General features: G+C 67.2%; 99 protein-coding genes, 3 tRNA genes, 1 pseudogene and 1 riboswitch (1 of these 104 running past the window's edge). Of the genes and pseudogenes, 51 read left to right on the forward strand and 52 right to left on the reverse strand.

The features are described 5' to 3' along the window. The 3 genes in view from ABT061_RS08010 to ABT061_RS08020 are tightly spaced (at most 17 nt apart) and all read right to left on the reverse strand, a layout consistent with a single transcriptional unit that may run on beyond the window. Positions 1–103, reverse strand: partial view of a PP2C family protein-serine/threonine phosphatase gene (locus ABT061_RS08010; RefSeq protein WP_350913963.1) — the 5' end (the start) only. The gene continues 1,223 nt to the left of window position 1, outside the view; the window shows 103 of its 1,326 coding nt (coding positions 1–103); it begins with the start codon at positions 101–103; the stop codon falls past the left edge of the window. Next, entirely contained in the window at positions 100–567 is a 468-nt protein-coding gene (locus ABT061_RS08015; protein ID WP_350913965.1) for an FHA domain-containing protein FhaB/FipA, read from the reverse strand. The genes ABT061_RS08010 and ABT061_RS08015 overlap by 4 nt, the downstream gene beginning before the upstream one ends. A 17-nt stretch (positions 568–584) precedes the next feature. Next, positions 585–1,325 carry an FHA domain-containing protein gene (locus ABT061_RS08020; RefSeq protein WP_350913967.1) on the reverse strand — a complete coding sequence of 247 codons (741 nt, stop codon included), beginning with the start codon at positions 1,323–1,325 and terminating at the stop codon, positions 585–587. Between the two features lie 166 nt (positions 1,326–1,491). On the opposite strand from ABT061_RS08020, the gene ABT061_RS08025 reads away from it, so the two are divergent. Then, positions 1,492–1,574 (forward strand) — tRNA-Leu (locus ABT061_RS08025). A gap of 488 nt (positions 1,575–2,062) precedes the next feature. Here ABT061_RS08025 and ABT061_RS08030 read toward each other — a convergent pair. Together ABT061_RS08030 and ABT061_RS08035 are read right to left on the reverse strand one after the other, a co-directional pair. After that, positions 2,063–3,097, reverse strand: coding sequence for a hemolysin family protein (locus ABT061_RS08030; RefSeq protein WP_350913969.1), 1,035 nt, complete (start codon positions 3,095–3,097; stop codon positions 2,063–2,065). Beyond that, positions 3,094–4,569 (reverse strand): hemolysin family protein, encoded by a 1,476-nt coding sequence (locus tag ABT061_RS08035; RefSeq protein ID WP_350913971.1) that lies wholly within the window; start codon positions 4,567–4,569, stop codon positions 3,094–3,096. Before ABT061_RS08035 ends, ABT061_RS08030 begins: the two co-directional genes overlap by 4 nt. 294 nt (positions 4,570–4,863) lie before the next feature. On the opposite strand from ABT061_RS08035, the gene ABT061_RS08040 reads away from it, so the two are divergent. The 5 genes from ABT061_RS08040 (at position 4,864) to ABT061_RS08060 (ending at position 9,411) form a co-directional block, all read left to right on the forward strand. Next, a complete protein-coding gene (locus tag ABT061_RS08040; protein ID WP_350913973.1) occupies positions 4,864–6,126 on the forward strand; it encodes an LCP family protein in 1,263 nt (420 codons plus the stop codon). Between the two features lie 129 nt (positions 6,127–6,255). Further along, entirely contained in the window at positions 6,256–6,822 is a 567-nt protein-coding gene (locus ABT061_RS08045) for a DM13 domain-containing protein (RefSeq protein ID WP_350913975.1), read from the forward strand. A 15-nt stretch (positions 6,823–6,837) separates the two neighbouring features. Next, on the forward strand, positions 6,838–7,443 hold the full coding sequence (locus tag ABT061_RS08050; RefSeq protein WP_350913977.1) for a TenA family protein: 606 nt from the start codon (positions 6,838–6,840) through the stop codon (positions 7,441–7,443). Positions 7,444–7,682: 239 nt separating this feature from the next. Then, entirely contained in the window at positions 7,683–8,006 is a 324-nt protein-coding gene (locus tag ABT061_RS08055) for a rhodanese-like domain-containing protein (RefSeq protein WP_350913979.1), read from the forward strand. A 535-nt stretch (positions 8,007–8,541) separates the two neighbouring features. Then, entirely contained in the window at positions 8,542–9,411 is an 870-nt protein-coding gene (locus ABT061_RS08060; protein WP_350913981.1) for a hypothetical protein, read from the forward strand. A gap of 41 nt (positions 9,412–9,452) precedes the next feature. Here ABT061_RS08060 and ABT061_RS08065 read toward each other — a convergent pair. Further along, a pseudogene (locus ABT061_RS08065) lies at positions 9,453–9,799 on the reverse strand (transposase); the annotation flags it as partial. 279 nt (positions 9,800–10,078) lie between these two features. Continuing rightward, a riboswitch (TPP riboswitch) is annotated at positions 10,079–10,191 on the forward strand. Between ABT061_RS08065 and ABT061_RS08070 the strand changes: the two are divergent. Further along, positions 10,182–11,528, forward strand: a complete 1,347-nt coding sequence (locus ABT061_RS08070; protein WP_350913983.1) for a purine-cytosine permease family protein — start codon at positions 10,182–10,184, stop codon at positions 11,526–11,528. Its footprint overlaps the riboswitch before it by 10 nt. A 15-nt stretch (positions 11,529–11,543) precedes the next feature. Here ABT061_RS08070 and ABT061_RS08075 read toward each other — a convergent pair whose 3' ends face one another. After that, positions 11,544–12,104, reverse strand: coding sequence for a methylated-DNA--[protein]-cysteine S-methyltransferase (locus ABT061_RS08075; protein ID WP_343970715.1), 561 nt, complete (start codon positions 12,102–12,104; stop codon positions 11,544–11,546). A 125-nt stretch (positions 12,105–12,229) separates the two neighbouring features. On the opposite strand from ABT061_RS08075, the gene ABT061_RS08080 reads away from it, so the two are divergent. Together ABT061_RS08080 and ABT061_RS08085 are read left to right on the forward strand one after the other, a co-directional pair. Then, the gene (locus tag ABT061_RS08080) at positions 12,230–14,101 is read left to right on the forward strand and encodes a sensor histidine kinase (RefSeq protein WP_350913985.1); all 1,872 of its coding nucleotides are present in this window, start codon (positions 12,230–12,232) and stop codon (positions 14,099–14,101) included. 174 nt (positions 14,102–14,275) lie between these two features. Then, positions 14,276–14,707: an ATP-binding protein gene (locus ABT061_RS08085; protein WP_245651822.1), complete on the forward strand. Its 432-nt coding sequence runs from the start codon at positions 14,276–14,278 to the stop codon at positions 14,705–14,707. Positions 14,708–14,778: 71 nt separating this feature from the next. On the opposite strand, the gene ABT061_RS08090 is transcribed toward ABT061_RS08085, so the two are convergent. From ABT061_RS08090 to ABT061_RS08100, 3 genes are all read right to left on the reverse strand, one after another. Beyond that, the gene (locus ABT061_RS08090) at positions 14,779–15,474 is read right to left on the reverse strand and encodes a YidC/Oxa1 family membrane protein insertase (RefSeq protein ID WP_350913987.1); all 696 of its coding nucleotides are present in this window, start codon (positions 15,472–15,474) and stop codon (positions 14,779–14,781) included. A gap of 102 nt (positions 15,475–15,576) precedes the next feature. Then, positions 15,577–15,843: a DUF6412 domain-containing protein gene (locus ABT061_RS08095; protein WP_350913989.1), complete on the reverse strand. Its 267-nt coding sequence runs from the start codon at positions 15,841–15,843 to the stop codon at positions 15,577–15,579. Next, complete coding sequence (locus ABT061_RS08100) at positions 15,840–16,007, reverse strand: hypothetical protein (protein WP_350913990.1); 168 nt, start codon at positions 16,005–16,007, stop codon at positions 15,840–15,842. The genes ABT061_RS08095 and ABT061_RS08100 overlap by 4 nt, the downstream gene beginning before the upstream one ends. 116 nt (positions 16,008–16,123) lie before the next feature. On the opposite strand from ABT061_RS08100, the gene ABT061_RS08105 reads away from it, so the two are divergent. Next, a complete protein-coding gene (locus ABT061_RS08105) occupies positions 16,124–16,819 on the forward strand; it encodes a response regulator transcription factor (protein WP_350913992.1) in 696 nt (231 codons plus the stop codon). After that, a complete protein-coding gene (locus tag ABT061_RS08110; RefSeq protein WP_350913994.1) occupies positions 16,816–17,943 on the forward strand; it encodes a sensor histidine kinase in 1,128 nt (375 codons plus the stop codon). Before ABT061_RS08105 ends, ABT061_RS08110 begins: the two co-directional genes overlap by 4 nt. 86 nt (positions 17,944–18,029) lie before the next feature. Here the strand turns inward: ABT061_RS08110 and ABT061_RS08115 are convergent, their stop codons facing one another. After that, the gene (locus ABT061_RS08115; protein ID WP_350913996.1) at positions 18,030–18,551 is read right to left on the reverse strand and encodes a hypothetical protein; all 522 of its coding nucleotides are present in this window, start codon (positions 18,549–18,551) and stop codon (positions 18,030–18,032) included. Between the two features lie 228 nt (positions 18,552–18,779). Between ABT061_RS08115 and ABT061_RS08120 the strand changes: the two genes are divergently transcribed. The 3 genes from ABT061_RS08120 to mptB all read left to right on the forward strand — a co-directional run bounded on the left by ABT061_RS08120 (position 18,780) and on the right by mptB (position 21,598). Next, the gene (locus ABT061_RS08120) at positions 18,780–19,133 is read left to right on the forward strand and encodes an STAS domain-containing protein (protein WP_350913998.1); all 354 of its coding nucleotides are present in this window, start codon (positions 18,780–18,782) and stop codon (positions 19,131–19,133) included. Positions 19,134–19,181: 48 nt separating this feature from the next. Next, positions 19,182–19,862, forward strand: a complete 681-nt coding sequence (locus ABT061_RS08125; protein ID WP_350914000.1) for a glycosyltransferase family 2 protein — start codon at positions 19,182–19,184, stop codon at positions 19,860–19,862. Positions 19,863–20,122: 260 nt separating this feature from the next. Next, positions 20,123–21,598, forward strand: coding sequence for a polyprenol phosphomannose-dependent alpha 1,6 mannosyltransferase MptB (gene mptB, locus ABT061_RS08130; RefSeq protein WP_350914002.1), 1,476 nt, complete (start codon positions 20,123–20,125; stop codon positions 21,596–21,598). Here the strand turns inward: mptB and ABT061_RS08135 are convergent. Beyond that, positions 21,480–23,777, reverse strand: coding sequence for a hypothetical protein (locus ABT061_RS08135; protein ID WP_350914004.1), 2,298 nt, complete (start codon positions 23,775–23,777; stop codon positions 21,480–21,482). The genes mptB and ABT061_RS08135 overlap by 119 nt on opposite strands. Positions 23,778–24,041: 264 nt before the next feature. On the opposite strand from ABT061_RS08135, the gene ABT061_RS08140 reads away from it, so the two are divergent. The 3 genes from ABT061_RS08140 (at position 24,042) to serS (ending at position 27,847) form a co-directional block, all read left to right on the forward strand. Continuing rightward, positions 24,042–25,442, forward strand: coding sequence for a glycosyltransferase 87 family protein (locus ABT061_RS08140; RefSeq protein WP_350914006.1), 1,401 nt, complete (start codon positions 24,042–24,044; stop codon positions 25,440–25,442). A gap of 159 nt (positions 25,443–25,601) precedes the next feature. Beyond that, a complete protein-coding gene (gene pheA / locus ABT061_RS08145) occupies positions 25,602–26,522 on the forward strand; it encodes a prephenate dehydratase (RefSeq protein WP_350914008.1) in 921 nt (306 codons plus the stop codon). Positions 26,523–26,584: 62 nt separating this feature from the next. Continuing rightward, positions 26,585–27,847, forward strand: coding sequence for a serine--tRNA ligase (serS, locus tag ABT061_RS08150; RefSeq protein ID WP_350914010.1), 1,263 nt, complete (start codon positions 26,585–26,587; stop codon positions 27,845–27,847). Between the two features lie 112 nt (positions 27,848–27,959). Here serS and ABT061_RS08155 read toward each other — a convergent pair whose 3' ends face one another. Further along, complete coding sequence (locus ABT061_RS08155) at positions 27,960–29,447, reverse strand: hypothetical protein (protein ID WP_350914012.1); 1,488 nt, start codon at positions 29,445–29,447, stop codon at positions 27,960–27,962. A 61-nt stretch (positions 29,448–29,508) separates the two neighbouring features. Between ABT061_RS08155 and ABT061_RS08160 the strand changes: the two genes are divergently transcribed. Then, positions 29,509–29,817 (forward strand): FAD-dependent oxidoreductase, encoded by a 309-nt coding sequence (locus tag ABT061_RS08160; protein ID WP_350914014.1) that lies wholly within the window; start codon positions 29,509–29,511, stop codon positions 29,815–29,817. 210 nt (positions 29,818–30,027) lie between these two features. Here the strand turns inward: ABT061_RS08160 and ABT061_RS08165 are convergent, their stop codons facing one another. Next, the gene (locus ABT061_RS08165) at positions 30,028–30,231 is read right to left on the reverse strand and encodes a cold-shock protein (protein WP_012886943.1); all 204 of its coding nucleotides are present in this window, start codon (positions 30,229–30,231) and stop codon (positions 30,028–30,030) included. 237 nt (positions 30,232–30,468) lie between these two features. On the opposite strand from ABT061_RS08165, the gene ABT061_RS08170 reads away from it, so the two are divergent. Further along, a complete protein-coding gene (locus tag ABT061_RS08170) occupies positions 30,469–31,269 on the forward strand; it encodes an HAD family hydrolase (protein WP_350914016.1) in 801 nt (266 codons plus the stop codon). 4 nt (positions 31,270–31,273) lie between these two features. On the opposite strand, the gene ABT061_RS08175 is transcribed toward ABT061_RS08170, so the two are convergent. Both ABT061_RS08175 and ABT061_RS08180 read right to left on the reverse strand, forming a co-directional pair. Continuing rightward, positions 31,274–31,792 carry a bacterial proteasome activator family protein gene (locus ABT061_RS08175; protein WP_350914018.1) on the reverse strand — a complete coding sequence of 173 codons (519 nt, stop codon included), beginning with the start codon at positions 31,790–31,792 and terminating at the stop codon, positions 31,274–31,276. A gap of 5 nt (positions 31,793–31,797) precedes the next feature. After that, positions 31,798–32,754 (reverse strand): NAD(P)H-quinone oxidoreductase, encoded by a 957-nt coding sequence (locus ABT061_RS08180; RefSeq protein ID WP_350914020.1) that lies wholly within the window; start codon positions 32,752–32,754, stop codon positions 31,798–31,800. Between the two features lie 115 nt (positions 32,755–32,869). Between ABT061_RS08180 and ABT061_RS08185 the strand changes: the two genes are divergently transcribed. The 8 genes from ABT061_RS08185 (at position 32,870) to ABT061_RS08220 (ending at position 39,716) form a co-directional block, all read left to right on the forward strand. Continuing rightward, entirely contained in the window at positions 32,870–35,152 is a 2,283-nt protein-coding gene (locus ABT061_RS08185) for a nucleotide-binding protein (RefSeq protein WP_350914022.1), read from the forward strand. Positions 35,153–35,271: 119 nt separating this feature from the next. Beyond that, positions 35,272–35,360: transfer RNA gene (locus ABT061_RS08190), tRNA-Ser, on the forward strand. 195 nt (positions 35,361–35,555) lie between these two features. After that, a complete protein-coding gene (locus ABT061_RS08195; protein ID WP_350914024.1) occupies positions 35,556–36,035 on the forward strand; it encodes a hypothetical protein in 480 nt (159 codons plus the stop codon). 281 nt (positions 36,036–36,316) lie between these two features. Continuing rightward, entirely contained in the window at positions 36,317–36,871 is a 555-nt protein-coding gene (locus ABT061_RS08200) for a hypothetical protein (RefSeq protein WP_350914026.1), read from the forward strand. Positions 36,872–37,193: 322 nt separating this feature from the next. Beyond that, a complete protein-coding gene (locus tag ABT061_RS08205; RefSeq protein ID WP_350914028.1) occupies positions 37,194–37,661 on the forward strand; it encodes an SRPBCC family protein in 468 nt (155 codons plus the stop codon). 23 nt (positions 37,662–37,684) lie between these two features. Further along, positions 37,685–38,254 carry a hypothetical protein gene (locus ABT061_RS08210; protein ID WP_350914030.1) on the forward strand — a complete coding sequence of 190 codons (570 nt, stop codon included), beginning with the start codon at positions 37,685–37,687 and terminating at the stop codon, positions 38,252–38,254. Positions 38,255–38,574: 320 nt separating this feature from the next. Then, positions 38,575–38,955 carry a hypothetical protein gene (locus tag ABT061_RS08215; RefSeq protein ID WP_350914032.1) on the forward strand — a complete coding sequence of 127 codons (381 nt, stop codon included), beginning with the start codon at positions 38,575–38,577 and terminating at the stop codon, positions 38,953–38,955. A gap of 314 nt (positions 38,956–39,269) precedes the next feature. Next, a complete protein-coding gene (locus ABT061_RS08220; protein WP_350914035.1) occupies positions 39,270–39,716 on the forward strand; it encodes a cytidine deaminase in 447 nt (148 codons plus the stop codon). Between the two features lie 333 nt (positions 39,717–40,049). Here ABT061_RS08220 and ABT061_RS08225 read toward each other — a convergent pair whose 3' ends face one another. After that, positions 40,050–40,508 (reverse strand): DUF1801 domain-containing protein, encoded by a 459-nt coding sequence (locus ABT061_RS08225; protein ID WP_350914036.1) that lies wholly within the window; start codon positions 40,506–40,508, stop codon positions 40,050–40,052. 35 nt (positions 40,509–40,543) lie between these two features. On the opposite strand from ABT061_RS08225, the gene ABT061_RS08230 reads away from it, so the two are divergent. Further along, positions 40,544–40,750, forward strand: a complete 207-nt coding sequence (locus ABT061_RS08230; protein ID WP_350914038.1) for a nucleoside/nucleotide kinase family protein — start codon at positions 40,544–40,546, stop codon at positions 40,748–40,750. A 143-nt stretch (positions 40,751–40,893) separates the two neighbouring features. Here the strand turns inward: ABT061_RS08230 and ABT061_RS08235 are convergent, their stop codons facing one another. Both ABT061_RS08235 and ABT061_RS08240 read right to left on the reverse strand, forming a co-directional pair. After that, positions 40,894–41,688, reverse strand: coding sequence for a phosphatase PAP2 family protein (locus tag ABT061_RS08235; protein WP_350914040.1), 795 nt, complete (start codon positions 41,686–41,688; stop codon positions 40,894–40,896). A gap of 40 nt (positions 41,689–41,728) precedes the next feature. After that, positions 41,729–42,067 carry a transposase gene (locus ABT061_RS08240; RefSeq protein WP_350914042.1) on the reverse strand — a complete coding sequence of 113 codons (339 nt, stop codon included), beginning with the start codon at positions 42,065–42,067 and terminating at the stop codon, positions 41,729–41,731. A 113-nt stretch (positions 42,068–42,180) separates the two neighbouring features. Between ABT061_RS08240 and ABT061_RS08245 the strand changes: the two genes are divergently transcribed. Continuing rightward, entirely contained in the window at positions 42,181–42,585 is a 405-nt protein-coding gene (locus ABT061_RS08245) for a hypothetical protein (RefSeq protein ID WP_350914044.1), read from the forward strand. A 110-nt stretch (positions 42,586–42,695) separates the two neighbouring features. On the opposite strand, the gene ABT061_RS08250 is transcribed toward ABT061_RS08245, so the two are convergent. Next, entirely contained in the window at positions 42,696–43,295 is a 600-nt protein-coding gene (locus tag ABT061_RS08250; RefSeq protein ID WP_350914046.1) for a hypothetical protein, read from the reverse strand. A gap of 271 nt (positions 43,296–43,566) precedes the next feature. Further along, complete coding sequence (locus ABT061_RS08255) at positions 43,567–44,541, reverse strand: leucine-rich repeat domain-containing protein (protein ID WP_350914048.1); 975 nt, start codon at positions 44,539–44,541, stop codon at positions 43,567–43,569. Positions 44,542–45,205: 664 nt separating this feature from the next. On the opposite strand from ABT061_RS08255, the gene ABT061_RS08260 reads away from it, so the two are divergent. Together ABT061_RS08260 and ABT061_RS08265 are read left to right on the forward strand one after the other, a co-directional pair. Then, positions 45,206–45,376, forward strand: coding sequence for a hypothetical protein (locus tag ABT061_RS08260; RefSeq protein WP_350914049.1), 171 nt, complete (start codon positions 45,206–45,208; stop codon positions 45,374–45,376). 301 nt (positions 45,377–45,677) lie between these two features. After that, positions 45,678–46,343, forward strand: a complete 666-nt coding sequence (locus ABT061_RS08265; RefSeq protein WP_350914050.1) for a DUF6882 domain-containing protein — start codon at positions 45,678–45,680, stop codon at positions 46,341–46,343. 77 nt (positions 46,344–46,420) lie between these two features. Here the strand turns inward: ABT061_RS08265 and cutA are convergent, their stop codons facing one another. Next, a complete protein-coding gene (cutA, locus tag ABT061_RS08270; protein ID WP_350914052.1) occupies positions 46,421–46,765 on the reverse strand; it encodes a divalent-cation tolerance protein CutA in 345 nt (114 codons plus the stop codon). A 264-nt stretch (positions 46,766–47,029) separates the two neighbouring features. Continuing rightward, the gene (locus ABT061_RS08275) at positions 47,030–48,076 is read right to left on the reverse strand and encodes a hypothetical protein (protein ID WP_350914054.1); all 1,047 of its coding nucleotides are present in this window, start codon (positions 48,074–48,076) and stop codon (positions 47,030–47,032) included. 237 nt (positions 48,077–48,313) lie between these two features. On the opposite strand from ABT061_RS08275, the gene ABT061_RS08280 reads away from it, so the two are divergent. Beyond that, positions 48,314–49,432: a DUF5685 family protein gene (locus tag ABT061_RS08280; protein ID WP_350914056.1), complete on the forward strand. Its 1,119-nt coding sequence runs from the start codon at positions 48,314–48,316 to the stop codon at positions 49,430–49,432. A 4-nt stretch (positions 49,433–49,436) separates the two neighbouring features. On the opposite strand, the gene ABT061_RS08285 is transcribed toward ABT061_RS08280, so the two are convergent. Beyond that, positions 49,437–49,601, reverse strand: coding sequence for a hypothetical protein (locus ABT061_RS08285; protein WP_350914058.1), 165 nt, complete (start codon positions 49,599–49,601; stop codon positions 49,437–49,439). Positions 49,602–49,743: 142 nt separating this feature from the next. After that, positions 49,744–50,265, reverse strand: a complete 522-nt coding sequence (locus tag ABT061_RS08290; RefSeq protein WP_350914060.1) for a DUF302 domain-containing protein — start codon at positions 50,263–50,265, stop codon at positions 49,744–49,746. Positions 50,266–50,568: 303 nt separating this feature from the next. Between ABT061_RS08290 and ABT061_RS08295 the strand changes: the two genes are divergently transcribed. After that, positions 50,569–51,048: an OsmC family protein gene (locus tag ABT061_RS08295; RefSeq protein WP_350914062.1), complete on the forward strand. Its 480-nt coding sequence runs from the start codon at positions 50,569–50,571 to the stop codon at positions 51,046–51,048. A gap of 66 nt (positions 51,049–51,114) precedes the next feature. Here ABT061_RS08295 and ABT061_RS08300 read toward each other — a convergent pair whose 3' ends face one another. Then, the gene (locus ABT061_RS08300) at positions 51,115–51,534 is read right to left on the reverse strand and encodes a protein-tyrosine phosphatase family protein (protein WP_350914221.1); all 420 of its coding nucleotides are present in this window, start codon (positions 51,532–51,534) and stop codon (positions 51,115–51,117) included. 154 nt (positions 51,535–51,688) lie between these two features. Then, the gene (locus tag ABT061_RS08305; protein WP_350914064.1) at positions 51,689–52,288 is read right to left on the reverse strand and encodes a hypothetical protein; all 600 of its coding nucleotides are present in this window, start codon (positions 52,286–52,288) and stop codon (positions 51,689–51,691) included. A 184-nt stretch (positions 52,289–52,472) separates the two neighbouring features. Between ABT061_RS08305 and ABT061_RS08310 the strand changes: the two genes are divergently transcribed. After that, positions 52,473–53,135 (forward strand): flavoprotein, encoded by a 663-nt coding sequence (locus ABT061_RS08310; RefSeq protein ID WP_350914066.1) that lies wholly within the window; start codon positions 52,473–52,475, stop codon positions 53,133–53,135. 490 nt (positions 53,136–53,625) lie between these two features. Next, positions 53,626–54,315 (forward strand): hypothetical protein, encoded by a 690-nt coding sequence (locus ABT061_RS08315; RefSeq protein WP_350914068.1) that lies wholly within the window; start codon positions 53,626–53,628, stop codon positions 54,313–54,315. A 110-nt stretch (positions 54,316–54,425) separates the two neighbouring features. On the opposite strand, the gene ABT061_RS08320 is transcribed toward ABT061_RS08315, so the two are convergent. From ABT061_RS08320 to ABT061_RS08340, 5 genes are all read right to left on the reverse strand, one after another. Continuing rightward, positions 54,426–54,974, reverse strand: coding sequence for a hypothetical protein (locus ABT061_RS08320; RefSeq protein ID WP_350914070.1), 549 nt, complete (start codon positions 54,972–54,974; stop codon positions 54,426–54,428). Positions 54,975–55,472: 498 nt separating this feature from the next. Next, positions 55,473–55,709: a hypothetical protein gene (locus ABT061_RS08325; protein ID WP_030921016.1), complete on the reverse strand. Its 237-nt coding sequence runs from the start codon at positions 55,707–55,709 to the stop codon at positions 55,473–55,475. Positions 55,710–55,826: 117 nt separating this feature from the next. Further along, complete coding sequence (locus ABT061_RS08330) at positions 55,827–56,213, reverse strand: hypothetical protein (RefSeq protein ID WP_326646349.1); 387 nt, start codon at positions 56,211–56,213, stop codon at positions 55,827–55,829. A 3-nt stretch (positions 56,214–56,216) separates the two neighbouring features. Continuing rightward, positions 56,217–56,738, reverse strand: a complete 522-nt coding sequence (locus ABT061_RS08335) for a hypothetical protein (RefSeq protein WP_350914073.1) — start codon at positions 56,736–56,738, stop codon at positions 56,217–56,219. Between the two features lie 144 nt (positions 56,739–56,882). Continuing rightward, positions 56,883–57,611 (reverse strand): hypothetical protein, encoded by a 729-nt coding sequence (locus ABT061_RS08340; protein WP_350914075.1) that lies wholly within the window; start codon positions 57,609–57,611, stop codon positions 56,883–56,885. 45 nt (positions 57,612–57,656) lie between these two features. Here ABT061_RS08340 and ABT061_RS08345 point away from each other — a divergent pair, with 45 nt between their 5' ends. Together ABT061_RS08345 and ABT061_RS08350 are read left to right on the forward strand one after the other, a co-directional pair. Continuing rightward, the gene (locus ABT061_RS08345) at positions 57,657–57,926 is read left to right on the forward strand and encodes a cadmium resistance transporter (RefSeq protein ID WP_350914223.1); all 270 of its coding nucleotides are present in this window, start codon (positions 57,657–57,659) and stop codon (positions 57,924–57,926) included. 52 nt (positions 57,927–57,978) lie between these two features. Then, positions 57,979–58,782, forward strand: coding sequence for a PrsW family glutamic-type intramembrane protease (locus ABT061_RS08350; RefSeq protein ID WP_350914077.1), 804 nt, complete (start codon positions 57,979–57,981; stop codon positions 58,780–58,782). Positions 58,783–58,801: 19 nt separating this feature from the next. On the opposite strand, the gene ABT061_RS08355 is transcribed toward ABT061_RS08350, so the two are convergent. Further along, entirely contained in the window at positions 58,802–59,665 is an 864-nt protein-coding gene (locus ABT061_RS08355) for an NUDIX hydrolase (RefSeq protein WP_350914080.1), read from the reverse strand. A gap of 220 nt (positions 59,666–59,885) precedes the next feature. On the opposite strand from ABT061_RS08355, the gene ABT061_RS48355 reads away from it, so the two are divergent. After that, the gene (locus ABT061_RS48355; RefSeq protein ID WP_451935475.1) at positions 59,886–61,007 is read left to right on the forward strand and encodes a DUF4328 domain-containing protein; all 1,122 of its coding nucleotides are present in this window, start codon (positions 59,886–59,888) and stop codon (positions 61,005–61,007) included. A gap of 101 nt (positions 61,008–61,108) precedes the next feature. Here the strand turns inward: ABT061_RS48355 and ABT061_RS08370 are convergent, their stop codons facing one another. From ABT061_RS08370 to ABT061_RS08380, 3 genes are all read right to left on the reverse strand, one after another. Then, a complete protein-coding gene (locus tag ABT061_RS08370; RefSeq protein ID WP_350914082.1) occupies positions 61,109–62,125 on the reverse strand; it encodes a TerC/Alx family metal homeostasis membrane protein in 1,017 nt (338 codons plus the stop codon). Between the two features lie 355 nt (positions 62,126–62,480). Further along, positions 62,481–63,281 carry a M15 family metallopeptidase gene (locus tag ABT061_RS08375; RefSeq protein ID WP_350914084.1) on the reverse strand — a complete coding sequence of 267 codons (801 nt, stop codon included), beginning with the start codon at positions 63,279–63,281 and terminating at the stop codon, positions 62,481–62,483. 56 nt (positions 63,282–63,337) lie between these two features. Continuing rightward, complete coding sequence (locus ABT061_RS08380) at positions 63,338–64,240, reverse strand: MerR family transcriptional regulator (RefSeq protein WP_350914087.1); 903 nt, start codon at positions 64,238–64,240, stop codon at positions 63,338–63,340. Between the two features lie 53 nt (positions 64,241–64,293). Between ABT061_RS08380 and rplK the strand changes: the two genes are divergently transcribed. Together rplK and ABT061_RS08390 are read left to right on the forward strand one after the other, a co-directional pair. After that, complete coding sequence (gene rplK / locus ABT061_RS08385) at positions 64,294–64,719, forward strand: 50S ribosomal protein L11 (RefSeq protein ID WP_350914089.1); 426 nt, start codon at positions 64,294–64,296, stop codon at positions 64,717–64,719. A 384-nt stretch (positions 64,720–65,103) separates the two neighbouring features. Next, on the forward strand, positions 65,104–66,276 hold the full coding sequence (locus ABT061_RS08390; protein WP_245651820.1) for a DUF8462 domain-containing protein: 1,173 nt from the start codon (positions 65,104–65,106) through the stop codon (positions 66,274–66,276). Positions 66,277–66,491: 215 nt separating this feature from the next. On the opposite strand, the gene ABT061_RS08395 is transcribed toward ABT061_RS08390, so the two are convergent. Both ABT061_RS08395 and ABT061_RS08400 read right to left on the reverse strand, forming a co-directional pair. After that, on the reverse strand, positions 66,492–67,331 hold the full coding sequence (locus tag ABT061_RS08395; RefSeq protein ID WP_350914091.1) for a MauE/DoxX family redox-associated membrane protein: 840 nt from the start codon (positions 67,329–67,331) through the stop codon (positions 66,492–66,494). A 5-nt stretch (positions 67,332–67,336) separates the two neighbouring features. After that, positions 67,337–68,287 carry a hypothetical protein gene (locus ABT061_RS08400; RefSeq protein ID WP_350914093.1) on the reverse strand — a complete coding sequence of 317 codons (951 nt, stop codon included), beginning with the start codon at positions 68,285–68,287 and terminating at the stop codon, positions 67,337–67,339. 297 nt (positions 68,288–68,584) lie between these two features. On the opposite strand from ABT061_RS08400, the gene ABT061_RS08405 reads away from it, so the two are divergent. Continuing rightward, on the forward strand, positions 68,585–69,100 hold the full coding sequence (locus ABT061_RS08405; RefSeq protein ID WP_451935712.1) for a SigE family RNA polymerase sigma factor: 516 nt from the start codon (positions 68,585–68,587) through the stop codon (positions 69,098–69,100). Positions 69,101–69,274: 174 nt separating this feature from the next. On the opposite strand, the gene ABT061_RS08410 is transcribed toward ABT061_RS08405, so the two are convergent. After that, the gene (locus ABT061_RS08410) at positions 69,275–69,766 is read right to left on the reverse strand and encodes a MarR family winged helix-turn-helix transcriptional regulator (RefSeq protein WP_350914096.1); all 492 of its coding nucleotides are present in this window, start codon (positions 69,764–69,766) and stop codon (positions 69,275–69,277) included. Positions 69,767–69,868: 102 nt separating this feature from the next. Here ABT061_RS08410 and ABT061_RS08415 point away from each other — a divergent pair, with 102 nt between their 5' ends. Beyond that, positions 69,869–70,432 carry a YceI family protein gene (locus tag ABT061_RS08415; RefSeq protein ID WP_350914098.1) on the forward strand — a complete coding sequence of 188 codons (564 nt, stop codon included), beginning with the start codon at positions 69,869–69,871 and terminating at the stop codon, positions 70,430–70,432. A 271-nt stretch (positions 70,433–70,703) separates the two neighbouring features. Beyond that, positions 70,704–70,793 (forward strand) — tRNA-Ser (locus tag ABT061_RS08420). Between the two features lie 328 nt (positions 70,794–71,121). Here ABT061_RS08420 and ABT061_RS08425 read toward each other — a convergent pair. From ABT061_RS08425 to ABT061_RS08445, 5 genes are all read right to left on the reverse strand, one after another. Beyond that, positions 71,122–71,760 carry an integrase gene (locus ABT061_RS08425; RefSeq protein WP_350914100.1) on the reverse strand — a complete coding sequence of 213 codons (639 nt, stop codon included), beginning with the start codon at positions 71,758–71,760 and terminating at the stop codon, positions 71,122–71,124. A 184-nt stretch (positions 71,761–71,944) separates the two neighbouring features. Next, the gene (locus tag ABT061_RS08430) at positions 71,945–72,787 is read right to left on the reverse strand and encodes a sigma factor-like helix-turn-helix DNA-binding protein (RefSeq protein WP_350914102.1); all 843 of its coding nucleotides are present in this window, start codon (positions 72,785–72,787) and stop codon (positions 71,945–71,947) included. Between the two features lie 146 nt (positions 72,788–72,933). Then, positions 72,934–73,143, reverse strand: coding sequence for a hypothetical protein (locus ABT061_RS08435; protein WP_350914104.1), 210 nt, complete (start codon positions 73,141–73,143; stop codon positions 72,934–72,936). A gap of 56 nt (positions 73,144–73,199) precedes the next feature. Further along, a complete protein-coding gene (locus ABT061_RS08440) occupies positions 73,200–73,496 on the reverse strand; it encodes an ATP-binding protein (protein WP_350914107.1) in 297 nt (98 codons plus the stop codon). A 293-nt stretch (positions 73,497–73,789) separates the two neighbouring features. Further along, positions 73,790–74,815, reverse strand: coding sequence for a hypothetical protein (locus ABT061_RS08445; RefSeq protein WP_350914109.1), 1,026 nt, complete (start codon positions 74,813–74,815; stop codon positions 73,790–73,792). 1,117 nt (positions 74,816–75,932) lie between these two features. On the opposite strand from ABT061_RS08445, the gene ABT061_RS08450 reads away from it, so the two are divergent. After that, on the forward strand, positions 75,933–76,166 hold the full coding sequence (locus ABT061_RS08450) for a hypothetical protein (protein WP_350914110.1): 234 nt from the start codon (positions 75,933–75,935) through the stop codon (positions 76,164–76,166). A 284-nt stretch (positions 76,167–76,450) separates the two neighbouring features. Here the strand turns inward: ABT061_RS08450 and ABT061_RS08455 are convergent, their stop codons facing one another. Further along, on the reverse strand, positions 76,451–76,864 hold the full coding sequence (locus tag ABT061_RS08455; RefSeq protein ID WP_350914112.1) for a tyrosine-type recombinase/integrase: 414 nt from the start codon (positions 76,862–76,864) through the stop codon (positions 76,451–76,453). Positions 76,865–77,595: 731 nt separating this feature from the next. On the opposite strand from ABT061_RS08455, the gene ABT061_RS08460 reads away from it, so the two are divergent. Continuing rightward, positions 77,596–78,186, forward strand: a complete 591-nt coding sequence (locus ABT061_RS08460) for a hypothetical protein (RefSeq protein ID WP_350914114.1) — start codon at positions 77,596–77,598, stop codon at positions 78,184–78,186. A 445-nt stretch (positions 78,187–78,631) separates the two neighbouring features. On the opposite strand, the gene ABT061_RS08465 is transcribed toward ABT061_RS08460, so the two are convergent. From ABT061_RS08465 to ABT061_RS08475, 3 genes are all read right to left on the reverse strand, one after another. Then, positions 78,632–79,621 (reverse strand): hypothetical protein, encoded by a 990-nt coding sequence (locus ABT061_RS08465; RefSeq protein ID WP_350914115.1) that lies wholly within the window; start codon positions 79,619–79,621, stop codon positions 78,632–78,634. A gap of 230 nt (positions 79,622–79,851) precedes the next feature. Continuing rightward, a complete protein-coding gene (locus tag ABT061_RS08470; RefSeq protein ID WP_350914117.1) occupies positions 79,852–80,427 on the reverse strand; it encodes a hypothetical protein in 576 nt (191 codons plus the stop codon). A 557-nt stretch (positions 80,428–80,984) separates the two neighbouring features. Beyond that, positions 80,985–81,365, reverse strand: coding sequence for a site-specific integrase (locus ABT061_RS08475; protein ID WP_350914119.1), 381 nt, complete (start codon positions 81,363–81,365; stop codon positions 80,985–80,987). A gap of 134 nt (positions 81,366–81,499) precedes the next feature. On the opposite strand from ABT061_RS08475, the gene ABT061_RS08480 reads away from it, so the two are divergent. Next, positions 81,500–82,210: an alpha/beta fold hydrolase gene (locus ABT061_RS08480; RefSeq protein ID WP_350914121.1), complete on the forward strand. Its 711-nt coding sequence runs from the start codon at positions 81,500–81,502 to the stop codon at positions 82,208–82,210. A 180-nt stretch (positions 82,211–82,390) separates the two neighbouring features. On the opposite strand, the gene ABT061_RS08485 is transcribed toward ABT061_RS08480, so the two are convergent. Continuing rightward, entirely contained in the window at positions 82,391–83,644 is a 1,254-nt protein-coding gene (locus ABT061_RS08485) for an MFS transporter (protein WP_350914123.1), read from the reverse strand. Positions 83,645–83,842: 198 nt separating this feature from the next. Between ABT061_RS08485 and ABT061_RS08490 the strand changes: the two genes are divergently transcribed. From ABT061_RS08490 to ABT061_RS08505, 4 genes are all read left to right on the forward strand, one after another. Beyond that, on the forward strand, positions 83,843–84,148 hold the full coding sequence (locus ABT061_RS08490; protein WP_350914125.1) for a hypothetical protein: 306 nt from the start codon (positions 83,843–83,845) through the stop codon (positions 84,146–84,148). 1,375 nt (positions 84,149–85,523) lie between these two features. Beyond that, positions 85,524–86,909 (forward strand): endo-1,4-beta-xylanase, encoded by a 1,386-nt coding sequence (locus tag ABT061_RS08495; protein ID WP_350914127.1) that lies wholly within the window; start codon positions 85,524–85,526, stop codon positions 86,907–86,909. After that, entirely contained in the window at positions 86,906–88,237 is a 1,332-nt protein-coding gene (locus tag ABT061_RS08500) for an extracellular catalytic domain type 1 short-chain-length polyhydroxyalkanoate depolymerase (protein ID WP_350914128.1), read from the forward strand. The genes ABT061_RS08495 and ABT061_RS08500 overlap by 4 nt, the downstream gene beginning before the upstream one ends. 259 nt (positions 88,238–88,496) lie before the next feature. Continuing rightward, positions 88,497–89,114, forward strand: coding sequence for a CE1 family esterase (locus ABT061_RS08505; RefSeq protein WP_350914130.1), 618 nt, complete (start codon positions 88,497–88,499; stop codon positions 89,112–89,114). Positions 89,115–89,276: 162 nt separating this feature from the next. Here ABT061_RS08505 and ABT061_RS08510 read toward each other — a convergent pair whose 3' ends face one another. Both ABT061_RS08510 and ABT061_RS08515 read right to left on the reverse strand, forming a co-directional pair. After that, positions 89,277–89,534, reverse strand: coding sequence for a hypothetical protein (locus ABT061_RS08510; protein WP_350914133.1), 258 nt, complete (start codon positions 89,532–89,534; stop codon positions 89,277–89,279). A gap of 186 nt (positions 89,535–89,720) precedes the next feature. Continuing rightward, a complete protein-coding gene (locus tag ABT061_RS08515) occupies positions 89,721–90,563 on the reverse strand; it encodes a class I SAM-dependent methyltransferase (protein ID WP_350914135.1) in 843 nt (280 codons plus the stop codon). 86 nt (positions 90,564–90,649) lie between these two features. Between ABT061_RS08515 and ABT061_RS08520 the strand changes: the two genes are divergently transcribed. Beyond that, positions 90,650–91,327, forward strand: a complete 678-nt coding sequence (locus tag ABT061_RS08520; protein WP_350914137.1) for a winged helix-turn-helix transcriptional regulator — start codon at positions 90,650–90,652, stop codon at positions 91,325–91,327. Between the two features lie 244 nt (positions 91,328–91,571). Here ABT061_RS08520 and ABT061_RS08525 read toward each other — a convergent pair whose 3' ends face one another. Beyond that, entirely contained in the window at positions 91,572–92,345 is a 774-nt protein-coding gene (locus tag ABT061_RS08525; RefSeq protein WP_350914139.1) for an alpha/beta fold hydrolase, read from the reverse strand. Positions 92,346–92,758: the final 413 nt, after the last annotated feature.

Below are 92,758 nucleotides of genomic sequence, written 5' to 3' on the forward strand. Positions count from 1 at the left end.
CCGCGACGGCGAGCAGGCGGCCGCTGGCGTAGGCGGAGTCCTCGTTGCCTTCGCGGAGGAGGCCGACGTCAGAGCGGGCGGCGTAACGGAGTGCGATGGTCATTTGCGCAATTCGATGACGGTCTTACCGATGCGGATCGGAACACCGAGCGGCACCGGAGTCGGACGGGTGACTTTTGAGCGGTCGAGATAAGTGCCGTTGGTCGAGCCGAGATCTTCCACGATCCACTGACCGTCCTGGGGGAAGAGCCGGGCGTGCCGACTGGAGGCGTAGTCGTCGCTGACTACCAGCGTCGCGTCGTTCGCCCGGCCGATGGTGATGGGCGTCTCCGAGAGGGTAATGGTGGTGCCTTGCAGGGGGCCACCGGTGACGACCATCTGCCGTGGCTCCCCCTTCTTGGATTTGGCCGCGGGCTTCACCGGCTTGGGAACCTTGCGCGCGGGGACGACGGCGGCCGTGCGTGATCCGAACAAGTCCGTCCGGATCACGCCGACCGCGGCAATCACGAAGAACCACAGCACCGCGAGGAAAGCGAGCCGGATCAGCAGCAGCGTGAGCTCGGACATGGACCGTCTATTTACCTTTAATCGCGCCGGAAAACCAGAGTCGTTCGCCCCAGCGTCACGCGAGTGCCGTTCTGGAGCTCGACCCGGCGAACCGGCTGGCCGTTGACGAAGGTGCCGTTCGTGGAGCCGAGGTCGACGAGCGCGACCTGGGGACCCTCCACCCGTAGCTCGGCGTGGTGCCGGGACACACCCGGGTCGACCAGCCGTAGATCACAGTCGGTGCCCCTGCCGAGCAGGGTCACCGGGGTTGTCAGGTCGAAGGACCGCTGGCCCTGCGGGTCGTCCTGGGTGGACACCAGCAGGCGGGGGCGGCCTCCGAACGCGTGCGGTTTGGCGGTGGGCACGTCGCTCACCGGCTGGCGGATCTCGTCCTGCTCGACCGTCGCGCCACGGATCACGCCCGAGCGGATGCGGAACAGACCGACCGCGAGGTCGTCTGCCGTCTCGAAGCGGACCCTGACCGGTCCCACGAAGGAGTATCCCTGTTCCTTGGCGTACTCCCTGGCGAGGTTGGCCAGCTCGTGGCTGATGCTGTCCGCGTAGACCTCCAGTCGCTCGCTGTCGGTCGTGGACAGCTCGACCACGAAGTCGTTGGGCACGAGAGTGCGCCCCTGGGCGACGATCGCCGCCCGCTCGTCCATCTCTCGTTGGACCGCACTGGCGACCTCTACCGGCTGAAGGTCAGATTTGAACGCCCGCGCAAAGGCCCCTTCAACCAAGCCTTCGAGCCTCCGCTCGAAACGCTGAAGGACTCCCACCGGGTACCTCCCCTCCTCCGTCTATGTGGTCGCGGCCGCTTGGGGGCTCGTTGGCTCGGTCCTCGCTCTCTCGCACCCAGCTGCTCCGCTTTCGCATCTAGGAGGATCGTATCCGGGTTCGTGGGTACCGGCTGATACGTGCTAATGTTTCGACCGCACCCAACAAGGGCGGGTGGCGGAACGGCAGACGCGCACGGTTCAGGTCCGTGTGTCCGAAAGGACGTGAGGGTTCAAATCCCTCCTCGCCCACAAGATCATGACCCCGGTTACGCGGATACCGCGACCGGGGTCTTGTCGTTTCCTGGGAAACCGCGCATTCATCTGAGCCGTCCATGAGGTCTCGTGGCGGACCGAGTCGATCATCGATCAAGGTAGCCGCTTGCTCCGTTATAGAGAAGTCTCGGGGCTTACGTATGGGTCTTGTGGTTTTTGGGGCGGTGCGGCATGCCTTCCCGTTCTACCCGGACACGCTTGCTGATCGCTTTCGGATGACTTGCATGGGTTCGCCGGTTGACTTATTACGCTGACAGAGAAAACGGGCCGAGGGGGAGGATCTCCCCCGGCCCGCCGAGTCGATGGATCGGCGGGCCGATCCGGGACGAGGTGGTCCCGCAGGTGCGGCGCCCACCGGCACCCCCGGCGCCCACCGGTGTTCACCGGGGGCGACGGCGGGGCGCCTCGGAGACGACCTCGGCACGGAGTGCCCAGGTGGCCGGTGAGGGGCCCCGGCCGCCGCACTAGCGGGTCGCGAGCACCCGGACGCCCAGGATCTCGCCGAGCAGGTCCGTGAGGCTCACCATGCCGATCACCTCGCCGCCGCCGTCCGTGACGAGGCCCAGGTGCGCGTGGGCGTCCTGGAGGGCGGAGACGGCGTCGGGGATCGTGGTGGCCTTGTCCAGGCGGGGCACCGGCCGGGCGAGCTCCGCGGGGCTGGCATCCGGCCGGACGAGGATGTCCCTGACGTGCACCACGCCCAGGACGTCGCGCGGCTGGCCGGAGGTGACCAGCAGACGCAGGTGCCCGTCGCGCGCGGCCACCTCGCGGATGTGCGTGCCCGTCGCGTCGCCGGGCACCGAGGTGGCCTTGGCCAGCGGCAGCATCAACCGCTCGACCGGCTGCTGGTGGACTCGCAGGGCCCGGGTGAGCAGGTCGTGCTCGTCCCGGTCGAGCAGTCCCATCCGGCCCGACTCACCGACCAGCATCGCCAGCTGGACAGGGGTCCTGGTGGTGGCCAGCTCGTCCCTGGGATGCACGCCGAACAGCTTCAGGATCCCGTTGGTCAGGCCGTTGAGCGAGGCGAGCACCGGCCTGACGGTCCAGGTGAAGCCGCGGAACGGCAGGGCCAGACCCATCGCGGCGATCTCGGGATGGGTCAGCGCCCACGACTTGGGCGCCATCTCGCCGACCACCATGTGCAGGAAGGTGATGATCGCCAGTGCGATCATCAGCGAGATGGGGACCCGTAGCGACTCGGGCACGCCGACCGCGCCGAATACCGGTTCCAGCAGGTGCTCGACGGCAGGCTCGGTCACCATGCCCAGACCGAGCGAGCAGAGCGTGATGCCCAGCTGCGCACCGGCCAGCATCAGGGAGAGCTCCCTGCCGCCGCGCACGGCGGCGCGGGCGGCGATCCGGGTCAACCGGCCGCCCTTGCCCGCGAGCTCCTCCAGACGGTGCCTGCGGGCTGAGATCACCGCGAACTCGGCGGCGACGAAGAAGGCGTTGCCGATCAGCAGGGCAACACCGAGCAGCAGGGCGGCGGTGGTGCTCATCGTCGCTTCACCCCGCTCCGCTCGATCATGGAAGTCTCCGGGACAGGCTCGATCATCTGCGGCGCGGTCATCGCCGGATCATCCTCTCTCCCCGCCGTTCCCGGCGTCGCGTCCCCCTCGGGATCGTCCTTTTGCGGTACGGCGAGCGACAGCCGTACCCACTCGGGGACCCTGCGGTGCACCGACAGCACGGTGAGCACCGCGTCCTTCTCGTCGGCGCCGTCGTTCTCCAGGGGGTCGTTCCGCAGGGTCAGCGTGACGGTCACGCTGTCACCGGGCTCGGCCATCCGGCCGAGGACGGCGAGCACGAGGCCCGCGACGGTGTCGTAGTCGTCGCTCTCCGGAAGCTGCAGCCCGATGGCCCGCTCGATCTCGTCCAGCCTGAGCGTGCCCGGCAGGTCCCAGGTGCCCTCCTCACCCGCGACGACCCCCGCGGGCTCCGGATCGTTCTCGTCGACGAGCTCGCCGACGAGTTCCTCGGCGAGGTCCTCGACGGTGACCACGCCGGCCAGGCCCCCGTACTCGTCGATGACGCACGCCAGGTCGTCGCGGGCGGCGCGCATGCGCTCCAGCACGACGGGGAGCGGCAGGGAGGTGGGCACCAGGAGCGCGGGACGGGTGATCCTCTCCAGCGTCCCGGTGCTCAGCCCCGACTTGAGCAGCTCGCGCACGCCGGTGACGCCGACCACGTCGTCGCCGTTCTGGTCGCAGAGCACCGGGTAGCGGGAGTGACCGTGCCTGCGGACGGCGTCGATCAGGTCGGAGATCGGGCGCTCCTCCCTCAGCAGCACCACGCGGGGACGCGGCACCATGACGTCCTCGGCGGTACGGTCGCCGAACTCCAGCGCGCGCTCAAGCAGCTCCGACAGCCGTGGCGGCAGGTCGCCGGTGCTGGCGGACTCGGAGATGATCCGGGACAGCTCCTCGGGGCTGGCGCCGTGCTCGATCTCCTCCACCGGCTCGACGCCGACCCGGCGCAACAGGCCGGTGGCGGCGGAGTCGAACAGCCGGATGACCGGTCCGGCGATCCGCAGGTAGATCAACGTCGAGCGGGCGAGGAACTTCGCCACCGGCTCGGGACGGGCGATGCCCAGGTTCTTGGGGGCGAGCTCGCCGAGGACCATCTGGATGACTGTGGCGACCGCGACGGCCAGCGCCACGGCGATGCCGGGCACGGCGCCCGACGGGACTCCCGCGGCCTCCAGCCAGGGGCGGATGACCGTGGCGATGGCGGGTTCGGCGATGAAACCGACGAGCAGCGCGGTGACGGTGATGCCGAGTTGCGCGCCCGACAGCATGAACGACAGGCGTCCTGTCACCTTCAGCGCCCGTTCCGCGGCCACGTCGCCCGAGTCGGCCTGCTCACGCAGTACACCGCGGTCCGCCGCGACGAAGGCGAACTCCTGGGCGACGAAATAGCCGGTGGCGAGGGTGAGCAGAAGTACGGCCAGCAGGCCCAGAGCCGTGTTCACCGGGTAGCTCTCCCGGTCGGTTCAGCGGTTCCCGTGCGTTTGCACGGGCAGGTACTCCACGAGTCCGGAGTGGACACGATCATCCTTTCGAGCAGAGGTAGTTCTCTACCGTAACGATCCGGGTAGGGGTTGATGTTTCCGGATCAGCAGACGATCGCATTGTCGGTGGCTAACAACCTGTCTGAGTACATTTACATAGGGAAACCTTGGGGACCCTGCGGCATGCGCGTGAGCCGCGACGTAGCGTCGATAATGACGTTTTCACCATGAGATCAAGAAGTGGCGGGACACGACGTGGCTGACTGGCCCGAAGACGACGATCGCACTCGCGCGCTGCGGTCGCCCACGCCGGGGCCCGCGCCGCAGCGAGCGGCCGGGCAGCCCGCCCACCCCCTGCCGGGCGGGCCGGCGGGGTCCACCCGGCGGGGGGCGTCCGCGGGTGAGGAGGTGCCGCCCCCCCGGGGAGGCTCGCGGGTGTACGGCAAGGCCAGGTCGGGCTCCAGCCCGGTCAGACCGCTGAACGCCTCCTCCGACGGCTCCCGCGCCGGCTCCGGCGGCCCGGGTGGTGGCGGCGGGCCGCGGTTGTCGGGCTGGCGCCCGAAGCGTCCGGGCAGGCTGATCGTGCGGATCCTCGCCGGGCTGCTCGTCGTGCTGCTGGTCGTGGCCATCGGCGGATATTTCATGATCAACTCCCGGCTGACCAGGATCGAGGCGCTCACCGACTACGAGGGCCGGCCCGCCGACACCCCCGGCACCAACTGGCTGCTGGTCGGCTCCGACAGCCGGGAGGGCCTGACCGCGGCACAGCGTAAGAAGCTCGCCACGGGCAAGGCCGTGGGCCGCAGGACCGACACGATGATGCTGCTGCACATCCCCGACGGTGACGGCCGCCCGACCCTGGTCAGCCTGCCGCGTGACTCCTACGTGCCGATCGACGGTCACGGCAGCGACAAGCTCAACGCCGCCTACGCCTTCCAGGACGGCGGCCCCAAGTTGCTCGCCAAGACCGTGGAGAAGGTGACCGGGTTGCGGCTCGACCACTACATGGAGATCGGCTTCGGCGGCTTCGTGGGCATCGTCGACGCCATCGGCGGGGTCGAGATCGACGTCAAACAGGCCATCAAGGACCCCAAGGCCGGGATCAACCTGAAGAAGGGGCTCCAGCTCATGGACGGCGGGACGGCCCTCGGCTACGTCCGTACCCGTGCCACCGGCACCATCCCGGACTTCGACCGGACCCAGCGCCAGCGGCAGTTCTTCTCCGCGGTGGTGAAGAAGGCGGCCAGCCCCGGGGTCCTGATCAACCCCTTCACCTCCGTGCCGCTCGCGCTGAGCGCCGCCGACTCGGTGTCCGTGGGCGAGGAGACCGGCGCCTTCGACCTGCTCTCCCTCGGTCTCGCCATGGGTGACAACCCGGTCACCACCGTCGTCCCGGTCGGCTCCCTGCCCACCATCAACGGTCAGGCGGTCGTCAAGTGGGATCGGGAGAAGGCGCTGCGCCTGTTCGACGCGCTGGCCGAGGACAAGCCCGTCCCCAAGGACGTCCTCGCCAAGTAGGGCCGCTGCCCCCGCCGTGGTCGTAAGCACTCCGTAAGCGGCGCGCGACCACGGCACCGGTAGCGTCGATCCCGAGGCCGGTCTCGGCCTCGAGGACCAGAGCCGGGGCCCCCACGCCGGAGGTATTCGATGAGGATCAAAAGACTGCTCCGACACCCCGCCACCTGGGGCGTTCTGGCGGTCGGTACCGTCGTGCTCGGCGTCGCCCTCTACCTGTTCCAGCCCTGGCGCCTGTTCACCACGGTCGAGGTGAACGAGGCGTTGCCGGCCGTGGCCGTGACCTCCGGGCCGGAGGCGACCCCGGTGGTGGAAGACGGGGCGAGCGAGCCCGCCAAGGCACCCGAGGGGCCGAAAAACCTGGCCAAGGGCACGTTCATCTCCCACGAGCACGAGACCACGGGCAAGGCGAGGGTGCTGGAGCTCCCGGATGGGAGCCGGGTCCTGCGGATCGAGGACCTGGACACCTCCGACGGCCCGGATCTGCGGGTCTGGCTGAGTGACCAGCCCGTCAAGGAGGGCAGGGCCGGATGGTTCAACCTGGACGACGGCAAGCACCTCGAACTCGGCGAGCTGAAGGGCAACCGGGGTAACGCCAACTACGCCATCCCCGCGGGGGCCGACCTCGACAGCCTGAAGAGCGTCACCATCTGGTGCAAGCGCTTCGGCGTCTCCTTCGGCGCCGCCGCCCTCACCTGACACAATGCCCGGATTATGAGTGTTTCCGAGGAACTGCATGCCATTGGCCGCCCGCTCGTCGAGGTGCAGCTCGCGCACCCGACGGTGGTCGGCATCGCGCGAGGGGACCTGCCCGAGCCGGTGTTCCGGTCCTGGCTGGAGCAGGACTACCTGTTCCTGCTCGACTACGTCCGGGTTTTCTCGCGACTCGCCTGGCAGGCCCCTGACGGGCACCTGGGCGACCTGGTGGATCTGGCCCACGCCACGTTCCACGAGGAGTTGAACCTGCACCGTTCACTGTCCGCGGAGTTCGGCGCCGATCTCGGCGGGGTGCGAAAGGGGCCTGCCTGTGCGGCCTACACCTCCTTCCTGCTCGACTCCGCGGCCGTCTACGCCGACGGCCTGGCCGCGCTCTACCCCTGCATGTGGGGTTACTCCACGCTCGGTCGAGCCCTGGCCGAGAACCCGCCCGACGAGCCGCGATACCGTGCCTGGGTCGACACCTACGCCCACCCGGCCTTCGCCGAGCTGACCGAGCGCATCGCCGTGATGATCGACGAGGCGGCACCCGATCCCGGCAGGGCGGGAAAGCTGTTCACCGAGGGAATGGCCCACGAGCTCGCCTTCTGGGACGTGCCCTGAGCCTGTCCCCTCGTGGCCGGCTTTCGTCTTTCCCGGCCTCCTGACCTCCCTCGCCTTCGGCTCCGCTCTCCTCGGCGGCGGTCTCGCCGGTCCTTCGGCCGCAGGGCACCGAAGGTTGGCCGATCCAGTCGGTCAGTTGTGGTGAATTAGCTCACTATCAGGGGAAATTGAGAGTCCGGATGAGGGCGTCCGAGAGGCTTTGTGCACCCATCAGGTGTGGGAGTTGGAACAATGGGCGCATGAGTGTTCCTGAGGTCGAGGTACGGGCCGTGCCGGATGACGCGTTCCTGCTCGACGTACGCGAGAACGACGAGTGGCGTGCCGGGCACGCGCCGGGAGCCGTCCACATCCCGCTGGGTGAGCTGCAGTCCCGGGTCGACGAGGTGCCCAAGGACGCGCCCGTCTACGTGATCTGCCGGGTCGGCGGCCGTTCCGCCAACGCCGCCGCCTGGCTCAACCACGTGGGCCGGGACGCGATCAACGTCGGCGGCGGTATGCAGTCCTGGGAGATGGCGGGGCGTTCGATGGTCGCCGAGAGCGGTCAGGACCCGTTCGTGGCCTGAGTGGCCTGAGTGGCCTGAGTGGCCTGAGTGGCCTGAGCGGTCTCAGTGGCTCGGGGGCCTGAGTCGACGTCCATCGAGGAGGCGGTCCTTGCCAAGAAAGGAATAAATGACATAAACGGGGTGAATTATCTACCGCGGGAGCTCGGGCGTGACCGGGCTGAGAGGGCGGAACCACGCAGAGGGTCGCACAGACCCTCCGACGCGCCGCCGACCGCGTGAACCTGTCCGGACAGTGCCGTCACGGCCCATCGCGTGGCCCCTGCGCAGGTCAGAGGCCACCTAAAGGTGGCGTAGGTGGCCCCTTTGGCGTCCGTACGGCTACGAAGTACAGCAGCAGCCTGGCTGAGAACCTAATAAGTGTGTGTTTTCGAACCCGGGATCCGTGTTACGTGGTTTTACCGATGCCGATAAGCAACGAGTCTTGGAAGTATCGCGTCCGCCTTTGCGGCGGACTTCGCCATTGGCCCCGGGAAGTGCCAATGGCGGCCGATACCTTGCGTCAACCTACGCGACACGACATGAAGGAGTGCTCATCGTGACACCCGAGACGGACCCGGCGACTGACCTCAGCGGGTGGGGTGCCGCGCTGGCCAGTGCCTTCGAGATACTGCTCGATGGAAAGCCGACCGTCGACCCCGCCGCCAGATACGGGGTGTATTACGCCTCGGACCCCCTCGACGAGTTCCTGTTCCCGAATCCCTGGGCCACCCCTGACGCGCTGTCAGGTCGGGAGCCGAGGTACCTTCCGGATTCGGATGGTGAGTACCCCTTCTCCCCTTGGGCATGGCAGTTCAACCTGAGCGAGTCACTGTTCCGCTTCGACGCCGAACTCCTGGCAGGAACGGGACCGTGGGGCGACGGCGGGCACAAGGGCCCCCGGCCGTTCGGCGACACCTTCGTCGCCGACCTGCGGACCGTCTCCTCGGTCGATGAAGCCGGTGAAGTGCTGGTGCACGGCGCGGAGTTGGGGCCGCTCCTGGGCCGCCATGGCGTCGACCTGACCAACAAGAAATCCAAGAAACTGAACGGCTGGCTGACCGTACTGCTGCGCGTCGCCACCGATGGCACTCTCACCGATGCGATGCGGGCCGCCACGTTCACCGAGCGTGGCCCCGAACACCTGGTGTCGATTCACGACATGGATAACGCCTGCTCCGCCGACGAGCCCTGGGAGGAAAGGCTGAGCGCGGTCACGCATCCCGCGCTCCGCGACCATCTCCGCATGCTCTGCCTCACCGAGGACGACGCGCGCAGCGAGGGCGGCTTCTACTGCGGCACCGACTACTGGCCGTGGACCGATGTCCTGGAAACGGTCGGCTGCTCCCTTGTTGCAGGCTGGGGGTTCGGCGAGTCCCAGGCCGGTACCGCCGTCGTGCGATTGCCAGACAAACCAGGAACGCGCTGAGCACGCCGCTTCATAATCTCTCATTGAGAACACCTCAGTAGGGAATCAGCGTCTCCTTTAGGCCGATTTTCTTGGCCAGTTGGGGGGCGCCTTCGCGGGCCAGGCGTCTGGTCATGAGGGTGATGGCGGCACAGGTGATAAGGGTCTCGGAGTGCTGGACGAGCCGTTCATAGTCCCGGGCGTGGCGGCGTGCGTGCATCATCCACGCAAGGCTGCGTTCGACGACCCAGCGGTGGGGCAGGACGACGAAGCCGGAGGCGTCCTTGGGACGGCTGACCGGCTTGATCGTCAGGTTGAGGTGCTGTTTCGCCCAGTCGTCGAGTTTTCCGGTGTAGGCGGAGTCGGCCCAGACGATGGTGATCTCGGGGTGCATCGGGCGGAGGCGGAAGCGGCTTCCGTAGCGAGCAACTGCGCCCTTTCAGGAAGAGGCGCCGAGGGGCCTCTAGGACGCTAGGTCCCTGGTGGAGCGTCGGATCAGCCTCTAGGAGCCCCTCTCGACCCAGGGCTCGGACGGCTTGCCGTACAGCTACCCCTACGTATGTAGCTGTACTTCTGCGGACGTGCACAGACTCGTCTCGTGAGACGGTCGCGCGAACCCCGCGCTGGCCGAATCCAGACAGATGGTGCATCATGATGGGCGCGAGCTGGGGTGATCTCGGCTTTGCGTATCAACCAACGCGGGAGCTCGGGGCAACCGGGCTGAGAGGGCAGCTACTGCCGCTGCCGACCGCATGAACCTGTCCGGGTAATGCCGGCGTAGGGAGCGTGTGATGTCGCCTGCCGTCGTTGACTCCAAGTCAGCCGAGGCTCCCCTCACCCTCGACGAGGCTCCTCCCAAGGAGCTCGGCGTGCTCGACCAGGGCGCGCTCTGGGCCAACCTGGGGGTCAGCCTGCTCGGATTCTCCGGCGCGATCGCGCTGATCGATCCACTCGGCGACCGGCCGCTGAGCTTCGTGGCCGCGGTCCTGGCCGCCGTCGTGGGCAGCGTCATCGGCACCGCGATGGTCGGCCTGGCCGCCATTCCCGGGCAGCGGACCGGCGCTCCGGCGATGGTCCTGCTCCGCGGGCTGTTCGGCGCCAGGCTCTCGTACCTGCCGACCGTGCTGAACATCATCCAGATGTTCGGCTGGGGCGCGTTCGAGCTCTGGGTCATCGCCCAGGGCGCCCAGGCCATCGCCGGATCCTTCGGGATCGAGGTGCCGTACGCGGTCTGGGTGGTCGTCGGAGGGGTGATCACCACCGCGCTGAGCATCCGGCCGCTGGGAGCGGTCCGGTTGCTCCGCCGGTACGTCACCGCCGGCGTGGTCGTCTCGATGATCTGGTTCGCGGTCGCCCTGTTCAGCCGGGGACCGTCCATCGGCGATGGATCGTGGGAGGCCTTCGCGCCCTCGGTCGACTACGTGATCGCGCTGTCGGTCTCGTGGGTGCCGGTCGCGGCGGACTTCGCCCGGTTCTCCAGGTCCGGCAGGGCCACGTTCACCGGTGTCGTCGGCGGCTACACGATCACCCAGGTGGCCTGCCTGGTCCTGGGAATCGCGGCGCTCGCCCTGGTCGGCAACGACACCGAACGGGTCTGGGACCCCTTCGTGGCCGCGGCGCTCGGCCCGCTGTTCTTCGGCATCCTGGTGCTCCGGGAGACCGACCAGTCGTTCGTGAACGTCTACTCCACCACCATGTCGCTGCAGAACCTGATGCCCAGGTTGGACCGCAGGGTCATCTCCGTGGTCATCGGGGTACTGGTCACCCTGCTCGCGATCTTCGTCAAGGTCGACACCTACACCGCGTTCCTGAGCCTGATCGGGGCGGTCTTCGTGCCGATGTTCGCGGTGCTCGCCGTGGACTACTTCCTGCTCGGCGGCGCCAGGCGCTGGGACACCTCCGACAGCGCGCCCTCGCGCTGGCTCATGGTGGCCCCGTGGCTGCTGGGCTTCGCGGCATGGTGGATGCTCGCCGCGCTGCCGGTCGCCCCGGAGCTGGCCTGGTGGACCTCGTTCTGGACCGATGCCCGTGACCTGCTCGGCTTCGTCCCGCAGCCGTGGATGAGCGCGGCCGTCGGCGCGTTCCTCGTCGCGGGTCTCGTCACCCTGGGCGCCGGTGCGCTCCGGCGCCGTCCCTGACCGGGCGGAGGCGCGCTACGCGCGGGACTCGATGCGCAGCAGGCGTTCCTTGGCGGCCGAGCCCCCGGCGTACCCGCCAAGGACCGACTCGCTCTCGACGACCCGGTGGCACGGCACGATGACGCACACCGGGTTGCTGCCCAGCGCGTTGCCGACCGCGCGCAGCGCCCGCGGCCTGCCGATCCGCTCGGCGATCTCGCGGTAGGTCGTCACCGTTCCGTACGGCACCGAGAGCATCATCTGCAGCACCGTCCTGGAGAACTGGGTGGCCAGGCGCAGGTCGACCGTTGTGGTGAAGGCACGGAGCCGGGCGGAGAAGTAGGCGTCCAGCTCCCGGCGGACCGGGTCGAGCCGCCGGGGGTCCGGCCCGATGAAGGTGCCGACCTCCCTGCTGATCCGCTCGAAGACGACGTTCTCGTCCTCGTAGCTGCAGGCCACCACACCCCGGCCGGTCACGGCGAGGGTAAGACGCCCCAGCGGTCCGTCGAGCGTGCCGAACGCGATGTCGGGATGGCTCGTGCCGACGTAGTCGGGCGAGGTCACCCGTAGCAATGCATCGATGTCGCCGGATGACATGGCCCCACCCTTTCGTATCCAGGTGTGTGGTGACCGCAGAGTATCGGACGGATCGCCCGGCCAGTGGCAACACGTGCGGGACGAAAGTGCCAAGATCAGGCCGGTTGAGACGGCACTATGGGTGTGTGGTGGACTACACGGCCGACAATGACGGGGGCATCGGCCGGGCGGTCGTGGCCGACGCGCCCAACGCGATCGTCGCCATTGATCGTGAACAGACGGTCATCGCCTGGAATCCCGCGGCCGAGCGCCTTTTCGGCTGGTCGGCCGAGGAGACGGTCGGCCGGCGGGTTCCGGTGGTTCCCGAGGAGCTGATGGCCGAGCACAACGCGGTCCTGGAGAAGGTCCGCACCGGTGGCCAGGTGTCGCTGCGGACCAAGCGGTTCCGCCGGGACGGCAGCCTGCTCGACCTGCGGGTCGACACCGGCGCGCTCTCCTCGCGGGACGGCACCCTCAGCGGTTATGTCAGCGTCTACCACCTGGCCCAGGACGACGAGAGCGCCAACGACCGCAACGCCCGCCGGGCACAGCTCGTCCGCCGGCTCACCGACGTGGTCGCCGACATCAACGCCGAGCTGGAGCTGCCCGCGGTGCTCGATCGGATCGCGGCCAGCCTCGCCGACCTGACCGGGGCCGACGCGGGCGGGTTCGTGCTCATCGAGGGCGACCGGCTCCGCCTCGTGGCCCGCCACAACCTTCCCGGCTCGATGCGGAACTCCACGGCGGACCTCCGCACCAGCCTGGTCGGCAAGCTGCTGCGCGAGGGCAGGACCATCCTGCTGGAGACCGGTGACCAGGACCGGCTGGACGAGCTGATCTGGTCGCAGCTGCCCGGCCTGCACACCATCGCGCTCGGTCTCGCGGCCATGGGCGGGCGACCGTACGGCGCGCTGTACGCGCTCTTCGCCAAGCGCAAGGTGGGCCACCTGGAGCTGGAGCTGCTGGAACTCCTCGCGGGTCACGCGGGCATCGCCGTGGGCAACGCGATGGCCTACCAGGAGGCCGTACGGCAGCGGGCCCACGAGCGGGCGGTGTTCGACGCCAGCGCCGACGGCATAGCGGTCCTCGACGAGCTGGGCCGGGTCGTCCAGTGGAACCCGGCCGCCAGCGAGCTGACCGGCTTCCACTCCGCCGAGGTGATCGGCGGTCCGCCCCCGTTCCAGCTCCCGGCACCGGGAGAGAAGCTCACCATCCAGTTGCCCTCGGGCATCTGGCTGGACGTGCTCTGCGCGGAGATCGTGGAGACGGGCGAGATCGTGGTCGACTTCCGCGACATCACCCGCGCGAAGGAACTGGAGGAGGCCAAGGATCTCTTCCTGGCCACCACCAGCCATGAGCTCCGCACCCCGATCACCGTGGTCCGCGGCTTCGCCGGCACCCTCGACGACCGCTGGGACAGCATGACCGACGCCGAGCGCCGTGCCGCGGTGCACATCATCGCCGAGCGGGCCCGTTCCCTCGGCCAGCTCATGGACCACCTGCTGCTGGGCTCGCGCGCGGGGGCCGGCGAGCTCACGCTCAGGATCGAGGGCTTCGACCTGGCCGAGCTGGTGCGGGGAGCCACGTTGGGCCTGCCGATCCTGTCGGATCTGCACCGGGTCGAGGTCGACGTCCCCGATGACCTGCCCCTGGTCTCCGGCGACGCGCTGGCCACCGATATCCTGCTGGCCCAGCTGCTGGAGAACGCTTTCAAATATTCGCCGGACGGTGGTCTGATCAGGGTAGAGGCATGGGTGGATGGTGACCGGGTGGTGTTGGTCGTGGACGATGAGGGCGTGGGCATCGCCCACGCCAGCAGGGAGCGCGTCTTCGACCGCTTCGTCCAGGCGGACAGCGGTGACCGCCGCAGGTTCGGCGGAGTCGGGCTTGGTCTCTACATCGTGCGCAGCCTGGCACGGGCCCAGGGAGGAGAGGTGTCGGCGCATCCACGCCCCGCGGGCGGCACCCGGATGAGGTTGGCACTCCGCATCGCCGACACGCCGGACGCTCTTACCTGATCGACACGCCAAGGCGGTAACGAGTCGGTAACGGATCCGCTGATCTATTGTCGAATGTGCACAAGCTGTAATTGCTGCTCGGTTTCCGAGGCTATTTAACGGGGCATTTCGGTCGTACTGGGGTGAGTTCCTCAGAGGGGAAAGGCATACGGGGAGGTGAGTGCGTCGAGCGTCGTGTTGTTGCCGTATGCACCGTCCAGCGTCGCTGTCGCACGCCAACGCCTCTGCTCTGACCTGCAGGAACGGGGTGTATACGAGACCGCTATAGATGACGCGGTGCTCGTGGTCAGCGAGTTGCTGAGTAATGCGCTGCGTCACGCGCATCCGTTGCCGTCGGGGCAGATCAGGGTGTCATGGCACTGGACCGAGGAGCAGGTCGAGGTTGCGGTGAGTGACGGTGGCGCGGCCACCGAGCCAAGGGCAGGGCGCCCGACGCTCTCCTCCCTGGGAGGGCGAGGCCTCGGAATCGTCGAATATCTGGCCTCGACATGGGGAGTCAGGCACGAGGGGGACATCACCACGGTCTGGGCGGTGGTCACGGCGGTCAACACGGTAGGTAACGGCCATGTTTCCACCCCCGAACCCGCCCTCAGGGAATGCGGATAGTCCTTCCGTCGGGTGCCGTCCCGCTTCGCCTGTCATGAAGCGGGACGGCACCTTCTCCGTCCGGAGTGTCGTCAGCCTCCGGCGAGCGCGGGCCGGTGCAGTACCGCCCGCTCCCCGGTGCTCCAGGCCGTCGTGACGAGCAGGTAGATTCCGGCCGCGAGCGGCAGCACCGCCGCGACCAGCACGGTCCCGTACGGCAGCAGGGGCAGCATCCGGCGCAGCGCCGCGGGCTGGACGTCCTCACTCATCGTGCTCCGCGTCTGGCGGGAGGCGGCCCACGCCACGGCGACGAGCAGCAGGAAAAGCCCGGCGAAGACCAGGGTCGGGCCGCTGAGCAGCCCGAACCCGGCCACCGTGCCCGCGAACTGCTGGCCGAGCGGCACCCCGAGGAGCCCGTGGGTCAGCAGCGCGTTGGCCTGGCCGGCGATCGTCGAGGAGACGAACGCCTGGTAGGTCACCATGAGGAACGGCAACTGCGCCACCGACGGCAGGCAGCCTGCCAGCGGTGAGGTCCTCTCCCTGGCGTAGAGGGCGGCCAGTTCCCGCTGGAGCCGTTCGGGATGGCGGCCATGGCGTTTCTGGAGTTTCCGGACCTCAGGCGCGAGGCGGATCCTGGCCCGCTCGCCCCTGGCCCGCATGACGCTGAGCGGGAGCAGCAGGAGCCGGACGAGGAGTGTGAAAACGACGATCGCGAGCGCGGTGGAGCCCAGTGGCCCCGCGAGCGCGGTGATGAGGTCGGCGGTGAACCCGATGACGGGGTCGAACATGGTTGGGGCCCTTCTGACCGGAGTGGAGACGGTACAGAGGACGCCCGCGCACCGCGGGGGTTTTCAGAGCGCGTGCGCGCGGCACACGGTGGTCGCGGGGGGTTACGCGGGCGCCGGGCCCGCGGAGGGTGCTCTGGGCCGGGATCTCCCTGCCGCGTCGGGGTCGCGTTGCCGGACGAACATCGTCCGCCTGGCCCGATCGCGCCGCGACAGCGGCGACCGCGCCCGCGCACCGGAGGTGACGGGCGCCGGTCGCAGTGCCCAGGCGAGCAGGAGCACGCCCAGCCCGACCACGGCGGTCGCCGTCAGGACGCCGCCGCCGTCGAACATCCAGACCGTCAGCGTCTGGACGGCGAGGAGCAGGTTCATCTCTTGGACTTGGACACCACGGTGACCAGGGCGACGACCGCGAAGGCCACGACCGCCAGCACGATCACGAACTTCAGCAGCCCGAAAAGGGCGGGCAGCACGAGCCCGAACACCACGTAGAGCGCGAGCAGGGCGCCCAGGACCGCCAGCACGATACGACTCATGTGTTCCACCGTACGCTGACAGGGGAAGCGGCGGGCGCCTTGATCGTAACGATCGAGTGCTTACGGACCGGTGACACGGCTTAGGGATCTCCCCTCGCGGGCCTACCGTTGAGGTCATGAGCGCGCGGATTCTGGTGGTCGACGACGATCCGATGGTGGCCGAGGTGGTGGCCCGCTACCTGGAACGTGACGGTCACCTGGTCGAGTGCGTCGGAGACGGCGCCGAGGCGCTCAGGCGCGCGCTGTCCAACCCGCCGGACCTGATGGTGCTCGACCTGATGCTCCCCAAGATGGACGGGCTCCAGGTGTGCAGGAAGCTCAGGGAGCGGTGGCCGGTCCCAGTGATCATGCTGACCGCGCTGGGTGAGGAGATGGACAGGGTCGTCGGTCTGGAGACCGGTGCCGACGACTACGTCACCAAGCCCTTCAGCCCCAGGGAACTGGCCCTGCGCGTGCAGTCGGTGCTGCGGCGGGCGCGCGGCGCCTCGCTGCCGACCGGCACCGGGGTGCTCAGGGACGGTGATCTGACCGTCGACGTCGGGGCGCACGAGGTGCGGTTCCGAGGCGACGAGATCATGCTGACCGCCCGCGAGTTCGACCTTCTGGCCCACCTGATGCGCAACCCCCGCCAGGCCTTCAGCCGCTCCGCGCTGCTCAACCAGGTCTGGGGCTGGTCCTTCGGCGACTCCTCCACGGTGACCGTCCACGTCCGCCGCCTCCGCGAGAAGATCGAGCCGGATCCGACCGTTCCCCGGCGCATCGTCACGGTGTGGGGCGTCGGCTACCGCTACGAACCGCTGGTGGAGCCGTGATCCCCGAGATTCTGCTGATCGTCGCGGTCACCGCCGGCCTCGGCCTGCTGGTCGCGCTCGCCGGGCTGGGGGCGATGTGGCTGCTGCGCGAGCGGTCGATCGGCGCGATGCTCGCGGTGGTCGTCGTGGTGACCGTGGTGGCGACGGTGGGCGGCGTGGTCGCCATCACCCTGAAAATGATCATTGAGGGTACGCCGAGGGACATCGTGCTCAGTGTGGTCGCGGTGGGTGGTCTGGTCGGGCTGGGCGTCGCGACGGTGCTCGCCCGCCGGGTCGTGGCGGCCAGTCGCAGGCTCGTCGACGCCGTGCACGCGGTGCCCGCCTCGGGGGAGTTCACCCCACCCGGAGGTCTCCCCGCCGAGCTCGGCACGATCGCCGGGAGCCTGGATCAGGCCTACCGGCGCCTGCGCCTGGGTCACGAGCGCGAGCGCGCCCTGGAGAGCGCGCGCCGTGAGCTCGTCGCCTGGGTCAGCCACGACCTGCGTACCCCGCTGGCGGGCATGCGGGCCATGGCGGAGGCCCTGGAGGACGGGGTGGTCGCCGACCCCGAGACCGTAGGCCGTTACCACCGGCAGATCCGCCTGGAGGTGGACCGGCTGTCGGGAATGGTCGACGACCTCTTCGAGCTGTCCAGGATCCACGCGGGGGCGCTGCGCCTGTCACGCAACCGGATCGGCCTCGGCGACCTGATCGCCGACGCGCTGGCCGGGGTGGAGCAACTGGCCAGGGCCAAGGGGGTGCGGCTGGCCGGCGAGGTCGACCCGGTGATCCCCGTCCAGGCCGACGCGGCCGAGCTCTCCCGGGCGCTGCGCAACCTGGTGGTCAACGCGATCAGGCACACTCCCGGCGACGGCACCGTCCTGGTCCGCGCCTCGATCGAGGGCCAGATCGCCTGCCTGTCCGTCGCCGACTGCTGCGGCGGCATCCCGGCGGACGACCTGCCCCGTGTCTTCGACGTCGCCTTCCGCGGCGAGGCGGCCCGCACGCCCAGTGCCGACGGCGCCGGAGCGGGCCTCGGCCTGGCGATCGCGCGCGGCATCGTCGAGGCCCACGAGGGAGCGATCGGCGTCGTCAACTCCGGCCCGGGCTGCCGCTTCGAGATCCGCCTGCCGATCTCCGTCTGAACGGCACCGCCTGGCCGTCGTCACGGGGCGCCGTCACCGGCCCTGATCCGATCGGCCCGGGTCCGGCGAGCCGCCGGTTCGGGCCGTCAGCCGGGGCCGTTGCCGTTGCCGTTGCCGTTGGAGGTCGGCGCCGTGGCGTCGTTCTCGGGTCTCACCGAGACCATGAGGGTCACCTGCGCGCACTCGTCGTCCTCGGCGGTGCCGGTTTCGACGTGCCGGCAGGAGGTGAGCCTCCTGGTGGTGCCCAGGGACTCCACCATCGCCCGGAACGTCGGGCACGGCCAGCGCCACATGCAGCTGCGGCAGCGCAGGATCGGATGTGCCGTGTCGCTGGTGATGCCGCCCGCGTCACGAGGCTGGTGCAGGTCGAGCAGCCTGACGCCGAGCGTGGCGAAGTCGAGGAGCTCTTCGCGTGCCCCTTCGAGGAAGTCGAGGTCCTCGGTCGACAGGCTGGTTCTGATCGGGACGTGTCCCTCGTGATTCACCAGGCTCCGCAGTGAACTCGCCGCATCGCGCCACGAGGTGGCCTTGTCGGTACGAGTGATCATGGACTCCAGATGTTCCCGGAGCCGCTGCCGCTGGAGATCCTCGGGTTGGTCGGTGTTCATGAATGCGTTCGAGCCCGTTTCCTGTAACTCAACGGCTGTCGCTGCCGTAGCGCAGCGATGATCGGGAGTGTCGGGTCTTCTCCCTTTTCCGGCCAAGCCGGTGTTGCGCAGTGTCAAGCTTCGCGCACTCCGGGTTTCCATGAGGCCGAAACGGGGGACAAAGGGCGGACGACTCGGGTTGTTCAAGAGAGCGTGACCGGTGGCTCTCGCGCCGCTAGTGTGCCCGCTGTGGAGCTAAAAGTCTCAACTCGATCTCATGCCGGGCACACCGTCGTGACCATCGTTGGCGAAATCGACCTATACACCGCACCTCGCCTGCAGGCCGAGTTCACCCGGCTGCTCGGGCAGAGCCAGACCATGCTCGTGGTCCTCGACATGTCCGCCGTGGAGTTCTGTGACTCCACCGGCATGAACGTGCTGCTCTCCGCGCTCAAGCGGCTGCGCGAGCGCGGAGGCACACTGGAGGTGGCGGCGCCTCGGCCCGCCGTACGCAAGATCCTTCAGGTCACGGGCCTAGACTCGGTCTTCGTCGTGCACGAGACCCTGCCGGAGAAGCTGATGACCTCCGAATCCCAGGGATGACCCGCTCCCCACGGCCGAAGCCCGGGGTTTCCACGCTGGAGGTGTTCGATGACCGATACGGCGGCGATCATTCCCGCCAAGAACGAAGATGATCGGATCGGGGCGACCGTGGCCGCGGCTCTGGCGCTCCCCGGCGTCGATCTCGTCATGGTCGTCGACGACGGCTCGACCGACCAGACGGGGCGGGTGGCCAAGGCGGCCGGGGCCCACGTCGTGCGGCACAGCCACAACCGGGGCAAGGCCGCCGCGATGGAGAGCGGTGCCGAGGCCGTCCGCCTGCTCGACGCCGAGGAGCCCCGGCACCTGCTGTTCCTCGACGCCGACCTGGGAGAGACCGCCAGTACCGCCGCGCCGCTGATCGAGCCGGTCGCGGCGGGCGAGGTCGACATGACGATCGCCGTCTTCGCCACCCGGGTGAAGCTCGGCGGCCACGGGTTCGTCGTGAAGCTCGCCCGTGAGGGCGTCGAGCGTGCCACCGGCTGGACGCCCGTCCAGCCGCTCAACGGCCAGCGCTGCCTGACCCGGGCGGCCTTCGAAGCCGCCCGGCCACTGGCCCACGGCTTCGGCGTGGAGACCGGTCTCACGATCGATCTGCTCAGAAAGGGCTTTCGGGTACGCGAGGTCCAGGTGGAGATGGCCCACCGGGCCACCGGCACCGACTGGCGGGCACAGCTCCATCGGGCCAGGCAGTTCCGCGACGTCGCCCGCGCCCTCCTGGTCCGCCGCTGAGCCTGGCGACATTCACCCGGCGAGCGGCTCCTCGCGGGTCCGGCGAGGACTCGCGGCCTCCAGATCTGTGATGTCTTTGCAGGTCAGAGGCCATGCGAGAGTCGGCGGTGCGGGTAGTCGCCGTGGGTCGGCCGAGGTCGCACGCGGGATGCGGGGACGGCCGGGGCCACCGGGAGAACAGGTCGTCCGCCGCTCCTCGCGGGGCCGTCCGGTCCGCCGCCGCCGCACCGGGCACCTGTGGGATGTGCTGGAATCTGCGGGTGAGCTTGGAGGCGTCGGTCGGCGACAAGAGGCGGAGTCCCCTCGGCGGCATGCCGCGGAGGCTCGACATCGCCGCGTTCGGGGCCATGGGGCTCTCGGTGGCGGTCACGGTCCTGATCGGGCTGCTGGGGCCCTCCGCCATGGTCCCGAGGCTGCCCGGGCCGTCCTGGCAGCCGCCGTACTCGCTGGACGTTCCGGTGAGCGCCCATCTGGTCATCGCCATGGGCGCCGTCGCGATCGTCCTGGGCGGGCTCGGGCTCGCCGCCGCGCTCAGGTCCCGGTGGAGGCCGGAGGCGCGATGGCTGCTCATGGCGGGCTGCGCCGTCGCGGGGCTGCTCGCCTTCCTGCCGCCCTCGGGCTCGGCCGACCATCTCAACTACGCCGCGTACGGCAGGCTGGTCACGCTCGGCCAGGACCCCTACGCGGTCACCCCCGCCCTGCTGCCCCACGATCCGGTCACCGGCGCGGTGGAGGAGTGGGCCGGGGTGACCAGCGTCTACGGCCCGGTCGCCACCGCGGTACAGGCGCTGGCGAGCCTCGTGGGCGGCGACTCGGTCCGGCTGACGGTCTTCGTGATGGCCGCGGTCAACGCCGCGGCGTTCATCGGTACCGCGCTGCTACTGCACCGTTTCGCCAGGGGGGACGAGGAACTGCGCGGGCGGGCGGCACTGCTCTGGGCGGCCAACCCGCTGATGATCTACCACCTGGGCGCGGGGATGCACATCGACACCCTCGCCATCGCCTGCATGGTCGCCGCGCTCACGGTTCGCGGGGCCGCCTCCGGGCTGCTGCTCGGGGTGGGCATCGGGGTCAAGCTCAACGCCGGGCTCGTCGCCCTCGGCCCGGCGTGGGAGCTGCGCCGCTCGCCGGGCAGGCTCGCCGTGGTGGCGGGGACCGCGACGGCCACCGTGGTGGCGATCTACGCCGTCGCCGGGCCGCACGTGCTCGACCAGGTGAGCGCCGCCAGCAGGAAGGTCTCCCTCGCCACACCCTGGCAGCTCGTCAAGGTGGGGCTCCAGTCGCTCTTCGGGCCGGGCGCGTACTCGGCCTGGATCCAGATCGGCTCCCTGCTGCTGATGGTCTGCCTGGCCTGGCTGCTGCTGCGGGCACTGCCCGCGGAGACCGCGCCCGGCGACACCGCGCCCGCGGTCGCCGCGGTGATGGTGGTCGCCTGGCTGTTCGCCGCGCCGTACGCGCTGCCCTGGTACGACGGGCTGGCCTTCGCGCTGCTGGCCATGGCGTCCTGGCCCGTGCTGGAGGGCTTCATGGTCGCCAGGGTCGTCGCGCTGTCGCTGGGCTACCTGCCGGCCAGGGAGGCGCTGCGCCCTGAGGACCTGCTCTGGATGAAGACCCTGCTCAGGGAGCGGGTGGTGCCGTGGACGCTGCTGGCACTGACGATCGCCCTGGTGTGCTGGGCGGCGAGAGCGCCAGGGCGCGCACGGAGGCGGCGAGCGTCAGTGGAACCGCGACCGTGAGCGCCATCGCCGGAATCGCGATGCCCGAGTCGTTCATCAGGAAGCCGATCAGCGCGCAGGCCAGCGCGCCGATCAGCCCGGCGCGCAGCGCGGGCGAGAGCGCGTAGGCCCGGCCCAGGGCCGAGGCCCCCCATCGCGAGGGGCGGTCGAGCACCAGGAACAGGAACGCCAGCGCGACCAGCGTGAGCAGGGACAGTGACCAGTTGCCGACCGTGACCCCGATCATCGCGCCGAACTTGCGGCCGACCACGGTCCATGCCTCCCCGTCCAGCACCTGCTGGACGAAGGCGCCCAGGTGGGTGCGCTGGTCGGCGGGCCTGCGCCAGTCGGCGACCGCGATGGTGCCGATCAGCAGGACACCCGCCAGACCGGCCAGGCCCAGCTTGACCGGTGAGACCCGCCCGCCGGCCAGCAGGATCACGAGGATGGCGACCCCCACCAGGAACGCCGGAACCCCGCCGAAGTCGGCGCCCCACGCGGGCCAGCCGTCGGCGAACACCGCCAGCCCTCCGTACGTCACGCACACCGCGAGCGCGAGCCCGCGCCGGCCGCGTGAGATCAGCCACTGGGCCGTCCCGGCCAGGGCCAGGATCGTACCGGCGGAGTAGACGGCGAAGGCGATGTTGCTGAAACCGTAGAAGCGCCCGCCGGTCACCGGCTCGTAGCCGGTGACCGCGTTCACCTGGAGCACCGAGCCGGTCATCACGTCGGCCAGCAGCGCCATCGAGGTGATGGCGGCGACCACGGTCAGCGGGCCCAGCGGGTGCGTCCGCCACGGCCCGGCGAACGCCACCCCCGTGATCACGCAGGCGAATCCGAGGATCGTCACGATCACCGCGGCCATCGGGGCGGGCAGGCTCCACCAAGGGACGAGTTGCGCCAGGAAGGTGGAGACCGCGATCGCCCCGCTGACCACGGCGACGACCTGGACGGCGGTCAGGGCTCGGGAGCCGCCCCAGCCCCGCCGGATCGCGACGGCGGCCAGCAGGTAGAACAGGATCTGCACCGCCACGAACACCGCGAAGAACGGTCCTCGCACCTCGCGCAGCACCTGGCTCGCCAGGTCGTCGTCCGCCAGCTTCCGCACGGTCGCCGCGACCGGCTCCCCGCTCGGCTCCTGGCCCTGCCAGGCCCGGCCGACGACCCCGTTCGGGGCCCGCAGGCCCAGCAGGTCGATCGCGGTGGCGGTCAGGTCGGTGTTGGCGACCAGGCCGTCCTGGCGGGTGGAGGTGGCGGTGAGGTAGCCGCGCGGGTACGGCTCACCGCCGGGAGACGGGCCCCGGGCGATCGCCACGTGCAGGTGCGGCGCGATCGAGGTGTCGGCCAGGCCGCCGAGCAGGACCGTGGTCCCGCTCCCGGGTGTCTTCCCGGCTTCCGGAGTCTGCGCGGTTCCGGGGGCCCGCGCGGTTTCGGAGGTCGGTGTGGGGGGCGTCGCCGGAGCGGTGGCGGCCGCGCGTGGCGGGGGCAGGCGGTCGAGGACCGCGCCCACCACGCGGTCGGCTCTGGCCACGGCCTCCCGCCTGGTCTGAGCGGTCATCGAGACCGGGACGCCGTCCGGGGTGAGGCCGCCGCCGATCCAGGCCCTGGCCAGGTCGTCGGCCTCCACCACGATCAGCCCGTACGGGGACAGCTCGCCGAGTTCCTCGATGTTCGCCGCGTATTTCGCGATTTTTCCTGATGTGTCGGCGGCGGCGAGCGCGGCCCCCGGCCCGACGGCGGCCACCTTCAGGCCCGCTCCGGCCGCGAGCCGACCCAGTTGCCCGAGCATCGGCCGGTAGGAGGTGGTGGCGTTGAAAGCGGACAGCTCGTCCCAGCCGGGCACGTTCGCCCCGCCGTCGGAGGTCGCCTCCGGCGTGCGCGGCAGCGCGCAGCCCGCGCCCGGGGCACCCGCCCGCTGGCCCGCGGAGACCGTCAGCCAGCCCGCCACCGGGCAGGTGATCCCCCGGTCCGGCGGCGGAACCGCCCGGGTGGACATGGAGGCGGACCCGCCCTCGCCCGCGAGCCTCCACAGGTTCGGGGTCCGCTCCGGGTCCAGGTCACTCCACTCCAGCCCCGGCACCCCGATGACCACGACCCGCTCGGGAAGCGCCCTCGCCACCGAGGCGCTCGCCGTACCGGCACCAAGGGCTCCCAGGAGCCCGCAGACCCCGGCCAGCAGCAGGGACATGGTGATCAGCACGGTCCTGGAGAACCCCGTTGGCCGATTCTTTTCCGAGCCGCGTGACCCGCGTGTTCCGTACCGGATGACGACCTCGGCGGGCGGAGTCCCGGTGGACAGGGGGCGCGTCGGCCGCGCGGGCCGCCCCGGCCGTGTCGCGGCGCCGGGCGTCCCGGTGGCGGCCGGGCGCGCGAGTCCGCGACCGCGCGGTGTCGAAGCCATCCGTTCCCCTGTCCGTATCCGTCGGGCGGTCGTTTCCCCGGCCCCACGGTAGCCTGCCTGGTCGTGAGGACTGGCGAGGTGACCACGGCCGGACGGCGCACGTGGACGTGGCTGACGTGGTTGAGGTGGCTACCTTGGCTGCCCGCTCTGCTGCTGGTCGCCGCGGCGGTGGCCCCGCTGGTGCTCTACTGGCTGGGCAACGTGGACGACCAGCGCCTGGTCGACCTGGATGTGTACCGTACCGGCGGGGAGGCGGTGCTGGAGGGCCGGTCCGTCTACGGGTTCGTCACCCCGGCGCCGCAGTTGCTGCCGTTCACCTACCCGCCGGTGGCCGCCCTGCTGGCCACCCCGCTGGCGGCGATGTCGTGGCCGGCGGCGCAGTGGGCGTGGACGGCACTGATCTTCCTGACCCTGGCGGTCACCGTCGGGCTCTCCTTCCGCGCCCTGCTCACCGGGACGGGCACCCAGGGCGCGGTGCCGGCCTCGCCGGTGGTCGTTCCCGGTACGCCCGCCGGAGACCTGGTACGGGCGGATGCGCGTACCCGGCCTCGTGGGACGGGCTGGGCGGGTGGTCTGGAGAGACTGCGCGGGATGGACCGGCTGTGGGCGCCGCTGCTGTTCGCCGTCCTGATGATCGCGTGCACCTACCTGATGCCGATCAGGGACCAGGTCCGCTTCGGCCAGGTGGACATCCTGCTCGTCGCGCTCTGCCTGGCCGACTGCGTGGCCAGGCGACCGGTGTGGCCGCGCGGCATGCTGATCGGCCTGGCCACCGCGGTCAAGCTCACCCCCGGCGTCTTCCTGATCTACCTACTTATCACCGGTTTCGGCCCCGGGGCGAGGCGGGAGCAGCGCGACACCTTCCTCGTCGCCGCGCTCACCGCCGTGCTGCTGACCCTGCTGCCGTTCGTGGTGATCCCGGCGGACGCCGCCGACTTCTGGTTCCGCGCGCTGCTCGACCCCGAGCGGCTCGGTGCCAACGCCGCGACCACCAACCAGTCGATGCGCGGCATGCTCATCCGGCTCTACCTGCCCGACGTGCTGACGAGCCTGCTCTGGGTGGCGCTGGTCGCGGTGGTCGCCTGGTACGGCTTCCGCCACGCTCGCCGGGCGCTGCTCGACGGGCACCCGATGGCCGGGGTCGCCCTGGTCGGGCTGATGGCGGTGCTGCTCTCCCCGGTCGCCTGGATCCACCACCTGGCCTGGGTGGTCGTGGTGCTCGGGGCGCTGGCCGGCGACGGGCGCGACCCGGTCAGGGTCCGGGTGGCCGCCGGCGTCTGGCTCTACTACGTGCTGCCGATCCCCTGGTGGGGGGTGACGATCAAGGCGGCGGAGATCCCGGTGCTCAGCCCCGTGCTCGGCAAGATCGTGCAGAACGGGTTCGGGCTGGGCGCGCTTTTCCTGGTCTGGCTGCTGGGGGTGTGGCTGCCCGGACGGAGAGCGGCATTCCAGGCGCTCCGCTGATACGGGGTGATCCGTGGTGTGAAATGACCAAGTTTGATGTGACTTGTAGGGCGAAGCAGCTTAATGCGGAGCGACCTCGGGTGGTCTTGGGGAGGACCAAACGGCCCGGAGGTGCGATCTTGGGCACATTTTTCGACAGTCGCCGGATAACCTGAGGTCATGCCGAAATTCGCTTACCTGGGACCGGAGGGAACCTTCACCGAAGAGGCCCTGCGCATCCTGGCGCCGGAGGCCGAGCGTCTGCCGAGCCCGAACATCACCGCGGCCCTTGAGTCGGTCCGGCGTGGCGAGGCGGACGGAGCGGTCGTCCCGCTGGAGAACTCACTCGAAGGCGCCATCACCACGACCCTTGACGAGCTCGCCCAGGGGGAGCCGCTGCTCATCACCGCGGAGCTGCTGCTGCCCGTCGAGTTCTCGCTCCTGGCGCGCCCCGGCACCGAGATGGGAAATATCAAGAGGGTCTTCACCCACCCGGCGGCCATCACCCAGTGCCGCAACTTCACAGCCCGCGAGCTGCCCGACGCCGTGGTGGTCGCCGCCCCGTCGACGGCGGCGGCGGCGCAGGAGGTCGCGATCCCCGGCTCGCCGTACGACGCGGCCATCGCCGCGCGCATCGCCGGTGAGCACTACGGCCTCGTCCAGCTCGCGACCGGGATCGGTGACCGCACCGACACCGTGACCCGGTTCGTCCGGGTGACCCGTCCCGGCCCGCTGCCCGAGCCGACCGGTGCCGATCGCACCTCCCTGGTGGTCTTCCTGGCCGACGACCATCCGGGCGCGCTGCTGGAGATGCTGACCGAGTTCTCCGTCCGCGGCGTCAACCTGTCCCGCATCGAGTCGCGGCCCACCGGCGACGGCATCGGCCGTTATTTCTTCCACTTCGACTTCGAGGGCCACGTCGCCGACGCCCGGGTCGGCGAGGCGATCTCCGGTCTGCACCGGATCTCCGCCAAGGTGCGCTTCCTGGGCAGCTACCCGCGCGCCGACGCCTTCGCACCGCAGATCAAGCGCGGTACGAACAACGACGACTTCGCCGAGGCCGCCGCCTGGCTCGACAGGATCCGTACCGGCCAGAGCTGATCGCCGACCGCTACGGAGCAAACCGGGCGCGGACGCGAGCCGTACCTCGGTAGCCTGTGACTGTGATTGACCTGCGTACCCTTCGTGAGGATCCGGACCGGCTACGGGCGTCGCAGCGTGCCCGCGGTGAGGACGACTCTGTCGTCGACACGCTGCTCGACCTTGATGAGCGCCGACGTGGTGCGCTGAGCCGTTTCGAGACGCTCCGCGCCGAGCAGAAGACCGTCGGCAAGTCGGTCTCCCGCGCCTCGGGGGAGGAGAAGGCGAGCCTGCTGGAGCGGGCGAAGGATCTCTCCTCGCAGGTCAAGTCGGCCGAGGCCGAGGCGGAGAAGCTCGCCGCCGAGCTCGATGAGCTGATCTACACGGTGCCCAACCTGGTGGAGGAGGGCGCTCCGGAGGGCGGCGAGGACGACTACGTCGTCCTGGAGGAGATCGGCGAGAAGCCGTCCTTCGACTTCGAGCCCAGAGACCACCTGGAGCTCGGCGAGCTGCTCGGCGCCATCGACATGGAGCGCGGCGCGAAGGTGTCGGGCTCGCGGTTCTTCTTCCTGCGGGGCGTCGGCGCGCGGCTCCAGCTCGGGCTGCTCAACATGGCCATGCAGCAGGCGATCGAGGCGGGCTTCGTCCCGATGATCACGCCCGTGCTGGTCAAGCCGGAGTCGATGAAGGGCACCGGCTTCCTCGGCGCCCACGCCGGCGAGGTCTACCACCTGCCCGGCGACGACCTGTTCCTGGTCGGCACGAGCGAGGTGCCGATGGCGGCCTACCACGGCGACGAGATCCTGGACGGCTCCGCGCTGCCGTACCGCTACGCGGGATGGTCCTCGTGCTTCCGCCGCGAGGCCGGCTCGTACGGCAAGGACACCCGGGGCATCATCCGGGTCCACCAGTTCGACAAGGTGGAGATGTTCTCCTACGTCCGGCCGGAGGAGGCGCACGCCGAGCACCTGCGCCTGCTCGACTGGGAGAAGGAGATGCTGGCCAAGGTCGAGCTGCCCTACCGGGTGATCGACACCGCGGCCGGAGACCTGGGCACCTCGGCCGCCCGGAAGTTCGACTGCGAGGCGTGGGTGCCGAGCCAGGGCCGCTACCGCGAGCTCACCTCGACCTCCAACTGCACCGACTTCCAGGCCCGCCGCCTCGGGGTGCGTTTCCGTGACTCCGGTGGCAAGCCCCAGCACGTGGCCACCCTGAACGGCACGCTGGCCACCACCCGCTGGATCGTCGCGATCCTGGAGAACCACCAGCAGGCCGACGGCTCCGTCGTGCTGCCCAAGGCCCTGCGCCCGTACGTCGGCCTCGACGTGCTCGAACCCGTCAAGTAGCCGTCTTCGAAGGCCCCGCCCGGCCCGCCGGATCACGAAGTTCGCCGCACCCTCCGAGCCGGACGGTGCGGCGGCCATCGGAACCTGTGCCGCGGTCGGGGCCTTCGTGCGTTCACGCCACCCGACGTTCCTCAGCGCCTCTCGCCGCCGTCCAGCCGATCAGGACCGACGTCCCGACCCCGGCGCAGCCCGCGAGCCAGGCGAGAAACCCGGCCGTCGAGTAGTCGTCCGGGGTGCCGGACAGCCAACCGGAGAAGATGGTCCAGATCGCGACCGGTATGCAGACGGCGATGACCGGCAGCGTGATCCAGGTTCGGGCCGGTACGCGTGCCTTGATCGCGGCCGCGGCCGTGAGGGCGGTCGCGGTGAGGCCGCAGGCACAGCCGAACAGGAAGAACAAGGGGCTGATAAGGCTCTCCGATGGCTGGACGGAGAGGAATCCGAGCGCGGCGAGGACGTACGCGGCTGCCGCGAGGCCGCTGTCCTGTGGTTCGCGGCGCCGGGCGGCGGTCATGCCGACCATGAAGGCGAGCAGGCCGGTGAAGAGGCCGATGCGGTGCTCCATTCTCAGATCGACGTTCAGCGCGTCGAGCGGGACCGCCGCGTCGGAGTAGAGGCCGTCGGCCGAGAAGCCGAACCGCCGCCAGCCTCCCCGCGGGTCGCGTACCACGATGCCGTCGGTGCCGTTGGCCGCCACCACCACGTGGCCCTCGGGCACGCGCTGCACCGCGATGGCGGCGGAACCCTGCCACGGCGGTGTGTAGGGGTGATCGTTGCTCCGGCGCAGAGCGTCCTCGCGTCCCTCGGAGACTCCCCACACCGTTTTCCAGCTCATCCCGCCGTCCCGGGACTCGTCCACGCCCAGTCGCGGCGGGACGACGCGGTAGCAGTGCCTCGGGTCGTCCGGCAGGCAGGCATGAGTGGCGGGTGAGGGCGGGAAGGACGGTGTCGCGGGCACCGGAACGGGATCGGGCCGCATACTCCACGTTCGGCCGCCATCTCGCGAGACGGCGGCCGATGAGGGGCCGTAGTCGATGAAGACGATGATCGCTTCGTCGTCGGCCGAGACCGACAGGGCCGTGGGCGGGGGCGGGACGGCCGAAGTGGCGGTCACCCCGACGAGGGCGAACGGGACGACGACCAGCGCGCGGGCACGCCGTACCGCCTGGTCGGACCGGCAGCCACGCCAGACCAGCCAGGCGACGCCCAGCGCAGGCAGGGCCACCAGGTCGGTCGGGTCGGCCAGGACCCGGGAAGGGCCCGCGACCAGGGTCCACGCCCGGGAGGCGAATTCCGCGCCCCCCTCGGTGGTCTTGACCAGGGTGAAACCGACACCGGTGGCGACGGTCGCCACCGGTGCGGCGAGCCGGGCCAGGACGGAGGAGAAGGGGCCTGCCCGGGTGAGAGCGAGGGCGGGAAGGAAGGCGAGGGCGAGCACGGGCGGCGCGACGAGCAGCCCCGCGACATCGCTCAGCTTGCCGGTGACCGGGCCGGGCCACAGGGCCTTGAGGAGATGGTCGTTGACCAGCAGCAGGATGGTGGCGGCAACCGTCGCCGGATGCCCGAACCAGGCGAGGACGGGGCCGTGCGGATGCTTCATGGACGGGTAGACCCGCCACGACGCGGCTCGGTTCGGGTACGGCGGCGTTCGTGACCCGGTCGTGCCCTCGCTCGGCGGCACCCTCGTTGGTGACGCCGCGCACGCCCACAGTCCCGCAGGAGGGCAGGGAATGAACATCGGCATCCCCGGCGCCACCGCCCTGGCCGAAGCCCTCACAATCGCTCTCAGCGGCGGGTCGGTGGATCTGGACCGCTACACCGCCGACCGTCGCCCCATCGCCTTCCATGTCGTCGCCTTCGCCGGCCGGCTCTCCAGGCCGGCCAACGTGCACAGGAACCGGGCCCTGGCGATCAGCCCGGCCTTCCGCCGGCGTCTCGCCTGGCGGCTCTCGGGTCTTGTCCACCGATGAGGCTCTCGCCTTCCGGCCGCCGACGAGGGCGGGGGCGGCGCGGGGGCCGGTGTTCGCGGGCGGAGGCGGTGGGACCGCACAGGCGGCCACCCGGACGGCCGAATGATCGCCCGACCGCGAGTTGGGATGTCCCGGAAATGCGGAAGGCGGGGTTCGCCAGGAGCGAACCCCGCCTTCCGGTCAAACAGGTTCAACCAAGAGGTCTATGCGTCAGACGGCGCGGACCTGCGAGGCCTGCGGGCCCTTCTGGCCCTGGGTGATCTCGAACTCGACCCGCTGGCCGTCTTCGAGGCTACGGTAGCCGTTGCCCTGGATCTCGGAGAAGTGCACGAACACGTCCGGTGCACCGCCATCCGGTGCGATGAAGCCGAAGCCCTTTTCAGCGTTGAACCACTTGACGGTTCCCTGAGCCATTAAAGCTCTCCCTCAGGATTTGAAACTTTGGGATTCACACCTCATGAACCCCATGTGTCGTACAGCGGGCCCCGGGGTGGCTCAGTCAAACTGGTTTTCACAACGGGATTCAGCTAATACAACGCCATCACATCTAACACTATCCGGCGCATGCGTGTTCCCGCCATCAGGAAGATTCCTGGGACGGGATGCTGGGGGCCGACACCCCGGCCATCACAGTGCAGACTGGGACTTGTTATGCGAAGCCCCAGGCTGGTCGCCACCGACCTCGACGGCACCGCTCTGCGTTCGGACGGCACCGTCTCCCCCCGTACCGCCGCCGCTTTTGCGCTTGTGGAGAACGCCGGGGCGGCGCTGGTCTTCGTGACCGGCAGGCCGCCCCGCTGGATGCACACGGTCGCCGGAGCCGTGCGCCATCGCGGGCTGGCCATATGCGCCAACGGAGCCCTCGTCTACGACCTGCACACCGAACAGATCGTCAAATCCCACCTCATCCACCCGGACGTGCTTGAAGAGGTGGTGAGACGGCTCAGGGAAAAGGTTCCCGACCTCGCCTTCTCAGTGGAATACGAGGGTGGATTCGCCCACGAATCGGACTTCCGTCTCGGCGGGTGGGACAGCAGGGCGGTCGCCGGCCTCCGGGTGGGGACGACCACGCTCACCTCGCGGCCCTGCGCCAAACTGCTGGCACTCCACCCCACAATGGATCCCGACATCCTCCACGCGGCGGTCTGCGGGCTGGTCGGCGATCTGGTCACTCCCACTCACTCCAGCGGCCGGGCACTGATCGAGATGAGCGCGCACGGCGTCACGAAGGCCTCGGCGCTGGCCCATCTCGCCATGACACGCGACATCGGGCCGCACGAAGTGATCGCCTTCGGCGACATGCCCAACGATCTTCCGATGCTCCGCTGGGCGGGCGTCTCGTACGCCGTCGCCAACGCCCATCCGGAGGTGCTGGCCGCGGTCGATCACGTGACCGCGGCCAACAACGACGACGGGGTCGCCGGAGTCCTCGAACGGCTCTACAGTCCCTGAGGCCCTACAGGTAGGGGCCCGGGTTGGCGCCGTGCCCCTCCTGCTGTTGCTGCTGGAGGGAGATGCCGCCGGGCAGGGCCCTGCGCATGTTCTCCAGCTGGGCGCGGGCCGCCATCTGCTGGGCGAAGAGCGTGGTCTGTATGCCGTGGAACAACCCCTCAAGCCAGCCGACCAGCTGGGCGTGGGCGACCCGGAGCTCCGCGTCGCTCGGCGGGGCGCCGTTGACGTCCTCGGTGAACGGCAGCGACAGCCGTTCCAGCTCTTCGACCAGTTCCGGCGCCAGACCGTCCTCCAGCTCCTTGATGGAGCTCTGGTGGATCTCCTTGAGCCGTTTGCGGCTGGCCTCGTCCAGCGGAGCCGCCCGGACCTCCTCCAGGAGCTGACGGATCATGCTGCCGATACGCATCACCTTGGCGGGCTGCTCGACCAGGTCGGCGACCGATCGTCCCTCGGAGGTCTCATCTTCCTGAGAGCCATGGGGGCCCACGACAACGATGTGCGGAGTGCTCTCCTCAGCGTTCATAGTCTTCAACCTACTAGCAGGATTTTCCCGGTGTGTTCTCCGGACTCCAGGATCCGGTGAGCCTCGGCCGCGTCGCTCAGCGGCACCCGGGCGTGCACCACGGGCCGGATCGCCCCGGCGTCGACCAGGGGCCAGACGTTCTCCACCACCCCGCGGACGATGACCCCCTTCTCGTCGACGGGCCGGGCGCGCAGGGTGGTGCCGTGCACCGAGGCCCGCTTCGCCAGCAGGGCCCCCAGGTCCAGCTCGCCCTTCGTACCGCCCTGCAGGCCGATCACGACCAGCCGCCCGCCCGTCCTGAGCACCTTGACGTTCCCCGGCAGGTACCTGCCCCCCATGATGTCGAGGATCACATCGGCCTCGACCTTCTCCGAGAAGTCCTCCCGCCGGTAGTCGATCCCCTCGTCGGCGCCCAGTTCCAGACAGCGGGCGATCTTCTCGGGCGACCCGGCGGTGACGACCACCCGCGAGCCGAACGCCTTCGCCAGCTGGATGGCCATCGTGCCGATCCCGCTGGCGCCGCCGTGCACGAGAAGGGTCTCGCCCTTCCGCAGGCGCGCGGTCATGAAGACGTTGGACCAGACGGTGCAGGCCACCTCGGGCAGCCCGGCCGCCTCGACGAGGTCGACGCCGTCGGGCACCCGCATGACCTGCTGCCAGGGCACGGCGACCTTCTCCGCGTACCCGCCGCCGCTGAGCAGCGCGCACACCCGGTCACCCGGCGCGAATCCCACGGCGTCCGGCCCCACCTCGGCGACCACGCCGGAACACTCGAGTCCCGGGTACGGAGAGGCGCCGGCGGGCGGATTGTAGAAACCCAGCCGCTGCAGCACGTCGGCCCTGTTGACCGCGGAGGCCGCCACGTCGATGATGATTTCGCCGCGCTCGGGTAACGGGTCGGGAACCTCCCGCCACGTCAGAACTTCCGGTCCGCCTGGTTTATCGATCACGATGGCGCGCATGTGAGCAAAGGTATCCGCCAAGCCAACTTGGTGGTTGCTCGCGTTGACAAGAACACAGGGCGTTAACCTGCTATGTGTTTGCTGCCCTTTTATGCCCATCCCGAGGGGGAACACGGTGGCAAGACACGATCGTGAGGAATCTCTCGAGGAACAGCTCGCGTGGCTTGACGCCATCAAAGAGCAGGAGGAGGCGCCGGCCCTGGCGGTGCAGGCCACCACGGTGGACGACACCGTCGTCTCGCCGTACCCGAAGGACCCCTGGAGTCTGGTCCCGGCCGAGCCCGACACGGCGTCCTCGCCGCTGTTCCGCGCGGCCGTCGACTCGGCCCACCCGGCCACGAGCTCGCCGACGGCCGAACCGCCGGTCGAGGACGCCGACGCGGCCGACTGGCTGGAGGCCTCCGACACGGTGAGCTCCTTCACCGTGCCCGCCCCGGCATCCGGCAAGCAGGACAACGACGGCTTTCTCGCGCCGCTCAAGCCCCTGCCGCGCCAGGAGGCCGGCGACAGCACTCCGGGGGACTTCACCGAGCCGCACATCCGCACCCCGTTCGCGGCGCCCGCGCACGAGCCGTCCCGCGGCCTGTTCGAGCAACCCCAGCGCCAGGCGGAGTCCTCCGATCCCGCCCCTTCGTCCACCTCGTCCACCTCGTCCGCAGGGACCGCCGACCCTGAGCCGGCCACGCCGGCCTCCTCGGACACCCAGCGGTTCACCTTCGGCAGCGACGAGTTCGGCGGCACCGACCCCGGCCGGTTCTCCTTCGGCAGCGGCGGCTTCGGCAGTGAGAGCTTCGGCGGTGAAGGCTTCGGCGGTGGCGGCCAGGACCGCGCGCAGTCCAACCCGGGCGGCACGGCCTTCTCCTTCGGCAGTGGAGACTTCTCCGTGGAGAGCGCCGGGGCCGACAGGCCCGCGGCCGATGCCGGTGGTGACCTGCCCGCTCCCACCGCCGACCGGTTCACCTTCGGTTCGGTGGAAACCGACCGGTTCCCCACCGGTGGCGAATCCACGACGACACCGACGGCGAAGGAATCATCCGAGCGCTTCGCCCCCGCTCCGGCCCCCGTCTCTCCGCCCTCCCACGAGCCCGAGCAGGCCGAGCCGTTCCGGGCACCCGACGCCTTTGGCACCGACCGGCCGGAGCCGGCCGCGTCACCGTCATCGGAACGTTCCTCCGGTACGGGTGCCTTCGGCTTCTCGGACTCCTCCTCCGGCCAGGAACGCACGGAACGGGAGAACTTTTTCGCACCCAGCCGGGAGAGCGGCCCATCCCAGGAACGCGGTGCCGTCTCCGGGTGGGAGGCCACCTCGGCCCAGGAGCGGATGGAACGGGAGAACCCCTTCGCACCCGGCAGGGACGCGGCCGAACCGGTGCGGGAGCCGTACCAGGCACGCCGCCGTCAGACGGCTCCGGCGGCCGCCTTCGGCACGCCGGCCAGGCAGCACCCTCCGGGCACGGCCCCCCGGCCGTCGGCCGACAGCCTGGATCCGGAGTCGCTGCTCCGCGGGCGCCGCAACGCGCCCGCCGGGGGCTGGCGGAAGCTGGTCTACAAGGCGTCCGCAGGACTGATCAAGCCGGGCGAGTCCCCCGAGGTCCGCCGCCGTCGCGAGCTGGTCGGCCGCGCGCGCACCCCGGTGGCCACCGGCCACCACCGCGTCGCCGTGCTCAGCCTCAAGGGCGGTGTCGGCAAGACCACCACCACGGTCGGCCTCGGCGCCACCCTCGCCCAGGTACGCGGAGACCGGGTCATCGCGGTCGACGCCAACCCCGACCGGGGCACCCTGTCGGACAAGGTCGAGCTCGAAACCTCCGCGACGGTTCGCGACCTGCTCAACGAGCGCCAGCAGATCAAGAGGTACGTCGACATCAGGGCCTTCACCTCGCAGGCCCCCTCACGCCTGGAGATCCTCGCCTCCGATCGTGATCCGTCGGTGTCCGAGGCGTTCAGTGCGTCCGACTACCAGTCGGTCGCCCAGGTCCTGGAGAACTTCTACTCGATCTGCATCACCGACTGCGGCACCGGCCTGCTCCACTCGGCGATGTCCGGCGTGCTCGGGCTGGCCGACCAGCTCGTCCTGGTCAGCTCCCCCTCCGTGGACGGCGCCCGCGCCGCCTCGGCGACCCTGGACTGGCTGGAGGCCCACCACTACGAGGAACTGGTCCGCTCCGCCACCGTGGTGCTGTGCAGCGTCCGCCCGAGGTCGAAGTCGACCGTCGACCTCGACCGCCTGGAAGCCCACTTCGCGGCCCGCTGCCGCGCGGTCATCCGGGTCCCCTACGACACGCATCTGGAGGAGGGCGCGGAGATCGACCTGGAGCGGCTCCAGCCCGCCACCCGCGAGTCCTACCTCCGCCTGGCCGCCTCGGTCGGCGACGGCTTCGCCGGTCCCCAACCCTGACCCGCCGGCCCGGCAGGCTGATGTTCCGCTTTGTTGTTCAGCGCCTGCCGGGTCTCGGGCACGTCCGGGCCAATGAGAGACTAGTGTGCAATCTGACACGTTCTTGGGACGTGTCACCAGGAGAGCTCGCCTAGTGGACGATGGCGGCGGTCTTGAAAACCGCTAGGCCGGGTGACCGGTCTCGTGGGTTCGAATCCCACGCTCTCCGCTGAGCATCACAAACGGCGTCTGACCAGGGACTTCGCCTTGGTGAGGCGCCGTTGATCGTTTCCGGGGTGTGCAGCCGTATGCCGCGCTGCGCGGCCCTGAGTCGGTGTTCGCGGAATATACGCGGAATGATGTTGGTCGCATCCGCGCAGGTCGCGTTGGAGGAATCGCTGCGGGACGCCTTCGAGGAGCGACGGTGGAGATGGTGGACTGGAGCCGGATACCCGGCACGTGTTGGTACCGTCCCGAGGATGCTCAAGCCGCAGTGGAGGCGTTGGCGCACTCCGCCTCCGCCGGACAAGCCGTCCGCGCGCTGGCCGATCTGCGGTCCGCGGTCAGCAACGATCACGCCGGCACTCTCTACCCGGCCGCAGTCCCGGCTACGAGCGTGTTCCTACGGGTCATCAGCGACCGACCAGGTCCGCCCCGGCAGGAGGCTCTCAACACGCTGCTGGACTGGTGGGGTTGCTTCCAGCCTGAGCCGGGTTTCGAGACCTACGAAGATCCCTCGTCCGGATCCGTCGCCCTGATCGAAGGCATCACAAGTCATGTCCGTAGCGCCGCGGATGTGCTCCACCGCGTCATGGATGATCCCTCCGAAGGGGGAGGCCACCGGCCCGGCGCCAGGCTTCTGCTGGCCAAACTCGACAGGGGGTGGACCGCCGCCAGCGTCTGACTCAAGGCGGCGCCGCCGCACGGCCCTCCCACCGCCCGCCGTCCGGGCGTGCGGCGTGGGCGCCGGTCCCGAACGGCGGCGGGAATCGGCCCGCCCGCCGACCGTCGGCCCCGCCGTACCTATCAACGCACCGCACCAGGCCGCACCGCCGCAAGGCATCGCCACCTCTCGTAAGGGCGATGAGGAAGCCGACCTATGCGAGTGCTCCACGATCGCACCGTCTGATCGTCAGAGGCGTTGACCAGCTACGACCCATCCGCGGCACTCGCACGAGTGCGATCATGCCTGCCCATGCTGAGGCCTTCGGTCATGCGGGAAGCCTCTGGCCGATCCGGGACGTCTTCGACCCCGTCCTGCATGCCCGGCCGGAGAGGACGACGGCGGCGCCCCGGCCGTCCGCATACGTTCCCGCCACAGACTGGCCGGCCCTGCGCCGTCAGCCCGACCTGCCAGAGCCCGACACGGCCGACGATCCCAACAGCGAGGACAGGGAGGCCGCCCTCAGGAGGACCCGTGCCCGGATCGCCAGGCAGCTCAATCCCGACACTGCACCCACCTTCACGATGCTCAGGCGGCACGCGGAAGATCCTCGGAGCCCTTTGAGAGCCAACACCGGCGCGACCTGCCGGGCCCGGCTCTGGCGGCCGGTGAGGGAGAACGAGCCTGGCGTCCTCGGCGTCGACCGGCGGATCGAGAGTGAGGACGGCTCCCGCGACGAGGTGCTGGTCTCCGCGATCGTGACCGTGCTCGATGAGGACGGCGAACTGCTGACGGTCCGGGACGCGACCGAGACGGAGGCCGCACGCCTGCTGGCCGTGGAGCGGGCCTGGCAGTGACGGCTGGTGAGCCGTGCCTTGGGCGATACCCGCAGGTTCCTCATCAGCAGGGGCAAGAGCAGAGTTCGTAGGTGGCCGGGAGAGGGTGCGCGTATCCGCGCAGGTCACGAGCCCGCTCGGGTTGCAGTTTGGGTTGCAGTTCACCGCCGCACCAGCGCGTTCCAGGAAGACCAGTCAGGGGCGTTGGTCCAGGTGGGACTGTTCTGAACGCCGACCTCCCGAGCTGCTAATGCGGTTTATGTTTCCCGCACGACATCTAGTCAGGTATGGCAGGAAGCAGTCCAGAATATTCCACTGGAGTACGCTGCCTTAGGCTTGACGCATGCCAAGCTTTGAGATTGTCACGCATGTTATGGCGCCACCGGAACGAGTCTTCGGCATTTCGCTGGACGTGGATGTTCACGCAGCCTCAATGGCGGGATCTTCCGAGAAAGCAGTCGGAGGTGTGACCGCTGGTAGCTTGAAGCCGGGCGATACCGTTACGTGGCGGGCGCGACACTTCGGCATCCGTTGGCGGATGACGTCTACGATCAGCGCTTACGATCGCCCTGACTATTTCGTCGATGAGCAGGTGTCAGGCCCTTTCAAACACTGGTACCACGCTCACTATTTCCAGCCTTACGACCACGGCGGTACGGTAATGAGCGACGTCATTGAATTCGCCGCGCCTCTCGGCCCTCTCGGGAGGATCGCTGAAATGCTGGCTCTCCGTCACTACATGCCCAGGTTGATCCGGGTTCGGAATCAGTACATCAAGCAGGTTGCCGAAGCCACTCTCACGGCCGAGTGAGGATCTCCCGGTAATCTCCTGGCTTGTCCGTCGGTCTTGATGTCAGCCTTGCCCCTCGCTACCTGAACAGGATCGTTCATATGGGTCTCTTTTTCGAGTACTACCGCGCTGCCGATCGTGAGGCGGCACTTATTCGGCCAGAGGCTTCCCGCACGATCGAAGAGCCTCACGGGGTTGCTGGGTTCGACGCGGTGGAGACCAAGTGGATCGACCCATGGGGAACCTTAAACAAGCTGGTTGCACTCATTGGCGACGTCGATCTCTCCACGGAGCTGGTCGACATGGTAGCTCTGTATCCCCCGCCGGAAGGCGCCCCGCAGAGCGATGAGGAATGGGACGCCCTGCCGGAGGACTCGCCCTACTTGGATGGGGCGGGCATCGAAGAGCTCTCGGTGAATGTGCGTGACCTGCTTGCTGAGGCCAACGATGCATTGCTGCCGGCGCTGGTGGAGCGCTGGGCGCAGATCGAGGAGTTCTCGCACTTTAGCTCGGTCGACATGGAGTATCTCCAGTCGGTAGCCAAGGAACTGGTCGGGCTGTCTCGCCGCGCGAAGAAGCATGATCAGTTGCTCTACTGCTGGATGTGCGCCTGATCGGGGAGCCACCATGTAGATCGGCCAGGCTGCACGTTGGGCCATTAGCGGGCCATTTAAGGGTGGTCGACAGGGGGTGGTCACGGCCACTCGCGGGGACCCTCCGCCCAGCTCACGGCCTGCACAGCCCGAGATCGGGCCGATTTGTAAGCAGGATGTCAGGAGCTCGAATTTCCTAGGCTCCGCCACTCTCGCAACATAGAAAAGCCCAGATCAGACATGGTTCCTCCCGCCGTACTCAGGCCGTGCCACCGCGGCTCTATGCCATCGTTCGTGAGCACCTATCGCTCGTGGAACATCGTGCTTTACGATCATGTGCTATGTCCGACTTCGAACCGACTCCTCTTGACTATGTGGCGAGATTCCTCATGCATGATCCCTGGCCGCTCTACTTGTCGGTTATTCTCCTCCCCCTTCTGATCACGCTTGTCTACCGCGTTCGCAAAAACTCGTGGCCCTCAGTGCTTCGAGTAGTTGCGATGACTTCCCTGGTCATCGGCTTTTGGATGGTATTTCGCGCTCTCTACGGGTATGAATTTGGCCTCGACATCGCCGCCATGGATGTTCTGATCAATGCCGGAACAGCGCTTCTCATCGGAGCCGGCGTCTGCATATTGGCTGAGCGACGTCGTGGTGAAGTGCCTCCGACGGGGGCACTTCGGCTCCAAGGGGATCGCCAAGAGCATGAGCCGGGTTTGTAGGTGGTTGGGTGCCGGATCTTCCTGCCGCCGTCATCCCAGGGCAAGCCGAGCAGACTGGGAGCCAGGGCGTCAAGGTCGTTCGTCCGGTGGGGCGATTCACCTCGGCACCCTGGCTTTGGCCCGCTCCCCGGTAGGTGGGACGACGGCGACGGGAAGAGCCGGCGGGGGGCGTGCGCGCCACCCGGGAGCATGAGCGAGGTGACCAAACTGCCAGAGGTCTATTTCTGGGAGCCAACGTGGGAGCCAAAGGGCTGTACGGTATGACTACCTTTGTCCTCACCCTGCCAGGTTGCTTGATGTGTCAAGATGCTGTCATGCAGCTTGATCAAAAACTTGTCGACGCGGCTGTCGCGCAGTTGGATCGGCGATGGCCTTCTGACGAGCAAGGTGGTGCGGCAGCCATCTACTTGGATGATGGGCAAATCCTCACCAGCGTCGGCTTGGACAACCTCAACGGCGGCGTGTCTCTGTGTCATGAGACCGGCGCCATCTGCCAGGCCTACACGCTCGACAAGAAGGTCACCGCCTCCGTGTGCGTGTATCGGGACCCAGGACGTGAGCGCGTCCTTGTCCTTCCTCCATGTGGCATCTGTCAGGAACGCTTGGCCTTGTGGGGGCCTGACGTCCAGGTCGGCGTGCCCGACGACTTCGCCGTGACGGGATGGAGCGTTCGCACTCTTCGTGACGTGAACCCGTTCTACTGGGGATCGCAGTTCACCGATGATGGGGCCTGGCCGGGCCCTGAGGCCCACTTTTCCTGACAGGAAAACGAGCCACCTCAGCTGGAACGCGGTAGCGAACCCCTGCACAGCACGGTGGGTCACCGACGAGCGGGTCCCCAGCCCCCGTCGCTGCCCTTCCACCCCGCACAACGCGATACTGACACAGCCCCGACCCGGCTTGCCCCTGCTGCGCTTTTCACCACGTGCATGGTCTCAGCGTTCAGGTTCGAGGCCCAGTTCGGCCGCGCCACCTGCCGTACTTCCCGCACTTCTCAAGCTGACAGCACGGGTTCGATCCCCGTCACCTGTTCTCAGAGCGAACATCCAGGTCAGGGGTGCTTTTCCGACCCGAGCCTTGAACATCTCCCGCCTCTACGCCCGGACCCATTGCTTCACTAAGGACACCACCGCCACCTGCTGGGACTGGACGGCTTCCAGATCTGGGAACGTGACGACACTCCGGTCAGGTGCGAGCCACGTCATGAGACCGGTGGGATCTTGAAAGGCGAACTCGGCGCTGTCGGCTCGGACCTTCGCCCCGCGGTGGAAGATGAGTTGCAGTCGATCACCCGGCCGGAGCCGGAAGGTCACCCGGTCCTCTCCGTCATAGCGGAAGCTCGGGGCGTTCCATTTCACATGCTCGGAAATATCCGTGTTCGACGCCAAAATCGCTGATCTCAGCTGTTCAACACCCGCCTTCAACGGGTGATCGAGGGCCGTCATGAAGCGGTCAACCTCGCCAGATTTGTTTTGCACCTGCCGCTCCTCCCATACAACGTCAAAGAGCATAATTCCGAATGCAGCGACCGTTGGCGGCAGCGCTGACAGCAACCAGGGATGATCCTGGCGCGTTCTGTCTCGGAGACATGCACGGGACGATTAAGGTTCGGGGAGATGCTTCCGCCCTGGTCAGAGGCCCTGTCGCTGCTTCGAACCCTGAAGCGGAGGACCTCCATCGCGGGCGCTACCTGCTGGCCGAGCGTCTCTATGTCGCCGAGGTCGGCCCGCTGCGCTTGGCGGACGTGGTCATCGACAACACGGTCTTCAGCCGACCGCAGATCATGCAAGGCTGATCGCCTGTTGAGGTCGACCAGTTGGGCAAGACACCGATGAGCGCATCGGCGGCCACACCGGCCCGGAGAACGGCGAGATCCGCCTGATCGAGGTGAGCAGGCATCCGGGCAGTGCCGGTTCCCCCGCAGCTGTCCGCAGGGGTTCAATCCTGAGCACGCCGGCGTTCGGCGAGGTGGCCCCACGCTGATACGACAGCGATGGAGACGGCCAGCAACACGGCGCTTCCGGCGATGTCGAGGACGTAGTGGTTCCCCGTGATGAGCACGACTACCGCCATACCCAGTGGAAAGATCCACGACAGCAAAGCCATTCGCGGATGGGAGGCCCGCAGCGCGCACCACACGGCATACGCGCACCACAACGACCACCCCACATGCATGCTGGGCATCGCCGAATACAGGTTCTGGCCGTTCTCGATCTCTCGTGAGGCATGGCTGCCCAGAATGTCGTGCCCGGCAATGATGTCGACGACGCCAGGTAGAGCGAACCGTGGGGGCGACATGGGCAGCGCCCAGAAAACGGGCAGCACGAGGACGGCCATCGCGACGAGGGTTCGGCGGACCTTGATGTAGACATCGGCGTGCCGGACGAAGACCCACACAAGCACACCGATGATCGCGAGGTAGTACAGGCGGTAGTAGTACACCGCCGGTTGGATGAGGGATGGATTCTCGGTCAGCCACTGGTTCGCCCTCAGCGCGATGTCCAGGTGGAAGGCCCGCTCTATGGATTGCAGGGCCAGAGCGTTGGCGGTGGCGGCTGCGACGTCCTTCCCGGCGGCGGCATGAAGCCGTGAGAAGAGCAGGATCACGAGCAGCAGACCAGCCACTTCGACGAGGGGTGCGGGGCGCCCACCCGTCCTCCCGACCAGTGCGGCTGACCGGGCCCATGCAACCAAGCGCGATAACCGGCTGGCGGCCACCTCAAGCAGGCTCACGCGGGTGACACTAACTCACCCCGTTTCGGCATGGATCATGTCAGCTGAAAGAGCCCAGGCGGGGCGCTACCCACTCGTCCGGATTGGGCTCGGGCGAATACGGCGGCAGGAAGAACGGCGACAGCCGACCCTCGGTCGCATCGACGAACTGCTTGACCTTCTTGGCCCGGTGCACGCGGGAGTTGTCGACGATCAGGCGCCCGCAGCACCCGATGAAGGCATCGGCGTCCGGCCCGTGGTCGAACAGCTGAAAGCGCAGCTCGCCGCGGGGACTGACCGCGGAGATCATCATGGCCGGGCGGCGGGCTCCGGTCGTGGCCACCACCGGGGTCCGCCCGACTGGCGCCCACGTGGTAGTCGGTGCGTTCCGCCTCTGCATCGATGTCCAAGCGAGTTGCAAGCAGCCATCGTCAGGCTGGATGTCACAGGGGCCGGTAGGCCTGTCGTGGGCCGTGTGGTCCCCGATCCCGCGTCCGCGTGACAGGAATGGACATGACCGCGTCGGAGCACGAGTCGTATGTGCCCAGAAGGCTTTCCGACCCCGCAGACGATCCACCACGCGAGGAGCCGCAAGGCTGCCGCCGGATCCCCGCGATACTCGTCACGGCCGTGATGGTTGTCCTGATCGCCCTGGTGGGGATCACCTTTTGGAAGAAGCCCGTAGCCAGTGGCGACAACCGGTCGACCGCTCAGTGCGTGGACACGAGCTCACGTCAGGCTGACGGCACCCACCGGATCGTCGACCGCCGCAAGTGCGAGAGCGATGAGGCCCAACGCGGCCAGTACCGCTGGCAGAGCCAGGGCAAGACCTCCGACTCCGGCCGGAGTCGCAGCGTGCTACGCCGAATCGGCGATTTCATCGGTTACCTGTTCGGCGGAGGCGGTAGGCGCCGTTGAACCTCGTCGGTTCGTGACCGCCGCCGGAAGAGTCGTCCTATGCCACCTCGACCATGGTGGCCGACCTGCCCCTGAGGTGCGAGGAGCCTGCCGGGCGATCGATCACGACATCAGCGGGATGACATGTGGGGTGCCTCGTTTGCCGCACTTGAGGGCTCTGGGACTGAGCTGTCCTTGACTTCTCCTGCTTGTGGAGGCTCCGACCGTCCATGTTTGAACGCGATGACCAGGAGAACGGCGCCGAGAAGGTAGGCGAGGCCCAGCCAGACGGAAGAAGGCGGGGACCACGGGCCCTGGGTGGGAGGGTCGTCACGCTCGCCGAAGATGACGGAGATCTCACCGGACGCGAAAACCCAGTTGGAGAGGGCCGTACACAAAACGTTGACTGTCCCCAGGGCTGCGATTACTCCGGCTACCAGAAGGCTGATCCGCCCACTCCAGCGATTTCTCACCGCTGCCGCCAGGCCGACCAGGATCGGCAAAATCGCGAACACCAATATAAAGGCGTCCACCATAAAAAGCATCTTTATCAGCCATATGATCTTGATGTCCAGGATCAGAGCAAGATGCGGTAGGCCTATACCGCTTCGGTCGAACATGTCTTGCCCGCAGTGGCCGGTGGATTCGCTGACCCATCCGCAGTTGGAGATGAACATGGTCGGCAGGAAGACGGCCACCGCTGCCAGACACCACCAGATACGGGCTTTCATCTTGATGCCCTTTCAACTGCATAGACATTATGCGTAATGGCCAGGGCAAGATTATGGCACGGAACTCCACGGTTGCATATTGAGTTGCAAATCCAGGTGGTCGGACAGGTCGCATGAGATCCGCTCAGAGCCGGGCCTGAACTGGGCCGAATGGAGCCGGCCGAGTGCATCGCCAGAGGCCAGGGTGTTTCCGGGGCCGGCGTCGATGCCTCTGAGCGGCCACACTGCGACGTTCCGGCCAGAGCACGCGGACGGGTGAGACCGCAGAGTCTCATCTGGTGTGGCCGGTAAATCTTTCCTGCCATTCGGGCAGGTCGGTCAGCCGGTTGCCACGCAGGTCGAGCTCGGTCAGGCCGGTGAGGTTCCCTAACGACTCGGGTAAAGCAGCCAGCAGGTTATCGCGCAGGTCGAGCCGGAGCAGGGCCGTAAGGTTTCCCAACGACTCGGGCAGGTCGGTCAACCGGTTGCGGCGCAGGTTGAGTTCGGTCAGTGCGGTGAGGTTCCCCAGGGAATCGGGGAGGGCTGCCAGTTGATTGTTGTACAGGTTAAGCCGGGGGAGATTGATGAGTTTCCCTAACGACTCGGGCAGGTCGGTCAGCCGGTTGTGGCGCAGGTTGAGTTTGGTCAGTGCGGTGAGGTTTCCGAGTGACTCGGGTAAGGCTGTCAGCCAGTTTTTGTGTAGGTCGAGTTCGGTCAGTGCGGTGAGGTTTCCCAGTGTCTCGGGTAGGGCTGTCAGTTCGTTGTTGCGTAGGTCGAGTTGGGTGAGAGTGGTGAGGTTTCCCAGTGACCCGGGTAAGGCGGTCATCCGGTTGTGGCGTAGGTCGAGTCTGGTCAGCGCGGAGAGGTTCCCCAGCCATTCCGGCAACGCCTCCGGGCCGCGAAAGGACAGATCGAGCGTGGTCAGGGCGGTGAGGTTCCTCAGCGACTCGGGCAGGACGGCCGTCTGGTTACCGCGCAGGCTGAGCGTGGTGAGAGCGGGGAGGTTCCCCAGCCACTCAGGAAACCTCTCCAGGCGGAGGTGTGACAGGTTGAGCGTGGTCAGAGCGGTGAGGTTCCTCAATGACTCGGGCAGGACGCTCAGCCGGTTGTAACTCAGGTCGAGCTTGGTCAGGTGAGTGAAGTCGCCGAGCAACTCGGGCAACGCCTCCAGGCCGAGATTGGACAGGTGGAGGCTGGTCGATCCGTTCCGCAGGCGTTTGCGGATCCGTGCGACGGCAATCGCATGTCCCGTCTCGGACCATGTCATGATCTTCCTTTCATCATCGCTCGTGCCTGGGCTGGTTCTCCTGTCCCGCCGTTCTTCGGCCCGTTCCCTCGGTGCCGCTTCCGTCAGGAGCACTGTTGACGAGGCTAAAGACCGAGACTGGAGACCAACTTGTAGATCAGTGGGGCCTGGTGGGTGATCGCGTTCCGGAATTCCTCGGCCTCCGCGACCGCCTGCCTAGCGGCCGGCGCGGAGGCAGGTCGGGCCAGGCAGTGGACCGCCGCTTTGGCCTGTCGCTCTCACCATCGCGATGTCCAGGTCCATGAGCGTCGATCCAGGACAAAAGACTCAGGTTCACTCCCGGCGCCGACATGCCGAGGTCAGGTGACACATCCGCCTGGAGCGGGGCGTGAGGCGGCGCGCGGTGCCAGGCCGGCGCGATCTGGTGAGGCCGGATCTGGGCGGGATCGCCGGACGCAGGCGGCAGGGCGTCCGCCGAGGTAACGACGCCGGTAGAACGGTCTGGGCCTGCCTGGAGCAGCGTTGGGCGGGTACCAGCGATCGCCGAGTCTCGCGTGGCGCGCCGTACCCGTACCGCGCGGAGCGGTACGGGTACGGTCTGCCGCGGATCGCACCATTGACTTACAAGTGGGTTTCCAGCGGCTCTTGATTTGATCCTGGAGTACGAATTGTTGGAGGGAGAATCATGAGGAACCTTGTCAGGCGAGTGGCCGCCGTCGCCGCTACCACGACGGTGGCGTTGATGATCGTTGGCTCCGCGACCACGGGTGCCGCTCAGGCCCAGCCACGCGACCTTGATTGGTACCCGTGCACCATCGGCGGTAAGCGGATGATGTGCTCCGACGGCCCGTTCTGATTCTCATCAGAATGGTTGCCTAGGCGGCAGTGATGAGTGTCCTCTCGTCGTCCGGAAGATGACAGGACGCAGTTGAGAACGCCTTTGGTCACACACCGAAGCCCCATTCCTTGAGGAAGGAATGGGGCTTCGGCCTTCAAAGCGCGGGACCTGGAATCCACAGTTCTACGGACGCCGCCGCATCGTTTCGTTATGGCCAAGCCGGAGTGTCGCACCAGGATGACCGTGACCCGAGAAGGGCTTGTCATTCACGATCTGGCAATGGTGTCGCTCTTCGCTGTATCACCGAAGAGGTTTACTTTTGAATAACCTGCTCCAGCATCTCGCACGTTCTGTCGCCTCTTCCCTGGCACGCCAGTTCGCCCTGATCGATCTGCTTGGCGACCGCCATTGGGCTGTGGATACCGGTGCGGGAACCATCACGTTCGGCGAGGACTTCAGATTCCCGATCCAGTTTCTGGGGACGGAAGGCCACCGCGATCAGACCTGGCTCTGGGCGTGGGCCAACACGCAGAGCAATCTCCCGCCCAATCTTCTGCGCGCCGCCAACTGGTTGCAGGAGTACGGGCGGCAGCAGCACATCCCGGAATTGACCGAGGCGACGCTGCCTCTCGACCAGGTCGACGGGCACCTGCTCGCCCTGCTGTCGGCAACTCTGACCGGGCTCTGCTACTACCGTGGCCCCTACCAGGGCGGGGCCGCTTTCCTCCTTCTGGAGGCCGTACCGGATTCGGTGCTGATGCCCGCACAGCCCGAACGCGTCGTCTCTGTCCTGGCCCAGGCCATTTCGATGTACGAACTCGACCATCGAACGCTGGTCGAGAGCTTCCTGACTCAGCAGGGCTGGCATGTTGAAACAACGGCGACGGTCATTGCCGGTCAGCACCCTGGCGGATCAGACCTGCGCGTGGAGTTCGATGGCCAGGGGCGGATCAGTGACATGCAGAGCACGCTTAAGCCCGGCTGAGCTCGTACCGGCTTGCCGATGTCAACGTCGGCGCAGGCGGCGGCCATCCAGCCCCCCGGGCGGTCGGTACGAAACCTCTACTCGCCGGAGGCCGGGGACGTCTCCCGTCTGACCCAGTCGAGGTAGTCGGTGTTGCCGACCGTCAGGGGGACCGCGACGATCTGCGGCACCTTGTAGGAGTGCGACTCCCGCACCTGGCGGGCGAGGTCCTCGAACCGCTCCACGGTGGTCTTCATCAGCAGCAGTAACTCCTCGGAGCGCTGGATCTCGCCCTCCCACCAGTAGACGGACTCGATCGGCGCGATGATCTGGCAGTCTGCGGCCAGTCGCCGGCCCACCACCGCCGAACAGATCCGCTCCGCCTCCTCGCGGCTGCTGGTGGTGACACGAACCTCGACACAGTCCGAAGCATTCTCGACCATGCCAACACCCTGCCGAATCATCCCCATGGGTATCAAGAGCGGCACTCCGCGGTCAGGAATCCTGAATGTCGTCGATGCAGCTGGATCGGTGGCAAGCACGCGTCACGGCGACGTGATCATCCTCTGCGAGGACATCAGGGGTCCGGTGGCGGCACCGAGCCTCGCCGAGGACGGGTTCGCCGGACTCGGCACGGACATCCGACCGGCGTCGGATGATCCGCATCCCAGGGCCGCCCTCGAGCCTCGAATCGGAAAATCAGCAGGTCAGGAGGGTGACTTCAGGGAGTCGCCCACGAGGTCCGAGGGATCGAGGGCTGCCGACGGGTCGAACAGCCTGGGCAGCTCGCCCGTGGACAGCATCTTCAGCACCAGGGTCACCGGCCCGTCCTGCTTGATCTTCAGTGTGGCCCGCAGCACCGCACCGTCCCCGGAGCCGACCTCGTCGTGCGCGATGTCCTCGACGAGGTCGGACAGTGGCATGCCGGACTGCGTCACGGCCTTCGTGGTGAACTTCCCGGTGAAGGTCTCCTTCACCTTGGTCCCACGGGGCAGCACGCACACGACGTTGACCGCCTGGTCGGTCGTGGCCGCGGGGCGGCGCAGGCCCACGCCGTACAGCGCCACGGCCGTCGGCGCAGGCGGTGCCGTGACCACGGCGGCGACCACGTCGCCCAGACACCCGGCGATCGCGGCGTGATCGGGGTCGGCTGCCAGGGAGGGGCCGCCGCCCAGGGCACTTGCCACCGGATCGGCCGAGGCTCCGGACACCAGCACCGAATCGGTCACCACCACCTGGTTGAGCCGGTTGAGCAGGCCGAGCTCGCTGGTCAGCACGCTGTCCGGGTCGATCGCGCCGTCGGCGGCCAGCGTCAGCCCCTGCTGTCCACCGATCGTGCGCGGCTTCGCCCCCAGGGCGGTCAGCTTGGTACGGATGGTCGCTGCGTCCTGCCTGCCTTCGATGCGGATCGCGGTATTCGGCGGGTTACCCAAGGAGACGGCCCGGACGGCTCCGTAGACGTCGATTCCGGTCTTCTCGGGGAGCAGCCGTGCGCTGCTGCCGAGCGCGCCGAAGCCGAAGCCGATCGCCGGCAACCAGCGTCTCTCCTTCTTCTCCGGGCCGCTCGCGGTGACCACGCCCAGCTCGCGCCAGTGCGTCATCTCCCCGTACTCCAGGTATTCGGCGGCCGGCCCGCCGGCTGACAACGCTTTCATCATCTCGCGCAGTCCGCCGGACTCCTCGATACCGGTGGCCGGGGTGGCCGGGGCCGGGCCATCCGTTCCGCCGCAACCCGCCATGACCAGGCCTGACATCGCAAGAAGCAACCCGAGCCCACGCACATTCGGAACCTTAGCCATTGACTGCCCCGGCCGCCGTGAGCAGGAGGGTCGGTGCTCTTCTCATGATCTCGTTCCTTCGGGTTTGTGAACGAGATCATCATCCGGGGAGCCGCTGGTATTTGGGTGAGAGATCGCTGCAACCGCCGCATTGCAAGTGTGTGACAAGTGGCGGCTGGCAGGCTGGATGATGGACATTCAGGGAAGGGGCCTATGTTTGGGATTGTTCGCCCATGTCGGCACGGGATGTGCGGTGGGCTGTTCAAGGAGTGGATGGCGCACCTGTGCGGGCTCTGCCTGGCCCTCAGAGATGAGCACGGACATGCCTCCCGGCTGGTGACCAACTACGACGGTCTGCTGGTGTCCGTGCTCACCGAGGCGCAGGCACCGGCCTCCTCCCCGCACCGGCGTGCGGCGGCCTGCGCTCTGCGCGGGTTCAAGGGCGCCGACGTCGTCGAGGCCGAGGGGGTACGGCTGGCGGCCTCGGTCTCGCTGATCCTGGCCGCGGGCAAGGTCAGGGACCACGTCGAGGACGGCGACGGCATCTACGCCCGCCGGTTGGTGGCGGCCGGCGCGGGGCGGGTGGCCGCCCGCTGGTCGGCCGCCGGATCGGGTACGGCCTCCGCCCTCGGATTCGATCCCGCCCCGCTCCTCGCCGCGGTCGAGGAGCAGACCCGGCTGGAGCGCCTGCCGAACCCGAGCCTGCTCCAGCTCACCGCCCCCACCGAGGCCGCGGTCGCCGCCGCCTTCGGGCACACCGCCGTACTGGCCGGCAAGCCGCACAACCGGGAGACGCTGGAGGAGGCCGGGCGCTACTTCGGCCGTCTGGCGCACCTGCTGGACGCCGTCGAGGACCTGGCCCGCGACCGCGACCGCGGTGCCTACAACCCGCTCGTCGCCTCGGGTACCGACCTGGCCGTCGCGCGGCGGCACTGCGACGACGCCGTGCACGGATTGCGCCTCGCGGTGGCCGAGCTGGACCTGGAGCGACGCCCTCTGGTCAACGCGCTACTGGTCAGGGAGACCGGCCGCGCCACCGGCCGGATCTTCGGCGAGGCCGAGCAGGAGAGTCCCGAGGCGCCCCCGCGTGATCCGCGGCTGAAGCCGGACCCCGGCGGGCTGTTGTCGCTGCTGTGCCTGTCGGCGGCCTGCTGCACCTGCGGGTTGTACCGGCCGCCGTGGGACGAGGACCGCTACAAATCGTGCGGTGAGCGCTGCGACGCCGGCGGCTGCGACGCCTGCGGGCAGTGCTGCGATGCGTGCTCGGGTTGCTCCGACTGTTGCTCCGGTTGTTCCGACTGCTGCAACTGCAACTGCGACTGTAGCTGCTAGTGCTTCATTCATTTTTGGGTGGTCGGCTCATGCCGGCGTGCTGTCGGTCGATCGACAGGTCATCGCCTGTGACCGCATCCGCCAGAACACGCTGTTCACCGGGATCGTGGCACAGGCAACCGAGATCGGCTCGGCGCGTACGGCCAACCTGCTGCTCCGCGTCGAACACGACGTCAACACTCGCGGACTCGGCCCAAGACCTGCGCCGGATACTGAGCTGACTGTCCGATCTCATCGGGCCTGTCGACCTACGCGTTACGAGTCCGTCGCTGCGTGCCGGTCGTCGTGCTCCTGGTCCTGGCGCAGCCTGCTCACCGCGTCGGCTTCAGCTCAGCGGGCGGCGTCGCCCCCATGGCCGTGAAGAGTTCGGCGAGCAGTCGGTCGAGGTGCCGGCCGACTTCGGCGATGGCGGGATTGTCGTAGGTGGAGAACAGCGTGCTGGGCTGGTCGACGGCCAGCCGGGTGCGTTCCCCGGCGTCGGCGTAGATGACGGTGCGCAGGGGTGCATGGAGCATGACCGACGGGTCGTGGTGGAACATGCGCTCGGCGATGGTGTGGTTGCCCATCAGGTATTCGGTGCATTTCCAGCCGGACGGCGATCCGGCCATCATGGCGGTAACGTCGGATTTCCAGTAGATCATGAAGCCGTGTGGCGCGTTGGTCGCGGCGAGTTCAAGGGCAGCCTCCCAGTTGGGGAGTTGCTCGAACCGGGCGATGTCGGCGACCGGTGCCAGCTCTTCGTAGCGGCGTACGGCTTCGTCGTAGCGTTGCGGGAGCGGGACGTCGAGCCGGCGCACCTGGTGGATGACGACGCGAGTGTCTATCGAGGTCACAGCGGATCATCTCCCCGGGCTCTGCCCGCTACCTGCGGACCCGAGTAACAGGTTGTCCATGTCGAGCGTGCTGAGACCAGCAGGCTCGCCGGATGTCGTATCAGCGACAACAAGAATCGGCTGTCCAGGACAAACCATCAAAACCAACCCGACCGGTGCCGTTTTGAAGTGACACGAACCGCCACTGCGACCGCGCTTCTCCCCCGATTCGGGCGAGACCGTACACCGGATCATGACGCCGAGCGCCTTTGCGCATGCCCATGAGCGAGAGCGTGCTTTCCGAGTCTTCTAAGCTCTGAACCTATGGCGACCACGCATACCTACGACGTCAAGGTCGAGTGGACGGGCAACCTCGGAGCAGGCACGGGCGGCTACCGGTCCTTCAGTCGTGATCACGAAGTGTCGGCGGACAATAAGGCCGCGATCGCCGCCTCCTCGGATCCCGCCTTCCGCGGCGACCCCGCGCGCTGGAACCCCGAGGAGTTGCTCGTGGCCTCCGTCGCTCAGTGCCACATGCTGTGGTACCTCCACCTCTGTACCGTCGGTGGAGTCATCGTCACCGAATACGAGGACCACGCCCATGGGGTTATGACGATGGACGAGAGCGGTGGCGGAGGCCAGATCACCGAGGTCGTCCTGCGTCCCGAGGTGACGGTCGCCGACGTGTCGATGGTGGAGAAGGCCCGCTCGCTGCACGACGACGTACACGCGGTGTGCTTCATCGCCCGCTCGGTGAACTTCCCCATCACCCCCATGCCGGCAATTCGGGTCCAGGAGAGCTAAGCGTTTGACGAGCCGACCGGCACCCCTCCGCGGTCGGCGGGCGGTTGGGGTGTGACCGGGGAGCCGCTATTGGAAGCGGGAGACGAAGCGGCGTTGCCAGGGTGTCTCGACGGCGCGGCGGGCGTAATGCTGCCGGACGTAGGCGACCGCTTCGTGGCCCGGTACCCCGTCCAGTACGGCGAGGCAGGCCAGTGCGGTGCCTGTCCGGCCGTATCCACCACCGCAGGCGATCTCGACGCGCTCGACTTCGGCGCGTACCCATGCCTCGCGTAACGCGTCGCCGGTCGCCGTACGGTCGGACGGCAACCAGAAGTCGGGCCAGCGGAGCCACCGGGTCTCCCAGGTAACGGGGGGTGGCTCATGGCCCAGCAGGTAGAGCGCGAAGGTGGGTGCGGGACCTTCCGGGAGTGGTCGGCGCAACCCCCGGCCGCGGACGAGCCGACCGGAGGGCAGTCGCAGCACGCCCGCCATCGTGGGCTCCCACATAGCGATCACGGCACGAGCCTAGCTTTCTCGCCTGGTCAGTGTGCTGACCGGAAGCGCTCGCCGTACCGGCGCACTTCCTCGGCCGGGCAGGTCGCGGTTCGATCGTGTCCCAGTCGCATCCGCGGCATCGGGAATGTCACGCGGGATCCCGAGCTCATGAGCGGGGAAGGCCGCCGTCTGGAACGCTGGGGCGACTCACTCGCCCGAGTCCCGGCGCCTCGATGCGCGCGTGATGACGGGTGACGGCCAGGAAGTACGCGGCGAAGGCGTACGCGGGGCCGTAGATGAACGGCGGGATGCCGACTCCCGTGCCGTTCCGGTGGCAGGAGTAGCTCTCGGTCAGGTCGGTGAGGTCGGTCGGTGGGCACTGGGTCAGGTCTGACCAGGGGCCGACGATGTTGGCGGCGATGTTGATCACTGCGAGGACGCTCAGCACAACGACCACGACCCGGGTGGTCCGGCCGTGCAGGCGTCGCCGGAGCAGAGCCGCGACCGCCACCATCAGGACGGGCAGGGCGAAGGCCAGCATGACCACTTCGATGTCCCACAGCACCCGCATGACGTCGATGCCCGCGGAGCCGAAGTGCCCGATGCCGAGGCCCTGGGCCAGCGGGTAGATTCCGATCCCGTCCCCGACATGCATGTCGTAGTAGAAGAGGCCGGTGCTCGCGATGAGATCGCTGCCGATCCGCGCCATGACAGAGGGGAAGAAGGCCGCCAGCGCAGCCGCCGACCACCAGGGCCATATCCGCATCTGTCTCTCCAAGAGCCGAGCAAAAGCCCAATACGAGATCAAGGGCTGGAATCCTTTCATATCGGTCGCCGGGCGGTGTGCCATGCTGCCGGCGACGCGGCCTGAACGGGGCTGCGGGCTCGGTCCCTACTGGGCCGAGAAGCTGATGCAGGTTTCCATATTTGGAGTCGGCGCATGAGAACTCATGCTGGACCTCATCTGGTCGAGCGAGCTGGGCGGTGACCCGGCGGCACCTCGGGTGCGTCAGTGGTTTTTCGGCTACCGGCAAGAGGATGGTGCACCAGTGAGCCAGTCCGGCAAGGTCCTCTACGTCATCGTGTGTGCCGCGGGCGGCGCCGGTGACGTGGGACGTCTCGTCGCCCTAGCCCAGGACGCGGGCTGGGCCGTCCAGATCGTCGCCACCCCGTCCGCGCTGGACTTCATCGACGTCCCCGCCCTGGAACGGCAGACCGGCCGCCCCGTCCGTAGCCGCTACCGCAAGCCGGACGAGCCCAAGCCGCCGAGGGCCGATGCGATCATCGTCGCTCCCGCGACGTACAACACGATCAACAAGTTCGCCCAGGGGATCGCCGACACCTACGCCCTCGGCCTCCTCGCCGAAGCCCCCGGGCTCGGCATCCCCGTGGTCGTACTGCCCTTCGTCAACGGTGGCCTCGCCTCCCGCGAGCCGTTCCGCCGGAGCGTCGAAAGCCTTCGGGCCGAGGGCGTCCCGGTCCTGCTCGGCTCCGGTAGGTCCGAGCCGGACATGACCGCCGCCGGAGGCGGGGAAGCGGAGAGCCATCCCTGGGCCCTTGCCCTCGAAGCCCTCGCAGCCCTCGAAGGAGCCGGGCGGCGCCGTCGCGAGTGAAGTGCGCGAGACCACGGAAGCGGCGGTTCCGGAGGGCGGCCGACCGTGGATCGCCGTCTGAGAACGATCACGCCCGGGGATCCGGCGCCGTGTGCCGCGTCGATTCCTGGGCGCCATCACGTACCCGCGATCGTCGCGGGCCGCGGTATGCGCGGTGCGAACCGCCATTGATTTTCGTGATCCCCGGTCCGCTTAAGGCATTCTTCGAGCGGTCCACTCATATACGACGGAGCTTCCCCTAGAATGATCATCAAAAAGAGGTGATGATCTGGAGGGTTTGGGAAGAGAGCGGTTCGGTGTGGTGGTCGATCCCGGTCTGTCCCCGGAGATCGCGGGTCTGCTCCGTGCGAATCCATCGCTGCTGGCGCGCATACGAGCAGGTTGGAGGCCACCGGAAGAACCACAGAAAAAATCCGCGGCCCCCCTGGCCGTTGGCGGCATGCTCGCTGCGGTCGGCCTTTTGGTGGCGCTTTCCTTTGGATGGGGAGCCATGGCCGGAATCCCGCTGTTCATCGTGCTCGTGTGGTTTCTTTCCGCCGCGATCAGGGCCGCGGGGGAGGCCGAGGAGAGCGTTACTCCGGAGCGGGAACTGTACGGTCTCGCGCACCGCCACCGGGATTCCTATTTCCTCTTCGACGACTTCGACGCCGACGCGAGGCGCCTGCTCGCCCGGACACGGGCGGCGGTCGGTTCCGTCCTGCGATCGCGGGTCAACACCGAGGGACTGCTCGACGTCGCGCGGAACGCCGTCATGCTGCCGCCGCAGGAATGGGAGATCGCGCGCCTACTGGCCAAGCTCTCCTCCCTCCGTGGAGAGCATCGCGATCTCATGCGTGGCGGGGTCACCCGGGAGGTGGCAGCCGCTGTGAAACCGCTGGAGCGAGCGCTCGCCGGCAGCGAGGGCGCCGTCATCGCGAAGGTGGAGGCGCTCGAACGGTACGCGGCTCACGTCGCCGACGCCGAACGTGCCTACCGGGCCCGCGACCAGATCGAGGCGCTGGTGGAGCGGCTGCCCCGTTATGAGGAACTGCTCGCCGAGTCCGGTGCCGACGCTCTGAGCATGCCGGAGATCGGACATCTCACGGGTGAGGCCGACGAACTGGAGCAGGCGTTGCGTGCGAGCATCGATTCGGCGCACGAGCTCTTTCTCCATCTGGACGGTCCGGAACAGTCCGGATGAAGGTCACCTGCGGGTCCTGCCATGAACGGGCGTGAGAAGGGCGCCCCTGGTCGGCTCATCTGACGGCCATCGGCGTCGATCCGCGTTCAGTGGAACCACACATAAAAGATTTATCCCATATCGTCCGCTTGCTCCATGGATTCCATAATGTCGGCGATCATGCGAATTGCAGTGGTTTCGTCATTGGTTAGATGGTTGATGTAGTCGGCCAGCAGGACGAGGGTCGCTTCCAGAGCGTTCATCTCGGCTTCGGTCCAGGGTCCGTACTGCTTGCGCCAGAGCGTCGGGCTCAGGCCGATGGCGCTGGCGGTCAGCATGCCCGCCATGGCGGGGATGGCCTCGGGTCTGACGCTTACCGTCATCTTGCGCATGCTGCCGATGACGTAGGGAACCACGGATTCGACCACGTCACGGTCCTGCTCCTCGTGGGCCTGGCGCAGCCACTCCATGTACAGGTAGACGAGCGTGCAGGCGCCGTCGAGCACGTCACTGGCGTCTTTGCTGGAGAAGGATCCGAAGAACTCGTCGATCAGCTCTCGCTGCTTGGGGTCGGCCTGCGAGACGCCCTCGCGGATACGGGTGAGAAGCGAGTCGACGTAGAGCAGCGCGGTCCCTACATCACCAACGGGGGCATATTCCGGGTCAAAGGAAGACAGCATCGCTACCTCACTTGGGGGTTTGATATCCGGCCTGCCATACCGGGCAGTTGTGGCAACGTCTCTGTCGAAAAGTACTCCCTTAGGAAGCGCCGCAAGGCGGATATTCGCGCAACCGAGCAAGGGAGGATCAGGGCAGAATCCTGAAAACGTGATGATTTCCTAATCCTCCGGCGCCGGAGATCTTCCAGGTCGGCCCGGGAAGGCGTCCGTGTCCTCGTGGATTGGCCGGGAGCCACCGGGCCGGTGCGCTCGGCCCCGCGGACCTGGCGGACAGGTGGTTCGCCGAGCCTGGACCTTTCGAGGGCGTCGAGGGCCTCGGGTCAGGTGGCCGACCCGAACAGGTCGGCGGGCCGGGACGGGTGAGGTCCCAGCCGAATCGCCGGCATCCCCGCTACGGATCCGCGGGTCCGGGGTGTGATCGACGGGCGGGCGCATGGGCGCCCGCGCCGAGCGCGAGCGGGTGCGCTCGGCGCGACGGATGCTCGGCGCGAGGGGTCCTCAGTACGAGGGGTCCGAAATGGACTCGGCCCGGTAGATGTCCATCGGCTCCTCGCCGTCCTCGTCCACGCCCACCTTCCTCAGCCGCAACGTTCGGCTGCCGATTTTCAGGGAGCGTTCACCGTTGATCTCCGTGGACGCGAACACCGTGACCGAGTGACCGTGCATATCGCGTACCTGGTCGTATTCCGGTCCGTCGGGAATGTCGAGCTTGATGCGCCTCGTCTGGAACGTCACCCTCCCAGTGTGAAAGCCTCGGCTCCGAAAATCGATCGCGCGCACAATGATATTTGGCATCGGTTTCAACCGGATGGTTATGGCGGCCTGCCCGGGACGGCGCTCCCGCTCCGGGGGCTACGGCAGCGGATCGATTTCGAGGTTCTGGTCGTACTGGACGAGCTCGGCCCCGCGGTCCGTGAGGATGGGCCATCGGGTGGCGCGGGCACACCAGATGACGTGTCCGGCCGTGATGTCGCGCGATCCGTCGAGGATCTCCGCGATGTCTCCGACCTTCCCGTGTGTGAAGTCATCGATCTTCACGCCGGGGGTCGTGACGAGTTCGAACAGCTCCACCTGGGTCGAGATCGGGGAGATGGACAGGACCGCCGCGAGGCTGGTCGCCGGGACGCATATCCCGCCGCCACGGAAAAGGCACATGGCGGCGATGCTTCTGGAGTATTCGGTCTTCGCCACCGCGATGTCGACCAGTGCGCTCACGTCGAGCACTCGACCGGGAAGCACGGCTCAACGCCTCCTGAACGGGCGAATGCCGATCTGGCCCCACTCCGCCTCGGAGAGCTGGTCGACCCCGAGGGATTCGGCCGCCATGTTGAGGTCTTCTCGGTGCAGGTTCCAGCGATGCATCAGGGTGATCACGTGGGGTTTGTTGCCGATCTCTCGCTGGACCGCCGTGTGGATCACGTCGACGACGCGGTTTCCGGTCAGCCGCGCCTTACGAGAGAGTGCCTCATAATCCGCTTTATCCAGCTCTATAGTGATAGAGGTTTCGGGAGCTGATGCGCTGATGGTCTTCTGTCCTTCTCTAAGCTGAAGATGTGCCAGCCAGAGCGGAACCGAATCCGATTCATGTCTGGCGCCATCGTGATCATTCGCTGATGGTTTTTCCGATCCTGTGCCGTCTTGCCTTGCCGGCATGGAGTGGGCCATAAGTTCGACAGTAGCTGTGAATTGCGGATTATGGCAGCACTTCTGCATGACTTCGATGGCGGGTGCGAGCGGGATTCCCGGTCGGGTGCCGGTTGTCATCCGCGTCACCTGCCTTTCCGCCCCCCGAGGTCGCGTCTCATCCCTGGTGGGGAGATCACCGGCCTCGGGCATCCCCAGGGCCCCGCGTATCCCTACACAACCGAGCGTATCCACACATGCGCATATGTGCAGGTCCAAAATTCATTATTCAAGGAAACCTGATAGCCGGGGGGAGGCGGACGAACTTGGCGCGGGATCGGACGAGCCGGGAACGGGATCGGAGGGGGCGGAAGCCGGGCCGGAGGGTGCGGTGGCGGGATCGGAGGGGGCGGAAGCCGGATCGGAGGGGCCGGTGGCGGGATCGGACGGGCCTGAGGTGGGGGTGACGGTGCCGCAGAATCCCGCGGCCCGCCGTTGCTCGGCTATCTGGTCGACCGGCTTCTGGTACTCCGACCGCTCCTCGGGCGACGGCTCGTACCGCCACGAGTCGCTCTCGAAGACGAAGCCGAACTCCGTCGTGTCGCCGAGCCGGCTGGCCTGGACCATGGCGGTGTCACCGGTGATCGCGACCTCGGCGACGGTGAACGGGGAGTTCGCCACGAGCGGCGGGCAGAGGCCGAACAGCCTCACGTACTCCTCCCGGGTGATCAACCCCTGCGCCCCGGTGGTCCACAGGTCCCAGAAATCACCGTAGGAGCCGCTGCTGTACGCGTCGAGCGCCGGCTGGGCGGCCTGGCGGACCGAGGCCTCCGAGTGCTCGGCATCGGGCGTCGGCGCCGCGACCGGTGGCGAGGAGGGCGGATTGAGCACCATGAACACGGTGATGACGGCCCCGATGACCACACCGAGGGCCATGACGACCAGCACGGTCAGCCCGCGCCCCGTCTCGCCCCGCGGCGGCTGGCCGTACTGCGGCGGAGGCGGATAGCCCACGTGCGGTCTCCGGAGGGCCGACAAGAGTGGATGAACGTGATCATAATGCCCGTAGCTCGCGGCTGGCCACGGTCGCCGCGCGCATTGGGAAGAAGGGGACATAACGCGCCCGTGATTCAAGCGATCGGTCCGGCATCCAGCGCCGTCACGGTGGCCGTGTTCGCACTGCTTGTCGCGGTCTGGTGCGTGGTGGCCTCCTGGCTCGGGTCGCACAGGAAGATCATCGAGCTGGTGGAGCGGTCGGGCAGGTGGCTGGTGCCCGTGGTGTTCATGATTGTGGGTGTGGTCATTGTGGCGGAGTCGATATTTAGATAAATATGGACAATTCGCCCGAATTTGGGGCAGGTGTATCGGGGAATTAATCATTATGCGAGACCGTTTGCGCTTCTACCGGCATCGATGGTTCAAGGCGTGGATCGCCATGATTGTTCTGTCCTTCTCGCTCATCGCCATGATGCAGACGGCCGGCAATCAAGCGGTCATGCCCGCAGCCTTCTTCTACGGGGCCGCAGCCGGGCCCATCGCGCTCCTGCTCGCCATCCACGACCGTATCCACATCGCCACCAGCGTGCCGGCCATGACGCTGATGGGGATGTTCCTGTTCGGCGGGGGCGTCGCCCTGCTGCTCGGCGGTTATTTCGACTCGCTTTTCATCTCCCAGAAGAACAGCACCTCGATCCTGCGGGTCGGCTGGATCGAGGAACCCGCGAAGCTCGTTCCACCTCTCGCGGTCGCCCTCACCGGGCGCCACCTCACCAAGGCCGCGGGAGTCGCGCTCGGCCTGTCCTGTGCGACCGGATTCACGATCATGGAGTCGATGGCCTACGCCTGGAAGAGCGTCGCCAACCACGGCGGTGCCGTCGGCGCGGGCACGATTCTCCTGCTACGCGGCCTCAGCACCCCCTTCAGCCACCTCGTCTGGACCGGCCTGGTGTGCGCGGTGGCCTTCGGGGCCTGGCAGGTCAGAGGCCGTGCCGTCGTCACCATCCCCATCATCGCCGCCTTCATGACGGCGGCCCTGCTCCACTCGCTCAGCGACGGCCTGCTCATTCTGGACATACCCCAGCCCGCCCGCCTGTTCTTCCTCGTCGTCGCCGCGGCGAGCTACTGGCTGTTCCACCGGGCCACCCGCGACCTGAAACCACAGGCCGCCCCAGACCCCGAGCCTTGAGGATGTTCCACGTGAAACGTCACAACCGGGAGAGTAACCACCGGGGGCCGACGACCTCGGCGCCCAGTTCCGTGACCCGCTCACGCAGTCCCCGGTCGGCGGTGACGACCAGGACGCGCTCCCACGGGCGGGCGTCCCTTACGGCCTGGACGACGGCGTCGTCCCCGCTTCCGGGGGCGGCGATCACGGAGACGCCGGACACCGGAGGGGCGTCGCGGGCGGCTCCCTCGACGACCGCGGTCACCCGGGGGAACCAGCGCGTCAGGGTCGGGATCTGGCCGGGCGCGGTCCACAGTCCACCGGCGGCGTGCGTGCCGACTTCGGTGAGCAGCCTGGCCGCCGCACCGGCGCGGTCCCTCCACCAGCCGTGCTCGGCGCGGGCGCCCACGATGTTGGCGATGTCGAGGACGACGAGAGAGGGGGCGAGCGCGAGACCGATCACCGGCCAGGTCTCGGCGAAGCCGGGGTGAAGTTTCTTGGCGGTGACCTCCTCGGCGGGAAGCCAGCGCAGGTCGGCGCTCTCACTGTTGCCCGGAACCGCCCTCAGCAGCTCCGCGGCCTCGGTGATCACCGTCTCGAAGGACCAGCCGCCGTGGTCGTCGAGGTAGACACCCTGGATCCGCAGGCCGGTGCCGTCCAGCGTGGCCTCCTCGAACGCCTCGCGCAAGGCGGTCGTGACGGTGTCCTCGTGACTGTCGCGGGCACCGCCCGGCAGTCCCCAGGTGCCACCGTGGTGGCTCCAGACGGAGCGCTTCTGCATCAGGATGTGCGGCTTCCCGGTGGCGTCGTGGTGGACGGCGAGCAGCCCGGCCGCCCCGTACACGCCCCAGTGCCGGTGCCCGCGCTCACACTGGGCCCAACCATCCCCATCCCTGGCCGCCATGGACCAATGATGCATCAGCCCGGTCCGGCGGCACCGGACCGGGTGGCCTTCCCGCCCATGCTCCCGGCGACCTGTCGCGGACCAACGCTCGCGGTTGAGAGACCGCGGCGTACCTCGGGGAAGCGGAGAAGCCTTCCGCTGACGGCCAGAAATACCTCTATATCGGCTATATCGGATCAGCCATACTTGCGCGTATCTTTCCCCTCGTTAAAGGACCCGCATGAAGTCGAGCGCGTTCTCCGTGCACATTCGCCCGTTGCGCCCGATCCGTACGTTCGCGACCGTTGCCATCACCCTGATCGCGCTGGTCTCCATCGTGTCCGTGGGCCTGTCGGGGCTGCGGATCCTCTACGAGGGGGACCGGCTCTGGCGACTGGTCTACGAGTGGGAGGCCCTGTACACGCTTCTCCTCTCCCCGGTCGTCCTTCTTTTTCCGATGCTCTGCCTGCTGGCGGGAATCGCCTTCGTATGCTGGCTGTTCCGTGCTCGCGCCAACTCGTACGCGATCTCTCCAGGGGTCTTTCACGTGTACGCCGCGCCGTACCTGGTGCTCGGCTGGATCCTCCCCATCGTCAACCTGTTCGCTCCCAAGGGGATCGTCGACGACATTCTGGCCACTTCCCGGCCAGGTGGCCTGCGACCGGGGAGCGACCTCTTCAGGGTTCGCCGCTCGGGTTTGGTCTGGGCATGGTGGCTGACGTGGGTGCTGTGGCCGTACGCGACGCTGGCGTCCGTGGGGCTGGCGGGGACGGACATGGAGGGTGTGGAAAGCGGCCTGGAAAGCGGTCTGGCAGACCTCGCCCTGATCGTCGGCATCGCGCTGCCGATCGCCGCGGGCCTCCTTGCCATCCGGGTCGTCCTGACGATCACCGATCTTCAGGAGACCGCCCGCACAGGAGGGCCGGTATGGCTCCAGGAAAGGGCAGGACCGCTCGGGAAGCCGCACCTCGGGCTCACCACGCTCGTCGTGCGTGACTATGACGAGGCCATCGCCTTCTACGTCGATGTCCTCGGCTTCGAGCTCCTGGAGGACACGCCCCGGGGTGAGGGCGGACGCTGGGTGACCGTCCGCCCGCGAGGCGCGCGGGAGACGGCGCTCCTGCTCGCGCGCGCCGACGGCCCCGAGCAGGAGGCCCGCGTCGGCGACCAGACCGGCGGCAGGGTCGGCCTGTTCCTCCACACGGACGACTTCGCCCGCGACCACGAGCGGATGCTGTCGGCGGGCGTCACCTTCGAGGAGGCCCCACGGCACGAGCCCTACGGCACGGTCGCCGCCTTTCGGGACCTGTACGGCAACCGCTGGGATCTGCTCCAGCCCCGCGTCTCGCCCGCGTACGGCTGAGCCTGGCCGGCCGATGACCGGTCAGGCCCGGACGTCCGCCGCGCGGCCCCGTGGTCGTCTCCTCGCCCGGATGTCGTCGCGCCCGAGCCTGTTTCGCCCGGCTACCCGCGTTCGGCGGGTGCGGAGGCGACCTTCGCGTCGAGGCGGTTGGCGTACAGGCTTGTGGCCGTGACGGTGGCCAGGACCGCGACGATGACCCCCAGCGAGACCGGAGTGGGGATTTCCGGGACCCATGTCCAGACGCCGTGCGCCCAGTGCAGGACGAGCTTGATCCCGATGAAGGCCAGGATGATGCCGAGTCCGTGGTTCAGATGCCGCAGTTTCGCCAGGACGCCCAGGAGGACGAAGTAGAGCGCGCGAAGGCCCAGGAGGGCGAAGGCGTTGGTGGCGAAGACGAGGTAGGGGTCCTCGGTCACGCCGTACACCGCGGGCACCGAGTCGACGGCGAAGACGATGTCGGTGGCGAAGACGGCCACGATGGCCAGCGCCAGCGGGGTCAGGGCGCGGCGGCCGCCCTCACGAACGACCAGGTGGGAACCGCGATAGTCGTCGGTGACCGGCATGAAGCGCCGTAGCAGCCGGACCGTGCGCATGGAGGAGATGTCGACATGCTGCTCCTTCCCGCTCAGCGCGTCCTTCATGATCTTCACGGCGGTGACGATCAGTATCCCGCCGAACAGCAGGAACGCCCAGGTACCGCTCTGCAGGACGGCCGCCCCCAGGGCGATGAAGATCGCCCGCAGTACCAGCGCCCCGATGATGCCGTACAGCAGGACCCGCTGGGCCAGGGCGACCGGGACCGCGAAGGCGGACAGCAGCAGCATGAACACGAACAGGTTGTCCACCGACAGGGACTTCTCCACCACGTAGCCGGTGAAGAACTCCACCGCCACACCGGACCCGAAGACCCCCCACAGGTAGACGCCGAAGGCCAGGGGCAGTGCCAGGTAGAAGACCGACCAGCCCACCGCCTCGCGCATCCGTACCTCGTGCGGTCGCCGCGTCAGCATGAAGTCCACGGCGAGCAGCAGCAGCAGAGCGGCCACGGTGACGATCCACAGTTGTGGCGAACCGATCGTTTCAAGACTGACTGCTGACAGGAATGCCTCGGTGGGCATGAAGCCTCCTCGAACGTGCTTGGCCGTTCGAGGTCTCCTTCACCCGCACGCAGCAGGTGGCCGCCCGGGGACATTATGAAACGTCCGTACTGACCGGGTCGGCTCTTGGGAAGTACTCCCCTCGTCGTCCCAGAGTAGGGCAGTTGTTGGACAGGCTTCTACCCCGGGTTGCCGTCGGGGCCTGATCCGCACGGATGGTGGAATCAACGGGGAGGGGAGCACCCGCCGTCCGACACCCCGATCGGCAACACGGCCCCGAGCGTGGAGAGACCCGGCGGAGCGGCCCCACCTGCACCGGCCGGGCGATCACGGCGGCGGGAACGGGGGGACGAGACGTCGAACCAGGGCCCGGGCCTCAGCCGCCGCCCTTGCTGAAGTGCTGGTAGTCCTTGATGCCTGACCAGTAGCCGCCCCACTCCCAGCCCTTCGCCTGGAAGGCCTTGACCACCCGGTCGCCCGGGTTGATCACGCCGGGGGCCTGCACCGGGCGCTTGGCGAACCTGCGGGCGTTGCTGTGCGCCACCGAGCCGTTCGATGAAACGTACGGGTTCTCGCGCGGGTTGATGTCGATGGCCAGACCGTAGGCGTGCTTGGACCAGCTACTCGATCCCGTCGCCGGGCGGCAGTTGAAGGCCGAGGTGTTGTTGGCCTCGATCGAGTCGAAGTCATCGCCCTTGTAGACGTCGACGAGCTCCATCTTGTTGATCGGCCAGCGCCAGTCGTACAGGCGCCGGAAGATCGAGACGATGTCGTCGGCCACGCTCTTGTTCACCACCAGCTCACCGGTGTGCGGCTTGTCGTCGAAGCCCCAGTAGGTCATCGTGATCAGCCGCAGGTCGCTGAGCTGGACCGGGCAGCCCGGCCGCCAGGAGTGTTCGAGCAGCCGGCGGGTGACAGGGGAGATCTTCGCGGAGAACTTCGGCGGGCCTGTCGGGGTCGGTGTCGCGGTGCCGGGCTCCGGTGTCGTCGTCGGTGTCGTTGTCGGTGTCGTCGTCGCGGCGGTCGGCTCGGGAGCCGACGACGTCGGCCGCGCGGCCGACGTGGACTGGGCCGATGTGGGCTGGGAGATGGCCGTGCCGCAGGAGGCGACCGCCAGGCAGCCGACGGTCATCGCGAGCGCCGCCCGGGTGCGGATCGTGAATTTGGAACTTGCCACGTGCTGCCTCCCATCGAAACGGACAAAAGCGACAATAGTTCATTGTAATTGATCAATTACCCGAGGTGACGGGCGAGTGCGGCGGCGATCCAGTCATGGGCGATCACGGACTCCGGCGGCCAGGGGGTGCCGTTGACCACGGCCACCAGCTCCCAGTATCGCTCGGCGCGCGGGTCGTGCTCGGCGTAGTCCCGGACGACCGACTCCGGGGTGCGCCCCTGCGCGTCGGCCATGAGCGCGAGGATCCCGGCCACGACGGGTGCGGCGGCCTCCGACTCGGGGGCCACGCCGTCGCGCACTGCGGCCAGCGCTCTCTCCACGATCAGGGTGTTGGCCTCGTGCCAGGTGGTCGGATCGAGCTCGCCGGCCTTCTCCCAGAACTCGCCGCCCATCTCGCGGAGGGAGGCGCGGAAGCCGTCGTCGGAGAGCAGTTCGGTCAGCTCCAGCCAGGCGTCGAGCTGTTCGGTGCCCGGGTCGTCGGGCAGGTCGGGCACCATGGCCGGGCGCAGGCCGGCGAGCCACTTCTGCCTGGCGGGGTTCTCGCCGGAGACCTCGTCGACGAACTCGTTCACCAGTGCGGCCGTCTCCGCCGCACTGAGCCGCCCGAGGGCGTTGAGCCGACGCAGATCGTCGTCGGACACCTCGTCCCGCTCCAGCGTGGCCCTGAGTACCGCACGGGTCCGCTGCAGTGACCTGATCTGCGCCTCGACCGTACGGAGATGCAGGGAGAGCACCTCGCCCAGGTCACGGTCGCCGAGTGACCTGATGGTCGCCAGGTCGACGCCGATCTCGCGCAGCGCCCTGACGAGCTCCAGCCGGCCACGGTCCTCGTCGCCGTAGAGGCGGTAGCCGCTCCGGGTGCGGCCGCGTTCGGGAAGCACCCCGATGTCGGAGTAGAAGCGGATCGTTTTCACCGGCAGACCGGAGAGTCTGGCGAGCTGTCCGATCGTGTAGCTCATGTGGTCATTATTCCGTTGAGTCTCCAGTAACAGGAGACTTTAGCTTGCCGGACATGTCGAAGAAGAAGGTCAACAGGATCGCCAAGCTCCAACTTCCGGCCGGTGAGGCCGGCCCCGCCGCGGTGGGCAAGGACCTCGGCCCGCTGGGGCTGAACCTCATGGAGTTCTGCCGCCGGTACAACGCCGCCACGCAGGATCGGCGGGGATTCGTGATCCCCGTCGTCGTCACCGTGTTCGAGGACCGCTCGTTCGAACTGGCGATCAAGATGCCCACCACGGCCTCGCTGATCCGCCGGACGATCGGCCTGGACGGCGGCAGCCCCCGCCCGGGGCATCAGGCGGCGGGCACGATCACCCGCGCGCAGCTGCGGGAGGTCGCCAGGAGCAAGATGCCCGATCTCAACACCGCGGACCTGGACCAGGCCGAGAAGATCGTCGCCGGCACCGCGCGCTCGATGGGCCTGACCGTTCGCGACTGAACGCTCATGGACGGTGAGCGCCTCCTGGCGGGAGCCGGGCCCGTCGGCCGTTCGCTGAGACCGGATACCCGTGACGGGGGCGCTCGCGTGGCTTACGCCCAGATTTGTAGCGGCTTGGCACGGGAATCCGGGTTCCTTGGGAAGGCTTTTCATCGAAACGTATCGCGCCTGTGTTCGAACCCGCGCTACAGTCATGGGCACTGGATCGAACACGGGTTCGGGCTGACGTCCGCCCAGGTGAAGGGGTGTGCCATGGCGATGCTCGCGACACACGCTCCGTTTCCTCGGGTGCCGGTGGAGCGCGGTGCGACACGCCGTAGCTCTTTCTACGGAAATCTAAGCCGACCGCTATATCCCGTCATAAAGTCCGAGAGCGTGGACCCCGTGCGCAATCCCTACGCTCCAGGTGCCGGACAGCGCCCCCCAGAGCTCGCCGGTCGCGACCGTGAGCTACAGCAGTTCGAGATCGTCCTTGAGCGGGTGGCCCGAGGGCGCCCCGAGCGCAGCATGGTGGTCACCGGGCTGCGCGGTGTCGGTAAGACCGTCCTGCTCAACACCTTCAAGTCGATGGCCATGCAGCGGCTGTGGGGCACCGGGAAGATCGAGGCCAGACCCGACCAGTCGATCCGGCGTCCGGTGGCCGCCGCCCTGCACATGGCGGTCCGCGAGCTGGCCCCCAGGCACCGGGCGCCCGAGCGCATCGAGGAGTTCCTCGGCGTGCTCAAGGCGTTCGCGATGCGCGACCCGTCCGCGGCCAAGGGCACCTCGCACTGGTCGCCCGCGATCGACGTGCCCGCGGGGCGGGGGCGCGCCGACTCCGGGGATCTGGAGATCGACCTCACCGAGCTGTTCGTCGACGCCGCCGGGGTCGCCACCGATCTGGGCGTCGGCATCGCGCTGTTCATCGACGAGATGCAGGATGTGCAGGCTCCCGACGTCTCGGCGCTCTGTGCGGCCTGTCACGAGCTCTCCCAGAGCGGCGGCCCGCTGATCGTGGTGGGCGCGGGGCTGCCACATCTACCCAGCGTGCTGTCGGCCAGCAAGAGCTACTCCGAGCGGCTCTTCCGCTATGCCAGGATCGACCGTCTTGACCGCGACGCGGCCGACCTGGCGCTCATCGCCCCGGCGGAGAGTGAGGGCGTGGAGTTCACCCAGGACGCCCTCGACGCCCTCTACGTGGCGGCAGACGGCTACCCCTACTTCGTCCAGGCGTACGGCAAGGTCGCCTGGGACCTGGCGCTGCGCAGCCCGATCACCGCCGACGACATCAGGGTCTCCGCGCCGGAGGCCGAGGAGGAGCTCGCGGTCGGTTTCTTCGGCAGCCGCTACGAGCGGGCCACTCCCGCCGAGCGCGACTACATGCACGCCATGGCCGCCATCGGTGACGAGCCCGTCGCCACCGCCGAGGTGGCCGAAGGGCTCGGCCGTAAACCGTCGAGCCTCTCTCCGGCCCGCGACAGCCTCATCAAGAAAGGCCTGATCTACAGCGCGGAGCGAGGGCTGATCGCGTTCACCGTGCCGCACTTCGGAAAGTTCCTGCGATCCCAACCGGTCTGAGCGAACATTTGTTCGATATAGTGTGAGGGAGCTCCTAGCTCTCTATATGGCTCTCTAGTGGGGAAGCTAGAGAGCCATATAGAGCTCAATCGTGCTGCCCTGCGGATCTTGCTGTGCCGAGGTCCGGTCAGGTGGTGTCTCACGGGGGTGCCGCCTGACCACGATGGGCAACGGACCCCGGGGACAGGGCTAGAGGAATCTAGTGCCCTCTAGCATCAGGCCGATACCGGCAGAGATTCCGGAAGAGGCGTGGTCTCCACCGGACGCCCGTCGGAGCCGACCATGGCGACCCGCACCGCCGGATGGCGTCCGCTCAGGTAGACCGCGAAGACCACGTCGACGGGCTCGCCCGTGTGGCTCTGTCCCGGATAGACGAAGAACCGCCAGCACAGTTCCCGCCAGCTGTCGACCGGCTCCGTGCTGGTCAGCCGGCCGGTGTGCGAGCGCCAGACCGTGCTCGACCGCAGTCGGCCGAGCGCGGTGGCCGGGTCGAAGCGGCGCTGCTCACAGGGGGCCCGGTAGCGGAGCCTGGCGACCGCCTCCTCGATCTCCGGCGAGAGTGCGGCGAGCACCAGCAGACCGGCGATCATGTAGGGCAGGTGCGTCCACGTCATGCCGGCGATCGCCTCCCAGCCGGAGACCTCCGGAGTCAGGAGCAGCCCCGCGGACATTGCCGTCAGCACCATGGTGCGGCCCAGCGATCGCCGTCCCACCGGTACCGCGCTGACCTCGCCGAAGCATCCACACCCCGCGTCCGGACGTCGGCGCCGCAGTTCCCACAGGACATAGGTGGACACCGCGAAGAACGCGACGACCGCCCACCGGAAGAACGGCTGGCCACTCACCAGCAGGCCGCACGCCAGGAACAGCTCGCCGAGCGCGCAGATCAGCATCATGTGCTTACGCCAGCGTTCGGGCACCAGCACGGCAGGCCCCAGCCTGCTCAGCATGCCGGGCTCGGCCTCGCGCGCGACGGTCCAGACCTTCGCGACCGTACCTGCGACCAGCAGCAGGAGCAGGACCGGCAGTTGTTCGGCGGCGATCGTCGTCAGCATCCGTGTCACCCCATTCCAAGTCTGGCGTTGAAGCATCCGGCGGTCAGGTCTCCACCGAGCTCCACGAAGGAACTCGGTGACAGCTCCAGAATCCGGCCGCGAGGCGAGGTGCCGCACTCCAGGCACCGGTCGCAGAACCGGCCGGCCAGACAGCCGCACGCCACGATCGGCAGGACCGAGGTCCGCCCGGCGCACACGTTGCGTACGTTGAGCATCGAACCCAGCGACAGGTACGGCAGCCCGGTGCAGGACACCCCGGCGTCGTCGCACGCCGTATCGGACCGCTCCAACATGGGGTAGGCCACCCCCTGCTCCCCGCAGTCGAAGGTGTCCGACCAGGTGGCCGTGCCCGAGATCCGCGACTGCATGCCGCTGTAGCCGGGCGGAGGCGTCGGCACGGCCCTCCACCGGTAGGGCGGCTGCGAGGTCGCGGGCAGTCGAGCCTGTGCCACGCCGTCCTCGCGGACCCCGATGGCGTCGAACAGGTAGCCGGGTTCGAACTGCGGATGCCTGACCCGCAGGCGCCCCGAGGCGCGGTAGGGGATGACGATCGTGCGCCGCCCACGGTGCGGTCCGCAGTACAGCTCCACGGAGTGGTCCTTGCCCTCCGAGTCGATCGACTGGATCACACCGGTGATCCTGGTGATGTCCGCCCAGATCCGGTCCACGACCCGGCCGGCCCGCAGCGCTCTGATGATCACATTGGAGCCCACGGGAAGGTCGGCCGGAGTGACGGCCTCGCCCCGCCAGGCGGTCGCCCACGGCGCGATGACGAGCCGCTCCTCGTGGCCGTCCGGGGTGTCGATGACGATCAGGTGCGGGCTGACGTCGAGGATCGCACCGCTGACCGAGTGGAAGGACTCGCCTTCGACGGGGAGTGGGCCGGGCTCCTGCGCCGCCCGGCCAAGCGCGGCTGCCGCCAGCGCGCGGCGGCGATCGGCGCTGAGATAGGGCATCGTCGCTCCCCAGGTTCTGCGAGGTGTCGCAGTCAGCGTCACACGCTTCGCGGAATCCCGCTGTCCGCTCCACCAATAATCACGGCAGGTCTCCAACCAGGTACTACAGTTCCCCTCCTTGGTAGAACGCATTGGTGTCCACTCGATGACAAACCGCTATCTAGTATCTCTTGCGTGCTCCGTCGCCCATCGAAGCCGATCTTTACCGTTGATGGGATGAAACATAGATTTCGGTTCAGCCGCAGTATGGGTTCGGGCTGCGATTCTGACCACCATACGCACCTGGAGCACAGGCTGGTGATCACGGTGGCCGGCGGGACCGACGAGGAGTTCCGCGAGTATGTCGTTGCTCGCGGACAGGCGTTACTGCGTGCCGCCTACCAGCTCACCGGGAATCCGAGTGACGCCGAGGACCTGCTGCAGGTGGCACTGGTCAAGACCTACCTCGCCTGGGATCGCATCCAGGACCACGCCGCCCTGGACCGCTACGTGCGCCGGACGATGGTCAACATCAACATCTCCTGGTGGCGGCGGCGCAAGCTGGAGGAGTATCCGTCCGAGGAACTTCCCGAGCCGATGCTCGCGGGTGGCCCCCACCTGCCCGAGCGGGTCGAGCAGGCCCTCGACCGGCTGCCCACCCGGATGCGGACCGCCGTCGTCCTGCGCTACTACGAGGACATGACCGAGTCGGAGATCGCCAAGACCCTGGGCATCAGCGTCGGGACCGTCAAGAGCACGGTCTCCCGGGGGATGGCCAAGCTCCGCGGCGATCTCACGCTCTCCGAACCGCGGAAGTTGGAGCATCGGGTCTAGCCTCTTTTTGCCCACCGCGGTCAGGCGGGTCTCGCCACGTTCTCCTTGCGAGTCCTCGCTGCAGCAGGTTCTGCGGAACGGCTCCTGAACCGGTATTCCCGCACGTCGACCGGAGTCTTTCCCGGGACATCCGATTCGGGCAACCTGCCCGGTGAGGGGCGGAATCCCGCGGTTCTAGTCATGACAAGACGGGACGGACTCGGCTTCCGCTCCCGCGGTGGCACACGGCCGTACGGCGTCGCGAATGATTCTGAGGGTGTCGAGGAAGGCGCTGAGCTGCTCGGGAGAGAGCAGGCCGGTGAACCAGGTGTCGATGTCGATCAGGTGCCGGGGGAGGATGCCGCCGAGCCGGTCGGCGCCGGCCTCGGTGATGACCGCGTAGGAGGCCCGCCTGTCGGTGGCGCACGCCTGCCTCATGGCCAGTCCCTCGCGCTCCAGCCGGTCGACGACCCGGGTCATCCCGCTGGTGGACAGGCTCGTCTGCGCCGCCAGGTCGCTCATCCGCAGCCGTCGCCCCGGTGAGCGCGCCAACCTGAGCAACGTCTCAAAGTCGATCTCTGAGAGCCCCGCGGCCGCAAAGGACTCATGCGCCTTGGCCGAGATACCGGTGTAGACCTCTGCCAGGAGGCCCATCGCCGTCAGCCGGGAGTCATCAAAGGGGATCACGTTCACACTCTATCCGAAGGTAGTTGACGAGAGGAATATTCCTCGTGTAGAAATCTGTTGCTGCAATCATCTACTCAGCAACCTTCTCATCGGGAGCACAGCATGACCACTCGGACCTGGGAGAACCTTCAGATCCCGGCCGCCGGAACCTTCGCTCTGGACGTCGCCCACACCCGGATCGGCTTCGTCGTCAAGCACATGATGGTGAGCAAGGTCCGCGGTCACTTCGGCGACTTCTCCGGCACCGTCACCATCGCCGAGAACCCCCTGGACTCCTCCGCGGAGCTCTCGATCAAGACCGAGAGCATCAACACCGGTGTCGCGGACCGCGATGGCCACCTGCGCAGCGACGACTTCCTCTCCGTCGAGAAGTTCCCCACGCTGACCTTCCGCAGCACCCGTGTCGTCGGCCACTCCGGTGACGAGTTCACCCTCGTCGGCGACCTCACCATCCGCGACGTCACCAAGCCGGTTGAGCTCACCGTCGAGTACGGCGGCGCCGGTACCAACCCGTGGGGCCAGGACGTCTGGGGCTTCTCGATCACGACCGAGATCGACCGCGAGGAGTTCGGCCTGACCTGGAACCAGGCGCTGGAGACCGGCGGCGTCCTGGTCGGCAAGAAGATCAAGATTGAGATCGAGGGCGAGGCCAACCCGGCCGCCTGATCTCCGTCACCACTCGGGACCCCTCCCGTCCCTTCGGGCGGCGAGGGGCCTCAGTGCGTCCGCCTGTTGAGATATAGCGTCTCATAAAGCGGGAATCCACAGGATTCCCGCCGGGCCCAGCTGGGGACTCCCTGGTTTGTCCACAGGGGCGGCGAAAGTTATCCACTGCCTGTGGACAACTCTCGCCCAACCCTTGCCCGCGACGTGATCACCAACCGCTTTGCCGCCTCGCCGGATGGCCGGTACTCTGTCCTGAGCCGAACGGTTACCAGGAGGCTTCGCCTAGTCAGGTCTATGGCGCCGCACTGCTAATGCGGTTTGGGTTTACCGCCCATCCGGGGTTCAAATCCCCGAGCCTCCGCAGTTCAGAGGCCCTCTCCCGAGATACGGGGAGAGGGCCTTTTTGATCTCTAAGGACGTCATAGTTGCAACGGGGGTTCAGGACTCCCCCCCAGAGCGCCGAGGCCAGGCGTTCCCCGGCATCGCGCATGAGCGGTGTGGACACATGTGCATAACGCAAGGAGGCCTACACGGCGTAGGACATCTCCGGGTTGATTGAAGGCGTAGAACGTCAGGGGCGGTTACTGGCTCACACGTCCGAGATGTACGTCGGGATCGCGACTGGCCACTTGCGTATGACCTCTGTCTTCCGTCGGCACAACTGGTAGGGCAGCGTGCTGCTTCCTTCGTCAGGTGATCCTGCCGTAGACGGCCGTGGCATCATCGAAGATCTTCCCTCGCGGCCAGCGGGAGCCGTTCGGATCGGAGCGTTCGGCCTCGCGGACCTGACGAATCAGCTCGGCCGGGCCGTCGTGATCGAGGAGGTCGAGGAGTTGCCGCCAGGTGGCCAGGCCGAATCGGTCGACGAGCCGGGACGCTCCGTCACTCAGGACCGCAACGGCCCGTACCCGGTCGACCGGCATTGTGCCGGTCAGCGCCTGTTCCGCGGCCAGGGGATCGACCGCGGCGACCCAGAATCCCCCGTCGACGTTGCGGTGCGCGCGCATGGCCTCCATATAGCGGCTCAGGGCCTGAAGGTGTTCCGAGCTCCTTCCGGCAGCGGCGTTCATCGGATCCCGATAGCGGTTACCGGTCAGGGCTTCCCTCTCATCGCAGATGACCATGGGGTCGGCATCGAGGACGTCGAGGACGAGCACGGAGTCGGCCAGCACGAGCCAGTCCAGGGTGTCGGCCGTACGGCGGAGCATGACCACGGTGGCCGAAGGTGAGCCGGGATGGGAGAGGTCGCAGCAGAAGTCATGCATCGAGGCTGTCGCTTTGATCCCCGCGGCGAGGATCGTGGTCAAGGAGTCGGCGCTTTGGGTCATTCCGGCCAGGAGAGTCGAGCCGAGGGTGTGCGAATACCAGGCGACGCCATGGGAGCAGCCCGATTCCAGATCCGCAGGGGTGCCGGCGCCGTCCAAGAGAACGATGGCATCAGGGGTAGCGCCGATGAAGTCTTCGTTTGGTCGGTCGGGATAGGCGGGTTCGGTGGCGAGGGTGAGCCGCATGTCAGTCGTCCTCGTGTCGATAGAGCGGACTGGCAAGTTTGGTTCGGGTTGGTTCCCCGCTGTCGGGGTCGTACTCCACACTGACCACGGTGGAGAAACGCTGGTCTCCGACCTGCCCCCAGATCGTCGCGATCTCCGAGGTGAGCAGGTCCACCACACCGAGGGAGCCGTTGGTGCGGATTCCGGCGATGGCCAGGAAGGTGCCGTTGCCGTCCGGCCGGGGGAGACGGCCGAGATAGGCGGAGTCGGTCGGCTGCTCCGGGACGACCTGGGTGCCCGACCGGTAAGCGACACCGGTACGGGTGTCGCGCAGCAGCCAGCCGAGGTCGTCGCGTTCCCACCGAATGACGGGGTCGGTGTCGTAGGCCGCCTGCATCGCCTCGGACATACGGGGACCGCAGACGACCACGAGGTTGGGCCGGTTGAGGTCGATCTGACCGTCGATGGTGACGTTGTCTGAGGCGATGGCGAGCCCGAAGGATTTGGCGAGTTCTTCCAGGCGCTGGCCCGAGCGCATGTCGTCCAGGGCGAGAACGGGCCGCTTCTTCTCGGGGTCGAGCCGCAGGGGGGTGACCACGGTGACCATGCCCGTGCCGAGGAACGCGCCTTCCGGGGCTGGTCCGGCGTGTTTGATTTGGTGAATGCGCCCGCGTGAGAGTCCGGCTTGTTCGGCGATCTGCGCGTAGGAGACACCTTGGGCGTGCAGCTCTTGAATCACCCGACGTCGTAGCCGGGCCAGCTCGGTGACCTCCTGTTGGGCGGCGCTCAGCCGTTCGGTCGCGGTCCGGATCAACAGGTACGGGTCGTCGATGGCGGCGATCCGCTCAAGGTCACTCGGTGGCACGGTGGTTCCCTTTCGGTGGTGCTCCGCCGAGTCTAGCCCCCTAGACGAAATGCCGTCTATCCCCCTCGACAGTACGGACTTAAGGGTTTCACCTGTTTTTAGACTCACTGCCCGGATCGCCGAACGACGCTTTGGCACACCCCTGGTCATCGAGCGCGACCCGTCAGCATCGCCGCCCACAGCTCTTGACCTTCGGCCATGCGCGTCCGGCCGGTCTCCTGGACGGTGCGAGGTGTTCCCTGCACGGTCCGACGAAGGAAGACCTGACCGCCCGAGGCGCACAGCTCGTAGACGACCGAGCGGCAGTGACAGGTCCAGGCGAGCACCCGGCACCGCTCACCAAGTCGCGGGTCCATCCAGGTAAGCCGAGCATGATCGACTTGGGGGGTCGGAACGTGAGCAGCCAGACAGCTCACTGCCGTACCGCCGGCCGGGAAAGCAGATCCAGGACGGCCCGCACGATGCGGCCCGTTTCATCTCCGGTCACACCCCAGTTCGTCGCCAACCCGGCGACCAGCGCCAGGCCCCGCCCTCCCTCCTCGTCGGACTGAGCGAGAAGCGGATGCGGGGAGTGGGGACCGCCCTCGTCCAGGACGCCGAGCCAGAGCCGCTTGCCCTGTACCCGGACGGACTTGCGGGCCGCACGCTGCGCGTGCGGCCTCGGAGGCCGTTCTCGCGCGCGGCCCGCCACTCGGGCCGCACCGTCCACTCCAACGACGGAACGAATCGACGTTAAGTAGATAGATATGACTGATCAAATGGCTGCAGACATAGGGAAGGCGCCTTCTCAGGGGAAGTGCATCGTCAGCCTCCACCCACAAGCGCCGACAAGTCTCTGTGAATGACGCGCCCGCAGAGCTCACTCTCCCCCGATTGAATGAGACTGCAGCCAACCAGGCGATAAGCCGGAGCTCCATCCCGTGTCCGATCCGGCACGGGAGTGACCGAAGCAGTACTGATGCCAAGCTTGACCGACCTTGTTTCGCTCTCGTCGCCGGAGCCTCACTCGGCGACCTCGACATGTGAGCTCACGATCACGGAGTGGAGATCGAACGCCTCCTCGGGCAACAACACTCGCTCCGCACGGCCGGTATGGACATCGACCAGGTAGAGCTGGGGTTCATGCCTCGTTGTCTCGATATGAATGAGCACCCTGCTGGTGTCGTACCAGTAGACAAAGCTTTCGATCTCCCGTAGACCGTCGATATCGGGGGTGACACGGCTAACGATCTGGCCGGTCTTCGCATCCAAGGTGCCAACGGTGCGGGATGGCACGCCATACTTCTCGCCATCGAATGCAAGCAGGTGGCCATCGGGAGAGACGTGAGTCTTCGACAGCATCAGGTAGGGGAGAATCGGAAAATGGACCTTTGACGTCTTCCCCGGACGCACAGCGCTCGCCTCCGTTGTCTTGGCGGAGTCCTTGTGAACGGCCACGAAGGCCGTGCCTACATCAGAGATGCCGATGACACAACACGCCCGTGGGAGAGTGAGAACCTTGGCGGTTTTCACGTCATATCGGATGGCACGCGACTTGGGGTGGCCGCCTATCGAGTCGACTGCCAACCACCGACTGTTGCGGGAGAACCCGAAAGACATCTCCCACCCTTCCCAACTCTTCGGGGTTGGGACAACACGGACCGTCCCTCGCTTAAGGTCGCGGATCACGAGGCGTTCGCTCTTGGCGAGCACGTAAGCGAGCCGGACGCCATCCGGTGACACAGCGATCTTGCCCAGGTCTTCGTCCGGTAGCGCGTCACGGACTGCCCACTGCTTTCCGGAGGTGGTGACCACGTGCCACACGCCACACGTCTTCCCGAAGTCACCACAGGGCGAGTAGGCATACCGGATCGGCTCCGACAGTTTTTTCGGGAGAGTCGGGGCAGGCGGCTTCGCGATTCTCGTTGATACCTCGACATGTACTGTAGAGGACTCTCGATAGGCCGCGGCGGTGTTGATCGGTTGCGAAACAACCGCGCCCATCATGAGAGATACGAACACGAAGCCTCGTCGGCCGAGCCTGTTCACGGGTGACCTCCAATTGACGACGATCACCATAGATCAGGTGGGGGCGCGCGGAATATGTGTGAGCCACGAAAGCATCAAGCAGGTCGGGACGGGCCTGCAAGCGGACCCGTTCCCGCTTGGCGCGCGCCTCCGGGGTCAGACCACCACCATCTGGATATCGCATCCCACGGGCAGACTCACCGGCCCGGTCGCAGTCACGCAATCACGCCGCGGGACCCTCAACATTTCAACCTCTGTAGTGCGGGTCAACTCTATGGTCTGCTTCCCCTTCAGGCGGGTCGGGGGCAGACGGGATCAACGTTGTATCCAGTACCACCCTTACGATCGCCCGGCGATGGCTGGTCTCTATCGATGGTCGGGGCGATCGACGAGCCGGGACTTCGTTCCTCAGCCCCGGCTCACCAATTATCGCTTGGATGCGTTCAGTTGAGGCTCACCGTTGCTAGGCACAGCTTCTACCTACTGCTTGCGAATCCGCTTGCGGAAAAGATTTTTTTCTTTTGAGGGTGCTGCGGAAGGATTTTTTCGGCTTCGCCGGTGACTATGGTGCCGGCGGCAAGCATGGCTCCAGCGCCAAGGGCGATTCGTGCACCTATAGGCAGGTCATTGTCACCAGCGACGATTGACGCTCCCAAGCAACCAGCGGCCAAGGTTCGAAGCGCCCATGTGGGCAGAGGCATAGTTGGCAATCTACCCTTTTGGCGGGTTCAACGCGTGCCCGTGGAGTGCCCGATGGGGCGGGGAACGAGAGGGAACATCGGGGAGTCACGGGGAGCGTGATCAGGGCGCTGAGCTGCGTTTTCGCAGGTGGGGAAAGATCGGTATCCGATTTTGCAAGCAGGATGCCAGGAGTTTGAGCCGTCACACAGCACGTGCTGTACTGATGATCAAAGGTCGACGTTATCCGGAACGCGCCTGTCACTGCAGGTTAGAGGCATGATCGCGTGTCACGTCGAGCTTTCAGGTTCAGTACTTCAGCGGTTCGTCGGCCACCGGCGCCCTGCTGACCCCGTGGGTCGCTACTCCCGTTCGGTTCCGACCACGAACCGGCTTACCGACTGCCATGCGCCCCTGCCGGTTACCAGACAGAATTGGGTTAAACAACGAAAGGTGCCGGATGGGCCGCCTGCGGGAAGCAGCTAAAGGGTTCGCCTTCACGATGATCTTAGGATTGATCGGGTTCGGTGTGATCTTCGGAATATTCGCGCTGTTCGACCTACCGTGGCTGGCGGACGTGCTGGGCGGCCGATCCATAACACTCATCGGCTCGCTCTTCCTGCTGGGACTCGTGGCCTTCGTTGTGTGGTTGGTGCGGAAGATCGGGAAAAGGCAACGTCAGTCGGCTGAGTGACATCCGCACATGTGAGTGCCGGAGGACGCGGCGATCGAAGGCAGGGTGAAGACCCTGTACGGGGTTGCAGTTCACCGCCGTACCAGTCCGTTCCAGGAAGGTCGCCGAGGGGTGTTGGTCCAGGTGGAACTGTCCTGAACGATGGCCTCCCGAGCTGCTAATGCGGTTTGGGTTTACCGCCCATCCGGGGTTCGAATCCCCGAGCCTCCGCAGTTCAGAGGCCCTCTCCCAGATTTCGGGAGAGGGCCTTTTTTGATCTCTGAACCCTGTCAGGGTTGCAGTTCTCACCCATCGCCCCAGAGAGCGGCCCCCATCCGGGTACTCGCATCCTGCATCAAGGCGCCGGCCACGTGGATGTAGCGCTCAGTGGTGGTCACCCGCGCGTGGCCGAGGATTTCCTGTACCACGCGGATATGCACACCCTGTTCCACAAGGAGCGTTCCTGCCGTGTGGCGAGCGTCGTGGAGCCGTGCGTCACGAACGCCCGCCCGCTTCAGAAGCGTTTTCCACGCCTTGTAGTCCTCGCTCCGTTCCATCGGCCTGCCGTGCCGGGTGGTGAACACAAGATCGTGTTCTTCCCATAGATCCCCCGCCTTCTCCCGCTCGGCCGCCTGTGCGTCGCGATGGGCTCGCAGGAAAGGCAGCAGTTCGGGAGGACATTGAAGGGTGAGCTTGCTCCGGCCCTTGCGCTGTACCACGCCTTGATCACGCCGGTCTCCAGGTCGACGAACGACCACCGCAGCCCGAGCGCCTCCCCTTGGCGGATGCCCAGCGAGAGCGCGACCGACCATCTCGCCGCGTTGCGCCTGGTCTTGGCGGCTTCAAGCGGCGGCACGGCGCGCCGCCGTACTCCGGCCCTCCGCCCGCCCGCCGTCCGGGCGTGCGGCCTGGGGGCCGGTCCCGAACGGCGGCGGGACTCAGGGCCGCCCGCCGCACCGCCCGCGCGCCGTACCCGCCCATCGGCCGCCGCACCGAGGCCGCGCCGCCGCCTGCGTCCAGTCCAGCAGTGCCTCAGCAACCGTTCCCGGCCGCATCCGGTTGTGCTCCAGCGCAATCACCGCGGCCATGGGGCGATGTCCGAGACCGGGAACCTGATGAATCGAAGCTCTGTGGGTTGCGCACATCGATTCTCGTGCGCGAACCTCCGAAGGGCGCCTACGCGGCATGGCCCTTTCTGATCGACGTCATGGCGTCGATGATCGCACACCGGAAAGCCGATCTCCAGATCCGGCTCGTTGGCCTACCGCCCCCCGATCGCCAGGCTGTGGCCGGCCACCATACGGGGTCGGGGGCGATCGACGGTCCGGGACTTCGTTCCTCAGCGCCGGCCCACTGAGCATCATGGATATGTAGGGACACCGTGCAAACGGTGTGAAATTATCTGTCCGGGTGTAGCTTGGCCACTCGTCGCTGCAGAAGACTTCATGCCGTGTCGACTGCAGCCAGCGAGAAGAAGCTGCCGAGCCGGTCGGCGCTCAAGATGGTGTCACTCGCATGGCTCGTGCTGGTGGCGCTGGAGTACTTCTGGATTCCATTGTTCAGGGTGTCTGAGCTGTTCGCCTGGCTTGCGATCATGGCGGCCTGGTTGTGGGTGATCAGTCGGTCGACCACGGTGGTGCTGACCTATCTGTCCCTCAGGGACTACAGCCGGTGTGTCGCCGCGCTGTTGCTTGTCCTCGGTGCTGGAGCGGTGGCCAGAACCGCTCACTGGAGTGCCCTGTATGCGGAGGGCCAGGTCTGGTTGCACCGGGACGCATTCGCTGAACTCGCCGCCGACCACGGGCACCACCGGCCGCTCACCGTGCCCGGGTGGATGGAGTACCTGTCGATAGACGGTCAGGTACGGCCACAACGCGACGTTCTCTACCTGCCGGTGTTCGAAGATTGGCGGGCGGAGAGCGGCAGGGGCATTGCCTATATACCGGGTTCCGATGGTCGAGGCACGACGATCCACACGGCAAGCGGTGACCTCGGCAGTGCCACACACGATCTTGGAGACGGTTGGTGGTGGGTGGAGTAGGCGTCAGATTGATCTTCTAGTCCGTACGTTGGGTGATCCGCCGAGTTCCAAGACACCATCGCCGCGCCAGTGCCCTGACGCGTTGCCGTACGGCTCACCAAGCAGGTACGGGGGCGGGCTTCCCGAGCGGATTACCACGAGGAGTATGGGCAGCTCACGTGAGCACCGGCAAGCCCATTTCCGGGAGCCATCTTGGGAGCCATCGGGCCGTACGATCCCGGACCGAGCTGGACTGATGTGAACGCGGCTCGTGTGCGACCTGCGTGGTGAACGCGTCTGAACGCCTTCGGACCTCGTTTGGGGACCTACGGATTAGAAGGTCGCGTCGTGCCCGTTGCGTGCCCGTCAGGAGGGGGAACATGGGGGATTCGCGGGGACTCACTGGATCGGAGAACTTCGCTCCCACCGGAGCAGCCAATGTTCTCGTGAAGGAAGCGCGCCGAGGCTATGAGGGAAGGCTGAACTCCACGGTCGTTGGAAAATCGGTGTCGGTGTAGGCGATGCCGGTTACCAGGACCTTCCCTGTGTCCGTGAGCTTGATCTCGGTGGTTTGCACTTTCTGGGAGTTGTTCGGCCGTGGGAGCGTACTCTTGCTCCAGCGTCCACCACGGTAGTGGATCATGATAGGTGCCCAGGGTTCGCCGTCATGCCATGTGGCTATCCATACGCCGCCGTGCCCGTCCGGGATGGCTTGGCCGAGGTCGAGGCCGCGAAGCCCGATGTCGAGAAGATTCCAGGCGTGACCGTCCCAGTGCATCACGACCTCACGGTGATAGACCCGCTGGTCGCAGCAGAGGTAGGTGGTGACAGCTCCGACGGCCCACACGTCGTCCGCGGAAAGCGCAGTGATGTCGCGCAGCAGGCTTCCGGGGTCTTCGCCGTCGAGGGAGTCGGGCATCGGAACCTTAGGCGTGGAAGCCGGGGCCCACGTACGCCCGTTCCAGTGCATGATCTCTCCGTCGAACAGCGCCCAGACGTCGTTTCTCGCTACCGCGGCGAGGTTGATCACGTTTGCAGCGACCGGGATGCGCTCCCATCGGTCGCCGTTCCAGTGCACAAGCATCCCCTCCGGACCGGTTTGATCGCCTGGAACCCCGAGCCGCATGCTCCACCCCGAGATCCAGATGTCGTCAGAGTCCGTGCCAGTAACGTCCTCGATTTGGAGATCTTCCGGGAGCGGCGGGGTCGTTTTCAGCCAGCGCTTCCCATCCCAGCGTGCCGCCTTCAGGCCGCCGTCGCTCACGCTGAACACCCAAATATCGTCGCGGGCAAACCTCTTCACGATGTCGGGTGAGTCGGGCGCGCCCTTGGGAAGCTCGATGGGACGGTGGTGGGAGATGGTCCAGCGAGCGGAGTCCACGGGAAGGGGAACACTGAGCGGAACCGTTTCACCGCTGTCACAGGCCTCGGACGGGCACGAGTCGACCAGCAGCACCCAGACACCCCAGCACAGAGCTGCGATCATTGCCGCGAGAAGCACTGCCATCCATCGCATGAGTAGAATCATCCTGTAGTCGGGACCTACGTATCGCCAAACCTTCCGCGCCTTGGGGATCCAGTGAGGATCACCTCGGCGGCGCCACGCTGCCGCACACGACACCCTGCAGTGAGTACGGCGGAGAAGGTCACCGCAGGGCGCCATGCGCATGATGACGTGCTCAGGAATCAGTCGGCCCACAGCAAGGTATCCGGCCACTCGTACCTGCGGTCATCGTCAGTCAACGGCTGGTAGTGCGTGATGGCGATGAGTTCACCGGAGCCGTCGAAGCCCCGGAATTCGGCCCTGTCGTCGACGTGGCGGATCGCGTGCGGCACGGTGATCAGCCCGCTGGCCGGAACGGGAACGTCGATGACGTCTCCGGCGTAGCGCACCTGCACGATGGCTATCCTTCGCGTCGCCATCATCGTCAACTCAGCCACCCATTCCGTGTCGGGATGTGCAAGCTGGGCCGACAGGTTCACCAGGTCGTTGCCGTGCCAGTCGGACAGCGGCTCATCCGGCCGGTTCAGCACCCACTCCGGCATGCCGCCCCCCGAGGAGGTGAGCGGATACTGCCACTGTCCGGCCGGTGAGCGCGCCAGCAGGTAAGTGTCGTCGTAGAGCTCTCCGCCTTCTCCGCTGCGGAACAGTACGATCATCGATCCATAGCGGCCCCACAGGCCTGCCGCAGCGATCCTGGCCGAGCCGGGCGGGAGAGTCGTCGGGAGTGGCGGTGCGCCGTGGTCGAGCGCGTCGAACAACGCCTGCTCATCGAAGAATCGGTAGGAGTCGTCAGACGATTCCTGTTCCGTATGTCCCATGTGTTTCAGCGTAACGATGTCCAGGCCACACGCTCAGATGGTGCTGCCCATCCTGCCGCTGCAATGTTCCAGTATGGTCTTGCATCCCCCCACCGCTAGGTCATCCCCGGTGGGTAGCGGCTGGAAAGACTCACTCATAGTGACGCTCCTTGGGCGGTTCAGGCCGTTTAGCTTGGTTCCCAAAGTCATCAACATTTCAAGCCCGTTGATCAGCTACTGGCCCTCAAACTCATCAACACCTGGCTCTCGCTCACACTTTCATAGCCACCCCACCTTGAGACGCTCCGCAGCCTGGATCTTGCGGTGTGCCTGAGAAGCGCGAGCAGCTCGGGAGGGCATTGAAGGGTGAGCGTGCTCTTGCCCTTTCGCTGGCGGAAGACGATGCCCTCGCCCGTGCGTTTCGGGCACCTGTCGGCATGGCTCGTACAGTTCTTGAGGCAGGCCCTCTTAAAGCAGGTGTGCCCCTGCTTTTTTTGTAGTTCTCCTTGCGGCCGGGGTTATGCCCGTGACTTTTTGCAGAGCCAGCGGTGCCACCTCTCCCCGCATTTGTGGGGATCGGCGCACCCGTGTTGCCACTCGGTGCGCTGAATCTGGAACCACGCCCTGATCACTCCGGTCTCCAGGTCGACGTACTGCCAGCGGAGCCCGAGCGCCTCGCCCTGGCGAATACCGAGAGCCAGAGCGACCGACCAGCGCGCCCCGTTCCGCCGGGTGCCGGCCATATCGAGGATGTTGCGGGCCTCCTCACGGCTCAGCGGTTCGATCTCGGTGGACGCGGCCGAGGGAGCTTCAACGAGGGTCGCGACGTTCCGCGTGAGCTTGTTGCGGCGCACCGCGATGGTCAGCGCCCGCGACAGGATGCGATGAACTTTGAGCACGGTGCTGGTCAAAGCGCCGCCGCACGGCCCTCCACCCGCCCGCCACACTCACCCATCGGCCGCCGCACCAGGGCCGCGCCGCCGCCAGAACGGGGCTATCTCTGAATGCGAAGCTTCTGCGTACGCTCTCGGTCATGACTCTCAACAAACTTGAGTGGGGCGACGGTGACCGTACGGCAGTCCTTATTCACGGCATGATGGGAGACTCGCGCTCCTGGTGGGAGATCGGCTTGGCTCTCGCAGAGCGCGGCTACCGTGTGGTCGCCGTGGACCTTCCCGGACACGGGAGGTCTGAGCCCAATCCCGAGAGCGACATCGAATGGTTCGCTACCTCAGTACTGGAATCGGTCCCCACACGTCCCACCCTCGCGATGGGGCACTCGCTGGGCGGCTCAGTCCTGGCCTCCGCCGTCTCCAGACTGAGACCAGAGCGCGCTGTCTACGTGGAGACGCCGTTCGGCCCCGGCCGTACCCATCTTGACGTCGCCGTGTTCGCCTCAGGACTGGAGGAGGCCAAGACCGCCCGAACCATGGAGAACTTGCGACGGGAACGGCCATGGTGGAGCGAGCGTGACATCGCGGTCGAAGTGGAGGCGGCCAAGCTATTCGACGTCGCTACGACCGTAAGTCTGCATGCCAAGCGTGTGGGGGGTCCGGATAACACCCCTCCTCTCGTAGCTCCCTCGCTCGTGATCCGCGCCGAGCCCAGCCAGTACATCTCTCAGAAGGCCGCCGACCACCTCCGTACCCGTGGGTTCGAGGTGCGTTCTGTCGCGGGGGCCGGCCACAGCGTGTGGTACGGCCGACATGAAGAGTTCATGGCAGCCCTAGACGGTTGGGTGTGAGGTCGCAGATATCCACTGCTGAACCGCCGCACTACGACAGCCCTCACGATCGCCCTCATCATGGTTGGCCGCCATTCGGGGCTGGGGGCGATCGAAGGTCCGGGACTTCGTTCCTCAGCCCCGGCCTACCGAGCAGCCAAGCTGTTGTCTTGCTAGCTCTTCTGAATGGCCTAGCGAGTCTCAAGGTACGGACTTGTGGGCATCGTCGGAGAGCCTTCCTCTCCACGGAAGGAGTACAGCACTACTAAGACAGAGCACTCCGGCCATGAGGAGTGACCATCGGCTGGTTGAGGTGGTCGCAATCACGCCGCCCAGGGTGATGAACAGCGGTTGGACCGTCCGGGAACTGACCGACCAAGCGGTACTGACGCGAGCCATGAGTCCGTCCGGGGTGGAGTTCATGCGGTAGGTCGCGAAGATCGGATTGAAGATCCCAGCACACAGGAGCAAGCAGAAATCCACTGAGGTGATGATGAGTACGGCCGAGGGCCCAGTGCCGACGAAGGCCATGGGGACGATCCATACCGTCCGGGCAACTCCGAAGACAAGCAAGGTACGTTGCACGCCCAGGACAGTGACCACCTTGGGGGAAAGCATTGCGCCTAGCAGCCCCCCGAGGCAGGGGACACCGAGGGCGATGCCGTACTCAAGCGGCGTAGCGCCTATGTCCTTGAGCATCAGTACGGCCATGATGGGCGAACTCCACATGATCGCACCGCCGAAGAGCATGGCGTTGAAGTAGAGGAGCCGAAGACCGCGGTGGCGGAGGATGAAGGTCCACCCGGCAAGAAGTTCCCTCCTGGACCTTCCGTTCTTGGCTTTGTCGGCCGAGAAGGGGGTCAGTCGGCGTAGGAGCACAGCCGATGCCAGGAAGCTCACCGCATCAACGATCAGGGTCATCAAAGGACCAGCAACGCCTATCAACGCGCCGCCAACGGGTGGCCCGGCTGATTGGGTTGTCCAGTTCACGGTGTCGAGCCGAGCGTTGGCCGACGTTCGGCGCTCAGGAACAACCACATGCTTGATGTAAGCCTGACTGGCTGAGCTGTTGACGATCGTGCTGCTCGTCTGCACAATCGCGACTAAACAGAGGTGGACATAGGTCAGAGCATCAAATGCTGCTGCAAGGGGCATGCTGGCCAACGCAGCGAATTGCAGAAGATCGGCGATTACCATCGTGGCCCGCTTCTCCCACCGCTCCACAAGGTTGCCCAGAGGCAGAGTGATGATCGCGCTGGAGATGGCGCCGATCGCGGCGAGCAGGGAGACCTGCAATGGACTTGCATCTAGCATCATGATTGCAATCAAAGGAAGCGCGCCGACGCTGAGAGCTGAGCCAACCGCACTGACCGTGTACGACTGCCAGAGTCGAAGGAAGTCCCTCCCGAGTCCGCCGTGCCCAGATTTGAGTTCTGTCGCAGACGGCGCACTCACAGATGATCCTCCCTGACGCTGATCAGCTTCAGAAGTGTCGCACCCGCGCGCTGCGACGCATAGGCGTTGGAGGTCACCGGGGACCGCCAAGCGGAATGATCTCAGCCCCTCATGACCTGCATTGAACTATCCGGAATAGCGCAAGATCGATCTTTTAATTCGCAAGTTCCGAGTTCGAGCGCCTGCCACAATCAGGCCGTGGATTCTCAGGACTCCCCGCTTTACAAGGCTGCCCGACTCCAGCTCGTAGGCGCTCGTGCCGAGGAGGTCACTGTCAGCGCTGTCCACATCATGGAGTGCTTGGAAGACGACGACTGGGAGACGGCCCTCATCCTTCTTGAGGATCTCGGCGATGCTCACCCACAGCCGCCCAAGTTACCGATCGGGATGGCCGAGATCAGAGCTGCTAATGCGGTTTGGGTTTACCGCCCATCCGGGGTTCAAATCCCCGAGCCTCCGCAGTTCAGAGGCCCTCTCCCAGATTTCGGGAGAGGGCCTTTTTGATCTCTGAACCCTGTCAGGGTTGCAGTTCTCACGCATCGCCCCAGAGGGCGGCTCCCATCCGGGTGCTCGCGTCCTGCATCAACGCGCCGGCCACGTGGGTCTAAAACTGACAGACATCGTTGAAACCCGGGCCTCCGGCCACTACGGAGACCATCTATGTCCAACCCGAACCCCCACCGGATCGTGAGGCCAAGCGGCGCCTGGCCATCATCCGTTACGTCGAAGGGGTCTCGGGCAGCGTCGCGCTGACGTGCCGCTACTACAGGGTCAGCCGACAGGCGTACTCGCCGCTATCTGGCCGAGGGCGTCGAGGGCCTGCGCACCCGGTCCAAGCGGCCCAAGACCAGCCCGAACGCCGCCCGAGCGTGCGGCGTGGGCGCCGGTCTCGGCCCGCGCCGCCCACGCGCAAACCGCCGCTGCGGTCGTTCAACGTAGAAACTTTCTGGACCCGTCTGTCTGGCCCCAGCCCTCGGGGGGAATGGCCCCGTTCGATGATCAATCGTCGACGGCTGCAGTGTCGCATTCCGGCAGCGACAGCTGGCGACAAACGTGCTGATGGAGGTCGCGCTGGCGATTCCCCTGGCCTCGACGAGGCTGACATCCGATAGAGGTTTATCCCGGTAGGGATTCGACCCTTCTCCATAGCGCCTTTCTTCGAGGTTGGCAGGCCGCTCTGCCTCACGCGCGAAGGCAGAGCGGCGGACACAGCGTGACCTGGGAGTGTGGTGTCACCCAGGTCTGACCACATCGCGCATCTCATGGGAGAGGCGCCATGTTAGCGCTACCAAATTGCGGTGCGACCTCCCTTCGACATCCCGGCATCTCGGGTGGTGATGGCGGTGAGTAAATACAGCGGGACCGGATGTCGTCAAGAGGTAGGGGTCCTCCGTGCTCGGCGTTGCCGAGAAGGCGCCGCTGCCTGTGGATCCCCGCCCCCAGTCCGCAACTTGCGGATCTGAGGTGAAATTTTCAAGGCATGGTCCCCAGCTGGTTTCTCCTCTCAGCTCTGCGGAGATGGTCTCGCCATAGCTGTATTGGGCTCATGGTAAGGGCGTCAATGTTGGAATGATGGGGCCGAAAATTTCGCTCAAGCATTGACATGTTTCGGATAGGTTTCCACAATGAGTCTCCGAAGCGGTCGGCCCTGCCTGATGTGGTGATCGAGTGAGGGCCGCCGGTCATGACGCCATCGTGGTGTGCCCCCGGTCCGGGGTGCGGCGTCGTTCGCCGGGTTCCCGTGTATCCCTCTTTCCGTGATTTCAGTATGGAGTCAGGCATGGGTATGAAGGCTTCACCCTTATCTGCGCGCCGAGGTTTCGGTGCCCTCAGCAGGGTCATCAGTGCCGGCGCCGTGGGTGTCGTAGGTGCGGCGCTAATGGTGTCGGTTCCCGCGGATGCGGCCGCCAGCACGCTGGCCGCCGCTGCTCAGCAGAGCGGTCGCTACTTCGGCACCGCTATCGCCGCGGGCAAACTGGGCGACCAGACGTACACCACGATCGCGAACCGCGAGTTCGACATGATCACCGCCGAGAACGAGATGAAGATCGACGCCACGGAACCCAACCGTGGGCAGTTCAGCTTCAGCAACGGTGACCGCATCTACAACTGGGCGGTGCAGAACGGCAAGCGGGTACGGGGCCACACGCTGGCCTGGCACTCCCAGCAGCCGGGCTGGATGCAGTCCCTGTCCGGTAGCAGCCTCCGCCAGGCGATGATCGACCACATCAACGGCGTGATGGGCCACTATCGAGGCAAGATCTACGCCTGGGACGTCGTCAACGAGGCCTACGCCGACGGCAACTCCGGTGGCCGGCGTGACTCCAACCTCCAGCGAACCGGGAACGACTGGATCGAGGTGGCCTTCCGCACCGCACGGGCCGCCGACCCGTCCGCGAAGCTCTGCTACAACGACTACAACATCGACAACTGGAGCTGGGCCAAGACGCAGGGCGTCTACAACATGGTCCGCGACTTCAAGCAGCGCGGCGTGCCGATCGACTGCGTCGGCCTGCAGTCGCACTTCAACAGCAACAGCCCGTACAACAGCAACTACCGCACGACCATCCAGAGCTTCGCGGCGCTGGGGGTCGACGTGCAGATCACCGAGTTGGACATCCAGGGCGGCTCGGCCACCACTTACGCCAACGTGGTCAACGACTGCCTGGCCGTGCCGCGCTGCACTGGCATCACGGTGTGGGGGGTCCGGGACAGCGACTCCTGGCTGGGCGCGAACACCAGTCCGCTGCTCTTCGACGGCAACGGCAACAAGAAGGCCGCCTACAACTCCGTCCTGAACGCGCTCAACAACGCGACCCCCAACCCCTCACCCTCGCCGAGCCCGACCACCTCGCCCAGCCCGACGCCGCCCCCAGGCGGCGCGGGACAGATCCGGGGCGTGGCATCCGGTCGTTGTGTGGACGTCCCGAACTCCACGACCACCGACGGCACCCAGCTCCAGTTGTGGGACTGCCACTCCGGCTCCAACCAGCAGTGGACCTACACGTCCGCCCAGGAGTTCCGCGTTCTCGGCAGCAAGTGCCTGGACGCCGCGGGCACCGGTAACGGTGCCAAGGTGCAGATCTACTCCTGTTGGGGCGGCGACAACCAGAAGTGGCGTATCAACTCGGACGGCTCGATCGTGAACGTCCAGTCGGGTCTGTGCCTCGACGCCGCCAACTCCGGCACCGGCAACGGGACTCTGCTCCAAAGCTACTCCTGCTGGGGCGGCAACAACCAGAAGTGGACCCGGAGCGGGTCGTGAGACGGCACCTGTCGGTGCCGACCGGGATCGGGGCGGTGGTCGCTGCTGTGATCGCCGTCCTGGCCGGGCTTCTGGCTCAAACGCCCACAGCGAGGGCGGCCACGTTGACTCAGATCGGCAACTTCGGGGCGAACCCCGGCAACATCCAGATGCACCTCTACGTGCCTGACAACGTGGCTCCACACCCCGGAATCCTGGTGGCGATGCACGGCTGCAACGGCCGGGCGACCGACTTCCACCAGCAGACGGAGTTCAGGACCCTGGCTGACCGGTATGGCTTCATCGTCATCTACCCGCAGGCCAACAAGAGCGCCAACGGCCTGTCGAACTGCTTCGACGTGTGGTCGAACGAAGCGCTCCGGCACGGGGGCGGCAGCGACCCCGTCTCGATCGTGTCGATGGTGAGCTACGTCGTGCAGCGGCATAACGGCGATCCCTCGCGGGTGTTCGCCACCGGCTTCTCCTCCGGCGCGATGGAGACGATCAACCTGCTCGCCACCTACCCCGATGTGTTCAAGGCGGGTGCTCCCTTCGCCGGCGTGCCCTTCGGCTGCCTCGGCCCGCCCGGTTGCAACGACCGGACACCGCAGCAGTGGGGCGACGTGGTCCGCAACGCCTACCCGGGCTACACCGGTCCCCGGCCCCGGCTGATGGCCTGGCACGGTACTGCGGACGACGTGCTGAACTTCAGCATGTTGCAGAAGGAGGTCGACCAGTGGACCAACGTGCACGGGGTGAGCCAGACGCCCACCTCGATGTCCAGCCCGCAATCGGGCTGGACGCGGCGGGTCTATGGGTCCGGCCAGGTCGAGGCGTACACGATCAACGGGGCGGGGCACAATCTGCCGCACTCCGGGATGGCCATCCACGCCATCCGATTCTTCGGCCTCGACAGCGACACCCCCACTCCGACGCCCACCCCCACACTGACCCCCACCCCAGGTGGTAACGGGCAGATCAGGGGCGTCGCGTCCGGGCGCTGCGTGGACGTGCCGAACTCCAGCACCACTGACGGCACGCAGCTCCAGCTCTGGGACTGCCACGGCGGCACCAACCAGAGGTGGACGCTCACCTCCGCGCAGGAGTTGCGGGTCCTCGGCAACAAGTGCCTGGACGCGGCCGGGACGGGCAACGGGGACAGGATCCAGCTCTACTCCTGCTGGGGCGGGGCCAACCAGAAGTGGCGCGTCAACTCCGACGGCTCGATCGTCGGCGTCCAGTCGGGGTTGTGCCTGGATGCGGCCGGGGCGGGCAACGGTACCCGCCTCCAGCTCTACTCCTGCCACGGTGGCACCAACCAGAGATGGAACTGGGGCGGCAACGCCTGAGAATCGCGCTCAGCGGCCCTACTGCGCGATCGGGAGAGGACTCCCGCCAGCGCGGCATGTCCGCTGGAAGAAGGACAAGCACCACCTGGTCTGGGGTGATCACCGAGAATCTCCCCAGACCAGGAAGGAGCGCGTGTCTGGTACGCCTAACGGGTGCAAGGCTCGCGTGCAGGCAGTGAGGCCCTCCATCAGCGTGGCGCGTGTGGTGTCGTCGACGTCTGCGAGCGTGCCCTCTTCGATGCCGTCGAGAGAACGGTCGGTGGTCATTTACACGCGGCAGCGCCACAACGGCGACGCGAACCGCGTCTACGTCACTGGCACCTCCGCCGACGGCATGGAGACCAACATCATGCTCGGCAACTATCCCGACGTCTTCAAGGCCGGGGCGGCGTTCATGGGGGGCCGTTCGGCTGCTTCGCGAGTGAGGCGGACTACATTCCCTCGCCCGGCGCGAGCAACTGCGCCTCCGGGCGCATCAGCAAGACGCCCCAGCGATGGGAGACCTGGTTCGTGCCGCCTACCCCGGATACAGCGACCCCGGCCCCGAGTTCAGCTCTGGCATGGCACCACGGCCAACCTCGTCTACTACGCCACCCACCAGCAGGCGATCGACCAGTGGATCAACGTGTGCGGCCTGAGCCAGACGCTCACCGGTACAGACACGCCGCAACCGAACTGGAACCGACGCCGCTACGCCGACGGTTTCGGCACGGTCCGGGTCGAGGCGTACAACATCCAGGGCGCCGGCCACAGCCTCCCCATGAGCGGGATGGCCGTCGCGATCCAGCCGAGGAACTGGGGAAGAACCGCGAGGGGCTCCGCCCCTGCACCCCCGGTCCTCTTCGAAGATGGGCCGGAAGGGTGCAGGACGGCATGATCTAGATGATCACTGCGTCATCCAATCTGGAGGCTCGGCCGAGGTGACACGTCGCCATGTTTCCGTAGTCTGCGACGGCTTTTGTTGATAGGCATTTCGAAGGGCTGATGCGCCTGCGTTGATGAGATCGGCAAGCTCCATTTCTACCGCGATACCGAGCCCTCACAGGATCAACCAGATCGCCTCATCTGTGATTGCAGTTTCGATCAGCATCAAGCCATGGACCAGGCTGCTTTTGGCCAGATCGGGCAGGTAGGCGTCCGGATTCGCTTCGGCCAACCGCTCACGTATCTCGATGGCGCGCTGAACCGCGGCCAGGCTCTCCTCCTGACACCCCACCTCACCCAGATCAACTGACAGGTTGTTCAACACGGCGAACGAGCGGTTGAAGTTGCGTGGTTCGATCGGCGTGCCGCACATCGTGGTGAAAACCAGAGCCGCGTCCTTACCCGCATCCTCTTGGACCCGTTACCGGTGCTTGAGGGCTGAGACGCATAGGCCGATGAGGGGGAGAGAGTTCTCGAAGTCCTCCGTCTTCGTGGTGTCGCGGTGGAGGAGTTGGTCACCGACGCGGTGACCTTGGCGACGAGCTGAGCGCCTCTTCGGCTACCCCTCGGTCTTGCGGGCGGTGATCAGCAGGTACTCCCAGGCCATGGAGGTGGTGCCGGTGTCGTGAGTGTGGCGATGGGCGAGGGTGGCCAGGTCATGGTCCAGAGCGGTGACACGATCGGGATCGTTCGCGATGGCGCGGTAGGCGGCGACGGTCGGGCCGTAGTTGGATTTGAAGTAGTCGCGGAATGCCTCGGGTGTCGTGAACCTGTCGATCTGCACGGTCCGCCGATCGGCCGTGACATCGGTGATCTGGTCGCCGAAGAGCGCACGGACGTGTTCCGGGCGCCCCCACAGGGGCGGCGGCTGCGTGCCGGGCGGCGGCGGGGACGCGTAGGGCTTCATCGTCGCGAACATCTGGCCGATGAACCCCTCCGGCGTCCAGTTGAGCAGGCCGATTGTGCCGCCTGGGCGGCAGACGCGGAGCATCTCGTCAGCGGCGGCCTGGTGGTGCGGGGCGAACATGATCCCGACGCAGGAGAGCACGGTGTCGAACTCACCGTCGGCGAACGGCAGCGCCTCGGCATCGGCCTGGCGCCACTCCAGCTCCACGCCGTGCCCAGCCGATGATCGGCGTCCGGCCTCCAGCAGTTCCGGCGTCAGGTCGCAGGCGACGACCTCCGCGCCGGCCAGAGCCGCCGGGATCGCGGCGTTACCCGTTCCGGCCGCGATGTCCAGCACCCGGTCGCCGGGCTGTACATCGCATGCCTGCACCAGGGTCGCGCCCAGGTTAGGGATGATCTCCGAGGCCACGGTCGGGTAGTCACCCAGCGCCCACATCGCCCGGTGCCTGGTCTTCAAAGCGCGGTCGGTCTCCGCCGCGCTGATCAAATTACTCATGAAACGAGACTAGGTTCCGACGAAATCGCCTCCTAGTACAACATCTGTACTGGAAGGCGCCGGGGGCGGGGCTTACGCTGCAATCCATGGGATCCTCCTATTACCAGTTCTGCCCCGTCGCAAAGGCGATGGAGATGCTCGACGAGCGCTGGACTCTGCTCGTCGTGCGGGAACTGCTGTCTGGGAGCCAGCATTTCAACGAGCTGCGCCGTGGTGTGCCGAGAATGTCCCCCTCGCTGCTGTCCAAGCGGATGCAGCAACTGGTGCGCGCCGGCATCGTGGAGAGAGCGGCGAATGACAACGAGGTACGGTACGTCCTTACCCCGGCCGGTGAGGAACTGCGGCCGGTCGTCGAGGCGCTCGGCATCTGGGGCACCCGCTGGATCGGCGATCTCGGCGATATGGACCTGGACCCGAAACTGCTGCTGTGGGACATGCACCGGCGCGTCGACCACGCCGTCATCCCGGTCGGCCGGACCGTGGTGCTGTTCAGCTTCCCGGACGTGCACCCGCGCGCCCGCGACTGGTGGCTGGTGATCACATCCGGCGAAGCCGACGTCTGTGACGTGGACCCCGGTTATACCGTGGCGGTCACGGTGACCGCTAGCCTGCGCCACATGGTCGCGGTTTGGCGCGGTGATCTCAGCTGGCGCGACGCCCTGCGTTCCGGCGTGGTCGACGTGCATGGCCCCGAGGCGTTCCGTCGGCAACTGCCTCGTTGGTTCACACTCTCGGAGTTCGCCTCAGTGCCTCGACCCGCCTGATCGAAGCGGGGCTCAAACACCCCCGCGGACGAGTGACGCGCCCAGCACTCCGCTCTCCTCACCCAGACGCTCCTCGGCGCCCTCGCCTATGCCGCGGCCACGGTGCTGCTGATCAGGGGCGACCGGGTCGAGCGGGGGTGATGACGCCGGCCGGTCGTACCGGCAGGACGCGAGCCGGTTCCGCCGACGGTCACGGACTCGGGGGAGTGTCCACCTGATCCCCAGCGGAAGCGCACGCGTCCTGTCAGCTGGCTCCGCGGAAGAAGTCGCTCAGCGCGGGGGCCAGCACGTCGTCGGACACGCCGTGCCACTCGCCCTTGAGGGTCAGGTGACGGCCCTGGGGAAGGGCCGTCGCCGCGTCCGCGGCCCAGCCACGCAGGCGGTCGTCGCTGGACTCGCTGTTGACGACCAAGGCCGGCACGGTGACGGACCGGAGGGTGTCGTGGGAGATGGCAGTGGTTATCCGGCTGTCGTAGGCGAGCGTGTGCGCGATGCCCTCCAGCAGCGGGAAAAAGGGGGCCTGGCGCATTTCCGCGGTTATCTCGGCGGGGACACCGATGCTGGTATGGAAGTGCTCGACCGCATCGGCCCGGCGATCTGCGGCGACGAGCTCGTCGATCTCGGCTGCGAGGTCGTCCTTCCGCGGCCGGTCGAGAACGATCGGCGGTTCGAGGAGCGAGAGCATCGAGATCGGCAGCCCGGCCGCCGCCCCGAGCAGGGCCAGGACCGCGCCGGAGGAGAACCCGTGGACGAACGCCGGTCCTCCGCCCGCCTCGATCACGGCCGCGAGGTCCTCCACCTCCCGTTCCACCGCGTACGGCGGGGTGTCGCCACTCTCGCCGCGTCCGCGTCTGTCGTAGGTCACGACGGTGAACCTGTCGGCAAGGTGTTCAGCGAGGGAGCGCATGGGCCCAAACCTGCGGAACCCGCCTGCCGCGTCGACCAGTACGAGCGTCGGCCCTGTTCCCGCCTGCTCGAATCCGATCCGCGTGCCGTCGCGTGACGTCACCGTGGCCATGGCGATCCCTTCGTTCGGGGGCCTCCGACGCTACAGAGCACCACCGACAAATCCGCGGACCCGATGTCCCGTACGCGACAACTCTGAGGCCCGGTCCTTTCGAATGTCGAAGTCCATCGCATCTCCTCAACCGGGACGTCGCGACGGCCAGCGGAACGGAAGGCCGTAGGGGCGCTGGGTGGGCTGCCGTGCCCGAGTGACACCGGGCACGGCAGCCCACCCTTCCTTTGAATCGCTGTCACCTGGCCCGGTAACGGTGCGACCTGGCACCACACGGGTTCCAGGAGGTGGGGGGCGCGCGCGGGCGGGGGGGGGCCCCCGGCCCGGGGGGGGCGGGGTGGGAACCCCCCCCCGAGCCCCCCGGGGCAAACACCCCCCGGGCGCCCACCCACAGAAAGCGGGCCGAGGGCCGC

This window comes from Streptosporangium sp. NPDC002544 (assembly GCF_040295965.1).
In the GTDB taxonomy this organism is placed as follows: Bacteria; Actinomycetota; Actinomycetes; order Streptosporangiales; family Streptosporangiaceae; genus Streptosporangium.

Excerpts from the sequence above, each read along its gene's own strand:
- ABT061_RS08015 (WP_350913965.1), bottom strand. The coding sequence starts at position 567 with ATGTCCGAGCTCACGCTGCTGCTGATCCGGCTCGCTTTCCTCGCGGTG.
- ABT061_RS08030 (WP_350913969.1), bottom strand. The coding sequence starts at position 3,097 with ATGAGCACCACCGCCGCCCTGCTGCTCGGTGTTGCCCTGCTGATCGGC.
- ABT061_RS08045 (WP_350913975.1), top strand. The coding sequence starts at position 6,256 with ATGAGGATCAAAAGACTGCTCCGACACCCCGCCACCTGGGGCGTTCTG.
- ABT061_RS08050 (WP_350913977.1), top strand. The coding sequence starts at position 6,838 with ATGAGTGTTTCCGAGGAACTGCATGCCATTGGCCGCCCGCTCGTCGAG.
- ABT061_RS08055 (WP_350913979.1), top strand. The coding sequence starts at position 7,683 with ATGAGTGTTCCTGAGGTCGAGGTACGGGCCGTGCCGGATGACGCGTTC.
- ABT061_RS08070 (WP_350913983.1), top strand. The coding sequence starts at position 10,182 with ATGTCGCCTGCCGTCGTTGACTCCAAGTCAGCCGAGGCTCCCCTCACC.
- ABT061_RS08075 (WP_343970715.1), bottom strand. The coding sequence starts at position 12,104 with ATGTCATCCGGCGACATCGATGCATTGCTACGGGTGACCTCGCCCGAC.
- ABT061_RS08090 (WP_350913987.1), bottom strand. The coding sequence starts at position 15,474 with ATGTTCGACCCCGTCATCGGGTTCACCGCCGACCTCATCACCGCGCTC.
- ABT061_RS08095 (WP_350913989.1), bottom strand. The coding sequence starts at position 15,843 with ATGAACCTGCTCCTCGCCGTCCAGACGCTGACGGTCTGGATGTTCGAC.
- ABT061_RS08100 (WP_350913990.1), bottom strand. The coding sequence starts at position 16,007 with ATGAGTCGTATCGTGCTGGCGGTCCTGGGCGCCCTGCTCGCGCTCTAC.
- ABT061_RS08105 (WP_350913992.1), top strand. The coding sequence starts at position 16,124 with ATGAGCGCGCGGATTCTGGTGGTCGACGACGATCCGATGGTGGCCGAG.
- ABT061_RS08115 (WP_350913996.1), bottom strand. The coding sequence starts at position 18,551 with ATGAACACCGACCAACCCGAGGATCTCCAGCGGCAGCGGCTCCGGGAA.
- ABT061_RS08125 (WP_350914000.1), top strand. The coding sequence starts at position 19,182 with ATGACCGATACGGCGGCGATCATTCCCGCCAAGAACGAAGATGATCGG.
- pheA (WP_350914008.1), top strand. The coding sequence starts at position 25,602 with ATGCCGAAATTCGCTTACCTGGGACCGGAGGGAACCTTCACCGAAGAG.
- ABT061_RS08155 (WP_350914012.1), bottom strand. The coding sequence starts at position 29,447 with ATGAAGCATCCGCACGGCCCCGTCCTCGCCTGGTTCGGGCATCCGGCG.
- ABT061_RS08165 (WP_012886943.1), bottom strand. The coding sequence starts at position 30,231 with ATGGCTCAGGGAACCGTCAAGTGGTTCAACGCTGAAAAGGGCTTCGGC.
- ABT061_RS08170 (WP_350914016.1), top strand. The coding sequence starts at position 30,469 with ATGCGAAGCCCCAGGCTGGTCGCCACCGACCTCGACGGCACCGCTCTG.
- ABT061_RS08175 (WP_350914018.1), bottom strand. The coding sequence starts at position 31,792 with ATGAACGCTGAGGAGAGCACTCCGCACATCGTTGTCGTGGGCCCCCAT.
- ABT061_RS08180 (WP_350914020.1), bottom strand. The coding sequence starts at position 32,754 with ATGCGCGCCATCGTGATCGATAAACCAGGCGGACCGGAAGTTCTGACG.
- ABT061_RS08200 (WP_350914026.1), top strand. The coding sequence starts at position 36,317 with ATGCCTGCCCATGCTGAGGCCTTCGGTCATGCGGGAAGCCTCTGGCCG.
- ABT061_RS08205 (WP_350914028.1), top strand. The coding sequence starts at position 37,194 with ATGCCAAGCTTTGAGATTGTCACGCATGTTATGGCGCCACCGGAACGA.
- ABT061_RS08215 (WP_350914032.1), top strand. The coding sequence starts at position 38,575 with ATGTCCGACTTCGAACCGACTCCTCTTGACTATGTGGCGAGATTCCTC.
- ABT061_RS08220 (WP_350914035.1), top strand. The coding sequence starts at position 39,270 with ATGCAGCTTGATCAAAAACTTGTCGACGCGGCTGTCGCGCAGTTGGAT.
- ABT061_RS08230 (WP_350914038.1), top strand. The coding sequence starts at position 40,544 with ATGCACGGGACGATTAAGGTTCGGGGAGATGCTTCCGCCCTGGTCAGA.
- ABT061_RS08240 (WP_350914042.1), bottom strand. The coding sequence starts at position 42,067 with ATGCAGAGGCGGAACGCACCGACTACCACGTGGGCGCCAGTCGGGCGG.
- ABT061_RS08245 (WP_350914044.1), top strand. The coding sequence starts at position 42,181 with ATGACCGCGTCGGAGCACGAGTCGTATGTGCCCAGAAGGCTTTCCGAC.
- ABT061_RS08250 (WP_350914046.1), bottom strand. The coding sequence starts at position 43,295 with ATGAAAGCCCGTATCTGGTGGTGTCTGGCAGCGGTGGCCGTCTTCCTG.
- ABT061_RS08255 (WP_350914048.1), bottom strand. The coding sequence starts at position 44,541 with ATGACATGGTCCGAGACGGGACATGCGATTGCCGTCGCACGGATCCGC.
- ABT061_RS08260 (WP_350914049.1), top strand. The coding sequence starts at position 45,206 with ATGAGGAACCTTGTCAGGCGAGTGGCCGCCGTCGCCGCTACCACGACG.
- cutA (WP_350914052.1), bottom strand. The coding sequence starts at position 46,765 with ATGGTCGAGAATGCTTCGGACTGTGTCGAGGTTCGTGTCACCACCAGC.
- ABT061_RS08275 (WP_350914054.1), bottom strand. The coding sequence starts at position 48,076 with ATGTCAGGCCTGGTCATGGCGGGTTGCGGCGGAACGGATGGCCCGGCC.
- ABT061_RS08280 (WP_350914056.1), top strand. The coding sequence starts at position 48,314 with ATGTTTGGGATTGTTCGCCCATGTCGGCACGGGATGTGCGGTGGGCTG.
- ABT061_RS08295 (WP_350914062.1), top strand. The coding sequence starts at position 50,569 with ATGGCGACCACGCATACCTACGACGTCAAGGTCGAGTGGACGGGCAAC.
- ABT061_RS08300 (WP_350914221.1), bottom strand. The coding sequence starts at position 51,534 with ATGTGGGAGCCCACGATGGCGGGCGTGCTGCGACTGCCCTCCGGTCGG.
- ABT061_RS08305 (WP_350914064.1), bottom strand. The coding sequence starts at position 52,288 with ATGCGGATATGGCCCTGGTGGTCGGCGGCTGCGCTGGCGGCCTTCTTC.
- ABT061_RS08310 (WP_350914066.1), top strand. The coding sequence starts at position 52,473 with ATGCTGGACCTCATCTGGTCGAGCGAGCTGGGCGGTGACCCGGCGGCA.
- ABT061_RS08315 (WP_350914068.1), top strand. The coding sequence starts at position 53,626 with ATGGCCGGAATCCCGCTGTTCATCGTGCTCGTGTGGTTTCTTTCCGCC.
- ABT061_RS08320 (WP_350914070.1), bottom strand. The coding sequence starts at position 54,974 with ATGCTGTCTTCCTTTGACCCGGAATATGCCCCCGTTGGTGATGTAGGG.
- ABT061_RS08335 (WP_350914073.1), bottom strand. The coding sequence starts at position 56,738 with ATGACAACCGGCACCCGACCGGGAATCCCGCTCGCACCCGCCATCGAA.
- ABT061_RS08345 (WP_350914223.1), top strand. The coding sequence starts at position 57,657 with ATGCCCGTAGCTCGCGGCTGGCCACGGTCGCCGCGCGCATTGGGAAGA.
- ABT061_RS08350 (WP_350914077.1), top strand. The coding sequence starts at position 57,979 with ATGCGAGACCGTTTGCGCTTCTACCGGCATCGATGGTTCAAGGCGTGG.
- ABT061_RS08355 (WP_350914080.1), bottom strand. The coding sequence starts at position 59,665 with ATGGCGGCCAGGGATGGGGATGGTTGGGCCCAGTGTGAGCGCGGGCAC.
- ABT061_RS48355 (WP_451935475.1), top strand. The coding sequence starts at position 59,886 with ATGAAGTCGAGCGCGTTCTCCGTGCACATTCGCCCGTTGCGCCCGATC.
- ABT061_RS08370 (WP_350914082.1), bottom strand. The coding sequence starts at position 62,125 with ATGCCCACCGAGGCATTCCTGTCAGCAGTCAGTCTTGAAACGATCGGT.
- ABT061_RS08380 (WP_350914087.1), bottom strand. The coding sequence starts at position 64,240 with ATGAGCTACACGATCGGACAGCTCGCCAGACTCTCCGGTCTGCCGGTG.
- rplK (WP_350914089.1), top strand. The coding sequence starts at position 64,294 with ATGTCGAAGAAGAAGGTCAACAGGATCGCCAAGCTCCAACTTCCGGCC.
- ABT061_RS08395 (WP_350914091.1), bottom strand. The coding sequence starts at position 67,331 with ATGCTGACGACGATCGCCGCCGAACAACTGCCGGTCCTGCTCCTGCTG.
- ABT061_RS08400 (WP_350914093.1), bottom strand. The coding sequence starts at position 68,287 with ATGCCCTATCTCAGCGCCGATCGCCGCCGCGCGCTGGCGGCAGCCGCG.
- ABT061_RS08415 (WP_350914098.1), top strand. The coding sequence starts at position 69,869 with ATGACCACTCGGACCTGGGAGAACCTTCAGATCCCGGCCGCCGGAACC.
- ABT061_RS08425 (WP_350914100.1), bottom strand. The coding sequence starts at position 71,760 with ATGACCCAAAGCGCCGACTCCTTGACCACGATCCTCGCCGCGGGGATC.
- ABT061_RS08435 (WP_350914104.1), bottom strand. The coding sequence starts at position 73,143 with ATGGACCCGCGACTTGGTGAGCGGTGCCGGGTGCTCGCCTGGACCTGT.
- ABT061_RS08450 (WP_350914110.1), top strand. The coding sequence starts at position 75,933 with ATGGGCCGCCTGCGGGAAGCAGCTAAAGGGTTCGCCTTCACGATGATC.
- ABT061_RS08480 (WP_350914121.1), top strand. The coding sequence starts at position 81,500 with ATGACTCTCAACAAACTTGAGTGGGGCGACGGTGACCGTACGGCAGTC.
- ABT061_RS08495 (WP_350914127.1), top strand. The coding sequence starts at position 85,524 with ATGGTGTCGGTTCCCGCGGATGCGGCCGCCAGCACGCTGGCCGCCGCT.
- ABT061_RS08510 (WP_350914133.1), bottom strand. The coding sequence starts at position 89,534 with ATGTGCGGCACGCCGATCGAACCACGCAACTTCAACCGCTCGTTCGCC.
- ABT061_RS08515 (WP_350914135.1), bottom strand. The coding sequence starts at position 90,563 with ATGAGTAATTTGATCAGCGCGGCGGAGACCGACCGCGCTTTGAAGACC.
- ABT061_RS08520 (WP_350914137.1), top strand. The coding sequence starts at position 90,650 with ATGGGATCCTCCTATTACCAGTTCTGCCCCGTCGCAAAGGCGATGGAG.
- ABT061_RS08525 (WP_350914139.1), bottom strand. The coding sequence starts at position 92,345 with ATGGCCACGGTGACGTCACGCGACGGCACGCGGATCGGATTCGAGCAG.